The following is a 115,343-nucleotide window of genomic DNA, read 5'->3' on the forward strand; positions in this document are numbered from 1 at the left end:
TCAATTGGTAAAATAGATATTGCAGCCCCGATTTTTACAGCTTCACCGGGCATTCCGAAAACTATTGAAGTCTCTTCATCCTGAGCAATTGTGTATCCGCCCTTGCGTCTTATAGCAAGCAGACCGTCAGCCCCATCCCGACCCATTCCGGTCAGAAGGACCCCAACTGCGGAACGGCCTAAATTCTGGGCTGCAGAATTAAACAGTACTGATACCGAGGGTCTGCTTTCATTTACACTTGCGGAATCAGTTAACACGATTTTCCTTTCCGCTGAAACTTCCATGTGTGAACCTTCAGGTGCAAAATAGATTGTACCTGATTCAAGTAAATCTCCATGAGCAGCCCTTCTGACATCGTGACCGGTATATCTTTTCAGCCAGTTGACCATCCCTTCAGTAAACCCTTCAGACATATGCTGAACAACGAGTATTGGAGCGGTAAATTCGTGAGGAATAGACATCAGTATCTGCTTGATGGCCTGCGGGCCCCCGGTGGAAGCACCTATGCAGACAACTTTATCTTTCCCGGAGGAAGGAGCCGGCAAAAAATTTCCCTCTAAAGGTTGCGGCCTGTTTTGGTCGGCTGCATTCCTGAACCTGCGTTTGCGGCGGACGACCCGTACTTCAGACATCAGACGCACGGAAGTAATTATCTCCTGCATCTGCTCTTCAAAATATCCACTATTCAAGGCCGGCTTTTTATGAAAAGTAAGGGCTCCGGTATCTATCAGCCGAAAGCCTATCTCTGCGTCGGTAGCACTGTAAACGGCACTGACAACAACTATAGGCACCGGATTCTCTTCCATGATCATCCGGGTAATGCTGAAACCGTCGCAATCGGGAAGATTAACATCCATGGAGACCACATCCGGTTTCAAATCCCGGACCATACGCAAGGCGGAGTATCCGTCTTCGGCACAGCCGACAACCTCGAAGTCATCCTCGCGCTTAAACATCTCCGCAAACAGTGTTCGTACAGATGCAGAATCATCAACAATCAGGACCTTGATCACTTAACTCTTTCTCCAATCAAAAATTCTTTCATGCTCACACATTAGCCTATTCCCTACACCCTAACCGCCCCACCTGCAATTCGGAGACTATTAAACACAAAAGAACAGCAGCACTGTACAAAAATATTTCATATCATCCAGCCAGACGTTTTACCACTTCCAGCAAATTTCCCTGATCAAAACTGGACTTGATAATATATGCGTCGGCCCCGGACTCAACGCCCCTTTCCCTGTCTTCAGGAGACCCGAGTGAGGTAACCAGAATAATCGGGAGGCTTGAACTTCCATCCAGTTTCCTGACCCTTGAAGTCAGTGTAAAACCATCCATTTGGGGCATTTCAACATCGGAGATAAGCGCATCCGGCATGGACTCCTCTATTTTCTGCAAAGCATCAAGACCGTCTACAGCTGTAAGCACATTGTAACCGGCGGCTTCCAAAACATTTTTGAGCAGCATACGCGAAGTGATGGAATCTTCGGCCACGAGCACTGTCTTGACATCAGGAACGCTCTGCCGATGAACAACCGCGCGAACCCGGCTTAGAGAGTGAATTCCCAGAGCAGTACGAGCCATATCCGGCGCGTGGAGAATAGGGACCAGTTCACCGGACCCCAGCATGGAAAAACCGGACACATTACGAACTCTTTTTAATAACGCACCCATTCCCTTGACCATAACATCCTGCTCACCGGACAAACCATCAACACTGATGGCTACAGTCCTGCGGCCTTTTCCGATAATTAAAACCGCGATGGCATTACTTCTGGTCTCGCAACGTTTCTGCTCAAGGATATCCGCAAGCCCGACCAGCGGCACCGGTCTGCCGAAAACAAATACCGTTTCCTTATCCCCCGCAACGCTGATATCATCCTGTCGGACAAGCATAACCTTGCGTATTCCGGACTTGGGAACCACGTATTGCCTTCCACCGCACTCCACTACAATTCCTCTGAATGAAGTCAGGGCAACAGGGATATTGAGGATCACCCTGATCCCCTTACCTTTCGGACTGGCTATGACGATGCTGCCCCCGAGGGATTCAACCTTATCACGTGCGATCGCCATTCCCAGACCACGGCCGGAAATATCGGTAATAATCTCACTGGTGGACATCCCGGAAATAAAAATCAGATCCAAAACAGAACGGCGGTCAAGTTTCTCCGCTTCATCTGCGGAGATAATTCCACGGCTCACAGCCGCAGCTTTCAGCCGATCAAGATCAATTCCCCGCCCATCGTCACCGTAAACGATTTTAACCACTTCCCGGTCAGTCTGCGTAATTGAAAACAGAATACTGCCCACGGGAGCCTTGCCCATGGCAAGCCGCTCTTCCCTGTTTTCAATTCCATGATCGATGGAGTTACGGATCATATGCATAAGCGGATCATGGAGCATTTCCAGAATCCTGCGGTCAATCCGCACATCTTCTCCGGTGACTTCCAATCGGCACTCTTTCCCCTGCTCCATACTCAGGCTCCGCACCATGTGCGGAAACACATCAAGTAAGGAGGAAAAAGGCAACAACATGGAATCCTTAAAATTATCAAGCAGTGTATTTACTTTGGCGGTAAGTTCCCATTCAGCCTTTCGGGACGATGCGGAAAGAGCACTAAGCCTTCTGGAAATTTCATCAATCTTCTGACCCATCAAGCCGTTCAATTTTAAATCTTCTTCTGAAAATAAATCCGCGCGGTTTTCGTAAGTATCGTGAAAAAGGCGGGCAAAGGAGTTGAAGAGATTATTCAGCTCTGAACCCTCCCGGACCCTTGTCCGCTGGGAATTACGCGATGAAATCAACTCCTCTGTCTGCAAAAGAAGACCGGTCAGAAAGGATGAACTGACTCGAACAGAATCCCCCATGCTGCTATGAACAGAGCCATTGTCATATCTCTTCGTTTCGGAAGCCTGCTGTGGCTGTTCAGGAAGATTTTCAATTCCCTTCTCTGTACTTCGGTCTAGAAGAGATCCGTTATCGTCAGCAGTTGACTCAACTGATTCAATGCACTTTGGGGAGTCAGTCAATTCCTTCATTCTGGCAAGAGCCAGCTGAACCTGCGCTGAAGCAACGGCTTCCGCGGAATCATTTTCCTCGCGCAGGAGGTCCTCAAGCAGATCAATCCAGCCCAGCATAAGAGAACAGGTGGCAGGAGAAGGGACCAGTCCGTTTTTCTTGAGCACGGAAAAAAATGATTCAAAAGTCTGGCAGAATTCCTCCACCACACTGAGCCCAACGGCCCTCGCCGCTCCCTTAAGGCTATGCAATTCCCTGTAGGAAGACTCGATAACCTTGGCGAGCTCGTCCTTTTCACATCCCTTTTCCAATCTCGTAAAATCAGCGAAAAGGACCCGCATCCGGTCGGAACTTTCACTCCTGAACGCAGCCAGCAATCTTCGCTTGAGGTCACCACCGATCATGGGCATACCCAACTCCCAGTATTATCCTAAAAAAATGGACCTAACGTCCAGTGCCTACATATTCATTTACGACCAACGATTCGTCCCGCAACAAAGCCGGACCGTCCAGCACTGTTTTAAGGTCAACTGTGATACCGAGGCAATACTCAGAAATCCGGTTTTCTCCCTTGGGCAGAGCCTTGATAGAATGGTCCGGGATCTGGCTTACCCCCAATATTTCGTCAACTGCAATACAAAATTCCGAATTCCCGTCAGCGAGCAGAACCAGTCCCGGATGATCTGAGGTCAAACAACTGGACATTCCGAGAAAAACACAAAGATCAATAACAGCCCAGAGACACCCGCGCACACTGACCACCCCAAGATGAAAATCAGGTGTACAGGGAACGGAAACAATTTCTTCAGGAATCATAACCTCTTTCACAGCAGAAGCTTGAAGCCCGTAGATATCCGCCCCCATACGAAAAAAGACATATTCAGGAGCTCCGGTATCATTTTCAGATGCAGCCGTTTCCCCGTTAACCTGCAAGGCCAGTTTCTCCGCCCTTTTACGGAGCAGTTCCCTATCGCTTTCCCTTTTGAAGTATACCAGTGTATTGCGTTCCATGCTTCCGCCTTTGAACAAATTTAACTACCGCAGATCATCCAGAATCAAGCGCACCATTTCGAGCAGCCGTCCGGAGGTTGTTCCGTCAGAAAAAGGAACCGGTTCACCCTGATCCACTTTCTCCAATTCCTGAATGGCAATTCGGAAGTACCGCATGGCGGCGTTTCTATCACCATTATCATGATAAATATTTCCGAGCATTACATGAGCCATTATGAAACCGCTATCCAGAAAAGCTGCGTTACGCATTGCGGAAAGAGCCCGATCCCGATCACCCAACTGCAAATGGACCTGCCCGAGCAGAAAATAGGCACCGGGATTCATCCGGTCCAGCTCAATAGCCCTTTCACACCACATGTATGCTTCATCCGCAAAACCGGAATCAGCCTTTATCCCGGCAATCCCCAGAAATGCCGACGTACGGGTATTACGGTCATGATCCTGATCAAGGATCAACTTATATGTATCCACTGCGCCGGAAAGGTTGCCCTGCAAACGCAGACCGAACGCGCGCCGCAGGAACTCAGCCCCATCAATACAGGTCTCCGCTGGAATCGTTTCGATTTCTTTCTCCACGGCCCCGGCATCAATTTTTTTTTCCGTCGCCGTGGTGAGTTCGGGTAAAAATGAAATATCCTCTTCCAAGGATTCGTCATTAAAATCAATCCCGCTAACTGACGGTTGAAAATCAGGTTCGTCAGCCACATGCCTATCCACTTGAAAAAGAGCGCAACGGGGTTCATATCGCTCATTTTTTCTGAAAAACAGACAATCATTCATACTGACCGGTTCGAACCGTCCATGATTGGTCAGCAGTGCGGATTCACTGGGCGTAACAAGAAGCCACCCTCCCGGCTTCAGGCATTCCCAAAGCTTATCAAGTACGGATTTCACTCCCTTGGATGAAAAATACATGAGCACATTCCGGCAGAGAATAACATCCATCTCGCACAGCAAAGCAGGGACCGCCGCATCAATAAGATTCAGTCTTGAAAGATTGACCATATCTCTAATGGACGGATCAATCAGGTAGGAATTGGGTCCCATCTGCTTAAAAAAGACATCCCTGAATCCTGTATCTTCCGAGCGGAACGCCCATTTGCGATAGTACCCTTCACGAGCTTTTATCAAAGCCCGGCTGTCGATGTCGGTTCCGAAAATTTCCGATCTCACACCGGAACGGCGGCAGATCATAGCCAGTGTATATGGTTCCTCACCGGTGGCACAGGCCGCGGACCAAATTCTGACAGCACCGTTTATTCCGCTCCCCATCCCACTTAATTTACGCAGAATTTCATACTCCAGGACCTTTAACGCCTTGCTGTCACGAAAGAAAAAAGTTTCACCAATGGTCAGGCGGTTGATAAACTGTTCAAGGTCACTATCTTTAAGCGCGGGGGAAATAATATATTCAAGGTATTCGCGGGAAGTCTTAAACCGGGTATCCTCATCATGATAATAACGGTGCACCGCAGAACGCAGATCCTTCCACCTTTCCGAGGAATAATCCAGACCGAATTTATCGCGGATCATATCTGCAAGCAGGGCAATCTTTTCTTCCGTCAAAGAATCAATCATCAGTTGCGGACTCCTCCGCCATGGAGGCTAGAGCCGTAGTTAGATCCCTTTCCTGATCAGAATCCAGCAGCGCTCCCAGATCCTGAACCAGAATAACATCCGCTCCCACACCGGCAAAGGATTTCAAAAAAGAAACACCTTTCCAGACCTCATCGGCACTCTGTGCTGTCTCTGCATCGACTTCGATCACATCGCTGATATGGTCCACCAATAAAGCAATACGCCGCCCGTTTGCGGAACTGAACACAAGTCTGTCACTAGGGACTACATCGCGCTCGACGTTTCCCAGTCTGCCACGCAGACCCAGAACAGGAACCACGATCCCCGCGTCATTTACCACTCCCAGAACCGGGGCGGGAGCTTCGGGAACAGGAGTAAGCATCACCGCACGCTCAACCCGGTCCACCGCGACAGAAGGCAAGGCAAATTTAACAGTATCAACCTCGAATACGACGTAATCATTACTTTTCATAAAAAATCACTTTCCGGAACGACCGGACATTTCAATAAGCGTATTATATTTTTTCATAACCTTTACGGCATAAGCCCGTGCCCGCCCGGGGAGATTACTAGGAGATCCGGTATGATAAGCCCCGATTGCCCGCCAGTTATAACCGTATCTGTCAAGACAATAACGAAGTATCCATGCTCCCAACCTCAGATTTCCTTCAGGCTCAAGAGCTTCAGCAGGAGTAAGTCCGAATTTTCTGATCCAGTAGGAGTTAACCTGCATCAACCCCACATCATAACTCCTGCCCTGATTCTTTTCGATAATGGCGAGGGCGGCTTCCCGGGAATCAGGATACACGCTTCTGCCCTCAATATTCAAGGCCCATGGATTGTTTCCACTTTCATGATCCGCAATGGCGTTTAAAATTTCCGGCTGCAGGGAGAATTCATCAGCCACCTGCCCGAAGAGAGGAGGGACCGGAACCCGCTCCCGCTCTGCCACCTTTATACGCTGCTGCACCTCATGACGTTGTTCAGGGGCAATCTCGCGTTCCGCTTCATATGGGATGATAGCACGAAAAAAAATGGCCCCGCAGAGGATCAGATAGAGTGCTACGATAAATCTGGACATTAACGGTCAGTTTCCCCGACGGCTACGAAAATGATTACTCCGTCCCTGCGGATTTGCCGGAACCATCCTAAAACCTTGATCTAACCTGTTCGGCTTCTTCAAATTTTTCCTGCACTTCAAGAGCCTTTGCCAGGGTTTCCCAAAACTGATCTTTTGCGGGTTTCAGTGCGGCGCTCTGACGGGCCAGAACTTCAGCCACCTGCGGATCTTCACCACTTTCCAGATAAATAACAGCGAGCATATTCATGGCAGCAGCGTCATTATGGTTGGCATTCAAAGCCTGATGCAGGTATTCGCGGGCCTTATCCATGTTTCCACGAACATAGGAAATCCGGGCCAGATGGCGCATGGTCAGGGCAGTGCCACCCTTAAGGTCCGCAGCCTTGAGATAAAATTGTTCAGCCTCATCGAGGCCCTTGTCCTGTTCGGCAAGAACACCGAGCCGCACAAGGGAAAAAACATTCTCCGGTTCCAGTTCAAGACATTTTTCATACGCCTCGCGGGCCTTATCCATGCTTCCCAGCATCTGACAGGTCCAGCCCAGATTATACAACGCCATAATATTTTTGGGCGTAATATCCAGAACTTCCTCAAACTGCTTACGGGCCTGTTCCGGTTTGCCTACCTGAGCATAACATATACCGAGAGAATTGCGGGCAAGAATATTATCAGGATCAGCCAGCAGAGCTAGACGAAATTCCTCTATTGCCCCGTAAATATCACCATCCACATAAAAACGGTCAGCGGAAATGTTCAATGAAACAGAATCAAACTGGGCCACCATGGGCTTTTCAAGCATGAGTGAATGATCAAGACCCTTACGGCAGTTCTCAAGAATTTCACTGCGCCGATAATTAAGAAAAGGAAATGAAGCCACACCCGCTGCCAGCTCGATATCAAAATCATCCGTGCACTCACGCACCAGTCGCAGGACATTTTCCATGACCGCGTCGGATTCCCCGTCCGGGAAAAAGTAGATCAGGCTGTTCAGGCTGTATCTCCCTCCCATGCAGGACTTGGCAAAAAACATCTCCGCTCTGGAAGCCACTTTCTGAACCTGAGCATCAGTCAATTTTTGAAAATTGCCTCCCTGCTCAGCAGGATTGGCTGCCAGCCGCAGTACAGCCACCGAAAATTTATCCATATTCTGGCGGGCACGGCTGTATCGACCGATGAATTCTTTATAGCTGTAGAGCCCGGTAACCATGTCCCGCTGAGGGGAAACATTGGATTCCGGCCCTGCCTGAGCATCAAAAAAACTGTCTTTCTCATTAAGCAGGGTCAACCGGTCACCTTCGGTAACAGGCCATGCGGGATCGCTTAAATGCAATATTTCCGCAAAAGCGATTTCCTCCTGAACCTCAATAATGACAACTTCAGCCTTATACATTGTCGGGTATTTACCGGAGATACGTTCATCCTCAGTAAGGTGAGCCTGAGTTCCGGACTGGAAATCAGGGGACCATACCAGAAAACGGGCTCCCTCTCGGGCATCTACACTCTGACCGATGGACAGAGCCAGGCGTTGCAGGGGCAGCACTTCCAAAACCTTACCGCCCTTTTGAAGAATCTCGGAATAGGCAAATACACAATTGCGCCCGGAATCCTTTGCAGTCGCTACAGCCTTGGCTGCTTTACGCATAAGAATGCGGGCCTGCTCATCTGCTGAACGTTTAAAATGCGGTCCGGAAAGGGATTGCGGATAGTTTGCATAGCCTGCACTAACACTGATTTTAATCACATCACCGGTAACAGGATCTTCTACGGGAAAACGTTCTACCAGCGAACGCAGCTCTTCAGCCAGCTTGGCACAGGCTTTTGGCCTTCCGTCCGGGATAAGAAAGGCGAACTTGTCATCAAAAACACGGGCACAAATTACGGATTCACTGACCAGTTCATTAATGCGGGCGGCAATATCAGCAATGATGGAATCACCAAGAGCGTAACCGTAACGGTCATTTATGCGCTGGAAATAATCCATATCAAGCACCACAACGCCCACAGAACCGCTGAAAGTAGGTATTCCCGGATCCTTGCACCCCCCGGTGGTGGGCATCATGCAATTCTGAATCAGATCCAGCTCCTTATTAAGCTTGGACATGAAATAATCCCGGGTAGCCATACCGGTCAGCCGGTCCGTGATAGAACCTTTATATAATAAAATTTTTTCAATTGAGCAGGCTGCCAGAGCCTCAAGATAAGGAATCAGATTTTCCGATTCTTCCAGCTCGACACCTCTGGCAATAAAATAGCAGAGATCGCGACCGTGAAGGCGAAGTGGAAGCATAAGCTGTGCTTCCTCGGCATTGTACCTAGCCTCAAGCTTAACCCTGAACTGCCCTTTAGCGGGCTTGGGAAAATAAAGGCTGTAAGATTCAAAGGGCAGGAATTCTTTAATAAGATCCTTAAGGGTGTGCTCGTATAGGATCAAATCCTGCGGAGAAAGACTGATACCGGAGGTGAAGAGGTTATCCTTGTTCATAGGCAGGGACATAACCCGCATGGAGATTCAAGACAAGCGGGGAGTTGGAGGTAAGGCTGGACAAATACACTAAATTCCTTCCGTGGAACGTTGCACCAAAGGGCAAAACACCCGCCACACTACCGCATAAACGGAAACAGACCTAAACAATTATATCCATAAACAGTAATTATTCATTAGTCATAAATCGCTGACTTCAAATTATTTTTTCTAAAAAACATCGTTCAAAAAAAGAAGCGCTCAATCATAATAATGGCCTAAATATTGCTCAAAAAGACAAAACACACACTTATGCAGCCTACATTTACTTTTTTTGTCAAAACAGACACTTAGTTCCGACAAAAACGTCCATTTTACCAAAGAAATAGCTACTGAGAGAGTTTTAATGAATTCCGAATTAATCGAAAGCCATGAAAATATTCTTTTGAAGTCCATGCCGGACACATCAAATTGTTTGAAACGTTTAACCAGACTAGACCGTCAGTGGACCATGGCAACCATGACCGGCAAAATCAACTGCAGCCGCATAGCGCAGACCCTGATAGATTTCATCATTAAAACGCAGGATAATTTTTCGGATCTAAAACAGACACTCATTAAAATTCTCATCCAAGAGAACACCCACAAAGTTGTACAGGAAATTTCAGCTGTAGCTCAGGTGGTTATCGATATATTGAAACGTAATCTTTTCGAGAGAACCGCCGATGTAGGCTTTCTGGCTACTGACGAAGATCTGGTCTGCTTTCTTAAAGAAAGAGAACACTCTGCGTATGATGTTTCCGGAATTGTAGACAGACTGCAGGAGTACAAGGCCAAATACACAGTATATAATGAAATCGTTGTATTAGACACAGGAGGAAATGTCTGTGCCCATCTCGATCAGGATAACAAGATCATCCATTCCAACGACCCTTTGATCGCGGAGACCCTCGAAGCCGAAGATTATATCGAAACATACCGGGAAAGCGATCTGGCTCCCGACGCAGGGGAAGTGCTGATTTATTCGCAGGCAATCAAAGATCCTGAAACCGGACAAACGCTGGGCATCCTTTGCCTTATCTTCGACTTTGCAGGTGAAATGGAAGGAATTTTTGAAAACCTTATGGTATTCTCCAAAGACACTGTCCTGATAGTGTTAAATGAAAAAGGATACGCGATCTCCTCCAGCGATACCGGGATTGTACCGAAAGGCAAAAGGTATTCCATTAAATTGGATGAAGATTTTCAGATTATTAATATCGATGGAACTGCCTACATTTCAAAAACAGTAGCAACCAAAGGCTATCAGGGTTTTTTCGGACTGCCTTGGTACGGGCATGTCTTGAAAAAACTGGACAGCGCATTCAGCGAGAGTACCGGCAATTCGCTTGACGCCGACTCCATCCGTGAAAAAGCTCATTTTTCATCCAGATTGACTCACGTGGAAGAATCCTCCGAAAACGTTCTTTCCGATCTGGAGCTGGTCGTTCAGAACGGCGAGATAATGGCCGCCAAGAAATGCATCGAGCCCAATCAGGTGGAGCAGATGGAAGGGCGCGCTCTTCCGCACATTCTCAATGAGATCAAAAAAATCGGCGATCAGGTCCAAAACGTCTTCCAGTATTCAACCGACGGACTGCTCAAGCTGGTAACATCCTCCCGCCTGCACGAGACACAATTTTTAGCCTGCCTTGCTATCGACATCATGGACCGCAATCTTTATGAACGGGCCAACGACTGCCGCTGGTGGGCACTGACCTCCGATTTCAAAACAATCCTCGCCAAAGAAACCGTGGACAACGATGACCGAGAGCAGATGCGCAAGATTCTAGGGTATATCAACAGTCTTTACACTGTTTACACGAACCTGTTCATATATGACCGCTCTGGAAAAATTCTCGCCTGCTCCAATAGCGGGGAATACGATAAAGAGGGCCGAGAACTGCACACCGGTTTCGTTACTGAAACTTTGAGAATCACCGATTCACAGCTGTACTGCGTATCAGATTTTTACAAAACCGATTTATACGCAAAAGATGGGCATGACCGCTCCACATACATATATAATGCGTCCATAACCGACCATGAAGATTCAGAACGAGTGCTTGGCGGCATTGGCATTGTTTTCGACTCAGAGCCGGAATTTAATGCAATGCTTAATGACGTACTGCCCCGTGATGGGCAGGGAGAAATAGCTGAAGGAGCAGAAGGAATGTTCGTAGATCCGGAAGGAAAAATTATTTCATCCACAGCCCCGGACCGAACCCCCGGAGAGAATATCAAGCTCGATGCTGAATTCAAGCAATTGAAGGAAGGAGAATCAACGGTAAAACTGCTCGAAGAAGAAGGTTTTCTCTACGCCGTAAGCTGTGCGCACTCTGCCGGGTACCGGGAATATAAAAAGGACGGGAGCTACAAAAACGACGTATTATGCATCATGCGGGTGAGGATCTAAGTCCAAAAAGTAAGCAAAGCCAGCTTGCTTTTCGCCATCTTAAAACGTAGCGTACCCGGCACCAAATAAAATCGCCTTAGCAATACTGCCCACTTATATCAGGATACGCCGGAATGGATATATCTCGCAAATGGGCAGTAGCAATCTGTCTTATGCATACCCCAAATATGACACATGCTGCCCGCAGAGGCGGCATGTGCGATGTCGACTAAACCATGCGTAGGATGCGGATGGTGCTGTATTTCCGACCAATGCGAAGTTTCGCACCGTAAATACGGATACATGAAAAGGTGTCCTGATTTGCTCTGGGATGAGAAACTTAACCGCTACATCTGCCTCTTAATGGGAGACAGTGAAGAAGGAGAAGACGCTAAACGTCAGTTGTTTGAAGGTCTGGGATGCTGTGCTCCGCTCATAAAATGGCGTGACTATGTCCGCAACAGGGACATGGATTAGCCGAAAAAAGCCCACCCCGCTGCTCATGGAAAACAGATCAGCGGTGCTTTTTACTCTTCTGATACCACTCCTTATCTCCGTACATTTCATCCGCGCACTTTTCGCAAAGTCCGTGACTGAATTTGGCATCGGTATTACTTTCTATATATGATTCCAGTTCATTCCAGTAGCCGTCATCATCCCTAATCTTTCTGCATTTGGAACATATAGGCAGCAACCTGTTCAACGTACGAATATTATCATCCTTCAGTTTCAGCAACTTTGCGTTCCCGGAAAGAAGACGCCCCAGATAAATAATGGAGACAAGCGAAAGAACAGTCACAATGAACCCGGGCAATTCGCTTAGAGAATTTACCAAAGGACCGCGCTCCAATGCACCTGACCAGATCAGGAAAGTAAGAAGCTGACGCACAGCCATTAATAGAAACATTGCCGCAAGAAAAAGAATTCTCCAATCCCAAAACCTGACTGAAATATATACAGCAGTTCCAAAAGCAAGAAGTCTAATAAATATGGACACCAGCAATTCCGGTTCAGGGACCATAAACCAGACAACAGACAACGCTGCAACTGCAATCAATACGTATAATATTTTTTTTCTGGACAAGAATCCCCCAAATGAATGCAACTTCCGTTTTTGATTAATAAGAATACATGATAATCTCTAGTCAGATTTCCATCAACAACAAATCCATATTCATTATATGGACAACAAGTAACGATCGGCGTAAAGGGATTTTCCAGCCAGACACAACACAAAACAGCCACCGGCTTACAAAACCACTCATCAGGTTACTAAAATGGAAACAATCAATAATCCGCAGGAACTTCAAAATCTCTGCCTCATGCTCCGCAGTGAAGGCAAAAAGATCGGCCTGGTACCCACAATGGGCTATTTTCATAACGGCCATTTAAGCCTCATGGATGCTGCCCGCAAACAGTGCGATGTACTCATAGTCAGTTTATTCGTGAACCCCACCCAGTTCGGTGAAAATGAAGATCTGGATGCCTATCCACACGATCTTGAACGCGATGCAAAACTTGCCGAAGAGCACGGAGTGGACATACTCTTTGCTCCGGTACGTGATGAAATGTACTTTGACGATCACTGCACATGGGTGGAAGTTCCGGATTTAGCCGTAAACCTCTGCGCCGAATCACGCCCTGTACATTTCAGGGGTGTGGCGACCGTAGTCACCAAACTTTTCATGACCGCCCAGCCCCACGTTGCTGTGTTCGGGCAAAAAGACTGGCAGCAGCTTGCCATCATAAAAAGAATGGTCCGCGATCTGAATATCCCTGTGGATGTGCAGGGACATGAAATCGTACGCGAGGAATCCGGTCTGGCCCTTAGTTCACGCAACGTATATTTAACCGATGAAGAGAAATCCGTGGCGCCCAATATTCAAAAAGGGCTGCAAAAGATGAAAGCTCAGGTCGCATCAGGAGAGTCTGATGCAGACAAGCTCAAATCTGATCTCGCTGACTTCTATGCTGAAACGATTCCGCACAGCCGCATTGACTATATCGAAATTGTAGACCCTGATAATATCAATATTCTAAAAAAAGTGGACAAATATGCACTTTGTGCGGTTGCTGTACAGGTTGGTAAGGCAAGATTGATAGACAATTTGCTTATAAAAGTGTAGAGTGCTTTCATTCTTATATGCAAATTTATTTATATAGCGATTTAGAGCTATACATTTTGGGTAGTTACCGGGAAATGGTCTCGGCAAGCATATACCCGCTAATTAATTCCAGGAGGAACTTTTAAATGATCAGCAGCAAAGGCAAGTACTTTTTTACCTCTGAATCAGTAACCGAAGGTCATCCCGACAAAGTCGCCGACCAGATTTCCGACGCAATTCTCGACACCCTGCTTGAGCAGGACCCTAACTCACGTGTCGCCTGCGAAACTCTGGTAACTACCGGTATGGCTTTCATAGCAGGTGAAATCTCCACTGCCGGATACGCCGATTTTCCCGCTATTGTTCGCGATACCATCCGCGAAATCGGCTATGTTAATTCCGACATGGGCTTCGATGCTGACACTTGTGCTGTTATTTCTTCTATTGATAAACAGTCTGTAGACATCGCTCAGGGTGTTGACCGCAATTCTCCTGAAAGTCAGGGTGCCGGCGATCAGGGTATGATGTTCGGTTTCGCATGCAAAGAAACCGATACTCTCATGCCTGCTCCCATTTACTGGTCCCATAAGCTTTCCAAAAAGCTGACTAATGTTCGTAAAGACAAAACTCTCGGCTACCTGCGTCCTGACGGCAAAACCGAAGTTTCCTTTGAATACTTCAACGGCAAACCGGTTCGCATCGCTGATGTTGTTATCGCTGCCCAGCATGATGACGGCATTGAACAGGAACAGATTTACGAAGACATCAAACGTGAAGTTGTTCTGGCAACCCTGCCCGAAGACATGGTTGACGACGCAACCAAAATCTACATCAATACTACCGGCCGTTTCGTAATCGGCGGCCCAATGGGTGACTGCGGTCTGACCGGCCGTAAGATCATCAACGACACTTACGGCGGCATGGGTAACCACGGCGGCGGTGCTTTCTCCGGTAAAGACCCGTCCAAAGTTGACCGTTCCGGCGCATACATGGCCCGTTACATCGCCAAAAACATCGTAGCAGCTGGACTTGCCGAACGTGCAGAAGTTCAGGTTGCATACGCAATTGGTGTTGCAGAGCCTGTATCTGTGCTGGCAACATCCCACGGTACCGGCGAAGTTTCCGATGAAACCCTGACCAAAGCCGTCAAGGAAGTATTCGACATGCGCCCCTACTACATCGCCGAGCGTCTGGACCTTCGTCGTCCCATCTACAAGCCTTCCGCTTGCTACGGACACTTCGGTCGCAACAACCCCAACTTCACATGGGAAAAGACCGACGCAGTAGATGATCTCAGAACTGCTTGCAAAATCTAAGCGAACTCGAATCGCTAAGTTTATTCAGCCCCGGAAGCCTTTCGGCTTTCGGGGCTTTTTTACACTTGAGGCAAAATGTTTTAGCAGGTAAAGAGACTGTTCACTAACCCGAACGCAAGCTAGGAGATTACAATATGAGCGCTTTTAAAATCGTCGAAGCAAAACCGCAGCCGGAATTTAACATCTTCTATTTCGCCGAACTGCATGGTTCCACCCGTATAGAACATTACCTCATGGAAAGCCTTGAGAAATACTGGAACGAATGGGAACCCCATCTCAAGGCCTATACTTTGAAGCAACCTGAAGGCAGCAAAGGAACTGATTTTCTACTCCTCTATCTTGATAAGGAAGTGGAAGACGCAGTGGAAGACATCTGGCAGGCAACCCCGACAGAAGGTCTTGCCCACCATAACCTCGCCATCACCCTTGTTATGTCCGCTGCGCAGTCATTGATCCCGCAGCTTGAAGAAGGCAAATGCGCCCCGCTGCCCAAACCGGGTGAAGAAGTGCTGAAGGCCTTTGAATCCCTCGGACTCACTTGGAATGCGGAAGGTACTGTAAACCGTCAGTACGCGGTATTCACTCCTTTCCCCTACTCCGGCGGTTGTGAAGTCTGCTATCTTGAAGAGACCTGCCCGAAGAGCCAGACTAGAAAGTAGATTCAATAGATAAAGAATTTCAAAAGCCCGCCGGAGAACTCCTCCGGCGGGCTTTTAAATATCAGGACTAAAATTCTACCTGTACTTATTGTAAATTTTATCAATCGTTCCGTCTGACATCAGCCTCTTCAGGGCTTTGTTGAACTTTGAAACAGCCTTGCGTTTACTAGGGTGAAAGCGGATCATTATATCCACAGTATCGCACGGCTTACTAATCACCAGCTGACCTTCGGCGCCAAGTTCTTTGATTGCGAACAAAGCAAAATCCTTATTCATAATTGCCTGCTCCAATCTCCCAGCCAGCACCATCTGTACAAGCTTATTCTCATCTTTAAGAGCATAAGCTTTTAATTTTCCGCTTTCAAAATATGGCCCGAAGGTCGGATATGTATAACCGGAAACAGTTCCAATTGTTTCCCCGAGCAGCTCTTCTGGAAAAACAGCCGTCTTGTAATACTTGGCATTGTACAGCACTATCTGCTCAGATACAGCAAAGGGGATGCTATAAAGTCCGGGAACAATGCTATTCTTTCTCCATGCCGGGTTTGCCATCGGCTCGATATCAACCTCACCGGCATCAAATTTATAGAGAGCGCGTTTGAATGGTACGCGGACAAACTCGAACGAATCTCCGGTTTCCTTAGCCAATGCGGCAAAAATATCACGTACAATTCCGGTCCGCGGATTTCCCTTATCAAAATAAAAAGGAGGAAAAGACTTGCGGTACTGCATAACCCGATAAGTTTCCGCAGCACTGCTTGGTATAAAAGACGAAGTAAATAAAAAAGATGCAATAACAATAAACAGCATAGCATATTTCATACGATGCCCCCGTAGTATATAAATCTAACCGACTCTACATACAAACCCACTCCGTTATCCGTCTTATCAAAAAAACACCGCAACACAAAGTGCAACGGTGCTAATAAATAAAAATGTAACAATTAAAATTACAGAATGCTGAATCTAATCCACAAATGCCACACTTTTCAAATGGGTGCGTTCTGCGAAAAACTGCTCCAGCCGCTCTCGCTCGGATTCAAGAATACGGATTTCGGATAACCCAACCTCCTCTTGCACTCCGCCGTATATTTTAAGGGCCTGATCAATAAAACCGGCCTCCACGAAGCATACGTTCATGGAGTATGAGCGGTCATTCAACCTCATACGAATTTTGATAATCGGATTGCGGGATTCCTGATCAATGACCAGATTTCCGGTGCGCACGAGGGTATCGCGCACATTTTTGGGCAACATCACCGCAAAACGGCTCAAATTTTCGGAAAATGCAGGCTCAAAAGCAACGTAATAATAGGGGTCCACCTTGAGCGCGATGGATTTGCCCGGAATATTTAGAATAAACGGATTCGCGGCAAAAGCCTTGCCCAGCCCTTTCTGAAGACGATCAACTCGAATTTTATAATCTTGTAAGGACATTGGTATAATCCCCCTTTAAGCGAGTTATTACACCAAGTTTAACTGCATATCAAACTTATTGATCCCTACTTCAATTCATCAGTCGTTAAATGCCTGTTTGAGCAGATGCTTCCCAAGACCGCCCAAGTCTTTTGGAGTATAGCCGAACACATCCTGCCAATTCTCTGTTGATTCCATGCAGAAATAAAGCTGCTTGTCCATACCGTGTTTCCGCAGCCGATCAACGATGAACTTGAACTGGCGCAGCCGCAGAGGACGCAGCAAACGCATTTTATTATCGTTCCCGGTGATAAATTCATCGTAGATATAAGTCGTTTCCGGGAAATTCTGCTCAATTATCGGCTTGAGATGCGGCATGTGCCTGAATGAACCGAGACTGAAATAGGCTATCTGCTCCGGCTTAACATAATCGAAAATCATATCAACAATCTCGGCATAGCCTTCACGCCAGCCTTCAAAACGAATGATGGGATCGAAGTGCAGGCAGACCCTGAATCCTGCCTCAGCGCAGGTACGGGCAGCTTCAAGCCGCTCTTTCAAGGTCGAAACTCCAAACTCCTCATGTTCATTGACAAATGGCGCATTTAGCGACCATGCCGGAAGCAAGCGATCAGTGCGTTTGACCACATCCATCCACGACAGATCGATTATCTTTGACTTAAGCTCCAGACAGACATTGGGATAATCCCCCAAAAATTCCACCAGATCACGGCTATACCCGGTAACAGCTTCAAGAGCGAGCGAATCCGTAAATTCACCTGTCCCAACGCGGTAGCGGGTGGATGGATCTATCGAAAAAGATTTTCCCAGCTCGTCAAAAAGATCTTCCTGATTAGCCCAGACCTTAAGCACATTATCCTGAAAGTAGGCTTGCAGAATGCAGTAAGAACAAGCCATGGGACAGCCTTCACCAATGTGAATAATCCGATAGCCGCAGCAATGATAATAACGGGTGCCGGGGCAGAAACGCAGGAATTTTCCTTTGTATTCTTTAAGATAGAGAGACTGTTTTCCACCCAGCTCGCCATGGGGAAAATTATCCGGGTCGACAATTTCAACAGGGAGATCAGGCATGCGCGAGAGCACCCGCTCAGTCAGCGGAACCTGCTGCATACTGCGATCAATATATATTTTTTCAATCCCCCGCAGATGTTCCGGGAGCACTAACTCTTTACTCATTATTTATCCCTGCCTAACTCGAAAAGTCCGTCCCAGCCCGAAGAATCAACGATGGATTCAAGATCCGCGATAGCCTTACTCATCATTTCGCGATTTTTGAAACGGGTCTGTATCATAACCTCCCCGGTCTCAAAATTTCCAACAGGCAGCACCTGCCATTTGGTTCCGGCGCAGAGTTCGGAAACTATTCTATTGTGAGTTCCCTCCAGCTCACTCAGCTGCGGATAACGCAATTCCTTGGCCGCCTTGCAAAAACGCCCGACAGCGTCCTTAGGCGATTCCTTCTGCCCGGCAGGTTCGAAAGAATTGGCGGAAATGAGATCGGCTATGGACTTTTTCTCGCGGCGGGAAGTCTCGTAAAGCCAGGTCAGAAAATTTACCGCATTGGAACGGGACCAGCTTAGCTTTTCAAAAAAACGTATCAATTCCTTCCGGTCGGCGGCATCAAGCTTAATGAGCACGGAAACAGCTGCCAGAGGGATATGTCCGAGACGGAGAAATTCATCATATTCAGGTGTAAGCTCCATCCAATCAAGCCAGAATTTCATATCACGGGATTTGGGCTTGAGGGACATGAGCGGAGCCGCTGTTTCAGCTAGCTCGGCACTGTCCATCCGGGCAGAGAAAAAGCGCATCGTCGCCAGCTTAAGAGATTCATCTACTGAACGAGTGCAGTTTTCCTCCAGATGTAACACAGCTTTTGCAGTGTCATCAGCGGCTTCGATATAACGGACCAAAACATCCAATCCAAGTTTTGAAGCGGCGGCAACCCTTGATCTGCCTGCAATAAGAAGTGTTTTACCGGATTCTTTCACTGCGAGGACAGGAACAAGCTGACCATGCTCTTTCAGTGACGGGATAAGGGTTTCTGCCGGGTTTTCAGGACACAGAAGCCACGGACCGGAACAGTCTATTTCAGCCGGAGAAAGGCTGCAAACATTGGGATTACTCAATTTAATTAACCTCCGAAAAGCGGGAAACAGTCGTGCTCAACTATTGTTTATGCACGAAATTTAATAATTTATCTATGCTTGACATGTTAGCATGGGTATACCTATAGGGATCATTAGGAAGAATTATAAGTTGCACCTTTAGACCTGTACATGCCGGGTCGTCAGGTCCCGGCTGTAAACATTCAGAGAAACGGAGTTGTTGAATGTCTGAAGCTTTACAAAACCAAAGGACTTTTGCACTTGTGGGCCACGGCGGTTGTGGCAAAACCTCTACCGCCGAGATGATTCTTTTTAATGCCGGTGTCATCGACAGGCTCGGAAAAATCGAGGAAGGCACCACCACCCTTGATACCGAACCTGAAGAAATTAAACGCCGCGGTTCTATTCAAGCCGGATTCGCCGGATACAAGTGGGACAAAAACGACCACTATCTTATCGACACTCCGGGTGATGCAAACTTCTGCGGGGACCTGCCCTACTCTCTAGCAGCGTCCGACGGCGTAGTCTTTACCATCGACGCCGTGGACGGAGTCAAGCCTCTTTCGCGCAAAGCATGGGCAGCAGTTGAAAAAGCAAAACTTCCCACCGTTATTTACATTAATAAGATGGACCGAGACCGTGCAGATTTCGATTCTGCCTTCGACAGCCTGAACTCTTCTCTCGGCATCAGCCCCGTACTGCTGTATTATCCCATCGGAATCAAGGAAAATTTCAAGGGCGTAGTGGATATGCTTTCCGGTCAGGCCTATCTGTTCGAGGAGAACGGAAAGGTTTCCAAGGGTGATATCCCCGCCGACATCGCAGACGAAGTTGAAGTCCTGCGCGAAACAATGGTTGAAAACATCGCCGAAAGCGATGAAGATCTCATGGAAAAATACCTTGAAGAAGGAGAACTCTCCCCTGATGAAATAGCAAAGGGACTTACCGCCGGTGTAAAAAACCGCACCCTTTACCCAGTTTGCGTAGGGTCCGCACTGGAAAACAAGGGAGGTACCTTCCTGCTGGATATGATCCAGACTTATCTCCCCTCCCCGCTTGAACATGCAGCGTGGCAGGGCGAAGACGATACCACCCGCGAATCTTCTGCCGAAGGTCCTGTAGCCTGCTTCGTATTTAAAACCATCGCCGACCCCTTTGCCGGCCAGCTTACTATCTGCCGTGTTCTCTCCGGAACAGTCAGCAGCGACCTGACCCTGACCAACACCAATACCGGCGCCAAGGAAAGAATGGGTAATATCCAGCTCATGGTCGGAAAAGAGCAGAAACCGCTCAAAAATCCTGTCGGTCCCGGTGCTATCATCACACTTGCCAAGCTCAAGGAAACCTTCACCGGAGACACTCTCTGCACTGACGGAAACAAATTTACCCTTGAAAAACCAAAGTTGGCTCCACAACTGATCACCTTCGCCCTTTCCCCTGCGGAAAAAGGAGATGAGGACAAGGTTTTTCAGGCTATCCAAAAATTGCTGGCAGAGGACGTCAACCTCAGCCTTTCCCGTGATGAAGAAACCGGCGACATACTGCTTTCCGGTATGGGCCAGAACCATATCGAAATCTCAGTTGAAAAAGCCAAGCGCCGCTACAAAGTTGAAATCGTGCTCAACGCGCCCAAAGTGCCCTATCGTGAAACCATCAAAGGTTTTGCGGAAGTACAGGGCCGTTTCAAAAAGCAATCCGGCGGACGCGGACAGTTCGGTGACTGCTGGATTAAGCTTGAACCGCAACCGAAAGGCGAAGGGTACGAATTTGTCAATAAGATTGTTGGTGGCGTAATTCCTAAGCAGTACATTCCCGCAGTCGACAAAGGAGTACAGGAAGCAGCCCAGAAAGGAATCCTTTCCGGTTCGCAGATTATTGACTTCAAAGTCACCCTTTACGACGGCTCCTACCATTCCGTTGACTCTTCGGAAATGGCCTTCAAAGTTGCCGGCTCAATGGCTTTCAAGAAAGCCTGCGAACAAGCCGGGGTAGCTCTGCTTGAACCGCTGATGAATGTCATGGTCGAAGTCCCCGATGAATTCATGGGCGACATAATCGGCGATCTTTCATCGCGCCGGGGTAAAGTACTCGGGTCCGACTCCACCGCGGGTGTTACCGAGATTAAAGCCCACGTACCCATGGCTGAAATACTTAAGTACGCACCGGATTTGCGTTCCATGACCGGTGGACAGGGTACCTTCACAATGGAATTATCACATTACGAGGAATGCCCGCCGCCCATCGCGGAAAAAGTCATTGAAGAATTCAATGCAGGCAGAGAAGAATAAGCCTGCACCTATTTATTATGGTTGAACTACTTAGGCCGGGACGTGAGTCCCGGCCTTTTTCGTTTAGTGCGCAGTTTCATAAAGCGGAGCTTTACATCCACCTCTTGGTTATTATAACAAAACTCACACGCACATTTTATTTTAATTCTGACCAATGAGTACTAACATGCCGCAACTGCCGCTTTCACTCCGTACAGCTATATCAACAATTTTATTTTTATTGCTTCCTGCTATTTGCCATGCCGCAAACATACCCAAAATTTCAGTAAGTGCTCCCGAATCAGTAGGGATAGGTCAGCCTTTCCTCGTTCAAATATCATCACCGCAAAAAATTGAACAACTCCAAGTCAGCTGGAACGGAAAAAACATCACCCCATCCATATCTGTAACCAATGGAACATCAAAGGCAATGGTCCTCCTCGGCTCCAGACTTAGCTCTAAGCCTGAGGACATAAAGCTTGGGATTCACACAACCATACTGGGGACTAAGCATGAATTTCAAAAAACAATTCATATTATATATCATAAATATCAAGAGGAGAGGCTTTCAATCGCTCCAAGAATGATCACTCCACCTGAGAAAGCAATGAAGCGCATCAAAGCTGAGCGTGAAAAAGCACTCAAAGCCATAAGAACAGTCTCACCCGAACGCATGTGGGAAGCCCCCTTCACTTTACCTGTTAAGGGCAAAAAACTGAGTAGGTTTGGATTATACAGAACCTTCAACGGAGAAATAAAAAGAAGGCACAAGGGCCTTGATTTCCGGGCATGGCTCGGTACTCCAATCAAAGCCATCGCAGCAGGAAAAGTGATTCTGGTAGGTAATTTCTATTACGCGGGTAATTGTGTATTTATAGACCATGGCAACGGGGTTGTTTCCAACTCCATCCATATGTCAAAGGTACTAGTTAAAGAAGGGGACCAAATAAAACAGGGCCAGAGAATCGGACTTTCCGGTGCTACAGGCCGAGCCACAGGAGCGCATCTGCATTTAAGTGTTTACGTACAGGGAGTATCGATTGACCCTGCTCCTCTATTTAAATTGGGCAACACCTAAAAAGCATTAAAAAGCCTAGCTCTAACGGCCATTCTTTTTTGTTTAACCACTCAAAATATATCGTTAGAGACATAATTCAATCTGCGCTCAAAATAGCGAAATAAAATCTCTCGTGACTTAACCAGCGAATAAGTGATATTGTGGGCCACAGGATTAAAATTCTGAACTCGATTAAAAATCCGAACTCACAGAAAAGGGAGATAAAGCAATGAGTGACGAAAAGAAATGTCCGGTAACCGGACAAACTTCAAGCCAGATTGCAGGAAGCGGCACATCAAACAAAGACTGGTGGCCCAACCAGCTCAACCTTAATATTCTGCATCAGCATTCAGCAAAGTCAGATCCCATGGATAAGGACTTCAATTATGCTGAAGAATTCAAGAAACTCGACCTCGAAGCTTTGAAAAAAGATATCTTCCAACTAATGACCGATTCACAGGACTGGTGGCCTGCTGACTACGGACACTATGGTCCTTTATTCATCCGCATGGCATGGCACAGCGCCGGAACCTACCGAATTGGCGACGGACGCGGTGGTGCCGGATCAGGAAGTCAGCGACTGGCGCCCCTGAACAGCTGGCCCGATAACGTTAATCTCGATAAAGCCCGCAGGCTGCTCTGGCCCATCAAGAAAAAATACGGACGCAAAATTTCATGGGCCGACTTAATGGTTTTTACCGGCACATGCGCCATTGAATCCATGGGCCTGAAACCTTTCGGATTCGCAGGTGGTCGCGAAGATGTGTGGGAACCGGAACAGGATATTTATTGGGGCGACGAAGATACATGGCTCGGCGACAAAAGATATAAAGGGGACCGTAAGCTGGACAACCCTCTGGCAGCTGTTCAGATGGGCTTGATATACGTTAACCCCGAAGGTCCGAACGGTGAACCTAATGCGGTAGCTTCCGGCAGGGATGTCCGTGAAACCTTCGCCCGCATGGCCATGAACGATGAAGAAACAGTCGCTCTGGTTGCCGGCGGCCATACCTTCGGTAAATGCCATGGAGCCGGAGACGCCTCTCTGGTTGGCCCGGAGCCTGAAGGAGCACCAATAGAAGAGCAAGGACTTGGCTGGAAAAGCACCCATGGCAGCGGCAAAGGCGGCGACACAATATCAAGCGGAATCGAAGGCGCATGGAATTCAACCCCTATCAAATGGGATAACAACTATTTCGACACCCTTTTCGGATATGAATGGAATCTGGAGAAAAGTCCGGCCGGTGCGTGGCAGTGGCATCCCTCGGACCCTGAGGCGAAAAAGACTGTACCGGACGCTCACGATCCCGACAAAACTTTTCCTCCTATGATGACTACGGCAGACCTTTCCTTACGCATGGACCCGATATACGCACCCATCGCCAAACGTTTCCATGAAAATCCTCAAGAATTCGCCGATGCCTTTGCACGTGCATGGTTTAAGCTGACCCACCGCGACATGGGACCACGCTCCCGCTATCTGGGATCAATGGTTCCCGATGAAGAACTGATCTGGCAGGACCCTGTCCCGGCAGTCGATCATGACCTCATTGATGACGGAGATATTGCAGATTTAAAAGCCGCAATTCTGGATTCGGGATTGAGCATTTCCAGACTGGTTTCCGCCGCCTGGGCCAGCGCGTCCACCTACCGTGATTCAGACAAACGCGGCGGTGCAAACGGAGCACGCTTGCGCCTCTCGCCCCAAAAGGACTGGGCTGTAAACCAGTTTCTACAATTACCGGACCTGTTAAAAACATTTAAAAAGATACAGCAGGACTTCAACAGCCGATCCGGCAGCAAAAAAGTTTCCCTTGCCGACCTGATTGTACTAGGCGGGTGCGCTGCAGTGGAACAGGGCGCGAGTAACGCCGGATTCAATGTAACTGTCCCCTTCGCTCCCGGACGGACAGATGCCACTCAGGAACAAACAGATGAGCACTCTTTCGCCGCGCTTGAACCCGCTGCTGATGGCTTTCGTAATTTCCAGAAGGCAAAATTCTCCGTCACCCCTGAGGAATTGCTTGTGGATAAGGCACAGCTGATGACCCTGACCGCCCCGGAAATGACAGTACTCATCGGAGGAATGCGCATGCTGGGAGCCAACTTCGATGGATCAAAGCACGGAGTATTCACAGAAAACACCGAAACACTGAGCAATGACTATTTCAGTAATCTGCTCGATATGGGAACAGTCTGGAAGCCAACTTCCGAAGATGCGGAACTTTTTGAAGGACGTGATCGTGAAAGCGGAGACTTAAAATGGACTGCCACCCGCGTAGACCTCATTTTCGGTTCAAATTCCCAACTCCGAGCCATTGCCGAAGTATACGCATGCGAGGATTCACAGGACAAATTCATCACCGACTTCATATCCGCATGGGAGAAAGTGATGAATCTGGATCGATTTGATATCGTTTAAACTTCAAAAAACATAAAAAAAGCGGCGTTTCATCATTTTGAAACGCCGCTTTCATTTCAATCCTCAATAATACCCTATTTTCATTATTTTCCCTTTCCCCTTGTCCAGCGTGAAAAATTAAACTACTTAATGGGTGGTTTATTTGTTATTAATTAATGAACGTCAGGCAGGAAAACAACTCCATGCCATGAAAATATTTTCCTTAAAAAACAGTTTAACCGTGAATAAAATCGTGAGCTTACTTAGAACATTATTTTTCTATATCGTTTTTTTCCCGGCCACTATTTTCTTTTCCCTCGTGGCCGTCATCGGACGCAATCAGGCCTCAAGCCACTGGTGTGAACGCAATTGGGGGCGCGTAGTTGTATGGCTCTGTGCCAGCACAGATAGGGTCGACCTTAGCGCTTTGGATGAAAACCAGACCTATGTGTTTATGGTTAACCATCAGAGCTTTTACGACATCCCGCTGCTGTTCAAGCATCTTGCTCCATGGAAATTCAAATTCGTAGCTAAAAAACAGCTTTTCGATTTTCCAGTCTTCGGACACGCCATGACTGCCGCAAAACATATTTCCATTGACAGAGAAAACCGCAGACAGGCAATGCGTGATATCCAGAACGCAATCGATACAGCTGATAACGGCAACTCTCCGCTTATATTCCCGGAAGGAACCCGTAACCCCGCTCCGGAAAAAGACGGCCTCATGGAATTTAAAACCGGCGGAATGGTACTGGCTATCAAATGCCAGAAACCTATCGCTCCGGTAGTCATGTATGGAGTAAACAAAGTCTGCAGAAAACACAGCCTGTGGATGAATCCCTTTCAGGAAATAAAAATCAAGGCCCTGCCGCCCATAGATATTTCCGGCTACAAAGTACGCGACCGCAACAAACTCAAGGAACAACTTGCAGAAGTTATGGGCGCAGCATATGCGGAGCTAAAAGATGAGTGATCCCCAGCTTACAGTCTGTCCGCTGGGCGGATTGGGTGAAATCGGCCTGAACTGCATGATGCTCAGTACAGAGCAGACCTCGGTGGTTATCGACTGCGGGCTGATCTTCCCTGACGACGCGCTTTTTGGAGTGGACATAGCCATCCCGCGCTTCGACCATATTCTCACTAAAAAAGATATCCTCAAAGGGATAGTACTTACCCACGGACATGAGGATCATATCGGGGCTTTGCCATGGCTGCTCCCTTATATTGATGTTCCGGTATACGGTTCCAGATTTACTCTCGGACTGGTTGAAAACAAACTGCGTGAGCACAATCTCGAAAACTATGTGGACCTGCGTGAAGTAAAACCCCATGACCGCGTGAAACTGGGCGACATGACTTTCAATTTCTTCCCGGTCTGCCACTCCATAATCGAAGGATACGCGCTGGGTATAGAAACCCCCGTAGGCCGAGTGGTCCACACCGGCGATTTCAAAATCGATCGCAATCCGCTGGACGGACATGCCACCGACCTTGAAGCAATCAGCAAATTTTCAGAGCCGGGTGTGACCCTGCTCTTCTCTGATTCCACCAACGTGGAACAGGAAGGACACGCCCTCACCGAAAGGGAAATCAAAAGTTCCATGCGTGATCTTTTCGAGGAAGCGGAAGGACGCATTCTGGTTACCCTCTTCTCCAGTCATATCCAGCGCATGCAGGAAATCTTCGACCTTGCCGGAGAAACAGGACGAAAAGTCGGAGTCAGCGGAAAATCACTTGCCCGCAACATCGATCTTGCCCGCGATCTTGGAAAACTATGCTTTCCGGGCGGAACACTTATCGATCTGGAAGACCTTCCCGACTACTGTGACGAAGAAATTGTCCTCTTAGTCACAGGATCGCAAGGCGAAGCACTGGCCTCACTCTCACGCCTTTCAACCGGAGACCATCGCCAGCTTTCCATTAAGGAAGGCGACCTCGTACTCATGTCTTCACGCTTTATACCAGGCAACACCAAGGCCATCACCAGAGTTATAAACCGACTCTATAAACTCGGCGCGGAAGTCCTTTACGAAAAGGTTCAGGGCATCCATGCCTCCGGCCACGCCCACCGTGAAGAACTGCGAACCATGCTCGAAACCGTAAGGCCCAAATATTTCATTCCCGTGCACGGGGAATACCGCCATTTAATCAAACATTCCCGTCTTGCCGTCGAAACCGGCATCGCTCCGGAACGGGCTTTGGTTATCGAAGACGGTGAACCGGTAACGTTCCTGCTGCATGGAATACGCTTCGAGGAAAATGTCCCCGTTCGCTGCACTCTTGTAGACGGCAAGGGCGTTGGCGATGTAGGCCAGACGGTCCTTAAAGAGCGGCAATTACTGGCCGGTGAAGGTTTAGTTATCGTCGCACTGGTGGTGGACGTCAACACAGGTGAGATCCTCAAGGGACCTGAAGTTATCTCCAAGGGTTTTGTTTTTGAACAGCAATATTCACACCTGCTGGAAGATGCAAAATGCATTGTCCTTGATGTTTTTGAAAATATTCCCCCCGGACATACAAACAAACTCAAGGAGCGCATCCGCTCTGCCCTGCGACGTTTTTTCCGTAAGGTGCTTGGTCGCGACCCCGTGGTTATTCCGCTGGTTATATCCCTGACCGGAGACGAAGAAAAAGACATTGACGCCAAATGCGACAAATGCATCCTCTAATAAAAGTAGTGCGCAGTTTTATGATTGACCATTTTATGTTAGTCTGAGCTGCGCAACCAACTTTGAACCTGGAGAATAGATGAAAGTATACAGAATAAGGCACGGCGAAAAAATATTCTACGCCACCCTGGAGGATGGTTATTTCCAAAACCTCGCAACAGGACAGCCCGCATCTGTTCCTATTCCAGTTTCAGAATGCACACTGCTGCCGGTTGTTGTCCCATCTAAAATCATCTGTGTAGGACTCAACTATAAAGCCCATGCGGCTGAGCTGGGAATGCCCATCCCAGACGATCCGATGATTTTCTTGAAACCGCCCTCTTCCGTGGTGGGGGATAACGATGCCATACTTCTTCCTTCTGCTTCGAAGCAGGTCGATTTTGAAGGAGAACTGGCAATAATCATGGGCCAAACCAGCAAAAATGTCATGGAGCAAGATGTCGGACCGAAAATTTTCGGGTACACCTGCGCCAACGATGTGACCGCACGCGATTTTCAGAGGATCGATACTCTTTTCACCAGAGCCAAGGGCTTTGATACCTTTGCTCCTATCGGCCCCTGTATTGAAACGGATATAGAGGTAGGCGGACTGGGTATCCGTACTATAGTTAATGATAAGGTCCGGCAGGAAGGCAACATCTCTGACATGCAGTACAGCCCGGCGGAACTGGTCAGCTACATCTCGCACATCATGACTCTCAATCCCGGTGACGTAATCCTGACCGGTACCCCACCGGGGATAGGCACCCTGAGCCCCGGCGACAGGGTCGAAGTAGAGATTGAAGGGATAGGCAAACTCAGTAATCCCGTTGTTGACGAGGATTCGCTGAAAACGCCCGTTCAGTAAATATTTTCAAAAAAACACGCACCAAAGCTTGATTTCGGTCAGAATATCCCGTAATGGTGCGTAGCCAAATCACACATTCCGGCCTCAATATGGGTGCCTGCAGCTGTTGCAGGTTCATTAACGCCGGGATGGAGGAAAAACCCAGGAGGAAATTATGGCATACGTAACTATGAAACAGATGCTGGAGACCGGCGTTCACTTCGGTCACCAGACCCGCAGATGGAATCCCAAAATGCGCCCCTACATTTTCGGTGCACGTAACGGCATTCACATTATGGACCTGCAGCAGACAGTTAAGCTTTTCCGTAAAGCTCACGACTTCATCGCTGACAGCGTTGCAAAAGGCGGTAAAGTTCTTTTCATCGGTACCAAACGTCAGGCTCAGGAAGCAATCGCTGCTGAAGCAAGCCGTGCAGGCATGTTCCACGTGACTCACCGCTGGATGGGCGGAACTCTTACCAACTTCCAGACCATCAAAAAAAGCATCGATCGCCTTAAAAAGCTCGAAGAAATGTTTGAAGACGGTTCCATCAAACGTTTCCCCAAAAAGGAAATCGTAATGATGGGTCGTGAGGTTAAAAAACTTAACCTCGCACTCGGCGGCATCAAAGACCTCAACGGTGCACCCGCTGTAGCTTTCGTAATCGATCCCAAACGCGAACAGATCGCAATTCAGGAATGCCGCAAACTCGGTATCCCCGTTGTTGCTGTTGTAGACTCCAACTGCGATCCCGATATGGTTGATTACCTCATCCCCGGCAACGATGACGCTATCCGCGCCATTAAGCTTTTCGCTTCCCACATGGCTGATGCCTGCCTCGAAGGCGCAGCACGCCGCAAGGAAGACAAAGCTATGGAAGCTGAAGAAACCAAAGCTGCTGAGAAAGCTGTAGAAACTGAAAAAGCTGAAGAAACTCCTCAGGAGGCAAAATAATCATGGCTATTACCGCACAGATGGTTAAGGCCCTGCGCGAAAAGACAGGCGTAGGAATGATGGATTGCAAAAAAGCTCTCGCAGAATGCGATGGTGATGAAGAAAAAGCAATCAAACACCTGCGTGAAAAAGGTCTCGCCAAAGCTGCCAAGAAAGCAGGTCGCGCTACCAGTGAAGGCCTTGTCGGCACATACACCCACAGCAACGGCAAACTCGTTGCTATGGTTGAACTTATGTGTGAAACAGACTTCGTTGCTAAAGCTGAACAGTTCATCCAGCTTTCCAAAGATCTCGCAATGCAGGTTGCAGCAACCAATCCGGTTTGTGTAAAGCCTGAAGATCTTCCTCAGGAAATGCTTGAAAAAGAAAAAGAAATCTACAAGCAGCAGGCAATTGCCGAAGGCAAGCCTGAAAACATCGCTGAAAAGATCGTTGAAGGTCGTGTAAACAAATACTACAAAGAAGTATGCCTTCTTGAGCAGCCCTTCATCAAGGACGACAAGAAGACAATCAAAGACCTTCTCAACGACACCATCGCGGTTCTCGGTGAGAACATGCAGATCGGACGCTTTGCCCGCATCAACCTTGCGGAAGCAGCAGCCGACGAAAGCGAAGCTGAATAAGACTTCATTAAACGGGCCGCAAGGCCCGTTTTTTTTGTCCTTTTTTTAACAAGCTGAATAAACACAGCCAAGGACGAATTTGAAAAGCAGACAATTTGCTCATCATAGCGCCGGAAAGCCGCGGAAACGAACTGCCCTGTTTAAATCATGGGAAGTTCAGCGGTGAATATTTTTTTAAGCTCAAATCAATACGGAACATGTCCGTATGGGTTTGGGCTTTTTAAAGGAGCAATTTCTGCCTGAGGGATTACCTGAAACACAATTTTCCGATACAATCGGTCAGTTCCCTGAAAACAGAAACATACTTTTATACAGCCGGAAACTGGGGGGAAACACCCTCCCGCGCCAGATAAATTTACTTCCGGCCTCAAATATAATCATAACCGGATAAGATCCGCGGAAAAACGGGAGAAACTATGGACAAATTGCGCTATTCACGGGTAATGATCAAACTCAGCGGTGAGGCACTGGCCGGAGACCAACAGTTCGGTATCAAACCTTCGGCAATCAGCCAGTTTGCAGGCGAGATTGCAGAGGTTGCGAAGAAAGGACTCCAGATAGCTCTGGTCATCGGCGGCGGTAATATTTTCCGCGGCATGTCTGACTCGGCAAAGGGCATGGATCGCGCTTCCGCGGATTATATGGGAATGCTGGCTACAATCATGAACGCACTTGCCGTTCAGGATGCGCTTGAAAAACTCGGATGTGACACAAGGGTTATGTCCGCTATCCCCATGCAGGCCGTAGCAGAGCCTTACATTCGCCGCAGAGCCGTGCGTCACCTTGAAAAAGGCAGAGTCGTAATCTGCGCTGCCGGTACCGGTAACCCCTATTTCACTACCGACACCGCAGCAGCGCTTAGAGCTATGGAACTCAAAACCGAGGCCATCATCAAGGCGACTAAAGTTGACGGTGTTTACGACAAAGACCCGATGAAGTACGATGATGCAGTTAAATTTGAATCTATCACCTACCTTGAAACTCTGGAAAAGAGACTGGGCGTAATGGACTCCACCGCCACTTCACTGGCCATGGACAACAACATGCCAATTATTGTTTTCAACCTTTTCGAGAAAGGAAATATCGAACGGGTTGTTAAAGGTGAGAAGATCGGAACAATTGTTCACGGAGGATAATAATGATTAAAGAAGTTCTTGCCGACGGCAAAAAAAGAATGGAAGGCGCTCTGACCGCACTGGAAAATGATTTCGCCAAATTGCGCACCGGTCGCGCTGCCACCTCTCTGGTGGATAATGTCTCCGTTGATTATTACGGAACTCCCACACCGATTAACCAGTTGGCTTCCGTTTCCATACCGGATTCCCGTACCATATCCATCCAGCCTTGGGACAAAGGCGCTTTTCCTCTTATTGAAAAAGCCCTGCAGCAGTCTGACCTCGGCTTGAATCCTGTTAACGACGGTATTGTTCTGCGTATCTCTATTCCTCCCCTTACCGAGGAACGCCGCAAGGATCTGGTAAAGATTGCTAAAAAATATACCGAAGATTCTAAAATCGCTATCCGCAATGTTCGTCGTGATATGAACGACACACTGAAGAAGCTGGAAAAAGACAAAGATATCTCCGAAGATGAACAGCGCAAAGCACAGGACGATGTCCAGAAGCTGACTGATGACACCGTTAAGAAATGCGATGCAGCATGTGTTGAAAAAGAAAAGGAAATTCTGGAAATTTAATACAATGATGCCCAGACATATCGCCGTTATTATGGACGGTAATGGACGATGGGCCAAATCAAGGGGACTCAAACGAAGCGAAGGCCACAAGGCCGGAACTGAAGCAGCGAAAAATATCGTCACCAGATGCCGTGAACTCGGTATTGAACACCTGACTCTTTATACCTTTTCCAAAGAGAACTGGGCCAGGCCGAAAGATGAAATCGCAACGCTTTTTGAGCTTCTGCAAATCTTCCTAAAAAAAGAATTGTCCAGCCTGCGTGAGCAGGATATACGCCTGAAAATACTTGGGGAACTCTCAGAGTTCCCCTTTGGCGTGAGACAAGTCGTGGCCCATACCATAAAAAAAACGGAAAACTGCAAATCCATGACCCTTAATCTGGCCCTGAATTATTCCGGGCGGGATGAGCTTGTCAGGGCATGCAGGAAAATGATTTCCGAAGGAATCAGCAAAGATAAAATTACCGAGAATTCACTGTCCGACTATTTGTACACGGCCGGACAGCCAGATCCGGACCTGATTATCCGCACCAGCGGAGAGCAGCGACTTTCCAACTACCTGCTCTATCAGGCCGCTTACTCGGAACTATACTTCACCGATGTCTATTGGCCGGACTTTACTCCCGAAGAACTGGACAAGGCCCTGGACGACTTTGCCGGACGACAGCGCCGCTTTGGAAAGACCGGTGAACAAATTTAAATTTGCTTAACCGTAATGTATAAAATCCCATGGAGATTATCTCCATGGGATTTTCTTTTTTGGAGCCGTTAATTAGGACATTCATCCGCATATTACTCTCAATTCAATATATTTTTTATCGACAAAATCAAGTAAACTACTTTATTCTAATTAGAAAATATGCCATAAATCTAACTTTCAAATCTTTTAAATGTTTCAAATCAGATCAAGCGGCTCTTATACATGAATACAGGGAGGTGTTTCATGTCATCTAAATTGGTACCATACCTAGTGGTGTCCTTTGCTCTATGCCTGATGGCAACCGGGTGCATTCCACAGACTAACAGACAGCAGAACAACGTAGTCCAAACTGCCGTACGCACAGAAACGGTTGTCATCGATCCTATTGTGACAGGCAAAACATTAATGAAAAGTAATGTCCGCCAGGTTTCATCATCAAAGGCGGATATAGTCGATATTCTGACCAAAGACACGCAGGTTGAACTTATCGGTAAAAACGGTAACTGGTATAAAGTTAAGCGTCTGGACGGCAAAGGTCATCCCGGATTCGTATATCACCGACTGATCAATCTCGATTTCGCCAACTACCTCGGTGCAAGAGGACGCAACAAAGAAAAGACTGTTGTCTATCAGGCTCCTACTAAAAAATCCCCAACTGTTCTGATTCTCCAGCCGCAAACAGCTTTTGACATCATGGGGGTTGAAGATAATTTTTACCGGATTAAAGGGGAAGGATTCGAAGGGTTCGCTTTGACCAAAGCTTGCGTTGCAGATCCGATGACCCCCATCGCGAAGACCGAAACCCGAACAATCAGCGCTCCCTGCCCTACAGATGCAGGAAAACAGACCGCTTCCGCAACACACTCAAGTCAAAAAAGCAAAACTCAAATCAACACAAATGTCCGGACCCGAAAAAAAACCACAACCCAAAAAAGCAGTGGGCAAAGTGCAGCAGCTTCATTTTTCGGAGCTTTCGCAAACGCCCTGCTCACAGGGGGAGGCGGAGCACAGAATGGCGGTGTTGCAGCTCAATCTTCAAACGACCAGCTTAAAAATATCCTCAAAAGCGTAAGTGCCGGTAAAGAACTAGCCGCGAAAACAGTTGAAATCCGGGAACAAATGCTGCAAGCCCTGAATGAAACACGGGCGTTGCAATCACTTGTAGGCGCGACTGTTGCCGCGATGAATGACAACTACAAAATCGCTGCCGAGACTGCTCGCGGGGTTAGCTCCACCGGGATGAAGAAGATTTCCATCAAGGCATTTATCAAAGACCTGTCCTATGAACCCACAGACACGATTGAAAGTGCATCGGTCAAGATTGCAGAAAATGGTAAAATGCTTAAAGCTCTGGAAACCAATATCAAGTCCAGAGCGGCAGATTTCTCTGAGCTAAACAACCAGCAGGTACAGAATCTGGACTCAATTATCGGTTCGTTCGCTAATAACCTGCATGCTTCAAACGCGCTTTACGACTTCAGTATCGATAAGGCTAATAATGTTATTCTGCGCATCGACCGGGCGATCAACGCTTACGATGAAAAGGCCGGCCCCATGGCCGCAGAAGCAGCAAAGCAGGCCGGCGTCATAGCACTGGCCACAACCGAACTGGTATCAATCATTAGCAATGCTCAAAACAATCCAATCCGGGCTCTGACCGCGATCCCGCGCATGATAGAAATTCAGGAAGAACTGACAAATCTGACAACCCTCTTTGCCGACTTTCAAGCGGATTATGACTACATAGAAGAAAATTCAGCCATTATTACCGGGCAGGGCAAAGATATCAGCAAAATAATCATGACCGCGCGCAGAAAAAATACTCAGGTAACCACACTGCTGGAGTCCTATTACCAGAAGAAATTGGCTCTGAGTAGCAGACTTAAGAAAAAGATGGCCACCCAGACTGCGGCAGGATTTAAAACCGTAGAAAAAAAAGCTGCCTCTGTTGCTTTAGCGGAAGACATGTTAGACTAGAATACGATAAGGAGATTAATTTATGCGAAAACTCAAAATATTAGCTATTTGTGTGTTTACATTGATGATGCTTGCCGGCTGCGGATTCAAAAATGCAAATACCGCCAAGCAGTCCATGACCGGAGTTCATCAGTCTGCCCAAGAATTGCAAGATGAGACTCAATCTTCTAAAGAACGAACTGAAGAGATCAAACAGGAAGAAAGTCAGGATACAACCGAAGGCTACAAGTGGTAAAATGATATGGCCCGCAAATTCAGTTTAGTTATTATTATAATCTCTGCGCTTCTGCTCTGTTCTTGGGCAGAAGCGGCAGAGCTTTATATTATTTCTCCAGCAATAGGCAAGGTGAGAAATAAAGAAAAGGACAGGCATAAGACTGAATTGGAGGCCATACTAAAAGACAAGGAATTCAAAAAAGCCCTACGGAAAGGCGTGATGGGGTTCTTGAAGCGCGCTGCCGCCAAAAGCGAAGGCGTAAAAATAAAAAGAGCCGGATTCAGCGATAAATTCGACCCTGAATCCATCCTTGTACCGCTCCTTTTTGTTGATAATGTTATATCCTTTGTGGATGAATTCGGATCTCCAGCAGAAAGACTGTATAAAGGCCGGGTATATATCGGTCTGAACTTTCTGTTATTTCAGGCAAAATCTGAGTCGCTGGTTTATTCGGCGCCTATGCTGGTTTCGGTTCCTTACCTGAATAAAACAAAAAACTTCAGCCTTACCCCACTCTCCGGACAGATAAGAGCTTCCATCGTGGAATTTTTCACCGACCACAAAAGACTTAAAGCCGATGCGCGTGATGAATTAAGTAAATGCCTAGAGAATATGGACTACATGTTTTCAACAGATACTTGCGCCATCACCAGCATCACTCTCTCTAAAGGGACACTTAAGCGCATCCAGAATCCGGCCAAATATAAATCTCTCGCGCAGATGCTGGCCTCACAGGCACTGTCTCAGGAAATGATGGTCCTGCCTCCTAAATCAAGATTCAACGCATTTCGTAGAGGTTTACACGCTTCGGTAGCCATGTTCGGTGTGTCCTTTCAGCAGGGCTCCGAAAAATCAGGATTCTCGGAAAGGGACAACGTATACCAGACAAGCATGCGCATGCCGAAACCCGCAACCGAATTCAGCCTTATAGTCAAGACCGGCACCAAAGATAACGATTTGGGGCCGTTTATCGAACGTAACTACACCACCGCAGCCTTTCTGCAAGGAAATGGTGAAACCATAAAATGTATCAAAGCCGTGGACGCGACCATCGCCAAGGATCACACATCCGTATCCGATGTAAACTTCTACAACAGCCTGATAAACACCCTTTCCGACCTTGATTCCTGCAAACGCTAACCGGGCGACAGCCAAGGAGTTTTACATGAAAAAGACAGCATTACTTTCACTTATCGTCGCCGTCATACTGGTGATGTCCTTTGCAGCCACCGGAATATGCGGAAGTAAAAACGGTTATAAAATTTATAAAAAATCAGGTAAACCCACCATTGTTTTTTCGCTGGTGCCGCGCATCAAAGGTGAAAATCTCTCACCGCAGGAATGCGAAAACCTGATCCGCAACCTGAATAAATCATTACAGCAGGAATTCAATGAAGCCGGCTTTGAAACCCATCGTGACCGCATAATTACCGGATTCCTGCTCGATTCCTGCAAGCGCTCCTATGCTACGTCGCAGCAGACTGTTACGGAAGATGAAATTATCAGCATCGCCCGGGACGATTACATTGATTATGTAGTCATCGGTGCATCTGAAGTGGATATCATATACGATGAAGATTACGAACAGTATTCGGCACTTGTGGACATTAATGGAGATTTTCTTGGCGTTAAATCCGACCCGCCTACCTCTTACGCCCTGAACCTGACCGGTGAATACATGCACCCAAATAAGGATCGTCTGATTAAACTGGCGGTTATTGACATCGCGCGTAAAATCGCAAGGCTTAGAACAATTGATACGGTGCTGACCCACTGGAAGGAAAATAATTAGTAGAAGTCTGGCTCAGATAAACGTTGCTGAATATTGCAAAGCAGCATGAACAAAAAAACAGGGATGCCGCTGAAACAGCATCCCTGTTATCTCTTAATTCTTATTCAGTCTTTTCTAATCTTCCTCAAATTGTGTTGGGGCAAGCTCGGCTTTGGCATAATCCATATACAGTCCAGAATCGATAAACAGCTTGCAGACGTCCCCATCAATATGATTATCCTTGACCATGAAGCCCAGAATTTTAATAGCCTGTGAAAGTTTCATCGGTTTTTTGTACGGGCGATCCTTAGCGGTTAAAGCCTCAAAAATATCAGCAACAGCCATGATGCGAGCCTGTAGAGGCAGCTTATCCTTACCTATACCATATGGATAACCGGAGCCGTCTAACTTTTCATGATGCCCGGCGGCGTATTCCGGAACTCGGGAAAGGCGTTTAGGAAACGGCAGACGCAGGAGCATTTCATGAGTTATCCGCGCATGGCTTTCAATGACCTTGCGTTCTTTCTCCGTGAGGGTTCCTTTGCGGATAACAAGGTTGTTGACTTCATCTTCGGTCAACCAATTGAACGTTTCGCCGTTACTTTCATAGGTTCTAGCTGCAATCCCATCAATCCGCGCTATTCGCTCATCCGACATAAATTCCTTGGGGATATTGCAGGCAGCGACAAACCTACGGTCATCCTCCACCTGCTCAAGTTCAACCGCATAACGCATTTCAATTTCCACCAGTTCGGAAGAAGAAGCTCCGCGGGAAAGGGCCGCAACAGTTTCTTCCAGCTGCCTATTCTTGATAATCTCCGCAATTAGCCGAAACCGCGCATTCACCATTTCGGCACGATCAAAAATGGTTTCCAGCTTTGTGGATTTATCGACCACATGTTCGGGAATGGAAATTTTGCCCACATCATGCATCCATGCGGCTAGCTTCAATTCCTCCATCTCATCTTCGGTAAAGGAAACATCACCGAATTTTTCATCCTGAAGAGAATTGATCTTATCGGCAATCATCATTGTCAAGGTCACTACCCGTTCAATATGACCGTTGGTGTAAGGGGATTTGGCGTCAATAGCGGCTGCAATACTCTGGATAACGGAATAGAGCAGATCTTTAAGACCCTGCAGGAGCTGAGCATTGGTCAAGGCAATCGCGGCCTGTGAAGCCAGAGAGCCGACAATATCCACCACATCAGGAGAGAATTCAATTATCTCCCCGTCCTCATCAAGCGCATTCAAAAGCTGCAATACACCGATGATATCCTGCTCATGATTTTTCAGAGCCAGCACGAGCATGGATTTGGAACGGTATCCGGTAGCCGCATCATATTTGCGCGGCCCGGTAAAATCAAACCCTTCAGCTTCGTAAACATCTGCGATATTGATCGTTTCCCCTGTCAAAGCGCAGTATGAAGAGACATTGGAACGGTTGGGGGTGTTGCCGGAAGTATAAAGAGGGACAGGAGGAAGGGTTATTTCATTACCACTGGTTCCGCCCATCCTTACCTGCATTGTGTCATTCTGGAGGATGGAAAATTCAAGCTTGCGACTTTCGCGGTCAACAATATACAGAGTTCCGGCATCAGCTTGGGTCAGAACCCTTGCCTCATCGACGATCATTTCCAATAAACGTTCAAGCCGAGTTTCCCCGGAAAGAGCCAGACCGATTTCTGTAAGCCTATCTACCAATTCATCTTTGGCCTTAAGGTCACGATTATGTGCTTGCATCATATCATGACACAACTGCCCTACTACTTCCTCATACTCGGTTCCCTTTGAACTGGCGAAAGCTTTTTCAGCAACTTTCTTAAATTCCCGTGCTCCTGAATCTGATAGGCCTTTCCGCGACACTGTCTCCTCCGAAACAAGAAATAAATCCCGTGATTAAAATTTTGCTCAATACTACTTAAAGAATAGATACAACTCTTACACAAAGTTCGCAAACTTAATATTATTTATACTAATAGAAAATTCCATCCAAAACCCAATTTACATGCTTACACCTGTAACACAAAGCCGATAGATCAAAAACATTCCCAAACCGAGGCCATAAAAATAACATTTCTGTTTAAGCTGTGATTTGCTGCAACAGAAATAATATTGAAAAATAGCTGTCAACAGCTTGCCCACCACCTATTAATGAATTATAAAAATGGAGTTTTTTGCGCGATTAAGTAGTATCTACGATTTATCGGCATTATTTTTTACTCCTTGCGGGACATGATATTTCCACTTAAGAAAAGAGGATTTGTCTCTCTTGAGAAGTATACATATATTTTAAAATACATTTTTTGTGGAAATTTCAACCGAGGACTTCATGCCCTTAACCAGCCTTCAAAAAAGAATTATCACCGCACTGCTATTGGTAGCAGCCCTGACCGCCGCCCTAATCATGGGCGGACTTGTTTTGACAGGAGGGCTGGCAATTTTCTGCACAATCGCCCTCCACGAATTTTACGCCATGTTCTGGCAGGACAATTCCCACCTTGTTTCACGAATTGTGGGTATGGCCGCCGGCGCAGGAGTCATCCTGACCTCCTCCGCTGTTTCGCCGGTCTGGATGCTCCTGATTCTGCTGGGAGCCTTCTGGCTATTCAACTTCCGCTTTTTATTCTCCTTCAGCGCCAAACCGGATCAGGCAACATATGTTGACAGCCTGATTCTTTTTTCCGGGCTGGTATACATACCGGTTACCATGCAGTTTATGACCTCCATGAGCAGCTGGGAAATACTTTTTGTACTTCTTGCAGCATCCTCCTCGGACACAATCGCTTTTTATGCCGGAACATTTTTAGGCAAAAAAAAGATCTGGCCCCGGATAAGCCCAAAAAAATCATGGGCCGGTTCAATCGGAGGATTTCTGGGTTGCATCGTCTGCTGCTCTTTGTACGGATACTATTTCGGGCACGCCCCCATCCTTTACTGGGCAGCACTTGCGGCCGTACTTAATATCGGTTCCCAAATGGGCGACTTCTTCGAATCTGCCCTCAAGAGAAAACTTAACATCAAAGACTCCGGTAAGATATTGCCCGGACACGGCGGTGTTCTGGACCGCATCGACAGTCTTGTGCTTGCCTTGCCAGTATACATTCTGGCAAGACAGATTCACGCATTCTTTTAAACCGGGTCAATAACCCTCAAACAAGACGGATAAACGCACTTGCAAACATATATTTCTCCCTGGCCGGCAGATGCAAAACTCCCGGAATTTCCCAGATCAGTTTCAATTCTGGGCAGCACCGGATCCATCGGGACCAGTACCCTCAAAGTAATTGAACAGCACCCCGACCTTTTCAAAGTTACAGCACTTGCCGGAGCCAGAAATGCCAAATTGCTGGCAGAGCAGGCGATCAAACATCGCCCGAAATATCTCGCTGTGCTTAACGATGAAGCAGCCGCGGAATTGAAAAGCCTTCTCCCCGCTGACTACAAGCCGGAAATCCTTACGGGACCAGCCGCTTATATCACTCTTTCCGAACTGGACGAGGTATCAATAGTACTTTCCTCCATCGTCGGAGCAGCAGGTTTTGAGCCGACCCTCGCCGCCGCAAACAAAGGCAAGATGATCGCTCTGGCAAACAAAGAATCGCTGGTACTTGGTGGTCACATCATTCGCGAGGCCTGCCATCGGACAGGAGCCACAATCCTCCCTGTAGACTCCGAGCACAATGCTCTTTTTCAGGGACTTTGCGGACACAATACTGACGAAGTCAGCAGGTTGATCCTGACTGCTTCCGGCGGACCTTTCCGGGGCAAATCAAAGGAATTTCTCGAAACCGTCACCCGTGATCAGGCACTTGCCCACCCGAACTGGGATATGGGCGCAAAAATAAGCATTGATTCCGCAACCCTTATGAACAAGGGGCTGGAATTTATAGAAGCCTGCCACCTCTATGGCATGCCGCCGGAACAGGTCGATGTTGTTGTCCATCCGCAATCAATCATCCACTCTCTTGTTGAATATGTGGACGGATCACAGCTTGCGCATCTCGGAGTCCCGGACATGCAGATCCCTATCGCCTTCTGCATGTGCTTTCCGAAACGTGTTCCCCTTGAACTCAAACAACTTAACCTGGCTGAAGTGGGAACCCTGACCTTTGAAAAACCTGACCTCAACGTCTTCCCATGCCTAAAACATGCGGCGGATTCTTTCGCAGCCGGTCAGAGCTATCCCATCGTACTTAACGCGGCAAATGAAGTCGCGGTAGACCTTTTCCTTAAAGAAAAAATCAGCTTTCTGGACATTCCGGCCATCATCGGTAACGCACTGAATGACCATGCCGGATGCGATGTCAGCGAAGCTGATGCTGTTCTGGAACTGGACATCAAAACCAGACGGGATGTCATGGACTCCATCGTCTAAGGGACTATTATGGCTTGGATAGTTGATTTTATTCTGGTTCTCGGCGGTCTTATTTTCTTCCACGAGCTTGGACATTTCCTTGCGGCACGTCTGCTGGGCATCGGTGTTAAAACTTTTTCACTTGGATTCGGTCCTAGAATTGCCGGCTTCAGTTGGGGTAGCACCAACTACCGCCTATCACTGATCCCACTTGGTGGATACGTCAGCCTTGCAGGTGAAGAACGGGACATGACCGAGGACAGCGGATTCAAGGAAAAAGAACTTTTCATGAGCCGCCCGCCGTGGCATCGCATGATCGTGGTTGCCGCCGGTCCCCTTTTCAACTTCGTCCTTGCATGGTTTATCTTCTGGGGAATTATCATCAGCAACGGCCAGATGGGTCTTGCTCCGACCGTAGGTCAACTGCAGCCGGACAGCCCTGCCTTAAGTGCGGGAATCGAGGTTGGAGATAAAGTTCTGAATATTGAAGGCCATAAAATCGTCTTCTGGACTGATCTGGCTGAAACAATTCAGAACAGCCAGTCCGACACTCTTGAATTTGTTATCAACCGAGACGGAAACATAAAACACATTTCTGTAAAGCCCAAGGTACAGGAACTTAAAAATATTTTCGGCGAAACAATCCGTAGGCCGGTTGTGGGCATTGTAGCTTCAGGAGAGTCTAAAACCGTTGAAATGAACGGGATAGACGGAGCTACAGCAGCCACAGAGCAGACCTGGAATGTTACAAAGCTTATCTGCACCAGCATCGTAAAAATGGTCGAACGAGTCGTGCCAATGGATTCCATCGGCGGACCGATCATGATCGCGCAGGCAATCAAGCAGCAATCCGAACGCGGCCTGTTGGAACTGCTCCAGTTTACCGCATTCATCAGCATCAACCTCGGGTTGCTCAATCTGCTGCCAATACCGGTTCTAGATGGTGGACACCTGCTCTTTTTCAGTCTTGAAACCATCCTGCGCAAACCCCTTAATGAAAAACTTCAGGCCGCTGCAACACGTGTAGGTTTATTGCTGCTGCTCTGCCTGATGGGCTTTGCGATTTTTAATGACATTGTAAGAACACTGAGCAGTAAATGAGTGTATCATTAGAAGAGAAAGACGAAATCCTGCTGGTCATAAACGGCACGGAAGAAACATTACAAATCATTACCGCCAAGCGTGAAAACGAAGAAGAACCGTTTTCACTGCTGGAGGCAAAGACGCTTGTTGTACCCGGACGTTCGGTCAACTTCATGGTCCCTTCCATTCGTGATTCATTAAACCTATTCGGATACAGCTGCCGGGATGTTTCCCGCATAGCCCTGCTTGCAGGACCGGGGAGCTTCACCGGACTGCGGCTGACATTTGCCGCTGCCGCAGGAATTTCTGCTGGATGCGGTTGCCCGGTAAGTGCCTTGGAATACCTTCCCATCCTTGCAAAAGGGGCTGCCATTGTCAGCGGGATGCCGGTCTGGGCTGTTACTCATTCAAGAAAAATGCAGGTATATATTCAAGGATTTGAAGCTATAAACAAATCCGGAGAACTTATTCCCATAACCCCTCCGCTGCCGGTTAAAATCCACGAGGCTGGAAAGATTATCCTTTCCCATAAGCAGGAAACAGCTGTGCTCGCCGGAAGCGGCCTTACAAAGAACAAAACCTTTTTTGATGACTTTTTGGCTGAAAATCCACAGTACACAGCCATGCCTTCAAGGTTCAACATACCGGCGTTGCAGGATCTGCTTGATGCTGCAGAACATGCCGATTATTCACATATAATGCCCGTACCTATGTACCTTCGAGGTTCGGATGCCGAAGAGAACCTCGAAATGATCACCAGCAAACGGGGTATCTCCATTGAAGCGGCACGGGAGCAATTGAAAGACGTGACTCCGCACTAAAATTTTATACATAATAATTTCATAAAAGGGACTTCCATAAACGGAAGTCCCTTTTTTTATTCAAAAAACAAAAAAACATCTTTCCCCTAAAGTTATCTATATTTCAGACGATCAATTAAGCACGAAGGACCAGTTAGCTTTGTGAACCTAAGTTCCAAGGCAATGTTTTTGGCAAGGAAGCCAAAGATCACTTTTCAAGGAGGAAAACATGTCTTTAGTAATTAACCACAACTTGATGGCTATGAATGCCAACCGCAACTTGTCAGAATCGTATGGCAACCTCAGTGTATCAACCCGTCGCCTGTCTTCAGGTCTTCGTGTTGGCACCGCTGCTGACGATGCTGCAGGTCTCGCAATTCGCGAACTTATGCGCTCTGACATCAAGTCACTCAATCAGGGTATCCGTAACGCCAACGATGCAATTTCAATGATCCAGACCGCTGACGGCGCTCTCGGTGTTATTGATGAAAAGCTCATTCGTATGAAGGAGCTTGCAACTCAGGCCGCAACCGGTACCTACAACTCTGACCAGCGTCTGATCATCGACTCCGAATATCAGGCTATGGCTTCAGAAATCACACGTATTGCTAACGCAACTGACTTTAACGGCATTCACCTGCTCAATGGTAACCTGTCCGGTCAGAGCTCAACTCACGACGGTTCCGGTCTCACGTCAACTGGTCCAGTGAAGGTTCACTTTGGTACCGCGAACGACTGCGCAGAAGACTACTACTACGTTTCCATTGACACTTCCACTGCCTCCGCACTCGGTGTAGGTATGGGAGCCTCGAACTCCATTTCAACTCAGGAGTTGGCACAGAAGTCCCTGGATAAGCTGAACAATGCTATTATCTCCAAGGATAAGATTCGTGCTAACCTTGGTGCTCTCCAGAACAGACTGGAAAACACCATTACCAACCTGTCCATCCAGGCTGAAAACGTACAGGCTGCGGAATCCCGTATTTCTGACGTTGACGTCGCGACTGAAATGACTGAGTTCACCCGTAACCAGATCCTGACCCAGTCCGCAGTGGCTATGCTCTCGCAGGCCAACAGCATGCCCAGAATGGCAATGCAGCTCATCGGTTAATTTAACTGAAGCGGCATAAAGCATTCTGACCAAGTCAGATCAACTACAAAGCCGGGTCCGGTTAATCCGGCCCGGCTTCAAGTTTATGTAAACGAATTTGAAATACAGCAATCAGCGGAACTAAGCCTACTCCCACATCTGGCATCTAGATTGCATAAAAAGGAGTAAAAGTAGAATCAGGGAAAAATGTTCCCGGAGTAAATTATGTCTGATTACACCTCAGGAAATATCAACTTTACCGGACTCGGTTCCGGGACCGACTTCCAGACACTTATCGATGGACTCATTGATCTTGAACGCGTTCATATCAAGAGACTCGAAAGCTGGAAAAGTACGTGGGATGGTAAAGTTGAAAAATTTCAGGAACTGAATACCGCACTTCTCGGTCTGCAGACTACTCTGAAGTCCATGGATACTCTTGATGAATTCATGACCAAGGCCGTTTCAACCACCAGCTCTGATACAGTAACAGCAACAGCCTCCAGTGATGCTCAAATAACCAGTCACTCCATAGAAGTTAAGCAGTTAGCTAAGAATGATATTCTCGTGGGAGCCGGCGGTGTATCCGACCCCAGCGATGTTTACTTTTCAGCTGCCGGTTCTTTTACTTTTACTTACGCGGGCGAGACCATCACTTTAAGCAATATCCCGGCAGGAACCACCCTGCAGGGTTTTGTGACTATGATTAACAACCATGCTGACACTCGCGATAAAATCAGAGCAACCACTCTTAATGACGGCTACTATAACCGCTTACAAATATACGGACTGGACCTTGGGGCGGACAACAAGATTATAATACAGAGTAATGGGACTCCTGGGTCAATTTTTTCAGGCAGCACTTATTACGCTTCACAAGATGCCCAGAATGCATGGCTGAAAGTAGATGGATTTCCATATGTTCCAGATGCGTGGATGGAGCGTGACACAAATACAATCGACGACCTTATTCCCGGTGTAACTTTAAACCTTAAAAAAACAACTCCCACCGATTCTCCCGTCAATATTGGTATAACGACTGATAAAGAAGGGATGGCCGAGAACGTTAAAAATTTTGTCGATCAGACCAATGAGATACGGCAAATGATTAAAGACCTGACCTCTGTAACGACGACTTCTGATTCTGCCTCAGGTGCTGTCCTGACTGGTAACTACGGTGTCGAACTTTTAGTCGGCCAAAGATTGAAGAATATCGTTGCCAGCAAGGCTATCGGTTTTTCATGGTTTTATGAAGATAGTGCTACCGGACACACCTCCGGTGACAGGTACTCCTCTCTCTCTCAGCTTGGTATAAAAACCAATGCAGATAGCGGAGGAGCCAAGATGGGGCTTCTTGAACTTGATACTGAAGAGCTGACAAAGGCTCTGGACGACGATCCCATGGCTGTCGCCAAACTGTTTGCCGCTAACTATCTGGGAGAATCTGAATCTGCGAATCTGACGTATTTATCGCATATTAAAGGAATAACTGAGGCTGGGGAATATAATGTCCAGTACGAAGTTTCGGGTGGACAACTAATTTCGGCATCTATTAACGGGCAGGAAGCATTCGTAGACCCTGCAACATGGCAGATTACCGGAAAGAGCGGCACAGCTGCCTCAGGTCTGGCGTTACGTGTTGAGAATAGGGCTGACGGAGTATACGGTAACTCCGACGAAAACGCTGCTGATGCAATGACGGCTACCCTGAAGCTTGGTAAGATTGGGGAAACGGTTAATGCTCTCGGCGATATAACCAGCGAACAAGGCCCTCTCGAGATTCTTCAGGATAACTACAAAACCATCATGGATAATATCGATAAAAAAATCGAATATGAAGAAGATCGAATCGCAACCAAGAAGCAGATGCTGACCGAAAAATACGCCCGACTTGATGCGCTGTTAGGAAACTACTCAGGTATCCAGTCCCAGCTGGCATCCAGCATTAACGGGCTGATGTCTAAATAATATAAGCTAAAAAAATAAAAATTTAAAAATCCTCTAAGGTTTTTCAAAAAGATAACCGATTAATAAATCAGGAGGAGCAAATATATGCAAAAAGCAGCTCAAGCTTATCTTTCAACTCAGATCCATACCACTTCCAAGGGAGAACTTCTCCTAATGCTTTATGATGCCGCAATCAACTTTATGAAGCAGGCGAAAGTGAAGATCGACGAAAAGGATTATGCCGCCAAGGGAATTCTTATCTCCAAAGCTATTGAAGTCATCTCAGAACTGGCTTCCAGCCTGAATAAGGAAAAAGGCGGAGAGCTTGCCGAAAATCTCAGCAAACTCTATATCTTTTGTAACACAAGACTCCTGCAGGCCAACTTGAAGATGGATACCGAAAAGCTTGATGAAGTAATCAAGATTATCGACGGAATTGCTTCTGCCTACCGGGAAATCATCCCCACAGAAGAAGCACAAGCAGCAGTACCTCTTCAAACAGCAGCAACTGCGAACAGCGGAACCACCAATGTAAACCGCAGTTTTGCAAACGATGCAGGCTACACAATGCCAACGCCCCAAAACATGCCCGCTCCCAATGCCTTGCGCCTGAAAAAAGCCGCAAACGCATATGGAGGAGGAGCATAGTAGAGCACACGGATTTGCTCCCGAGTGACATAATAGACATAAACGGCCCCCGCCTATCGGCGGGGGCCGTTTTTAATGATCCATACAAATACAAACAGAACTATATTCTTTACTTAGCCCGACCTATCTGTCATTTATTTTAATCATGGATAATAACAGAATCAGGGTGCTTCAGGTCTCCCCTTCTCTAGGGCTGGGAGGCACTGAAAAGGTGATGCAGTCCTTTGCCGTCAATCTGGATAGGCAGAAATTCGACACAGCCGTCTTTTCTACATCAGAAGGACCAAGGGGAAAACTTCTTCGCATGCAGGGAGTTAATACTTTCATAGGGCCGGATATCTTTTCGGTACTGACGAAATTCCAACCCCATGTGGTCCATATCCATCGCGCCGGTTGGGCTGATCCGGGAGCTCTGCGGCCCTTTAAGCTAGCCAGGACTCCAGTACTCGTAGAAACAAATGTATTCGGTCACCACGACCCCAGTCCGGAAGCCGCGCTTATTGACCGCCACCTGTTTGTCTCACATTTCTGCGCAGAACGCTTCACCAAAATTAATTCCATCCCGGCAGAAAAGCCCAAATACTCAGTTCTTTACAACCCAGTAGATACGGATTTTTTTCTTGCTCACTGCCCTGCTGACCGCAAATTCCCAAAGAATTGCTTTGGCAGAATTTCTCGGGCGGATAAAGGTAAATGGTCCAATCTGGCTCTGGACTTTCTGCCTGCCCTGAAAAAACAGGTTGAGAAAAAAGAACTGCCCCCCTTTTCATACAATATTATTGGAGGGATTCCAGAGGCGGAAGACTTTGTTGTTCAAAACAAACTGGAAAAATTTGTAAATTTCCTGCCGCCCATACTTACAGACGCTGAAATTGCCTGTTTTTTGAATTCCATATCCTTTCTCGCCCATGCCAATGATACAGGTGAATCCTTCGGTCTGGTCATTGCAGAAGCCATGGCTGCCGGACTTCCAGTAATAACCCATCCCAGCAGAGGATTGCGGGATAATGCCCAGATGGAACTTGTCGATCACGGAAAAACCGGCATTGTCGCCGCAAACGCTGACGAATACGCACAGGCGGTAAACTTTCTGCTGACCAATCCGCAGGAAGCACGCAAAATGGGTGAAAAAGGACGTGCCAAAGCCGCTAAATTATTCAGGGCACAGGATATCGCCGCAAAATTGGGCGAAATTTATCTGGAACTGCTCAAGACAAAAAACATAATCTAAGCCATGAACCATATATTCAACACATACTCAAAAGAAATTCTGGCTTACCATCTTTCAGGACAAAAGCCGGCGGAACAGGCCGCCACGATCGTTAATCCTGCCGAAACAGCTGAAAAACACCTGCGTTTTGCACAAAAACGAGGAGCCGAAGCCATTATCCTGTTCGGGATCGGAGACGGTATTCTTGCCCAAGCCATTGCAGAGAAAAAATCCGCGGATCTGGAATTACTGGCCTGTGATCTGCATCCGGAACAGATACGGAAACTCCTTCAAGCTGGACATGATAAATTTTCAAATAATCCAGGATGCGTCCTGCTGACGGATTCTTCCATATGGGCCCTTCTGCTCCTGCTGATACAGGCCGGTTATTCCCCTGCAAAAAGCCACCTGATTCTTAATCCCGGTCTGCAAGGCGAAAGCATGAACAGCCACAGGAACCTGCAAAAATTATTTTCCGGAACAAAACATATTCAACAACCGGAAACACCAGCTCCCTGCACAATCTCTGCTGGAGCCATTCTCAGTCCGGATGAGCCTGAACTTGAAAATTTCATAAAAAATATCCCCGGCTGGATTAATGAAATTGTCCTGATATGGGACTGCGGAAAGAACGATCCATTTCCTGAACTTGAGAAGTATCACGATTCAAAAATCATTAACGTCAGACATCCCCTTAACTCGGATTTTTCAGCACAACGCAACTGTATGCTTAAAAACTGCTCCGGTGACTGGATAATTTATCTTGATGCCGACGAAAGACTGGAGGATGAAGGATGGGAACAAATCAGAAGGATTCCTTCATTTCAGGGATGTGACAACTGGTATTTACCTCGGATGACTTTTTACCCGGACCTGAAACACTGCCGCGTAGGTTATGGACTATGGCCGGACCTGCAACTCAGGTTTTTCAAAAACACGGGCAATCTGAAATTTATAAACAAAATTCATGAAAGGCTGACAGGCATGCAGAGTTCTTCAGGCATTCTCCAGGGCTGTCCGATTCAACACCTGACCCATATCTTAAAAAGCAGGGAAATAATCGAATCCAAACTTGAAAACTTCAACAGCAGCACCGGGGGAAGATTCAAACATAGGTTGGGCAATGATTTTCCCCATATTCCTAAAGAACTGCTCAATCCCCGAAAAGACTGTAACATCGGGCCCATACAGCTTCCTGACATTAATCTGGCATAATGTTCATGCACAATTGGCATTGCCTAACAGTATAAAATTTATTAGGTCTGTCCAAAATATTCAGACAAACAGCTTCAAGGATTTAATATGATAGTTACTTGTCCCGAGTGTAATTTCAGTAGTGAGATTCCGGAAGATAAAATCCCGGCCTCTGCTCAGCTTGCAACCTGCCCTAAATGTCAGGCTAAGTTTAAGTTCAGAGATTTTGAACAGGACCCTTCCCATGTTCAGGAGACTGCCCCGCAAGAGTTCAGCAATCCTGAAGAGGAAGAATACGGTGACGCTGCTGCCTATGTGCGACAGCACGCTCAGGAAGAGCACGTCTCCGCAGAACAAAACCATGAACAGCCGATGCCTTATGATGAGCAATTCGGCGCACAGGATGACGTTCAGGAAAACTTCGCGAATGAAGAGACCATTCAGGAAGAAAAATCGGATATCTGGCAACGCCTTGATTCCATGAAACCTGAAAAAGATATTCGTGATGAAGATCAGGAATTACTTTCTGACAAGTCCGAAGAAGTTAATGAAGTCCCCTTTGAAAATCTGGAAAAATACGGTTTTTTCCCCGGTTTTTTCCTGACTATCAAAAAGGTGATTCTTTCTCCTGCCGCGTTTTTCAAGGATATGCCGCTGAAGGGCTTCTTAATGCCCCTGTTTTTCTTTATCCTGCTGGCTGAATTTCAGGAGATCTGCAATTTTGTATGGACCATGGCAGGCGTAGATACTCCCACTGGTGCCGAGGTCGGCAGAATCATGAATGATTCCATGATTGCCAGTTCCCTGCAGGACGGCACAGGACCAGCACTCTTTTCCTTGCTGTTCTACCCGTTAATGCTGGCCGGAATCAGTTTTCCGCTGATAGGCATAACCCATATCCTGCTGATGATCTTCGGGGCAGGAGACCGTGGTTTTCAGGCAACCTTCAGGGCTACGGCCTATTCTTATGCACCAATCATCCTTTGCATTATTCCTGTTGTGGGTGATATGATCGGTGCGCTGGTGAGTGTTACCTTGTCTATTATTGCTTATAAAAACATCCACAATACCACCTACATGAGAGTTGTGCTTTCAATGGTAATGCCTGCTGTGTTACTATTGGTCATTCTGGGCTTTTACATGCAGTTCAATCAGCCCACAATCTAGTCGGCCGAGGATATTTATGTTTGGATGGATTAAAAATAAAGTCGCCAATGCCAAGGAACGTATCCGCATTGCCAAAGAAATAAATCCTAAAAATTTCCGGGTGATGGCCAGTGAAATTTCTGAACTGGCAAATGCCTGCTCGCAGGTCTGCTCTCCGGAAAGTGAACTGTTGCAAAGAGTCGAAAAGATCAAAGGCGAAATGGAACAGCTTACCGAGTTGACCCATCAGCCTGAATTCAAAAAACTCTCGGTGCAACGCAAAATGGAATTACGGCAAAGCCTGATTCAATCACGCGAACAGATACTCGAATCAATGCAGGCGACACCATCCCCCACCAAACTGATACAATAGTTAGTAGTAATAAGGGCGGTTCTTTCAAACGAAAGACCGCCTTTTTTCTTTATATGCCACATCACGGCATAAATATTGCTGTCTTATCATTACCTGCAGTATGGTCAATTTTCAGACACGATCAATAAAAATAAACCTTACGGTTAGCGACATGAAAAAATTTCTGGTTATATTAGTCCTTATACTTTCGTCCTGTACTCACTTTGATACGCAAATAGCCACCCAATCCACCTATTATCAGGATGCAGAGGTACGGCTTTCACAGCTCATGGTCTATTCAAGGCCGGAAAAACCGCACTACGGTCCTCTTTCGGCACTATTTTATCCATTTCACGTAACCCAGACCATGTTTAAAGGAAGTGACTGGGGCCATAGAGTCAGTAAAGGAATCTGGCAGAACTGGACAAGTCTGCAAATCTTCCCATCCATGGTTTATGACGAGAACCTGACTTACCGGGGACTGAGTGAAGCTCTTTTTACCGCCCGTTCACGCGGATACGACCTTTTAGTGATAGGATTCGTTCCATATCTCTACCTCGGTCACACTATGGATGATTCGGCCCTGACCGTGCAGGTGAAAATCTATGAAACAAAGCGCGGACAGATGGTCTGCTCCTTCGAACAAAGCGGGCGCATTGAAAAAAAGATGGACGACGATTTCATCATCATAAAGCGTGAACACCGTATGCCTGACTCCGCCTTTTATACAATCATTCAGGCTATTGCACAGGACATGGCTGTTCCGCTCACATCATGGGCACGGTACGAGAAAAATAATAAAGGTATGATCGCCGGGTTGATGCCCAATATGGTCGAGATGCAAGCCCCTCCAGCCTCCGCAAGGAATGCGCAAGAGTCTTACAACCAGACCCCAACAGCGGCATCCGGCACTGCACCGGCAAACGCCAAGCAGGCTGAAAGCAAGGCTTCATCCCCCAAAGCTCCAACACATGAAAAGACTCCGGGAAAAGCCCAAAAGCCCCGTTCAATAAACCTTGCTGTACAATTTGATGTGGATTCAGCACAGATTAAACCTGAATCATATCCGCTACTAAACGAACTGGGCAAGGCACTCATCAGTGACGCACTAAAAGATAAAAGGGTTATTATCGGCGGGCATACCGATTCCGACGCATCGCCTGAATACAACCTGAAACTGAGTAAAGAGCGGGCTGAAGCTGTAAAAAAATACCTGACCGCTAAATTCCCAATCGCTCAGCAGCGTATCGGCACAACCGGCTTTGGTGAATCCAATCCGCTGGTGCCTAATACCAACAAATATAATAAATTACTCAACAGACGCGTGCAGGTATCAATAGCTCCTTAAATTTCAATAACTACAAGATCTTGGCAAAGGAAAATCATTCTAATATTTTCCTTTGCCAAGATTATTTTTCTACAAATTTAGTACTTTTTTCCAGCCCCAACTATTTATACACCTATCTTGTAAACCCACGTCCCGACAGATAATACACACTCATTAAGTAGGTCTTTAATTTTTAAGCACGCTTAACTGATAACAGGGTTCAATTATTTCATCTTAATTTTCAAATATTTAACTTATAGAATACAAGCTCATATTTTGCTCTTTTCCCCTGTCTACATTTGTGTTACTCCAAAACTCGCTCTCTCGTTACGCATAACCGATAGATTTTCCTGTTGACTAGCTTTAAATAGTAACTAATATTATTTTGTCTCAGGAAAGACATCGTCAAAACTGATAGCCTGGTGCGTTTTACGCTGCTAGGGAGGATTTTTATAAATGATTGGTATTTCTAAACTATACTGTGGCGCGGTTGAATCTTCCGATGCCCTGCGCTACGGACGTGAATCCGGCAAGCTGCCGTCTCATCTTCTGCAGTTTTCCAAAGATAAAAAGCCCGTTGTCGTCTGGAATATGACCAGACGCTGCAACCTGAAATGCGTTCACTGTTACGCACAGGCTGTAGATCCTGACGGTCAGGATGAGATCAGCACTTCCAAAGCCAAAGAGATTATTGATGATCTCGCAGCATTTGGCGCACCGGTAATGCTTTTCTCCGGCGGAGAGCCTTTGGTTCGTAAAGACCTCGTTGAGCTGGCAAGCTATGCCACCGGCAAGGGAATGCGTGCCGTTATCTCCACTAACGGAACCCTGATCACCAAAGAAAAAGCCCGTGAACTGAAAGACGTAGGACTTTCCTACGTAGGTATTTCACTCGACGGAACCGAAGAAACCCATGACAAATTCCGTGGTGTTCCCGGTTCCTACAAAAAAGCACTTGAAGGTGTTGAGAACTGTAAGGCTGAAGGCCTTAAAGTCGGTCTTCGCTTCACCATTAACAAGCGTAACTGGACTGAAGTTCCTTCTGTCTTCAAAGTTCTGCGCGACCTTGAAGTTCCCAGAGCCTGCTTTTACCATCTGGTATACTCCGGCCGTGGTTCCGAACTCATCAAAGAAGATCTGAGCCACGCTGAAACCCGTCAGTTGCTTGACCTCATCATGGATGAGACCAAAGCTCTTTATGACGCAGGCATGCCCAAAGAGATCCTCACTGTTGATAACCACGCAGACGGTGTTTATGTTTATGAACGCCTGCTCAGGGAAGACCCTGAACGCGCCAAGGAAGTACTTGAACTGCTCCAGTTCAACGAAGGCAACAACTCCGGTCGCGGTATCGGTTGTATTTCCTGGGACGGTCAGGTTCACGCGGATCAGTTCTGGCGCAACCACACCTTCGGCAACGTTCTGGAACGTCCCTTCTCCGAAATCTGGATGGATGAAAACATCGAACTGCTGCACAAGCTTAAAGATAAAAAAGCTCACGTGGGCGGACGCTGCGCAGAATGTCGCTACCTGAACATCTGCGGCGGTAACTTCCGTGCGCGCGCCGAAGCATATTACGACGACATCTGGGCTCAGGACCCGGCTTGTTACCTCACAGACGAGGAAATCAAGAAGGACTAGACCCGCTGTTTTGAAAAAAGTTTCAAGACGGTCGTCCTGTCGACGATAGAGATTACTGAATCCCGGCGGGCCAACACGGTCTGCCGGGATTTATTATTTGAAAAAAATTTATCCAAGCTACACGGCGAAGCCCTACTAAAAAAGTTTGGGATTCTTAAACCCTTTTCAAAGGATTTATGCCGCCGGAGGCAAAAAGGAAGATCTGACATGGTATTTGACTTCCATCGGGGACGCAGACTCAGACGTACTCCCGTTATTCGTGATCTGGTGCGTGAAACCACCCTTTCCGCAAACGATCTTATGATGCCCTACTTCGTCTACGAAACAGACGATGATAATTATAAAAAAGAAATTTCATCCATGCCCGGCCAGTTTCAGCTCAGCCTGAAACAACTGGAACTTAAAGTGGAAGAAGCTATTGCAAACGGACTGAAGAGCCTGATTCTATTCGGCATCCCCGCTGAAAAGGACCCTGTCGGAACTCAAGCCTATGCGGACGAAGGCATTGTTCAGCAGGCTATACGTATGCTGAAAAAACGCTGGCCCGAACTGCTGGTATGCACCGATGTATGCCTGTGCGAGTTCACTTCCCACGGTCACTGCGGACTTGTTAAAGGGGAAACTATCCTCAACGATGCGACCCTTGAATTACTGGCAAAAACAGCCCTGTCGCACGCGAAAGCAGGTGCCGACATGGTTGCACCATCAGACATGATGGATGGCCGTGTTGCCGCCATTCGCGAAATACTGGATGAAAACGGTTACACCGACCTGCCGATCATGTCATATTCAGTTAAATATGCTTCCAGCTACTATGGACCCTTCCGTGAGGCTGCGGAAGGCGCTCCCCAGTTCGGTGACCGCAAAACCTACCAGATGGACCCGGCAAACGCGCGGGAAGGTCTGCGGGAAGCTGCAGCAGATGCCCTCGAAGGCGCGGACATCCTAATGGTTAAACCGGCAGGCCCGTACATGGACATCATCCGCCAGACCCGTGACAATTTCGATCTACCTATCGGAGCTTATCAGGTTAGTGGTGAATATTCCTTGATCAAAGCCGCGGCCTTGAACGATTGGGTTGACGAAGCAGCTGTTGTCTGGGAATCCCTCATCGGCCTCAAACGAGCCGGAGCGGATATAATCCTTACCTACTTCACAGAAGACGTACTCAAAAGACTAAACGAGAAATAATATGAGTGATAATAAAATGACTGGCGGACATCCCAGTGGTCATCCAGGCGGACACCCTGGACATCCGGGAGGACATCCCGGTGTACATCCCATTCCGAAAAAAAATGCTGACGGTTCTCCCCCGCTTAGACTTATCGCATGGGAGATCACCCGCTCCTGCAATCTGGCCTGCAAACACTGCCGTGCAGAAGCGCACCCGGAGCCATATCCGGGCGAACTTTCTACCGAAGAAGCAAAAGCGCTTATCGATACCTTTCCTGAAACAGGCGATCCGATCATCATCTTTACCGGCGGCGAGCCCTTGCTGCGCCACGATGTTTTCGAGCTGGTACAGTATGCCAATGACAAGGGGCTGCGCTGTGTTATGGCCCCCAACGGAACACTGCTTACCGCTGAGAACTCCGTACAGCTCAAAGAAGTCGGAATTCAACGCTGCTCAATCTCTATCGACGCCGCCGAAGCAAAATACCACGATGAATTTCGCGGTGAAGTGGGCGCATTCGAAAAAGCTATGCAGGGCATCCAATACCTCAAGGATGCCGGAATAGAATTCCAGATCAACACAACTGTGACCCGTAACAACCTGCACATGTTCAAGGATATCTTCAAGCTGGCCAAAGATCTTGGAGCATCCGCATGGCATATATTCCTGCTGGTTCCCACAGGACGGGCAGCCGAACTCGGCGCGGAGATTATTACCGCCGACGAATATGAAGAGGTCCTCAACTGGTTCTATGATTTCCAGAAGACAACCGACATGCAGCTCAAAGCCACCTGTGCTCCGCATTATCACCGTATACTGCGTCAGCGGGCCAAAGAGGAAGGCATCGCGGTCAATTTTGAAAACTTCGGATTAGACGCGGTCAGCCGAGGCTGCCTCGGCGGAGTGGGATTCTGTTTCATTTCCCATAGAGGACAGGTTCAGCCCTGCGGTTACCTTGATCTCGATTGCGGCAACGTGCGCGAGATTCCCTTCCCGGAAATCTGGGCAAAATCACCGCAATTCCTCAATCTGCGCAACCCGGACACCTATGACGGAAAATGCGGACACTGTGAATATGAAAAAGTCTGCGGCGGCTGCCGAGCCCGGGCACAGACAATGGAAAACAGTTACCTCGGCCCTGAACCGCTCTGTTCTTACGAGCCCAAGAAAAAGCCAAAGGACAAATAAATGGACGCAGTAGATAAACAAATTCTAGGCATTATACAGTCCGGGTTTCCCATCGTTTCCCGTCCGTATGATGAAATAGGCAAAATGGTGGGAGTTTCTGAAGACGAAGCACTTTCACGCGTGAACTCTCTGCGCGAAGACGGCGTAATACGCCGTATTGGTGCGAACTTCGGTTCCCTCGAACTGGGCTGGCACTCAACCCTTTGCGCGGCTAAAGTGCCCGAAGAAAAAATGGATGATTTTATTGCCGAGGTTAACAGCCATAGAGGCGTGACCCACAACTACCTGCGTGAAAACGACTTTAATATCTGGTTCACTTTCATCGGTCCGGACGAAGAGACTGTAAAGGCCACTCTTGATGCTATCAGTGAGAAAACCGGAGTCCATGTACTTTATCTGCCTGCCAGTAGATTGTTTAAAATCAAGGTTGATTTTGACATGAAAGACGATAAGGAGAAAAATTAATGTCCGCCAAAGAAACCATCATCTCCCCATCCCTGCTCTCATGTGATTTCAGCCGTCTTGCCGATGAGCTGAAAGCATTGGAAGAAGCAGGACTCAAATGGGCGCACCTTGATGTAATGGACGGTAAATTCGTACCGAATATAACTTTCGGACCTCCGGTAATTAAATCCATGCGCAAGGAGTGCAATCTGTTCTTCGATTGCCATCTGATGATTGAGCAGCCGGAGCGTTACATTGATGAATTCTGCGATGCCGGGGCAGATCTGCTCTGTATCCATGCGGAATCAACCGTGCATCTTGAACGCGCTGTAGCCGCCATTGCCGAACGCGGAGTAAAACCCGCAATCGCCTTGAATCCGGCAACACCTCTGGAATCAATCAAATACCTGATTCCGCAATTGCACATGGTGCTGATCATGTCCGTAAACCCCGGTTTCGGAGGACAGAAGTACATCCCCTTCTGCACTCAGAAAGTTCGGGACCTGCGGGCTATGATTGATGAAATGGGCGCAGAAACCCTCATTCAGCTGGATGGCGGTGTAACAATGGACAACTGCCGGGAGCTGGTAGAAGCTGGAGCAGATGTGCTTGTTTCAGGTTCTGCTTTCTTCAAGTATCCACCTTACGCGGAACGTCACAAGCTCTTTCTTGAAACCTGTGCAGGTTAGGAAAAAAATATCATAGCTGGCCTCTAGAGGCCGTGCAAAAAAAATCCCGTCCGCAAAGAATATATGCGGACGGGATAGATTTTATGGAAGAAGTCTTTGTCTACAACAGGAAAATACCAACCTGAATCAAACCGATAATAAAACCCAGCACTCCGCCGATAACCTCGATAAACTTAAATTCCTGCTTCATGATGGAAAAGAGAATGGATTCGAGCTGCTCCATGGAAAAACATTCTACCTTATCCTGAACAAGACATTTAAAATCAAGTGAACATTCAAGCTGGGAAGAAGTGGTTTCGATGAGTTGTGGAAGCATGGAATCGAGTTCCTGAGAAAGCATTCCTTTAACGGTCTTCATTGTTTCATCATTGAGGAACATGCCTACCATAGGATGCAGGGAGGTCAGCTTCTCGCGGAAAAAAACATCCAGATATTCAAGAACAACATCCTTGTGCTTATCGATGAATGCCGGGTCATTGATTACATTTTTGATGTCTGTATGAGAAATCAGCTCTCTCTCAATCATTTCGCCAAGACGCAGGGCCAGTTCTTTCTGGCGCTTGGGGAAAATACCCTGAATGGTAAAAGGGCCCAGCTTAAGCGGTTTGTGAGGATGAAAAAGCATTTTAACCGCAAGATAGTTAGTGAACCAGCCAATCAAAGCACAGATTACGGGTGAAAGAAGAAGCTTCAATGTTATCATTTATTTTTTTTCCTGAATTATTTTTTTGTTTCAACTTAAAAAGAAGTGCGCGCACATATTTGTCTAAAAACTCATAAAGTGCAAGTAAATATAGAGACACCCGCGACTTTATCCAAAAAATACTTGATTAGTTTTCAAATCAGCGTAAAAGTTTCTTTCAATAGGGTGGAGTAAAGTTTAGGGGTATTTTATGATGAAGAATCGACAAAATTCTCAGTCTATTTATTCAGAGTTGGCCGAGCTCAGAGACAGGCATAACGATTTAAAAAAGTCATTAAATCTTATATGTCCAGATATTGAGCAATCCCGCTTCAAGCATTTATTTGCAAATGCCGCTTCTGCTATTGTCATCCTTGACCGGGAATGCAAGATACTTTTTTCCAACTCTGCTTTTACAGAAATAACGGGCTACAGCCCGGAGGAATGCGCCGATCTGTTCCTCTATAAAATACTAGTACCCCAAAAAGATACAGAAGCCCGAAACTACTTGCGTACTCTCTTCCTTGGCCCAACCTCAAAAAGCAACTTCAGCCTTCAAATTATTGACAAAGAAGGATCTAAGCACTTTGTCGACATGTCCGTAGCTACACTAAATGACTGCAATGCCGAACATGAAAACTGTATTTGCATAATACATGATGTAAGTGCAGAGAAAGAAGCTGAACAGCGTCGCGAAGAACTCATCGAAGAATTGATGGAAGTTAAAGAACTTCAGGAAGATAACGCCGCTCAGCTGGCTACCCTGCTACACCAACTTGACGAAAAAAATTATGCCCTTGAGCAGGAAATAGCAGAGAGAAAAAATGCGCAGAGAAAGCTGAAGGAAAGTGAAGCACGCTTTAAATTCATGAGTATAACGGACCAACTGACAGGACTCTACAACCGCCGCCACATGCTCGACGTGGCAGAAAAAGAAATTTTCAAAAGCCGTAAAACAGGACAGCCCTTAAGCATTCTACTCATGGACGTAGACGACTTCAAAATGTTTAACGACACCTACGGTCACGCTGCTGGAGACGAGGTTCTGGAATATATCGGAACGATCATCAGGGAGACCATCCGCAGTGGAGATAAAGCCTTCCGTTACGGCGGAGAAGAATTCATGGTTATTCTTCCCGAAACCTGCGGACAGGAAGCCATAAAAGTTGCGGAGAAGATCCGCGTCGCCTTCGCAAATTATAAATACCATCCCCAAGACGGAACTCCGGTAAACAAAACCGTCAGCATAGGCGTTGCGGAATTCACCAACGATGAATCACTGGAAAAAGTTATTAAACGGGCTGATGACAATATGTATCGCTGCAAGATAAAAGGTAAAAACAGGATCTATTTTTCCTGTGAATAATCTTATTCTGATTTTGAATTTCTCTTACTGATTACTTCGCCCAAATCCTTTTCCAACTCAGCAAAAATACTTGTAAGCCCCTCATTGAAGGCCCTGACAAGAACGTCCGCCCCATTTGATTTAATCGGAATTTCACGATCAAAATTGCGGGAATAAATTATGGGCAGATCGGCATTGCTGTTATCCAACAGAATAAACTGCATATTTAATACGGCCTTATGCTCCGAAGCTGAATAGTCACCATAAATTGAGTTGACCACCCCTTCCAGCAACAGATCTCCTGTTCCCATACTGTCCGGGCCCAGCACGTTGGCAAAAAGACCGGACTCACCAATCCAGACCCGCAAGTCTTGAGTAACCATCGATGCAGGGGGAACGAAAAAAGAATTATAGTAGTCGGCCTCAAAACCGTTCTCACCTATCTTGTAGACCAGATCACTATCCTCGTATCGAGGCGATATTTTTACTCTCCGCACAATAAGATTCTGAGTCGAATGAATGGAATTCTTATCCTTTTGTTCCCTTTTCGCATCAAGGGTAAAATATTTGCGGTCGAGACTCGGACGTTCCAGCTTAACACAGCCACTCAGCCCGCATGCTGTGAAAACAGCCGCGACGATAAGAATCCTGCAAATCGCCCACATAGTATTTGTACTTTTTTTCATTGTACTATTTCCCGCTTCTTCCTTTTTTCGGGGGATCTCCGAAGAGGACCCCGGCCGGATACTGCTTGGCTTCGTTACTGAGTTCACGCAGATTTTCCATCAACCTGCGAATATTATCCAGAATGGATTCAATATTCCCCTGCTGACCGGCCACAGTCATATTCACCCTTGAAAGTGTTGACTCAAATCTTGTGGCGGCACTTTTTATCCTGTCTGAAGCTTCGCTGATATTATTGAGAGTTTTAGAAAGATCGGCAAGGGTCTGTTTGCCCTGGGGACCGGATAAATATTTTTCCATGCCTCCGGTAACGTTCTTCGCACTCGCGGATGCCATCCGAATATCTTTCATGGCAGCCACAATGTCACCGGAAGATTTTTCCATAATCATACGCATGTTTCTAGCCGCAACTGCAACATCAGGCATAAGAGTGTCCACTGTAGGATCCGAAAGAAGCTGATTAATCCGGGTCATAAACTTTTCAGTCTCACTCAAAGTCCCGGTCAGATGTTTGCTTATTTCGCCGGTATCGGCATTTTTGAGGAAGGTACTCAAATCCTGAGCGACTTGGCGGACATCCTCGATGGCTTCCGAAATATTGGCTTTATTGATATCTTCCAGTGTATCGCTGATAGAAGCCACAGCGCTTTCAACCTTACTAAGCGTAGACGGGGCCGAGGGTACATACAAGTACTTGGGCTTCCAAGTAATTTCCAGCGGAGGATTTTTACTCGGGTCCACATAGTCAATTTCAAGAAACAGCTGTCCGGTCAACCCCAGCGAGACAGGCCGTGCCCTAAGCCCACGCTGAACTTCTTTTTTTAAAGAATGGACCAGATCCTTGCCTTCCTTGCTTGCAAACATGGAATGATTCAGATCGCCGAGAATATAGACATAACGCAACGCGCTCTGATCGATATCCACATACTGGTCAGTAACAAATTCAATACTGGCAACGGAACCGATCTTTACACCACGGAATTTGATGGGCGACCCCACTTCAAGGCCGTTAACGGATTCATTGAGATAGGTTTCCATCTTTACACTATGTTCAAAAATCTTTCCCGCACCCAGAATAGCCAGCACTGCGACAAAAAGCAGAATGCCGATAATTATAAAAAGCCCCAGTTTGAAGGGATTAGTTTTCCGACTCATATATTCTCCGTAGCCTGCGGTTGTTCCCCGGCTTTTACTTCAACTTCGCGATGAAAAAATCTGCGAACCTGCGGATGCTCCGATTCATCGCGTAAGATTCTCGGGTCACCTTGAGCAATAATTCCGCGAGTATTTTTGTCCAGCATGATCACCCGGTCCGCAACAGAAAAAATAGATTGAAGCTCATGGGTTACAATCACAAATGTTACCCCCAGAGAGCGGGAGAGGCTGCGGATAAGCTCGTCCAGTTCTGCTGAAGTTACAGGATCAAGCCCGGCTGACGGCTCATCAAGAAAAAGTATTTTAGGGTCCAGAGCCATGGCCCGGGCAATTGCTCCGCGCTTCAGCATACCGCCTGAAAGTTCTGAGGGCATCTTATCTGCGGATGTCTCCAGCCCGACAAGCGAAAGCTTCATCCGCGCAACATAATCCATGGCTTCACGGGGCATGGAAGTGAACTCTTCCAATGGCAACCGTACATTCTCCAGCAGAGTCATGGAACCGAACAACGCCCCCATTTGATACATAACCCCGATGCGCTGCAAAATTTCAAGACGTTTATCGCCATACGCTGAACCGATATCGTCGCCATCAATCAGGATCTGCCCATTAGCAGGCGGGTAAAGTCCGATCATATGCTTGAGCACGGTGCTTTTGCCGCAGCCGGAACCGCCTAGAATAATAAAAATCTCACCCTTTCTGACGTCAAAGGAAATTTTATCGATGATGACAGCTTCACCGTACGAACAGGTCAGCTCACGAACGTTAATTATATTATTGGCGGTTTGATTCAATTATATACCCGCCAGAAAAAATATTACCGCAAAAATACCATCAAAAACAGCTATCAATATAATGCCGCTGACCACGGCGCTTGTGGTGGAATCACCAACCGCACTTGCCCCGGATTTGGTAACCAATCCTCGCTGGCAGCCTATTCCGGCGACAAGAAAACTGAATACCACAGCCTTGACCATTCCACCGGAAAAATCCATCCATTGCACGTTTGCAAACACACGTCCGCTAAAAGTACTTAAAGGGTACCCCATGGAAAGCATTACCAATGCGCCACCGACCAGACTCATAAAGTTGAAAAAAAGAGTCAGCAAAGGGGTCATGCAGACTGTTGCCAGAACCCTCGGTAAGACAAGAAAGCTGATCGGATTAAGCCCCATAGTGTTCAAGGCATCCAGTTCCTCGTTGACCTTCATGGTGCCCAGCTCTGCCGCAAAAGCGGAACCGGTACGCCCGGCAAGGAGAATTGCAGTGACCATGGGACCGAGTTCACGGAACATGACAAGTCCCAACATGTTGGGCACAAAGATCTCAGCGCCGAAACGCATCAGGGAAACAGCGGACTGAAAGGACATAATCAGTCCCATCAAAAAACCGATCAAAAGGATAATCGGCAGGCCGTCTACGCCTACTTTCTCACAGGTCAGCCAGAAATCTGGCCAGCGCAACCTGCTTTTACGTGTTGATAAAGCCAAAAAAGAAAGGACACAGTTGCCGGTAAATTCAATCTGCTCACGCATATCTGCGGCTACAGCCTGACCGGAAATTCCAATAGAGGTTACCCAGTTGCGTAATCCGCCTTTACCTGTTTCATTTTCCTGAGCAGGCGCCGCCTTTTCAAAATCGAATAGATCCAGAAAAGAAGTGAATTCAGGACGAAGGCCATTGACCGCAAGGGTCCTGCCCCGGTCCCGGCAGCCGGCTTGCATCATCATAAATAATGAAGCTCCCCCGCCATCCAGATAGTCTATCCCTGCACATTCCACAACAGTCCCCCCGGAGGAAACGGCAGCACGGGCAGCATCCCAGATTTCACCTGCCCCTTCGGCATCCAGATGGCCGGAGACGGTCATGGTTGAACCTGATATTTTAAATCTTATTTTACCTGCAGACATCTCATACTCTTTTACAATGATATATTGTGATAATTAGCAGGTGTACTCGGGAATGAAAAGCAAGAATACGTTTAAAACAATCATCTCCAAAAAAAAGGCCGCAATATACATAGGATATCGCGGCCTCCCTACTGCTGATAAAGCGGTATCTGCGGCGTTACAGCAAAAAAAGACAGAAACTCGCGTATGTCTAAATACGCTTCGTTCCTGTCCTTTTTTTTGAGCCTTTAATCCGGCACATTCCGAATAGTCAGCTTGATTTGGATTCCGCCTCAAGCTCGACTTTAAATAAAACTATGCGATCCAGTCATCATCATCGGCGATGGGTGCGAAACCGCGACGCATGGTGTTTTCACAAACAAGGCGCGGGTCCATGAATTGAAGCAGGTAATCGGGACCACCGGACTTGGAGCCGACACCGGACATCTTGAATCCCCCGAAGGAGTGACGCTCTACCAGAGCACCTACACTTGGTTTGTTCAGATAAAGGTTACCGACCCGGAAGTCACGGGAAGCCTTTTCAAGATTTTTAGGACTTCTGGAATAGACAGCCCCGGTAAGCGCGAACTTTGTAGAATTGGCAATATCCAGCGCTTCATCAAAATTACCGGCCCGCATGATGGAAAGAACCGGTCCGAAAACCTCTTCCTGTGCGATGCGATGTTCCTTTTTGATGCCGTCCACAACTAGAAGCGGAGTGTAGCAACCGCCCTTCTCGAGGTATTCGGCAGGAGCCTCGTGCTTAATGACGATATTGCCTTCTTCCTCGGCAACTTTGCAATACTCAAGCACGTTTTTCTGGGCTGCCTTATCGACAACCGGCCCCATATAATTTGCAGGATCTTCGGCAGGTCCAAGCTTAATGGATGCTGCAGCTTCCTTGAGACGATGAATGAAACGGTCATAAATGGAATCAAGGACAATTACGCGGGAACAGGCCGAACACTTCTGCCCCTGAAAACCGAAGGCAGCGTAGAGAACACCGATTACGGCTTCATCAAGATCAGCATCGTCATCAATGATGATACCGTTCTTACCGCCCATTTCCGCGATAACTTTTTTGCACTGCTCCTGACCGGGCTGAACTTTGGCCGCACGTTCCTGAATACGCAGACCAACTTCCATTGAACCGGTGAAAGCGATTACAGAAACATCAGGATGATCAACAAGATGATCGCCCATTACCGAACCGCGTCCGGGGCAGTAGTTGAACACACCGTCAGGCAGACCGACGGCCTTGAACATATCCACTATGCCGTAGCCGACAACTGAGGATATTCCGGCAGGCTTGTAAACAACGGGACATCCGGCAACAATGGCTGCGGAGACCATGCCCAGACTGATTGCCAGCGGAAAGTTCCACGGTGCGATTACTGCGGCGACTCCCTTGCCCTGATAAAAATACTGGGAAAATTCACCCGGTGCATTACCCATACGCTTGGGAGTGCCGAGGCGAATCATCTCACGGGCATAATATTCCATGAAGTCAATGGCTTCTCCTACATCACCCTGAGCCTGATCCCATTGCTTACCGACTTCGAGGACCTGCATAGCGCAAAGTTCATAAATATGGTCCTTAAGATACTGGGAAGCTTTGAGCAGGTACTGAGCACGTTCTTTAGGATCGACATTACGCCAGTCCAGATAAGCTTCCTTGGCGGTAGCTACAGCTTTATCCACTTCAGCAGTTCCGGCCTGACATACTGAGCCGATAATTTCCGAAGGATCAGCTGGGTTGTAAGAATCAAGGGAATCGTCGGTAACAACGTCCTGCCCACCGATATAGAGGGGGTAGCGTTTTCCAAAATCCTGACGGATCTTAGCCATGGCTGCAGGAAAAGCATCGCGCTGTTCTTTTTCTGTGAAGTCAGCAGGCGGGAAATTATTGAAGCGGGCCAACGCACCTTCGGGAAGTTCTTTTTTCTTCTTAGGCGGTTTGGCTTCCAGTTCACGCTTAAGGGTAATTTCAGGATTCTCCAGCAAACGATAAATGTCTGCTTCATCTGCAAAGGTCTGTTTGAGGAAAGATTCGTTGGCAGTGTTTTCAAGCAAACGACGGACGAGATAAGCCATTCCCGGAATGAGATCGCCGTAAGGACAATAGAGACGGACACGCTTTGCTACATTACGCAGCCCCTTGCGAACAGGTTCCGCCATGCCGTAAAGGACCTGAAATTCATATTTTTCTTCGGGAACATTCAGCTCTCTGGCAGCTTCCATTACCGAGGAGATGGTTCTGATGTTATGAGATGCACAGGCAAAATGGCAGATGTCGTGATTCTCAAGAATCATCCGCGACACACGTTCATATGCCATGTCGGATTCAGGTTTGTGGGTCCATACAGGAACAGGCCAGTCGTTCTGCTTGGCCAGTACGGTTTCATAATCCCAGTAAGCACCCTTTACCAAACGGATTGATATGGGGAGATTTTCTTCGCGGGCCCAGCTCAGCATATCGGAGACATCATCGTCCACACTGCGCAGGTAGGCCTGAAAAACAATACCGAGATGCGGATAGTCAGGATATTTTTTCCTGAACCTTTTGTACATTTCAACGGTAGGCTCTTTATATTTAAGAGCTTCCATATCAATACACATGAAGCCGCCCATATCCATAATTTTCTTATAGACAGGCTCAATAGCATCCATCATTCCCTGCACGGTACCTTCAAGATCGACAGGCTTGGACTGGGAATAAAAAGCGGAAGGTTTTACTGCGACATTGATTTTAGGAGCATGTCCCCAATCAAGATCACCGGACGCATCAAGGGCATCCCATTTCTTGTATTCTTTTTCAACTGCATCGAGAACTTCTAGATAACCGTTGCGATAGGCGATCGCTTCCTCGTGAGAAACGGTTGCTTCGCCGAGAAGGTCGAGCACGAATGCAAAACCGTCCTTGCGCAGCTTACGGATACCCTTAACAGCTTCTTTTGACTTCTGACCGATGATAAACTGACGGGCCATTCCTTCAATGTTGGAACGAATGGTCTTGTTCAGCACCTTGGCAACAAGACCGCCGCCGAAACCGGTTTTGGTTGCACCCCATTTGAGAACATCGGGAATATTGCTGTCTTCACCGGCAAAATATTCTTCAATATGTCTGGAAAGAGACTCGGAAGTGTTCAGGTACGGCAGAACATCAACAAAACGGAACATCTGGACCTTGAAATCTTCATTTTTCATGGACCAGTCCATTACTTTACCTGTCCACCAACCCTTATTAAATATTGAAGGAGCTTCACCGGAGATGGAATCAAAAAACTGTTTCCCGCGTTCTATTACTTTGCTGTCCAGATTGGAGACTTCTGTATTCATACCTGACTCTCCTTGAGATTTTTAATGGTTCGCCGAAATCATATTTGCAGACCGACTAAAAATCACTCCAGCCCTGACTTAACAGGAAGCTACAGGCCCACTCTGCCGAGCCTGTTCACGGGATTTGCACAGTCTGTTATGATTCGTAATATTCTTCCTCTTCAAGAGGAATTGCCCGAGACTCCCTGATAGTGTTCAATACGATGGTGGAATTAGTATCCCTGACTGTTTCGATCCTTCCGATCTGCCCCAGCATAATGGCCAATCCGTCAGTATCTTCACAACGGACCTTAATGAGATAGCTGTCCCTTCCTGCGCAGTAATGCACTTCCAGCACTCCCGGAACCCGGGAAAGCTCTTCACCTGTGGAGGTGGCGCCGACGCCTTCATTAACGTTAACAAAGATGAAGGCGGTAAGGGAACGGCCAACAGCCTTGGGATCAACAATAGCCTCATATCCGGTAAGCACTCCCTTACGTTCCAACTTGCGGACACGCTCGAGAACTGCAGAAGGAGCCATACCGACCTTTCTTGCGATATCGGCATTGGAGACCCGGCCACTATTCTGAAGTATTGTCAGAATTTTACGATCAGTTTCGTCAATCTTTCTCTTACTCATTTGTTTTTTAGAATAAAATTCAATTTTAAAGGTTTTGTCAAGAAGAAATCACACATCAACAGAGCAATAAACACTAAAAGTTAAGCAAAACAACAATATAAACGAATTAATTTCTGTACACCCTATGCACACCAGAATTTACTACTGATTCTTACTAAATGTAAATGTACAATGCACAGCAACTTGATTAAAAAATCAATCAAAATTGTAATAATTCGACAAGCAAAAGAACATTTTTGTACATTATATACCGCCAAAACAACACCGAATGCTGAAAAAAACAGTCATACAATGCTGAAAACTAATAATACAGAGGTCTGATTTCGGAAAAGCAGAAAACTGCGAATAAGAGCCGGACGGAATTTGTGATTTCAAATGGGACTTGACGAATTAAGTTCGTATAATAGGCAATAAAGCAGAACAAAGCAACCCCTCCGAACAATATTCGAGTTCCCCAATTACACTTTGTTTTTTCACAGCATCCATCATTTAATAGTGCTTAAAATAGTAAATCCGCAATATCTTCAACGATAGGACCAGAAGAATAAAAGAATATTATTCATAAACCATCCACTAATTGACGGTTAACACCATATAATCGTAAGGGTCTATTTTAAAATCAGCATCAATAGATACAGAATAGGAATCAAACATGTCATCACCTGCTCTACTTTACCTCAAACTCATCGGATCAGTAGTCTTCTGGGGAGGAACCTGGGTCGCCGGAAGAATCCTCGCAGGACACCTGACCCCATATTCAGCAGCTTTTTTGCGCTTTTTCTTCGCTACTATATTCATGTACTTCCTCACTTGCCGAATTAACGGGCGTAAACCGAAATGCGAAAAAAAGGATATTCTCCCGCTGGCTTTTCTCAGCCTAACCGGAGTTTTCCTGTATAATATTCTTTTTTTCAGTGGATTGCAGACCGTTACTGCGGGCAGAGCAGCACTAATCATTGCCGCCACACCAACCTTTATCGCTCTTGGCTCGGCTTTTATTTTCAAGGAGAAATTCACAGCCTGGAAAATTGCCGGATTCATACTGGCACTGGCCGGAGTCAGTACCATTATCGGGCACGGCAACCCAATATCAATAATTACTGAAGGAGCCAGCCTGGGTGATCTCTGTATTATCGGCTGCGTGCTAAGCTGGGCTGCATATTCATTGGCCGGAAAACCGGTAATGAGAAGGATAAACCCGATCGAGACCGTTTTCTGGTCCTGCCTGTTCGGTACATTTATGCTTCTTGGACCCGCCCTCTACCACGGGTTAATGTCCGAAATAATCAGTGCATCTTTTATTGACTACAGCTGCATCATCTATCTGGCACTGCTTGGAACAAGCCTCGGATTCAGTTGGTATTTTGAAGCCATACAGGTGATAGGACCATCCAAGACAGGTATATTCATTAATCTTGTACCGGTCACCGCCGTAGCACTTGGGGCTATCATGCTAGGAGAACCTGTTGATCTTTTTCTCGTTACGGGCGGAGCTTTGACTATTTTTGGCGTCTGGCTGACCAACCGAAGCTAGACTTGAGCAAAAAAAAATGAAAGATTGCATTCTGCATCTCTCAACGTATCCTGCATTTCTGAAAAGCTTTTTGCAGCAGGACACGAGAAGCCTATAACATTTTTATTAACAAAAATATTTTATACAATTATCATAACGATTGGGAAAATTCACAGCGAATTGAGCAGTAGCACAAGCTTTTCCCTCTGAACGCCGGAGGCATTAAATATGTACGATACAGATGATTTATATAATGAAGAAGAGGACTATTCCGGTCCTAGCAGATCGCAGAAAAAACGTGAGATGACCGCGCTGCAGAAGCAGGCGGAAAAGCTGATGAATCTCGGTCCTGAGCTGGTTAAGAAATGCGGTTTGCCAGACTACTTCATCGATGAAGTACTGGATGCCATGACCATAACAGCTCACGAAGCGAAACGACGCAAAGTCCAGTACATCGGAAAACTCATGCGTGACATAGACTCGCAACCGCTTATAGATTTTCTTGAAGATATCGAAACAGGGAACAGAGCCGACAATTTAAAATTTCACGCCCTTGAGCAATGGCGCGACAGGCTCGTTGAAGGCGACTTTTCCGTACTCGATGAAATCATGGAAAAGTATCCGGAAGCAGACCGCCAAAGAATTTCCCAGCTGGCCCGCAATGCCAGAAAAGAAAAAGATAAATCCAAGCCTCCTAAATCCGCACGGGCTCTTTTTAAGATCCTGCGTGAACTATCTGAGTAAACAGGCTTGACTACATAAAATTCAATCTTATTTTACTTATGTTGTGAATTAATTCACAGTTCCGTTTCCAAGTAAACAATCAAGGAGAAACACCGTGACTTATACCTTTAGTGGTGTAGAATTAGAAGAAAGGACATGTCCACACTGCGGCGAAGAACTCAGCCCCTGGATCGCACCTCCGGAATCTGGCTGGGGTGTTATTGTTGTATGTAACAACAATAAATGTCCGCACTATGTAGGATCTGAATGCGATATCGCCAACAAACGTGATGATTCAAATCTCGGTTGCCGATATGCTGAGAACCCTGATAACAAGTACACCCCGTTCAACCTCCTTGCATGGACAAGATAATTTAAGACTGTAACTACAGCACCTTAAATCCCCGCAGGCTTAGGCTTGCGGGGATTTATTTTTTAGCTTGTTGACAAAATAAATAACAACTTCTATTGCAAGTTTCCCTATCTTGAAATCTATTGCCGCGAGGGTCGCAATGTCCTTTCTCCAATCTCCATACATCGCAGTTATTGCTTTGATCACAGCCGTGTTGCTCTGGTCCAGCTCATTTATTGCGCTGAAAATTTCCATGGCGGTTTATGATCCTACTTTCGTTATATTCGGAAGGATGATGCTGGCTTCGCTCTGTTTCATGTTTTTCATCCCGAAATTCAAGAAACAAACCTTTCGCAAGGGTGATTTCAAATGGCTTGTCTTCATGGCTTTTTGCGAACCGTGCATGTATTTCATATTTGAAAGTCAGGCCCTGACCATGACCTCTGCCTCACAGGCCGGTATGATCTGCGCCACCCTGCCCTTGCTCATGGCTGTCGCCGCACGATTCATACTTAAAGAGGACCTGACCCGCAGGACATTAATCGGGTTTGCGCTGGCTGTATGCGGTGGAATATGGCTGTCACTTTCTTCGGAATCCACGGAAAGTGCTCCCGATCCCATACTCGGTAATTTTTTTGAATTTCTAGCTATGTGCTGCGCTGTGGGCTACATGACCGTGCTGAAAAAAATGACTGCCCATTATCCTGTTCTTTTCCTGACCGCGCTGCAGGCCTTCATCGGGGCTATTTTTTATTTACCGCTTCTAGCCCTGCCCTCCACCAACCTCCCTACATTTTTCGATCCTCTGGCTGCGGGCAGCATCATTTATCTTGGAATATGCATCACCATCGGTGCTTACGGACTGTACAACTTCGGAATGTCTAAACTTCCGGCCAACCAGACCACCGCCTATGTCAATCTGATTCCGGTATTCACGCTTTTCTTCGGCTGGTCCATCCTTGATGAGACTTTCACCCCCACGCAATTTCTGGCCGCCGCGCTGGTCATGGGCGGTGTCATTTTAAGTCAGGACAAGAAAAGTGAATAATTTTTCATAATCTCCGTCGTGAATAATAAACCTTCCGACGGGCTCGACTGAATAAAAAAACGCAATATCTAGGCAGATATTGCGTTTTTTTCAGGGCAGTTTGTACTGTTTATATTTCTATAAAAACCGGTAGATCAGGCAGGTCAATACCATCCATCCGCGCTGCCTCTTCAAGTAAACGCGAAACAGCCTGCTCACCTTCATCACCTACATCCATGGAATAATCAGTCACAAATGTCTCAATGTGCTCGTTAATTACGGCATCGTCCATTTCCTGAGCATTTTTTTTAATGTAAGGCCATGCGGATTCCCTATCCACATGGGAAAGAGTCAGGGATTTACGGATAGCAGCATTAATCAGGGAAGCTGTTTCCGCTCCGAGAGAACGCTTTATTGCGATGGAACCGAGCGGGATCGGCAGGCCGGAAAAATCCTCCCACCATTGACCGAGATCAGCCAATCTAGAGAGTCCTAAGTCTGCATAGGTAAAACGTCCTTCATGTATTACCACCCCGGCATCCACTTCGCCGCTTTTGATGGCAGGCATCACCTGATCAAAAACCATCTCCACCAAATTGACTTTTATTCCGGCTTCACGACACATGAGACTGAAAAGCAGATTTGCAGTGGTATGACGCCCCGGTATGGCAATACGCTTGCCATCGAGGTCTGCAATGGTGCAAGGTGCTCCGGTAAGCAGCAAAGGTCCTACTCCGCGGCCCATCGCTCCCCCTGCACGCAAAAGGACATACTCATCCATTATGTGCGCGGCGGCATGGGCGGAAACCTTGCAGATATCCATCTTCCCGGAACGGGCCATGGAGTTGAGTTCTTCCACATCAGCTAGAGTAACATCCAGCTTGAAGGGATCGATGCTGACAGCCCCGCTGGCTAGGGCATGAAAAATAAAAGTATCATTCGGACAGGGCGAATAGCCCAATTTCAATATTTTGTTCATGGACAATGTTTTATATTTTTAAGAGCCTAAAATCCAGTGTTGACATGACTGGAAGCGACTTTTATTTACGGCTGAACAAAGGTGAATATAAATGATCTCAAAAAACTATTTCGATAAAGCCGGACTCGGCAGTATCCTCGACAAAGTGCTTGCCGGGGAACGTATTTCCACCGAGGACGGGATGACCCTCTTCAACTGTCCCGATCTTAATGCCCTCGGCGCACTGGCCTCTATTCGCAGAAGACAGCTGCATGGCAACAAGACATATTACGTAATCAACCGCCACATTAATTATACAAATATATGTGTGAACGGCTGCCTGTTCTGTGCCTATGCCCGCAAGCCCGAGGAAAAAGGTGCATTCAAACTTAGCCGGGAAGAGATTCTCGAGAAGCTGGAAAAAGCGCCCATACCCCCTCGCGAAGTTCATGTTGTCGGCGGATGCCATCATGATATTCCGCTTTCTTTTTTCGAGGAGACCTTCGTAGAAATAAAGAAACTTCTTCCGCAGGCATCCATAAAATCATTCACAGCAGTTGAAATAGCCCATTTTGCGACGTCCGAAGGGATCTCTACCGTTGAGGTTCTCAAACGACTTAAAGAAGCCGGAGCAGAGATGCTGACCGGAGGCGGAGCTGAAATTTTTAATCCCGATGTCCGTGCCAAAATCTGTCCGGGCAAACTTCCCGGTAAGGAATGGCTGCGCATTCATGGAGAAGCCCATGAACTGGGTTACTCGACTAACTGCACCATGCTCTACGGACATGTGGAATCTTTTGCAGACCGCGTCGATCATCTGGACCAATTGCGTCGCCAGCAGGACAAGACAGGTGGATTCAGCTGCCTTATTCCTCTGCCGTTCCTGACTGAGAACAGCAGGCTTAAAATCGACAATCCCCTCACCGGAGTCGATGAATTGCGCAATATCGCAGTCTGCCGCCTCATGCTCGATAACATCCCCCACATCAAATCATACTGGGTTATGCTTGGCGTCAAGCAGGCTCAAACCGCACTGCATTTCGGTGCTGACGACTTTGATGGCACTGTGGTTGAGGAAAAAATTGGACACATGGCCGGGGCAGAATCTGAGCAGGGCTTGAGCCGCACTGAATTAAAAGAAATGATTTCAGGATGCGGATTCACACCAGTTGAGCGTGACGCTGCTTTTAATGAGATCTAATGCCTGCTGAGGCAAAAAAGGTGTAATATGAATAAACTTACTCAAAGCCCTGATGAAGTTCTTGCCATAGGCGAAAAAGTCGAGGCCGGTGAACGAATTAATTTTGATGAAGCTTTCACCCTGCTGGAAAAGGCCGACCTCTTCGATCTAGCCAGCCTTGCACATTCTATAAGAATGAAAAAACACCCCGACCCGAATGTTACGTACGTAATCGACCGCAACATCAACTATTCAAATATTTGTGATTGCGGTTGCCGTTTCTGCGCATTTTATGTGGCTCCCGGGCAAGACGGCGGTTTCGTTATTAGTAAAGAAGAACTGGGCCAGAAAATTCAGGAAACAATTGATCTGGGCGGCACACAGATTTTAATGCAAGGCGGGCATCATCCTGATCTGCCGCTTTCCTTTTATGAGGATATGCTCCGCTTCATCAAAGATAATTATCCGGTCCACATTCACGCTTTCTCTCCACCGGAAGTAGTTTACTTCAGTAAATTGAACGGGATTTCCATTAAGGAAGTTCTGGAAAGACTAATCAATGCCGGCCTTGCCTCCATCCCCGGAGGTGGCGCTGAAATTCTGGTGGATGAAATCCGCAGTAAAATCGCACCCAATAAATGCAGCACCGCCAAATGGCTGGAAGTAATGGAAACTGCACACAATCTTGGTCTGCGTACGACTGCGACCATGATGTTCGGACATGTGGAAGAACCTGCTGACCGCATCAAGCATCTCTTTGCTGTACGTGAAGTGCAGGACCGTACAGGCGGATTCACCGCGTTTATCCCCTGGACCTTTCAGCCGGACAATACAAACATTCCTGATGCGCGCAAAATGACCAGTGTCGAATACCTGCGTATGCTCGCTGTCTCACGCATTGTTCTCGATAACATCGATAACGTACAGGTTTCGTGGGTAACTATGGGTCCTAAAATTTCGCAGTTAGCGCTTTTTTACGGTGGGAATGATTTTGGTTCCACAATGATTGAAGAAAATGTAGTGAAAGCGGCCGGAGTAAGTTTCAGACTCTCTGAAGCGCAAATACACAACCTGATTAAGAAAGCAGGATTTGTGCCCAAACAACGGCTTATGGATTACACTCTCGTGGAGCAAACAAATGGAGAATGTTAAAGTCGGACGAATTTCATACCTGAACGTCCTACCCATATATCACCCGCTGGAGACAGGATTAATCGAAAACAATTTTGAATTCGTCTATGGTCCTCCTGCTAAGCTGAACAAAATGATGTCTGAAGGATTGATGCATATCTCTTCAAACTCATGTATCGAATACCTGCGCCATTCAGAACAGTATCTGCTGCTGCCCGACCTTGCAATCGGCAGCCGGGGACCGGTACAATCTGTAATAATGATCAGCCGTAAACCACTGGAGCAACTCAAGGGCTGCAACGTACTGGTCAGTGCCCAGACACATACCTCGGCGGCTTTGCTAAAGATCCTGCTCAGTGAATACATTCCTCTCAATGCCAGCTATACGACAGGTAACGCCACCGAAATACTTGAAGCAGGAGAACTGCCTGAAGCAATCTTATGCATTGGTGATGAAGCCCTGAATCTGCGTAAGCACGAAGAATATCCCTACATCTTCGATCTGGGTGAAGAATGGATTAGATGGACAGGACTGCCCTTCATCTTCGGTATCTGGACCGTACGACGCGACTCAGCCCATCGGGAAGACGTTAAGCAGGCAATTCGCGATTTGATCCGTGCTAAAAAATGGGGACAGGCCAATATTGAACAGATATGTCAGATGACGGCAGACAAAACCATGCTTAATCTGGAAGAAAGCCGCTCATATTACGATGGACTGGTCTATGATCTTGGAAAAACAGAAATTGAAGGTCTCAAAGTCTTCGCCAAGTATCTGCTTAAAACTGAACAGATCTCGCACATTCCCGATTTGGAATTTATAGAGATTTAAAACCAATCTTCTCCCTTAATTAAAAAAGGCCGTAATATCATATGATATTACGGCCTTTACTTATGAGTCATACTTCTAGCGAAGCTGTATGTGAAATGCTTACACAGACTAGCCTGCGAGTTGCTTAACGTGCTCAATAAAATAACGTACGGCAGGAAAAAATTCACGACCTTGCAGATAAGCAAGATAAAAACTCCTCTCAAGGTTGAGAGGCAGATCCTGAATATGCACAAGCTCCCCAGTATCGATAAGTGACTGTGCGGCGAGTCTGGAAGTAACGCTTACGCCTAACCCGGCTCGTACACACTGCACAACAGCTTGTGTGGACTCCACCCAGACAGTAACGTTCAATTCACGTACGCTTGTGCCCATTTCCGCCAAACCTGCTTCAAGAGCTTTACGGGTACCGGAACCGCCTTCGCGCATAACCCAAGGCAATTCAGCAAGAAGCTGGATGTCATCAATACCATCGTAATTACGTACAAGTACAGGAGGGGCGACAATAACAAGCTCATCACGCATTATCGGCACAAATTCAATATTCGGAACATCCGCAGAAGCACCGACAACACCCAGGATAAGATCACCTGAACGAACTTTTTCTAGAATTTCAGTAGAATCACCTACCGATAAATGTACGCTTACGTCAGGATATTTTTTGCAATAATTATAAAGCAGATTCGGCAGCAGGTAATGAGAAGGAATGGTACTTCCACCGATTTCGAGATCACCTACAACTTTATCGCGCAAGACATTGATTTCATTATGAGCTTTGCCAATCAGGTTGTAGATATCCTTAGCATTGCGGAATAGGACCTCACCAGCCTGAGTGGGCATAATTGAACGCCCGAGGCGGTCAAAAAGATGAACTCCTAACTCTTCCTCAAGAGTTGAAATATGTGCGCTTATAGTAGGCTGGGAAAGAAACAATTCTTTACCGGCCTTGGAAAAACTCTTTAACTCGTAAACTTTGCAGAATGCTTCAAGACGACGTAAGTCCATATAATCTCTCGTATCGAAAATATCTATATCAAATTATAAAAAAAAGGGACGGAATAATCTTCCGCCCCTTTGGATAAGCATTTAAGATGCTTACTGAGCTTCCTCTACAGGAGCCTCAGTGGTTGCCGCAGCTTCTGGAGCAGAAGCGTCAGCACGTTTGGTCAGCTCGATCATGCACATGGGAGCGCAGTCACCCTTACGGGGCTCAGCGAGCTTGATGATGCGGGTGTAGCCACCACCGCCGCCTTCATAGCGGGGTCCGATCTCATCGAAGAGCTTCTTAACAAGACCGTGGTTCTCAAGAGTCTTATAAGCAAGACGTCTGGAGTGGAGGTCATTGCGAAGGGCAAGGGTGATCAGCTTTTCACAAGAGCTTCTCAGTTCTTTTGCCTTGGGCTCGGTGGTACGGATATGTTCATAGGTCAACAGAGAGCGAACCATATTTCTCAGCATGGCCTTCCTGTGGGAAGCACTTCTGTTGAACTTTCTTCCGGACTTTTTATGCCTCATTTTTCTCTTTCCTCTTCAGCCATTCCTGATGCTTTTTATCGAAATCCTCGAGGACCATACCGAACTTAAGTTCCATGCTGTCAAGAACACGACGAATTTCATCAAGTGACTTACGTCCAAAGTTCTTGGTTTTAAGCATAGTCTGTTCAGTGCGCTGCACAAGTTCACCAACAATGCGAATGTTGGCAGCCTTGAGGCAGTTAGTAGCACGAACGGACAGTTCGAGTTCGTCGATACTCTTGAACAGATTCGGGTTGAGATCGAGGTCGCTTTCTTTGGACTCTTCCTGCTCGGAACCCATTTCATCGAAATTGATGAATACGGAGAGCTGCTCCTTGAGGATTTTTGCACTGTAGGCAATTGCATCCTCAGGGGTGACGGAACCATCAGTGAAAACTTCGAGAATAAGCTTGTCATAGTTGGTCATCTGTCCGACACGAGCCTGTTCCACACTGTAAGCAACCTTACGAATGGGAGAAAAGCTGGAGTCGAGAACAATGTGACCAATTTCATTAACAAGACCTTCGTGCATATCAGCAGGAACAAAGCCCTTGCCCATGCGAATCTCAAAAGTCATTTCCAGATCCATCTTCTCGGAAAGAGTCGCGATAATCTGCTCAGGATTGAGGACTTTGACGTTCTGGTTTTCCTGAATATCAGCTGCGGTGACACCGCCCTGTTTGTTTACCCTGAGGGTAAGAAACTGGGGTTCATCTGTAGTCATTGCGAATCTGATCTGCTTGATGTTCAGAACGATCTCAGTCACATCTTCCATCACACCTTCTATAGTGGTGAATTCGTGCTGAACTCCTTCGATCTTTACAGCAACCGCGGCAGCTCCCTGCATTGAAGAGAGCAGAACTCTACGCAGAGAGTTCCCGATGGTTGTTCCAAATCCGCGCTCAAGGGGTTCACAAATGAACTTTCCGTAAAGCTCGTTAGACTTGGGGTCACGCACAAGCTGTTCCGGCTTAACCAGCTCGGCCCAGTTGCGGGTGTTGATGAGTTTGTCACCGTCTTGAATAAGCATGCACTAATCCTTCTTATTTGGAGTACAGCTCGACAATCAGCTGTTCGTTGATAGGGAACTGGATATCTTCCCTAGTCGGCATCGCTTTAACTTCACCTTTGAAATTAGCACCGTCAGCTTCAAGCCACTCAGGGCATCCGCGACGAGCAATAGCTTCCTGTGCTTCAGCAATTACGGGGATCTTACGGGATTCTTCACGAACCACGATAACATCGCCGGGCTTTACATGCATGGAAGGAACGTTAACACGTATTCCGTTTTTGGTGAAGATACCGTGTCTCACGAGCTGGCGAGCCTGATCGCGGGAGTTAGCGAATCCAAGACGGTAAACAGTGTTATCAAGGCGAGTCTCAAGAAGCATGAGCAAGTTAGCACCGGTTACACCTTTCATGCCGTCTGCGCGCTTGAAGTAGCTGCGGAACTGGCCTTCGAGGACACCGTACATACGACGCACTTTCTGCTTCTCACGAAGCTGAATAGCGTAGTCACTCATTTTCTTTCTCATGCGACCGGCAATACCGGGAGCATAAGGACGACGTTCATAAGAACACTTATCAGTAAAGCAGCGGTCGCCTTTGATGAAAAGCTTTTCGCCTTCACGGCGGCACAGTCTGCATTTTGCTTTTGTATATCTGGCCAAGGTTATTGCTCCTTCGAAATTAGACCCTGCGACGTTTCGGCGGACGACAGCCGTTGTGCGGGATGGGTGTTATATCGCGAATGAAGTTAACCTTCATACCGACGTTACCGATTGCGCGCATAGCTGCTTCACGACCGGAGCCGGGGCCTTTGACAAAAATACCAACTGTACGCATACCCTGATCCTGAGCTTTACGAGCAGCAGTTTCAGCAGCTACCTGAGCTGCAAAGGGAGTAGATTTTCTAGATCCCTTGAAACCAGAGGCACCGGAGGTACCCCAGCTGATTACGTTGCCTTTCAGATCAGTGAAAGTAATTATAGTATTATTAAATGTTGCTTTAACGTGAGCAATGCCCACGGGAACATTCTTCTTCTCTTTTTTCTTGCCGGAACGGCGAGGTCTAGCCATACCATTCTCTCCAGAATGAATTTAAATCAGCAGCACGAGGACCTTAACATGGTCTGAAAACTGCGGATTGAATTATTTCTTCTTTCTGCTCATGACAGAGCGACGGGGACCTTTGCGAGTTCTAGCATTGGTCTTGGAGCTCTGACCACGCACGGGCAGTCCGCGGCGGTGACGCAGTCCACGATAACATCCGATGTCCATCAGGCGCTTAATATCAGCTACCTGGTCACGACGGAGGTCACCTTCAACTTTATAATTATCTTCAAGTTCCTTACGGATGGTGTTCACCTGCTCGCCACTGAGGTCGTCAGTTTTGAGGGTCCAGTCGATACCAACAGTATCAAGAATCTTGAGAGCGGTAGTCCGACCTACACCGTAAATGTAAGTCAGTGCAATATCCAAACGCTTATTTTTCGGAAGGTCTACTCCAGCGATACGAGCCACAGTTATACCTCTCTATCCTTGACGCTGTTTGTGTCTGGGGTTGTCACAAATAACCCTCAGAACACCCTTGCGTCTGATTACTTTGCATTTGGGACAAATCTTCTTAACAGATGGTCTTACTTTCATGACCGTCTCCAAATAATGCAGTTAAACAGTTTCAACAATCGGGAGCTAGCCGATTGTGGCCTTATGCCTCAGCTGCCCGGCTAAAGGGCAGCATTACCATGCCAGTCTTTCGTTGCCGCGAAATTCAAGACGTGTACTCTACAGAACGATTTTAAAAAAATCAACCCCTGTAACGCACCAAAAAAAAATTAAGAAAGGCTCAAAATCTGAGGCCCTTCTGAAGTGATGGCAATGGTATGCTCAAAATGGGCGGACAGCTTTCTGTCCTTGGTCACTGCAGTCCACTTATCATCGAGGATTTCGATATCGTGTGAACCTTCTGTCACCATCGGTTCGATGGCTATGACCATTCCCGTTCTAAGTTGCACACCGGGAAGACCAGATGGCACAAAATTCGGTACTTCAGGTTTTTCATGAAGGTTGCGGCCGATGCCGTGCCCTACAAAGCGGCGCACAACTCCGTAACCGGCTCCTTCTGCATATTCCTGAACTGACCGGGAAATATCATAAAGACTGTTGCCAGGCAATGCCTGTTTAATCCCGCGCATAAGAGATTCACGGGTAACATCGAGAAGATTCTGCGTACTGGCGGTTACTGAGCCAACCGGATAGGTCCTAGCGGAATCTCCGTAAAAACCTTGAAAGATGACACCCATATCAATGCTAACGATATCTCCTTCATTCAAAATTCTTTTTTCAGAAGGAAATCCATGAACAATTTCTTCATTCACAGAGCAGCAAAGAGCAAATGGAAAACCGTGATAACCTTTGAATGCCGGCTGCACTCCAAAATCATCACAGGCTTTGCAGGCTATATTTTCAAGACTCATGGTGGTAATGCCGGGCTTAATGGCCTCACCCAGCATATCCAGAATAGTAGAAACAAGACGATTGGCCTCACGCATGAGGCCAATCTCCTTGTCATTCTTGAGGTAGATACCTCTGTACTTTTTCAATGGAATTACCTTCCCTTGATCTTGCTGCCTTTACCCATGAGGCCCTCATACTGACGAGAGATCATGTAGGATTCGATCTTACCCATGAAGTCCATTGCAACACCGACAACGATGAGCAGTGCGGTTCCACCGAAATAGAAAGGCACGTTGAACTGAGAGATAAGAATCATCGGCAACACACAGATAGCTGCTACGTACAGAGATCCCCAGAGAGTAATCCTGGTCAGAACGCGGTCAATATATTCGCGAGTTCTATTACCAGGACGAATTCCGGGAATAAAACCGCCCTGCTTCTGAATGTTCTCTGCAATTCCTTTAGGATCAAACATGATCGCAGTGTAGAAATAGCAAAAGAAGATAATCAGAGCGATGTATACTACATTATATGCAATTGAAGACGGAGCGAAGTATGCTGAAAACTTAGACAGAATTTCATATTTGGAAAAACTAGCCAAAGTTGCGGGAAACATCAGAATACTGGATGCGAAGATGGGGGGAATAACACCTGCAGTGTTGATTCGCAGCGGCAGATGTGTGGTCTGGCCACCCATCATTTTGCGTCCCATCATACGCTTAGCATAATGTATAGGAATCCTGCGCTGTCCGCGCTCCATATAGACGATAAAAGCGAGAATGGCGACCATAAATGCCAGAACAAATAAAAGCAGGAAGAGAGTAATTTCTCCGGACTGCATCAATCTGAAAGTATTGAAGATGGCGGCCGGAAGACCTGCCACAATACCGGCAAAAATGATCATAGAGATACCGTTTCCGATGCCTTTCTCGGTCATTTGCTCACCGAGCCACATCAGAAAAACAGTACCAGCTGTCAGAGTCAGAATGGTGATGCCGCGGAAGGCCCATCCTGCATGCAGTACTACGGGGGCACCTGTGGGGCTGGTCATACTTTCCAGTCCTACAGCAATACCGAAACCCTGTACTAAAGTAATCAGCACAGTTCCGTATCTGGTGTACTGCGTAATCTTCTTGCGTCCCTGAGCCCCTTCTTCTTGAAGCCGCTTAATGGTGGGACTAACCACACCTAGAAGTTGAACAATAATAGACGCGGAGATATAGGGCATAATCCCTAACGCGAATATGGACAAGTTACGCAACCCGCCGCCTGAGAACATGTCAAAAAGGCCGAAGAGAGTGTTGGAAACACTCTCAAAAAAATCGGCCAAAGCTGAGCTGTCTACGCCCGGGACCGGGATGTGAATCCCGATCCGGTAGACAGCCAGAAGAAGAAAAGTCCAAAAGAGTTTTTTCTTCAGTTCCGGCAGTCGGGAAAGATTATCAACTCCAGACAATGCCACGTTTTATCCTTCCAGGGCTTTGGCAGTACCACCTGCCTTTGTGATCTTTTCAGTCGCAGAAGCGCTGAAGCGGTGAGCTTCGATGGTTACAGCAGCACTGACTTCTCCCATGCCGAGAACTTTTACAAGAGCGCCCTTTTTGCAAAGACCTGCTTCATAAAAATCATCAAGGGTAATTTCAGTTTTGCCTTCGAAGGCAGTAAGAACCTGACCAACGTTAAGAGCTACATACTCTTCACGAAAGGGATTCTTGAAACCGCGCTTAGGCAGACGACGAGCCAGAGGCATCTGACCACCTTCAAACCAGGCAGGGACACCACCGCCGGAGCGGGCGTTCTGACCTTTGTGACCCTTGCCGGAGGTTCCACCCCAGCCTGAGCCGCCGCCACGACCTACGCGCTTGCGATTTTTACGTTCCTCTTGGAACGGATATATTTCGTGCAGCCTCATGATTCTGTTACCTCCACAAGGTGCTCAACTTTTTTGATCATCCCTCTTACGACGGGAGTATCTTCAAAGCTTTTTTCCTGCCTGATCTTGTGCAGTCCCAGCGCCTTTACAGTCGCGCGCTGTTTGGGGTTGCAGCCGATCATGCTGCGAACGAGTTTTACCTTAAGCATAACTATGTTCTCCTACTTTCTGGGAGTCACAACTTTCTTCCCGCGAAGCTGGCCGACTTCTTCAGCGCTACGCAGAGAAGCAAGTCCGGCAACAGTCGCGCGAAGGACGTTATGCGGGTTGTTGGTGCCGATAGCCTTAGTAAGGATATCGTGTACGCCTACAACTTCAAGCACCGCACGCACGGGACCACCGGCAATGATACCGGTACCCTTTGAAGCGGGCTTAAGCATTACGCGTCCTGCACCGTAACGGCCGAGTACTTCGTAAGGAAGTGTTCCGTCCAAAAGAGGAACGGAGATCATTTCTTTGCGAGCTTTCTCAGAAGCTTTTCTAATAGCTTCAGGAACCTCATTAGCCTTACCAAGTCCGAAACCGACCTGACCTTTACCGTCACCTACCACAACCAGGGCACTGAAGGAAAACCTTCTACCACCCTTAACAACTTTAGCTACTCGGTTGAGGTAAACGATTTTTTCAATCAGACCCAGATCATTCTGTTCCATGGATATTCCCATAAGTTTAGAATTTCAGGCCACCCTCACGAGCGCCGTCAGCCAGGGCCTTAACCCTGCCGTGATAGATATAACCGCTACGATCAAAAACAACTGTTTCGATCTTAAGCTCCTTAGCCTTGGCTGCAATGTCTTTACCGACCAGAGCAGCTGTCTCGCAAGTGAGCTTGAGAGCTTCACCATCTTTAGCGAGGGCTTTTGAGGAAGAAGCGGTCACGGTTTTGCCAATCAGATCATCTACGAGCTGAGCGTAGATGTGCTTATTTGAACGGAATACAACAAGACGCGGACGAGCTGCAGTCCCGCTGATTTTTTTGCGGATGCGGATCTTTTTGCGGCGTCTTGCCTGTTCTTTAGTCATTTTCATGGCTTTACCCTACTATTTACCGGACTTACCGGCTTTACGTCTGATCTGTTCATCAATGTACTTGACGCCCTTACCTTTGTAAGGCTCGGGAGGACGTACACGACGAAGCTGCGCTGCAACTTCACCAACCAGCTGCTTGTCAGCGCCGGAGATGGTGAGTTTAGTGTTGCCTTCTGCGCTTGCTTCGATTCCAGCAGGCAGTTCGAAGTTAACGGGATGGGAAAAACCAACGTTAAGAACGACGTTCTTACCCTGTACGTTAACTTTGTAACCGACACCAACAACTTCCAAAGTCTTGGAGAAGCCTTTAGAGACTCCTTCAATGCAGTTGGCAAGCAGTGAACGGTGCAGTCCGTGCTGAGCACGTTCCTGACGGGAATCACCAGACCTCTTCACCTCGACCACATTATCAGCAACTGAGAAGCTGACCATGGGGTGTACCGGGGTGGTGATGGTGCCTTTAGGGCCCTTTACAGAGACCACATCAGCACCAACAGTGACTTCCACTCCGGAAGGTATATCAATAGGTTTTTTTCCAATTCTGGACATAATAAAACCTCTCTACCAGATTTCGCACAAGAGTTCGCCGCCAACGTTAAGCTCTTTAGCTTTAACGCCGTCAACTACGCCCTTTGAAGTGGAAAGTATGCAAATCCCGAGTCCATTAAGGACAGAGGGAATATCTTCAACGCCTACAAACACGCGACGACCGGGTGTGCTGATTTTTTTCATCCCACTAATGAGGGACTTACCATCAACATACTTAAGGGTGACGTTAATTTCATTTTCTTCATTAGTGAAGTCAACGATATAACCTTCTTCCTTAAGAATCCCAGCGATAGCTGCTTTGATCTTGGACCCGGGAATGGCAACGGTCTTATGATAAGCACCGTGCGCATTACGAATGCGGGTCAGCATATCGGCGATAGGATCGACAACAGGCATTTTAAACTCCTTATATTACCAGCTGGCTTTACGCACGCCGGGAAGTTCACCCGCAAGGGCCTTCTCCCTGAAGCAAATACGGCAAACGCCGTATTTCCGCAGGAAAGCACGAGGACGACCACAAATGGGGCATCTGTTATATTCGCGCACTTTGAACTTAGGCTTACGTTTCGCCTTAACTTTTAAAGCTGTCCTGGCCAAAACGATATCCTCCTATTTCTTGAAGGGCATACCAAGAAGCTCGAGGAGCAACTTGCCTTCTTTATCTGTTTTAGCGGAGGTGACGATAGTCACGTTCATCCCTTTGGTGATCTCGATCTGATCGAGCTGAATCTCAGGAAATATGGTAAGTTCCTTGATTCCGAGGGTGAAGTTGCCGCGTCCATCGAAGCCTTTATCAGGAATGCCGCGAAAGTCGCGAACGCGAGGGAGAGCAAAGCTGATAAGCTTGTCCAGAAAGTCCCACATAAGATCTTTACGAAGAGTTACGCGGGAGCCTACTGGCATTCCTTCGCGCAGCTTAAAAGCTGCAATTGACTTTTTCGCTCTGGTTACTACTGCGCGCTGACCTGCAATTGCGGTCAACTCTTCAACAGCACCATCAATGAGTTTGGCGTTCTGGCTTGCTTCACCGAGTCCGATGTTAAGAGAGATTGCCTTTATTCCAGGAATCTCCATCGAGCTCTTGTACCCGAACTCTTTGTGAAGAGACGGGGCGACCTTGTCCGTATATATTTTTTCGAGACGTGTCATCGCAAAACCCTAGTCGATGATTTCGTTACATTTTTTACAAAAACGGATGTTTTTTCCGTCTTCGGTCTCACGTACTCCAACACGGGTTGCTTTTGTGCAAGCGGGGCACACAACCTGTATGTTAGAGATGTGAACAGGGGCTTCTTTCTCAACGATTCCGCCGGGCTGATTAGCATAAGGGTTCGGCTTGGTGTGCCTTGAAACCATGTTAACCTGCTCAACAAGGACAGTGTCCTTCTTGCGGTTGATCTTGAGGACCTTACCGATCTTCCCCTTATCCTTGCCGGCGATGACCATTACTTTGTCATCAACATGTATCTTGTTCATGCCGTTTACCTTCTTGTGATAAGGATTACAGAACCTCGGGAGCGAGAGAAACGATCTTCATGAAGCCTGCGCCTCTGAGTTCTCTTGCTACGGGCCCGAAAATACGGGTCCCTACCGGGTCCATGGAGTTGTTCAGAAGAACGGCAGAGTTATTGTCGAACTTAATGTAGGAGCCGTCAGGACGACCAATTTCTTTTTTGGTACGAACAACAACTGCCTTCATTACAGCGCCCTTCTTCACTTTGGAATGGGGCATCGCTTCCTTAACGGAAACCACAATAATGTCTCCGACACTGGCGTAGCGTCTCTTGGAACCACCAAGTACCTTGATGCAAGATACTTTTTTGGCACCAGAGTTATCTGCTACGTCAAGTTTAGATTCTACCTGAATCATAGCTAATACCCCTAAACTGCTTTTTCCAGAATTTTATCGAGATGCCACCTTTTGCGCCGGCTAAGGGGGCGGAATTCAACAATCTGCACCTTATCGCCGATACCGCATTCATTAGCAGGATCGTGTGCCATGAATTTAGTGTGGCGACGGATGAATTTTTTATACAGGGGGTGCTTTACGAGTGTTTCGCAACGAACAACAATTGTCTTGTCGTTCTTGTCGCTAACTACCACTCCGGTCAGCACGCGCCTGTTTCCTTTCAGATTAAGCTCTGCCATGGCTTATGCTCCCAGTTCCTTTTCACGCTGCACGGTGAGGATCTTTGCGATGTCTTTTTTAACATCAGACAGTCTCTGGGTATTTTCCAGCTGAGCAGTAGCATGCTGGAAACGAAGGTTGAAAAGCTCCTGACGGGCTTCTACAAGCTTCTCATTCAGAGCAGCGTTGTCGAGTTCACGAAGTTCTTTGGCTTTCATATTACAATCCCTCCTTGACTACGATGGTAGTTTTGACGGGAAGCTTGTGAGCTGCGCGGACCAAAGCTTCTTTGGCCAGAGCAATGTCAACGCCCTTAACTTCGTACAGAATGCGACCGGGTTTAACCGGAGCAACCCAACCGACCGGGGAACCTTTACCTTTACCCTGTCTGACTTCAGCAGGCTTGGCAGTGATAGGCATATCGGGGAAAACCCTGATCCATACCTGACCGCCACGCTTAATGTGACGCATAATTGCGATACGAGCTGCTTCAATCTGGTTGCTGGTAAGTTTTCCGTGTTCCAGAGTCTTGATTGCAATATCGCCGAAAGCGATAGTGGAACCGCGCTGAGCCTTACCTTTCAGGCGACCTTTCTGACGTTTACGGAATTTAACTTTCTTAGGTGATAGCATTACTGTTCCACCTCGTGGTCGAGAATTTCACCTTTGAAGATCCAGACCTTGATGCCGATGACACCGTAGGTAGTGTTAGCACGTGCAACACCGTAATCGATGTCAGCTCTGAGTGTCTGAAGAGGAACGCGACCATCGCGGTACCATTCGGTACGTGCGATTTCAGCACCGGCAAGACGACCGGCACAAGCCACTTTAATTCCCTCTGCGCCGAACTTGCGAGCGAGGCCCACAATGCGCTTCATAGCGCGACGGAAAGCCACACGGCGCTCAAGCTGCTGAGCAATATTCTCAGCAACGAGCTGCGCGTCGGTTTCGGGACGGCGAATTTCGTTTACTTCGAGAGCGAATTCTTTATTGAATTTTCTACGAAGATCTTCACGGAGCTTTTCGATCTCTACACCTTTACGGCCGATAACAATACCGGGACGTGCAGTGTGAAGGATCAGACGGATTTTGCCGCCTGCACGCTCAATCTCAATTTTAGAGATGCCTGCGTGAAAGATCTTCTCTTTTACATATTTACGAATGCTGTCGTCTTCGTAGACGAAAGCGGGATAGTCCTTACTGGAGAACCATCTGGAAAGCCAGTTCTTGGTGTATCCAAGTCTGAAACCGTATGGATGTACTTTCTGACCCATGACACTACCCTACATTTCTTTTACTACGACGGTTATATGGCTGGTGCGCTTACGAATACGGTACGCACGACCCATAGCCCTGGGCTGAATTCTCTTCCAAGTGGGACCTTCGTCAACTTTGACGATGTCCACGCAGAGAGAGTCAACATCCACTCCGGGAATCTGCTCGGCATTTGCCACTGCAGAGTAAAGCACTTTACTGAGCATTTCAGCACCCTTTTTGGGAGTGAACTTCAGGATGTTGAGAGCTTCCTCAACAGGCTTTCCCTTGATGTTTTCCGCTACCAAGCGCACTTTCCTAGCGGAAATGCGCATATATTTTGCAATAGCTCTTGCTTCCATTGCTCAACACCTTCTAGCGTTTGGCCTTGCTTTTCTTATCTGCAACGTGGCCGTAGTAGGTACGGGTGGGAGAAAATTCACCCAGCTTATGTCCTACCATGTTTTCTGTCACGAATACAGGAATAAACTTACGGCCATTATGTACTGCGAAGGTCAAACCTACCATTTCAGGAATGATAGTGGAGCGACGGGACCAGGTCTGAATAACCTTGCGGTCACCTGAGTCCTGAGCTTTTACGACCTTTTTAAGCAGATGATCGTCAATAAACGGGCCTTTTTTCAGTGATCTTGGCATTACAGTCTCCTACCTCTGCCCGCGGCGTTTAACGATGAGCTTGGAAGAAGGTTTCTTCTTACTGCGGGTTTTGTATCCCTTAGCAGGCATGCCCCAAGGAGAACAGGGGTGTCTACCACCGGAACTACGGCCTTCACCACCACCAAGGGGGTGATCGATCGGGTTCATGGCAACACCACGAACTTTAGGTCTGCGACCCAGCCAGCGGTTACGTCCGGCCTTACCAAGGGTAATATTTTCGTGGTGAATGTTACCAACCTGGCCTACAGTTGCGCAGCAGGTTGCGAGAACCTTACGGACTTCACCGGAAGGCATACGCAGAAGAGCGTATTTACCCTCTTTTGCAACAAGCTGAGCGTAGGTACCGGCTGCGCGGCAAAACTGTCCGCCCTTTCCGGGATACAATTCGATATTGTGAACGATAGTACCAACAGGGATGTTCTTCAGCAGGAGAGCATTACCGGGTTTAATGTCGGCTTTTTCTCCAGCGAGAATTTTATCACCCTTATTCAGTCCTACAGGACAAAGGATGTAGCGTTTTTCACCATCTGCATAATGAAGCAGAGCGATGCGTGCGGACCTGTTGGGATCATATTCGATTGAAGCAACAGTTGCGGGAACTTCCACTTTGTTACGTTTGAAGTCGATGATACGGTAAAGACGCTTAACGCCACCGCCACGACGACGGGAAGTAACCCGGCCGTTATTGTTTCTACCGGCCTTTTTGGTCAGCCCCTTAGTAAGAGACTTTTCCGGAGTAGACGTAGAAATCTCCTCAAAGGTGGAGATAGTCTGGAACCGGCGACCAGGAGAGGTCGGCTTCAGCTTACGAGTAGCCATCTCTTAAACTCCTTCGAAGAATTCGATTTTTTCGCCCGCAGAAAGCTTAACATAAGCTTTCTTGTAGCCGGACAATTTACCGACAACACGGCCGAACTTTCTGCGAAGACCAGGTCTTTTACGTACGATACGTACGGTGTCAACCTTAACGTCAAAAGCAGATTCAACTGCTTTTTTGACTTCAGTCTTGTTGGCAGAAGGCAGCACATAAAAGGTTACCTGATTAGAGGATTCCTTAATGTCAGTGGCCTTTTCCGAAATGACCGGTTTGATAAGAATCTGAGTATAGTCCATGACTATTTCAACCTCTCCTGCAGATCCTGTGCTGCATTCTCAAGCATTACAACCTGACGATGCTTCAAAATGTCATAAACATTCAGCTGGTCGGCAGAGATAAGCTTGATGCCAGGGATATTCCTCGCAGAAAGGAGGAGTTTATTATCAGCATCCTTGACGATAACCAAGGCTTTATTCAATCCAAGATTTTCAGCGACTTCAGCAAAGAGCTTAGTCTTAATCTCGGGAAGGTCGATAGACTTTACAACCATAAGCTTTTCTTCGCTAAGGCGTGAAGTGAGTGCCATTCTGAGAGCCAGACGGCGGACCTTTTTATTTACCTTGAAGGAGTAGTCGCGGGGCTGGGGACCGAAAACAGTTCCACCACCACGCCACAGAGGTGAACGGGTGGAGCCTGCACGAGCACGACCGGTGCCTTTCTGGCGCCAGGGCTTTGCACCACCGCCGCGTTTCATACCACGTGTTTTAGTAGCATGAGTACCTTGACGTTTGGCTGCAAGCTGTGAACGTACTACGAGATGCAGGATTTCGGGCTTGACCGGAACTTCGAAAACTTCCGGAGCAAGATCCATGCTTCCTACTTCCTTTTTAGTTTGATCATATATAGTAATGGTAGCCATTTTTTAATTCCTCTAGCTGGTCTTGCGGATCATCACCAGACCGTTCTTAGGACCGGGAACCTGTCCCTTGACCACGAGAACGTTTTCGTCGGTGCGAACGTCTACGATTTCGATGTTAGAAACAGTAACGCGCTCATTACCCATCTGACCGGGCATTTTTTTGCCTTTAAATACTTTGCCAGGGAAAGTAGCGTGGCCGATGGAACCAGGAGAACGGTGTACCTTTTCAGCACCGTGGGAAGCACGGGAACCAGCAAAGTTCCAACGCTTCATTACACCCTGGAAACCTTTACCTTTGGAGGTGCCGGTAACTTTTACCTTTTCACCTGCGGCAAAGATGTCCACGGAGATTTCCTGGCCCAATTCATAGTCAGCTACAGACTCAAGGGGGAACTCGCGAAGATGACGGAAATAACCTTTACCGGCTTTTTCCTGATGACCTTTAGCGGGTTTATTAACCTTGCGCTCGGGAAGAGCGTCGTAGCCGAGCTGGATGGCGTTGTAGCCTTCCTTCTCTTCAGTCTTTACCTGCATTACAGGGCAAGGACCTACTTCAAGAACAGTGACGGGCACGATAGAACCATCGTCTGCGAAGACGCGGGTCATGCCCAGTTTTTTACCGAGTAAACCGATAGTTTTTGCCATGTTGAAGCCCTCCCTACAGCTTGATTTCAACGTCAACACCTGCAGGCAAGCTGAGCTTACCGAGTGCGTCGACAGTCTGCTGGGTGGGTTCAAGAATATCAAGCAGACGCTTGTGGATTCTCATCTCAAACTGCTCACGGGACTTTTTGTCTACGTGTACAGAACGCTGAATGGTAGTACGGCTGATCTGTGTGGGCAGAGGGATGGGACCTGCGATAGCAGCTCCGGTATTGCGGGCAGTATCCACAATCTCGGTAACTGCTTTATCAAGGATACGATAGTCGTATGCCTTGAGCTTGATCCTGATACGATCACTAGTCATAGAAACCATGTTAATTTCTCCTAAATGAATTCAGAGACGGCCTTTTACTTGCAACGGTAAGAAAGGATTGTGAGGTTATTCCCTTCTTGGCCTGGTATGGTCGTCCAGCCAGCATGCCGGACCTTATACCCTATCTCTGTGGTTTCACGGGGCGGTTCCCGTAAAAAAAGAACCTCCCGAACTCTATGGGTCCGGGAGGTATAGGTCGTTTTCAGCCTTGCTGTCAAGCGAAAACAAGATAAAAATTAAATTTAATCTAATTTTTATTGATCAACTCTTCAGCAATGGAAGCTGGAACAGGCTCGTAGTGGTCGAACTGCATGGTAAAAGTTGCGCGACCCTGAGTCTTGGAGCGAAGGTCAGTTGCGTAACCGAACATTTCGCTAAGGGGAACATCGCACTTTACAACCTGTGCGTTAGCACGGGCTTCCATGGAACCAACGCGACCACGGCGACCGTTAAGGTCACCCATGACGTCTCCGAGGTACTCTTCAGGAGTAACAACTTCAACAGACATGATAGGTTCAAGCAGCTGAGCAGCAGCTTTCTTAACCGCTTCTTTCAGAGCCATGGAACCTGCGATGTAGAATGCCTGCTCAGAGGAGTCAACATCGTGATAGGAACCATAGGTGAGTGTTGCCTTGATGTCTACGAGCGGGTAACCGGCGATAACACCGTTTTTCATCGCGTCGTGGATACCACGGTCAACTGCGGGAATATATTCTTTAGGAATTACGCCGCCTTTAATTTCGTCGACGAATTCATACTCATCTTCTTTGTTGGGCTCAATGGTAACAACAACGTGACCGTACTGACCACGACCACCGGACTGCTTAGCGTACTTATGGTCAACTTCCACCTTCTTGGTGATAGTTTCACGGTAAGCAACGCGGGGAGCACCGACGTTAGCGTTAACATTGAACTCGCGCAGCAGGCGGTCAACAATAACTTCAAGGTGAAGTTCACCCATTCCGGAGATAAGAGTCTGACCAGTTTCCTCGTCACCCTTAACACGGAAAGAGGGGTCTTCCTTAGCGAGCTTTGCAAGCCCCTGACTAAGCAGATCGCGGTCAGCTTTAGTCTTGGGTTCAATTGCAACTTCGATAACCGGTTCGGGAATATCGAGAGTTTCAAGAACAACGTCGTGCTTCTGCTCACAAAGGGTGTCACCGGTAGCCATGTTTTTCAGACCAACAGCAGCCACGATATCACCGGCGAATGCTTCCTTGATTTCTTCACGCTTGTTAGCGTGCATTTTCAAGAGACGACCGATGCGTTCTTTCTTACCGGTTGCGCCATTAATGAAAGTAGCACCGGATTCAATTTTACCGGAGTACAGACGCAGGAAGGTAAGGTGACCGACAAAGGGGTCAGTCATAAGCTTAAAGGAAAGAGCTGCCAGAGGCAGATCATCGTCGCAAGGACAAGCAATTTCCTTTTCAGTGTGAGGATCAACACCAACAATTGCTCTGATGTCCATAGGAGAAGGAAGATAGTCAACGACAGCATCAAGCAGAGGCTGAACACCTTTGTTCTTAAATGCGGTACCGCAAAGAACAGGGCAGATGGTCAGGTTGATAGTGGCTGCGCGAATACCTTTGATAATTTCTTCAGGAGTGAGTTCTTCACCACCGAGATACTTATCAAGAAGCTCTTCGTCTTCTTCAGCAATAGCTTCGATCATTTCAAGACGCATAGCTTCATACTTATCCATCATGTCAGCAGGGATATCTTCAATAGAGTAATCCTTGCCCATGACGTCAGTATAGATGAAGGCCTTACCAGTGATAAGGTCAACTGCACCCTGATATTCATCTTCAGCTCCGATAGGAATCTGAAGAGGTACAGCTTTAGCGCCGAGACGATCCCTGAGCATTTCTACACAACGGAAGAAATCTGCTCCGATACGGTCCATCTTGTTGACAAAAGCCATACGGGGAACTTCATATCTGTCAGCCTGACGCCAAACGGTTTCAGACTGAGGCTCAACACCGGCTACTGCGTCGAAGACGGCTACAGCGCCATCAAGTACGCGCAGTGCACGTTCAACTTCCATTGTGAAGTCAACGTGACCGGGAGTATCAATAATGTTGATACGGTGATCTTTCCACATACAGGTTGTGGCAGCACTGGTAATAGTAATGCCGCGTTCCTGTTCCTGGACCATCCAGTCCATGGTGGCTTCACCATCATGAACTTCACCGATTTTATGAGAAACACCAGTATAGAAAAGAATACGCTCAGTAGTGGTAGTTTTACCCGCATCAATGTGGGCCATAATACCAATATTGCGCTGTTTATCTCTAGCAACCTTTCTAGCCACTTTGTACTCCGATTACCAACGGTAGTGAGCAAAAGCCTTGTTGGCTTCGGCCATACGATGGGTGTCTTCCTTTTTCTTCACTGCTCCGCCGCGCTTGTTGAAAGCATCGAGGAACTCACCGCTAAGACGGGCAACCATGCCCTTCTCGCCTCTAGTACGTGCCTGGTTGATCAGCCATCTGATTGCCAGGGAAACCTGACGCTCAGGACGAACTTCAACAGGCACCTGATAAGTAGCACCACCTACACGGCGGGACTTAACTTCAACATGGGGCTTAACGTTTTCCACTGCCTTTTCAAAAGCCTTGATCGGATCTTCCTGAGTTTTATCACCGAGGAATTCAAGAGCTTGATAGAATATATTTTCAGACACACTCTTCTTACCGTCGTACATGAGTCTGTTCATGAACTTGGTTGCAAGCTGAGAGCCGTATACCGGATCAGGAAGAATCTGTCTTTTGGATACCGGACCTTTACGAGGCATATTGGTATACTCCTTGGAATTTAATGCTATTTAGGACGCTTTGCGCCGTACTTGGAACGACCCTGACGACGATCTGCAACACCAGCGGTGTCAAGAGAGCCGCGGACAATGTGATAACGAACACCAGGTAAGTCTTTTACACGACCACCACGGATGAGTACCACGGAGTGTTCCTGAAGGTTATGACCTTCACCACCGATGTATGCAGTAACTTCGATGGCATTAGTCAGACGCACACGAGCGACCTTACGCAGTGCGGAGTTAGGCTTCTTAGGGGTGGTGGTGTACACGCGAGTGCAAACGCCACGGCGCTGGGGGCAGGCCTGAAGCGCAGGAGTCTTCTTACGCTTGAGCTGCTTTTCACGCCCTTTTCTTATAAGCTGATTGATGGTTGGCATGAACCCTCCAAATTAAGTTTTATTACAAAGACCGACGCAGTTAGACTAATATTTTACAATTTGTCAAGAACAAATGCATAATATTTCTTCAACATCCTTGAGTCAGGCTGCAACCACCTGCTCTGTCGGACGGATCTGCGCACTGGCGCCAGCACTATCTTTCGTTAACGAGCAACGGCTCTTCTTCAAGTTCTTCGAGGAACTTATCTGCACGTTCAGGCTGATCGGGAACGATAATATCTGTACGTGCATATTTACGGAAACCGGTACCTGCAGGAATGAGTCGGCCAACGATGACGTTTTCTTTCAAGCCGCGCAGATAGTCCTTCTTGCCGCAGAGAGAAGACTCGGTAAGAACCTTGGTTGTCTCCTGAAATGATGCAGCAGAAATGAAGGAAGCGGTTGAAAGTGAAGCCTGAGTGATACCGAGAACATGAGTCTGTGCGGTAGCAGGCTTAAGTCCGTTAGCAACTGCATCCTGGTTGGTTTCCATGAAGCGCTGCTTGTCCACCTGTTCGCCCACAAGAAAATGGGTCTCACCGGGATCAACGATGCTGACCTTCTTGAGCATCTGGCGGACAATAACTTCGATGTGCTTATCGTTAATTCCAACACCCTGAAAACGGTAAACGTCCTGAATTTCTTCAACCAGAAAGCGTGCGAGATATTTCTCACCCTTAACTTTCAGGATGTCATGCAGTTCGGGCAAGCCTTCAGTCATCAGGTCACCGGCTTCTACGAAGTCGCCTTCCTGCGCTGTTATGTGGCGGCCTTTAGGCACAAGATATTCTTTAGTATCGCCTACTTCAGGGGTAACAACAATTTTGCGCTTGCCTTTGGATTCAGGGCCATAGGAGACCACACCATCAATCTCCGAAATGATTCCAAGTTCCTTTGGTTTACGCACTTCAAACAACTCCGCAACTCGGGGAAGACCACCAACGATATCCTTGGTCTTCGAGGTTTCGCGGAGTTTACGAGCGATAACATCACCCGCATTAACGACATTACCATCTCTAACCATCAAAATCGCACCGACAGGAAGCGGATATATAGCTTTCAAGACGGATCCGGGACGTGTCAGAGGTTCGCCATCCTCGCCGCAGATAGATAATGAAGGTTTAAAGTTGGTAGTACGGTATTCCTGGATCGTGAAGGTCGTCTGCCCTGTGGCTTCGTCAACACGTTCCTGATAGGTTTTACCTTCAACGAGGTCGGTAAATTTAACCATACCGGTTACTTCTGTGATAAAGGGTTCTGCAAGCGGATCCCACTCAGCCAGCATGGTTCCTTGTGTGATCTGCTGACCCTCTTCAACAAAAAGTTTAGCACCCAGCGGAAGAACGTATTTTTCACGTTCCCTGCCCTGCTCGTCCACGATACCGATCTGGCAACTCTTACCGAGGACCATCTGGTGGCCATCGGCGTTACGGACGGAACGCATGCGGTTCAGAACTACAGAACCGTTATGCTGTGCTTCAAAAGATGACTGCTGAATTTCACGGCTAGCGGTACCACCAATATGGAAGGTACGCATGGTAAGCTGTGTTCCCGGCTCACCGATGGACTGAGCAGCGATGATACCTACAGTTTCACCAACATTAACAACATGCCCGCGGGCAAGATCTCGACCGTAACACATAGCACAAACGCCATGCTTGGAACGGCAGGTCAGCGGAGAGCGGACAACCATGGAGTTAATACCGTTTTCATCAATAATTTTAGCTGCTGCTTCATCGATAAGGGTATCAGCGGGGACAAGGATTTCGCCAGTATCTTCTTTGACAACGTCATGAATAGATACGCGACCAAGGACTTTCTCGGAAAGCCTTTCCTTGATTTCGCCACCTTTGATGTAATGAGTCAGCTCAAGACCGTCTACAGTGCGACAATCGTGCTCTGCAATGGTAACATCCTGAACAACATCAACAAGACGTCTGGTCAGATAACCGGAGTTTGCAGTTTTCAGAGCGGTATCAGCGAGACCTTTACGAGCACCGTGAGTGGAAATAAAATACTGCAGAACTGACAGACCTTCACGGAAAGATGAAGTAATCGGTGTTTCGATAATTTCACCGGAAGGTTTCGCCATCAGACCACGCATACCAGCGAGCTGACGCATCTGGTCCTGGTTACCACGAGCACCGGAATGAGCCATCATGAAGACCGGGTTGAAGGAGGAGTTTGTTTCCTCTTTACCAGTCTTGGGGTCTACCATGATATCAGTTGACATTTCGTTGGTCATTTCAGTTGAAACGTCGTTTGTGACTTTTGTCCAAACGTCGACAACCTTGTTGTATTTCTCAGTACGGGTAATAATACCTTCGCGATACTGGGATTCAATGTCTTCAACCTCAGCGTAGGCAGCCTCAAGCAAGCCTGCTTTCTTAGCAGGAATGGTCAAGTCTTTAACACCGATGGTGATCGCTGCGCGGGTTGCGTGCTCGTAACCAAGGTCCTTAAGACGGTCACAAAGAATAACAGTCGCCTTACTGCCGGCAACGCGATATGCGCTGGAAGCGAGTTTAGCAATATTCTTTTTAGTCATGACTACGTTGGCGTACTCAAACCCCATTCCTTCGGGCAGGAGTTCGCCTACAAGCACACGACCGGGAGTAGTCTCGACCAGCTTGCCTTCAATACGAACCTGAACGCGCGCATGCATGCTGACAACCTTAGCATCCAATGCAGCGATAACTTCCCAGGGAGCAGTAAAAATCATACCCTCACCCTTCGAGAATGAACGCTCAACGGTCAGATAATAAAGACCAAGGACGATATCCTGCGAGGGGTTGATGATCGGCTGTCCGTTTGCAGGAGACAGGATGTTGTTTGAAGACATCATCAGAACACGACACTCAATCTGTGCTTCCACGGAAAGAGGTACGTGAACCGCCATCTGGTCACCGTCAAAGTCAGCGTTGTATGCTGAACAAACCAACGGATGCAGCTGGATAGCCTTACCTTCTACCAGAGTGGGTTCGAAGGACTGGATACCGAGACGGTGAAGAGTCGGAGCACGGTTGAGCATGATCGGATATTCGCGAACTACATCATCAAGGATATCCCAGACAACGAGGTCTTCGCGTTCAACCATTTTTTTAGCGCTTTTAATGGTTGTAGCTATTTCGCGGCGCTCGAGCTCGGCATAAATAAAGGGCTTGAACAATTCCAAGGCCATCTTCTTGGGAAGACCGCACTGGTGCAGTTTAAGCTTCGGACCAACAACAATTACGGAACGACCGGAGTAGTCAACACGTTTACCGAGAAGGTTCTGACGGAAACGGCCCTGTTTACCCTTAATCATATCAGAAAGGGATTTCAGAGGACGACCATTAGTACCGGTAATTGCGCGGCCACGGCGACCATTGTCGAACAATGCGTCAACAGATTCCTGCAGCATGCGCTTTTCGTTACGGATGATGATGTCCGGTGCACCGAGCTCGATGAGACGCTTCAAACGGTTGTTACGGTTGATAACGCGACGGTAGAGATCGTTGAGGTCGGAAGTTGCGAAACGTCCGCCATCAAGAGGAACAAGAGGACGCAGCTCAGGCGGAATGACCGGGATAACATCCATAATCATCCACTGGCAGTCATTACCGGACTCAAGAAAAGCTTCGACGATTTTGAGACGCTTGGTCAGCTTTTTCTTTTTGGTCTGGGAACGTGTGGTCAGTGATTCTTCACGGAGTTCATGCCTGAGTGTGGGCATATCAATCTGCGCCAGCAGACCTTTGATGGTCTCTGCGCCCATACCTACTTCGATGGCTTCTTCACCGTAATGATCAATTACCTGAAAATACTGATCTTCGGAAATGATCTGGTACTGCTTAAGCGGAGTATCACCAGGATTCAGTACAATGTAAGAATCGAAGTAAAGAACCTTTTCAAGGTCGGCCATGGTGATGTCCAGCAGGGTGCCGATCTTGGAAGGCAAAGTCTTGAGGAACCAGATGTGGGCAACAGGAGCGGCAAGCTCAATGTGACCCATACGTTCACGTCTGACTTTAGAGGCAATAACTTCAACACCGCACTTTTCACATACGATGCCGCGGTGTTTCATGCGCTTATATTTACCGCAGTTACACTCGTAGTCTTTAACAGGCCCGAAAATTTTAGCGCAGAAAAGACCATCTCTTTCCGGCTTGAAAGTCCTGTAGTTGATGGTCTCGGGCTTCTTGACTTCACCGAAAGACCATTCTCTGATCTTTTCGGGAGAAGCAATGGAAATCTGAATACCTTTGAGGCCGCGTCCTGCGAGGCCTGCACCGGATGTTCTACGCATAGTGAACAGTTCGTCCAGACTCATTAATATACCCCTTACATGAAAAGGTTTATTTTATCGCGGGGGCCGGTCAGGCCCCCGCGTTCATTATTTCTTGTCGGCAGTTTCTTCGGATTCATCCTGAAGCAGGTTAACATCGAGGCCGAGAGACATAAGCTCTTTGACCAGAACGTTAAATGATTCAGGGAGTCCGGCTTCAAGGAAGTTATCTCCCTTGACAATCTTTTCGTACATCTTGACACGGCCGGTTACGTCATCGGACTTAACGGTAAGGAATTCCTGGAGAAGGTAGGCGGCGCCGTACGCTTCCAGAGCCCAGACTTCCATCTCACCGAGACGCTGTCCACCGAACTGAGCCTTACCACCGAGAGGCTGCTGGGTAACCAGCGAGTAAGGACCGGTTGAACGTGCGTGAATTTTTTCATCAACAAGGTGATGAAGTTTGAGGATGTACATTACACCGACTGTTACGCGATTGTGGAAAGGATCACCTGTACGTCCATCGTAAAGGGTAACCTTACCGTCCTCGCCAATACCGGTCTTACCGACCAGATCCCAGATTTCTTCTTCGGTAGCACCGTCGAATACAGGAGTCTTGGTAACTATGCCTTCACGGGCTTTATTGACTGCCTGTCTGAAATCTTCATCATCAAGAGAGTCAATGAGCTCATAGACATCTTCTGATTCAAAGGTATTCTTGATTTCCTGACGGATGACGCCAAGCGCTTCGCCGGTATCAAGCATGTTTGCGAATTTTTGGCCAAGTGCGAGAGCAGCCCAGCCAAGATGTGTTTCCATGATCTGACCGATGTTCATACGTGAAGGAACGCCGAGAGGGTTCAGCACGATGTCCATGGGAGTACCATTATCAAAGAACGGCATATCCTGTTCGGGCAGGATGTTGGAAACAACACCTTTGTTACCGTGACGACCGGCCATTTTGTCACCTACGCTGAGCTTACGCTTAACAGCGATGTAGACTTTAACCATCTTGATCACACCCGGGGGCAGATCATCGCCTTCGGTAACTTTTTCGCGTTTCACATCATAAATACCTTTAATGATGCGAATCTGCTTATCATATTCAGCAAGAAGCTGTTTAACGGCTTCGTTTGTATCTTTATCTGCAAAAAGTCCGCCCAGTTTCTTAAGGGGTACTTCAGCAAGGATCTCATCAGTGATGGTATGTCCTGCTTCTGCAAGTACTTCGCCTTTTCTGCGGCCCATAAGGGTTTGCGCAATCTGTTTATTGGCAGCGACTTCCGCAATTTTAACGCGGGTTTTTCTGGTCAAAGATTCGATATGCTTGCTTTCTTTCATATCATGTTTGGCAAGCTCGAAATCTTCGATATTTCTGGTACGATCGTCTTTTTCACCGGAACGGCGGTTAAAAACTTTAACGTCGACAATAGTACCTTCGATTCCCGGCGGAACCTTGAGGGATGTGTTTTTCACATCGCGGGCTTTATCACCAAAGATTGCGCGGAGCAATTTCTCTTCAGGAGTCAGCTGTGTTTCACCTTTGGGAGTGATTTTACCGACAAGGATATCATCAGGAGCAATGCGGGCACCAAGACGAATAATACCACACTCGTCGAGGTTGCTGAGCATATCTTCACTCACATTAGGAATATCGCGGGTAACTTCTTCGGGTCCGAGTTTTGTATCACGGGCGACAAGTTCAAATTCCTCGATATGTACCGAGGTGAAAACGTCTTCCTTAACTACACGCTCGGAAATGAGTATGGAGTCCTCAAAGTTATAACCACACCAAGGCATAAATGCTACGAGCAGGTTCTTACCAAGGGCAAGTTCGCCGTCCTTGATACCGGGACCATCAGCAAGGACATCGCCCTTTTTAACTCTGGTTCCGATAGGCAGACGAGGACGCTGACCGTAGCAGGAGTTCTGGTTTGATTTGTGCCACTTCTGAAGTTCGTAGTGTTTAATACCGCCGGTATCAGGATAAATACCGTCATCATAACGAACAACGAGACGCTCGGCATCGACATAGTCGATATAACCGTCATTCTCAGCGAGAACACAGCTACCGGAATCCTGAGCAACATTAGCTTCCATGCCGGTACCAACCAGAGGCTGGGAGGTCTTAAGCAATGGAACAGCCTGACGCTGCATGTTTGAACCCATAAGTGCGCGGTTAGCATCATCGTGCTCAAGGAACGGAATCAGCGCAGCAGAGACAGATACTGTCTGGCTGGGGCTGATATCCATCAAAGTGGTATCTTCACGCGGATGCAGGGATACATCACCGTTAAGACGCGCGGTAACCAAGGGGTTCTGGAATGCGCCATCAGCGGTGACGGGAGCGTTAGCCTGAGCTACTACATGCCCTACTTCACGGGTGGCATCATAATATAAAATCTCGTCAGTCATCTTAGAATCTTTGATTGTCCGGTAAGGACTCTCAATAAAACCGAAATCGTTGACCTTTGAGTAAGTTGTCAGCGAAACAATCAGACCGATGTTCGGGCCTTCAGGTGTTTCAATCGGGCAGATACGTCCGTAATGGGAAACGTGTACGTCACGGACTTCAAAGCCTGCACGTTCACGGGTAAGACCGCCGGGTCCCAGTGCGGAAAGTCTGCGTTTATGGGTAACTTCAGAAAGCGGGTTGGTCTGGTCCATGAACTGAGACAGCTGAGAAGTTCCGAAGAATTCCTTAAGCACAGCTGCAACCGGTTTGGGGTTGATCAGATCATGGGGCATGAGTGTGGCTACTTCCTGGAGGCTCATGCGCTCCTTGATAGCTCTTTCCATGCGAACGAGACCGATGCGGTATTGGTTTTCCACCAATTCGCCAACCGGACGGACACGTCTGTTACCGAGGTTATCAATATCATCAGCAGGACCGTGGCTGTCCCTGAGTTTGCAAAGAACCTTAACCGCTGTAAGGATATCCTCATTGGTCAGGGTACGCAATTCAAGGGGAGTCTCAATGTTGAGACGTGCATTCAGCTTATATCTACCGACACTGGAAAGGTCGTAGTAATCGGAGCTGCGGAACAGATTTTCAAAGAAATTAGCCGCGATTTCAGCTGTCGGAGGAGAGCTGGGGCGCAATCTGCGGTAGATTTCAATCTGTGCGGATTCAACATCTGTAGTCTTATCCAGCATCATAGAATCACGCAGTGCGGAGGAGACATCTGCTCCCTGAGTATGCAGGACTTTAACATCCTTGATGCCTACTTCCTGAATGCGCTCAAAAATCTCTTCGGTTATCTCATCAGCGGCTTCAGCGAGAACTTCACCTGTATCGGGATCGGTAATATCACTGAAAACGAACTGACCGACAAGAGACTTGGGGTCAACTTCTATATACTCGACACCGCCGCGTACCAGTTTTTTCCAGCCGAATTTGGTGATAGGCTTGTCACGATTTACAATGACTTTGCCATCTTCGAGACTGAGATCAACCCAGGCATTTTCCTTGCGGTACTGAGTTTCAACCACTTTGCGGCGCATAATATGACGGTCAATCTGATATTCTTCGACTTCATAAAAATAATCGAGAATATCCTGCTTGGAAAGGCCCATGGCCTTAAGCAAAACAGTTGCAGGCATTTTGCGACGACGGTCGATACGTACATAAAGAATGTCTTTGTGATCGAAGTCGAAATCCAACCAGGAACCGCGCATGGGAATAATACGGCAGCTGTAAAGAACTTTACGGCTTGTATGGGTTTTCCCTGAATCGTGTTCAAAAATGATACCGGGAGAACGCTGTAACTGGTTAACGATTACGCGTTCAGTACCATTTATGATGAAAGTCCCCTGCTCACTCATGAGCGGGACGGTTCCAAAATAAATATCCTGCTCTTTAATGTCGCGGATAGTTCTGCTTTCGGTCTCTTCGTCTACATCAAAGACGACAAGGCGGACCTTGATACGGATAGGGGCTTCATAAGTAAGTCCCTTAGCAATACACTCATCCATATCATATTTAGGCTCACCAATGTCATAGCTGACATATTCGAGGCTTGCGGTTTTGTTGAAATCCTCAATCGGAAAAACCGAACGAAAAACTCCTTCGAGACCGACGTCCGCCCGACTAGCGGGGGCTACGCCTTCCTGAAGAAATTTTTTGAAGGAATCCACCTGCAGTTCAAGCAGGTGGGGAATCGGCAGAGTGACTTTGATCTTTCCAAATATTTTTCTGAGCTGACCCATCGTATCCTCAATCAAGTGAGAAGGTTAGGGTTGGAATGAAGCAATTTGACGAACATCAACCAATAAATAGTTAGTTACAAGTCAAAAAGTACAAGATAAACGTAGGCGGCAGAACAACATGCCTGAAAAGAAATTTTTAGAAGGTTATTTTGATCGCGCTAAAGATCCGGCTGCGCCTTTTCCGAATCCTATCAAAATAATAGATCAGGCAATTTTGTCAATCTTTTTAACAGCGAGAAGAGCGCAACCCCTTTTTACAGGGGTTTGCGCTCCTCTTGCATTAGCGATAAATTCGCCTGAATTACTTCATTTCGGCTTCAGCACCGGCTTCTTCAAGCTGCTTGAGAGCTTCTTCTGCTTCTGCTTTTTCTACGCCTTCTTTGATAGCTGCGGGAGCTTCATCAACTTTAGCCTTGGCTTCTTTGAGGCCGAGACCGGTCAGAGCGCGAACTGCTTTAATAACAGCAATTTTGTTGCCGCCTGCGCCTTTCAGGATAACGTCGAATTCAGTCTGTTCTTCAGCTGCTGCTTCGCCGCCTGCTGCGCCGGGAGCTGCTGCTACTGCTGCTACGGGAGCTGCAGCGGAAACACCGAATTTTTCTTCCAGTTCTTTGATGAACTCAGAGAGTTCGAGAACAGTCATGTTGGAAATAAATTCAACTACCTGATCTTTGGTGATATCTGCCATGGAAATTTCCTCCTGGGAATATACTTTGATTTGCCTTGACTAGGCTATTATGCAGCTTCTTTCTGATCTTTCACTGCGGAAAGAACATTCAGGAGGCCGCGGGGTACGTTTGCGAGCAAGCTCACAAAGTTGGTGGGTACTGCATTCATTGTACCCAGAGTTTTGCCGAGGAGCTCTTCCTTGCTCGGGAGCTTGGAAAGCGCCTGCACGCCATCTTCGTCAAGATATTTGCCCTCAAGGGATGCGAAACGCATTGCAAAAGTTTTACTTTGTTTTGCGAATTCCGCTACTGCTTTAGCTGCTGCAACAGGATCATCATATCCGATTACAACTGCACAGTTTTCCTTGAATTTGTCAGCCAGTACTTCATGATCAGTACCAGTGAAAGCCAACCGGGCCAGAGTGTTCTTGACGACATGGCAATCGACACCGACTTTACGAAGGTTAGCGCGGAGCTGAGTAAACTCTTCCACACCAAGACCTTTAAAGTCAGTAACGATGGCAATACTCGCCCTTTCAGCCTTTTCATTCAGCTGTTCAATAATCTGGGCTTTTTCTTGCCTGTTCACCTTAACACTCCTAATGCTTTGACCCGGAAAGCAAGTCAAAGTGTTGTCTCAACAGGATATTAAGGGACCATCCCACCTGCTTTCTTCGACTAAACTTCCCGTGTATTTATACATCACGGGCCGCCCTTGCGGGCGGCCTATGACATTTTAGGACTCAGAATATTTTCTTGCTGAAAGGGGATCAATCTTGAAACCTGGTCCCATGGTGGTAGCTACGGCAACAGCCTTCATGTAGGTACCTTTTGAGGAAGAAGGTTTAAGTTTGGCCACTGTTTCCAGCAGAGATTTAAGGTTTTCAAGAAGCTTTTCAGCTCCGAAAGAAACCTTTCCGATGGGAGCGTGCAGAACACCGGCCTTATCGACCTTGAATTCTACGCGTCCTGCTTTTACTTCTTTAACGGCAGATGCCACATCAAAAGTAACGGTGCCGGTCTTGGCATTAGGCATCAGACCGCGGGGTCCGAGCACACGTCCAATCTGACCGACTTTTGCCATCATGTCAGGAGTAGCGATAGCTTTATCGAAATCAAGCCATCCGTCCTTAACTTTGGCAACAAGGTCTTCACCGCCGACAAAGTCAGCGCCTGCTTCCTTGGCTTCCGCTTCTTTTTCCCCACTCACGAAGCAAGCTACGCGAATTTCCTTACCAAGACCGTTGGGCAGAGTTACTGCACCGCGGATCATCTGGTCAGAGTATTTGGGGTCAACGCCGAGGTTGATGGCTACATCAACAGTCTCGTCGAATTTGGCATAAGCCTTATCTACAGCAGAAGCTACCGCCTGTTCGACAGTTAAGCCGATCTGTTCGGTTCCTTCTGTTGCTTTTCTGTATTTTTTTCCGTGCTTAGGCATTATCTTTTCCCCTTACCTAGTCTGTGACTTCAATGCCCATACTGCGGGCTGTTCCCATGATAGACTTCATGGCAGCTTCAGTATCAGCAGCGGTCAAGTCGGGAGCTTTAAGCTCGGCAATTTCTTTAACCTGAGCTTTAGTCACTTTACCGACTTTGTTTTTGTTAGGCTCGCCGGAACCTTTCTGCAGCTTTGCAGCCTTAAGCAGGAGGGTAGAGGCCGGCGGAGTCTTGGTAATGAAGGAAAAAGACCTGTCTTGATAGACAGTAATGATCACAGGAATGATCATGCCCTTCTGATCCTGCGTTTTAGCATTGAATGCCTTGCAGAATTCCATTATATTTACACCATGCTGACCGAGAGCAGGTCCGACCGGTGGGGACGGATTTGCTGAGCCAGCAGGTATCTGAAGCTTGATTTTGCCTATTTCTTTCTTGGCCATCGCTTTATGTCCTATATTAAATTCCAGTGAGGATACTCACTGTCGGAAATGAATATGCAGCAGTGCGGTCAGGACTACCCTTTGGTTACCTGAACGAAGTCAAGTTCCACCGGGGTCTGGCGGCCGAAAATGGAGACTGACACCCGAAGCTTGCCTTTGTCGTAGTTGACATCTTCTACAACGCCGTTGAAACCACTAAAAGGTCCATCAATGACTCTGACTTCATCGCCACGATCAAAGTTGAACTTAGGTCTCGGCTGTTCCTGACGGTCTTCCATCAGGCTCAGGATATTGGCTGCTTCGCTGTCGCGCATAGGTGTTGGGCGATTTTTGCCACCGATAAATCCGGTAACACGAGGAATAGATTGGATGAGATGCCATGATTCATCCTCCATGATCATTTTGATCATGACATAACCAGGATAAAATTTCCTGGTTGATGTTCTTTTTTCCCCTTTAACCAGCTCAACAACTTTTTCCGTGGGAACGACTACTTCTTCGATCAGTCCTTTGTCCTGACCAGTTCTCATCATCTCACGAACAGTCTGCTCAACCCGCTGTTCAAAACCTGAATAGGTATGAACAATGTACCAGCGGGCCTTCCTTCCCTGAGGTTTTTCAGCGTCTGCGTTCATGGAGCTCTTTCCTTTTTACGGGTTATTTAAGACAGTATTGTCTCAACAAGCTTGCTGAGACCCATGTCAACAAAACCCAGAAAAAGCGACATTACTACGACAAGGACCAAGACGGCGGTACAGGTCTGTATAGTCTCTTTCTGAGTAGGCCATACGACCTTCTTGATTTCGACTTTAGACTGCTCAAAGAATTCGGTGAACTGTTTAATTTTTCCACCAGAACCTTTAGTTTCAGCCTTAGCCTGAACTCCCGCACCTTTATTATTTTTCTTGGCCATATTGATTCCCATAAATGAAGTGGCAGGCCAGGAGGGATTCGAACCCCCAGCATTCGGTTTTGGAGACCGACGTTCTAGCCGTTGGAACTACTGGCCTGCTTATTTATAGAAACTACTTGGACTCTCTGTGAAGAGTATGCTTCTTATCAAAAGGGCAATACTTCTTCAGCTCGATACGACCAGTAGTGTTCTTCTTGTTCTTCATCGTCGAATAGTTACGACGCTTACACTCGGTGCACTGCATCTGAACTTTGACACGCATGTCTTACTCCAGAATCTCAGTAACAACTCCTGCGCCTACGGTACGTCCACCTTCGCGAATAGCGAAGCGGAGACCCGGATCCATAGCGATGGGGTTGATCATCTCAACATTGAATGTTGCGTTATCGCCGGGCATAACCATTTCAACACCTTCGTCGAGAGTTACGATACCGGTGATGTCAGTTGTACGGAAGTAGAACTGAGGACGGTAACCGGAGAAGAAAGGAGTGTGACGTCCACCTTCGTCTTTGGACAGAACGTATACTTCTGCCTTGAACTTGGTGTGAGGATTGATTGTGCCGGGAGCTGCGAGAACCTGACCGCGCTCAACATCTTCACGCTTGGTACCACGGAGGAGAATACCTACGTTGTCACCAGCCTGACCCTGGTCGAGAAGCTTACGGAACATTTCAACACCGGTACAAGTAGTCTTAGCGGTATCTTTGATACCCACGATTTCAACTTCTTCACCAACTTTAATGATACCGCGTTCAACACGACCGGTAACAACGGTACCACGACCAGAGATGGAGAAAACGTCTTCGATGGGCATGAGGAAAGGTTTGTCGATGTCGCGCTCGGGCTCTTCAATGTAAGAGTCACAAGCAGCGAGGAGATCGAGGATGGGCTTTGCAGCTTCGTCATCAGCGCTTTCGCACTCGAGAGCTTTCAGAGCGGAACCCATGATGATGGGAAGATCATCACCGGGGAATTCGTAGGAGGAAAGAAGTTCGCGAACTTCCATTTCTACGAGTTCGAGGAGTTCTTCATCGTCAACCATGTCGCATTTGTTCAGGAATACTACGATTCCGGGAACACCAACCTGACGAGCGAGCAGGATGTGCTCACGAGTCTGAGGCATGGGACCGTCGGTAGCTGCAACAACGAGGATTGCGCCGTCCATCTGAGCTGCACCAGTAATCATATTCTTGATGTAGTCAGCGTGACCCGGGCAGTCTACGTGAGCGTAGTGACGGGCTTCAGTTTCGTATTCAACGTGAGCGGTAGCAATGGTGATACCGCGTTCTTTTTCTTCGGGAGCCTTGTCAATTTCGTCGAAGGCAACGTAGTCGCCGTTACCAGCAAGACCAGCAATCTTAGTGATAGCTGCAGTCAGAGTGGTTTTACCGTGGTCAATGTGACCGATGGTACCGATATTAACATGAGGCTTACCGCGTTCAAATTTAGCCTTACCCATGATAAATCCCCCTAAATTAAATAGAGTTTTTAATGATTTAAAGCGTCAAAGGTCATACTACACAAATGTATGGAGCCCACGACCGGACTTGAACCGGTGACCTCTTCCTTACCAAGGAAGTGCTCTACCGACTGAGCTACGTGGGCATCCTTTTTAAACGCGCAGGAATGGACTAGGGTAAGTTCATTATGGAGCGGGAAACGGGATTCGAACCCGCAACCCTCAGCTTGGAAGGCTGATGCTCTAGCCGTTGAGCTATTCCCGCACCCTATGTCCGTAGTTTAACAGCAGGCCTACCTGCCTCCTACAGCGCGATTATCTAAGTGGTGGTGGGGGGAGGATTCGAACCTCCGAAGGCGTTGCCGACAGATTTACAGTCTGTTCCCTTTGGCCACTCGGGAACCCCACCACTATATATATTGTTGTTCATCTGGAGCTGGCGATGGGACTTGAACCCGCAACCTGCTGATTACAAATCAGCTGCTCTACCAATTGAGCTACGCCAGCCCTCGTGAGCGAATCTTTCTACAAGCTCTGTTTTCAAATTGCAAGAACTTTTTTTGAATTTTTTCAAATTAATTCTCGGCCTGAAAACGATGCCTGACTTGCGATCCGCCGAAGCAACGTAGCGGGGTTTAAATGGAAATCGCCTTTCTAGTCAATACCTTTTTTCATTTTTCTTTAATTTTTTTCAAAATAACCTGCTTAAAAAGTCTCGAGAACACAGGTAGGTTTTGACTTTACAGCCATTTGGACGTAATTCACTGCCCTCGTCACGAACTAACGTGAAATACATGAATTCAAGACTCTCAGGTATAAGCATAATGAAATCACTTCCAATAAGTCCCGATAAACCTTGGCTGGCCCCCCTTGCCGGATACTCTGACCTGCCTTTTCGCATGCTCTGTCGAAAACGGGGATGCGCCGTCGCCTGTACAGAAATGGTCAGCGTAAAAGGGCTTAAGTATGACGGTAAAGGAACCAAAGACCTGCTTGCAACCTGCCCGGAAGACAATCCACTGGTTGTCCAGCTTTTCGGCGGTGAGCCGCAGGACTATTCAGATACTATGCCTCAACTGCTTGATCAGGGCTATACTTTTTTTGATTTAAACTCAGGGTGTCCGGTTAAAAAAGTTCTTAAAACCGGTGGAGGATCCGCTTTGCACCTTGATCCGGACCGCCTTGTCAAGACCGCTGCGGCAATGGTCGAAATTGCCGGAGAAGGCAAAGTAGGGGTAAAAATACGTTTGGGTTTCATGATCGGTGAAGACAATTATCTTGAAATTGCCAAACGGCTCGAGGATGTCGGAATCGCATGGCTGACTATGCATCCCCGTTATGCAAAACAAATGTTTTCCGGAGAGGCGGACTGGTCCAAGCTGGCAGTATTAAAAGAGAGTATTTCCATCCCTGTAATCGGGAGCGGAGATCTGTTTACAGCTGAAGACGGTGCAGAATGCATCAGGCAGACCGGCATCGACGGGATAATGTTTGCCCGCGGCGCCCTTTTTGACCCTTCTATTTTCGCTCGCTACCTGAATCTGATTAATAACCCCGAGAATCCCCCCCTGCCCTCTTTTGACCTTGGCAAGACAATGGAAGAGCATATCAATATGACTCGTAAATTTGACGGCAGCAACCGTTCTTTCAGGAAAATACGCTCTATCCTGCCTCGTTACGCCAAGGGGATGGATGGAATTAAGGCCGTTCGTACAAAACTTACGGCCTGTGAGAACTGGGAAGAACTCATCGCAGCGGCTCGAGAGGTTTCCACTCTTACACGCGAGCGCTGTTAATTATTTATTTTTTATGTGATTGTTGACGATAACGATCTTTAACGCTTAATATACAAATTGCAATTTAATAATCTGACAGATTTTAACCGGAGAATCATATGGCCCAGACCGATATTTTGCTTGAAGCGGGAACAAATGAACTTGAAATAGTTGAGTTCTGGCTTGAAGAAGAACCCCGTGAAGAAGGCGAAGGAAATTATCGTGGCTTTTACGGTGTAAACGTAGCCAAGGTTCTGGAAATTATAAGAATTCCTGAAAAAATTACAAAATTACCAAAGGTTGCGCACCCTGCCATTATGGGTACCTTCAATCTGCGCAACAAGGTTATTCCACTTGTGGACTTAAGCCACTGGCTGAAGAAAGGCCGTGTTGAAACGGAACCGCCGAAGGTAATCGTTACCGAGTTTAATAACGTATCGTCCGCTTTTCTGGTTTCCGGAGTTACCCGAATTCACAGGATCAGTTGGGAAAGAGTCGAAGCACCTTCTAATTACGTATCAACCCTTTCCGAAGATTCCATCACAGGTGTTGTTAAATTTGAAGACCGCATTTCGCTTATACTCGACCTTGAAAAAATAGTAGCCGAACTGAACCCGGACCTTGGGTTAAAGCTTGATGACTCCATCGACTGGGCGACTACTGCCGGTTACAAGGCTATCATCGCCGATGATTCCACCCTGATCAGAGAAATGCTCTATGAAATGATGGTCCGTGCTAAATTTTCAGTTGAAATGGCCAATACCGGACGTGACTGCTGGGAAAAACTGATCGCTCTGAAAAACAAATCTATTGAGGAAGGAAAGCCCATAACGGACTACATCAATGTCGTGATTTCCGATATTGAGATGCCGGTCATGGATGGTCACAACCTGACTGTACGCATAAAATCGGACGAAGTGCTCAAGCAGCTTCCGGTTATTCTTTTCTCATCAATCATTACCGATAAGCTTCGCCACAAAGGTGAGTCCGTCGGTGCTGACGATCAGATATCCAAACCTGAAGTTACTGAACTGGCTCAGCGCGCCATCGCCTTGATCGAAAAATAATCCACATAGAAAACCTGATGGTTTCCACCCCCGAGACTAAAAAAGAACGTACTGGAATCTCAATTAACCCGAGAATCCAGTACGTTTTACTTATGGCTTTTTCCGTGGCCATCGGTCTTGCAGCAGCGGGCGGAGCATTCCTTTTCCGCTGGCTTATCGAAAACTTCCAGCTTATATTCTGGGCCGACGGACATTCTTTTCTAGACATGATCGCAAACTCACCGTGGTGGTTAGTACTTTTACTACCCTGCGTGGGCGGGATTATCGCCGGGATTATCATTACCAACTGGGCTCCGGAAGCCTCCGGTCCTGGAGTTCCGGAAGTGATCAAAGCCATCGCTGTCCGCGGTGGACTTATTCGCCACCGCATAACCTTTCTCAAGGCCCTCGTTACCAGCATGCTCATCGGCTGCGGAGCTTCTGTCGGTCGCGAGGGTCCGGTCGTACAAATTGGTGCTTCTCTGGGCTCTTCGGCAGCGAGAATTTTCCGCCTAGATCCATCAATGCTGCCTGTCTGTGTTGCTTCCGGTGCGGCAGCGGGAATAGCTGCCACATTCAATGCCCCGCTGACAGGAACCCTATTCGCCATTGAAATCCTGCTACTTGATACGGAAATGTCTTATGTAAGCCACATTATCGTGGCCTCGGTAACCGCATCCGCCCTTTCAAAATTTTTCTGGGGAGACTTCCCCACTTTTGACGCTCCCAAATTCACATTTAATAATTTTGAGGAGCTGATCATCTTCTTCCTGCTTGGTATCCTTGCTGGTTTGGTATCCATCGCTTTTGTGAAAATGATTCGCCTTTCAGAATTTTGCTTTGATCACATTCCCATGCCTGAATGGATAAAACCGGGACTTGGCGGTCTGCTGCTTGGTATCATGGCCCTTAAAATCCCGGCAGTCCTCGGCGTAGGGTACGAAGCAGTGAATATGGGATTGACCGGAGTGCTGCCGCTGGATTTTGCACTGCTCCTTTTGGCGGCCAAGCTGGTTGCCACCTCCCTATGTATAGGTTCCGGGATGAGCGGAGGTATTTTTGCGCCTTCACTGGTACTTGGCGCCGCGCTCGGTATTTCTGTCAGTTCAACCATAAACATGTTTTTCCCGGAGCTTGCCCTTACCCACGGTCAATATGCTCTGGTAGGCATGGGAACAGTTGTCGCAGGCACCACACTTGCCCCTATAACCGCTGTTCTGACAGTATTTGAGCTAACCTACTCCTATAAAATAATCCTGCCCATGATGGTCGGCTGCATAACCAGTGCTCTGGTGGTCCGCATACTGAACGGCTACTCCGTATACGAGGCCAAACTTTTACGTCAGGGCGTAAATATTCTGCGCGGGCACGATGAATCAGTTCTGGTCAATGTCCCACTCAGAGATGTGATGGAGACGGATTTCGATTACCTGCACACTACGGACAGCTTGAAGAAGGCAGCGGATATGGTTCTGAATTCGGAATTTCCGCATTTTCCGGTACTGGACGAAAATAACAAGCTGGCCGGCATACTGACCCTCCGAGATATGCGTGACTTCCTGAAAGACGAGCATGATTTAAAAGGTGCAGCCGAAGTGGTGGACACATTAATGGTACGGACCGTTGTTTCACTTCCTGTGAATTCCAATCTTAAAGAGGCTCTTATGCACTTTGAACGGACCGGAGTATCTTTTCTGCCACTGACAAATGAGGATTACACCTTGGCCGGGATCATTAAATCCAAAGATGCCATGGAAATTTACCGCCAAAAAAGATTCAAAAACAAAATTATATCTTCTTCACTCTGATTCTTCATCCTGAACATCAATGTAATCGATGATGATTATGCGCCCCCTACGGCTGCCTTCTTTATAGAAAAATCCTGCTACATAGTGATAACCGTAACCGGAAAGTGGATTCGGCGCGATATAACCGGCAGTTTTTTCAAAACCGGAATTCAGGTATATAAAGATTTCACTGTCACTATGATCACTACCAACAGCCGAGGTGATCATACGCAGACCGAACGGATCTGCCGCTCTGCCGGCAAAACGTTTGCTGATCTGTTTACCGGTAGCATCAAGAACATAGCCTGAAATGAGATTTTCTTTCTTTTTAAGAAGCTCCTCCAGAATCCGGTTCATTTCACTGTCTTCTTCCTGCTGCATTCTTGTCATTGCGCTTTTCAGCAACAGGTGAATGTTTCGGAATGTTTTCTGAGACTGCATAGTTTTATTTTTCCTGCTTTCCCGAAAAGCATCACTTACCCGCTTAATTTTCTGACCAAAAGTATCTTTCCTGCCGTCTTCTTCAGAATTATCAGCATAGAAAAAACCCTGCTGCAAATAAAAGCCGGCCATAGCCAATTCAAGAGCCTCAGCTTCACTTTCCACCCCTTTAGCTACGGGCATTGTACCGTATTGTTTAAAACTATCTGCAGCCGCCACAACTTTCAGTTTTATCGCTTCAGATTCTTCAATCCCTTTATAAAATTTTGAATCCAGCTTCACAAAATCTGGTTTAACGTCAAAAATAATATCCAAGCATTCTGGGGAAGTATCCACGTTATCAATGGAAATTCTATATCCTTTTTCGCGGATTCCGCTGATCATTTCATGGGGCACATTATGTTTTAACTGAGCGCTATCCATCTCAAAAGTGATCATACGTGGAGAATACCCATAAGACTCCGCCTGCTGATGAGGACTGCGGACTTTATATTCATCGCGGCTATAGATCCCGCAATTAATATTCATAAAAAGAAGCATGTCGCGATATTTGTCATACAGCGGTCTGTACGCATCAAAACTTTTGATTAGGCAAAGTTCCTCAACCTTTATTTGAGCCTTTACAGGCAGTGATGCATTGAAAAGACAGACCGGTCCAGCAAGTGTCGCCCCGGTCTCGTCCACTCCTCGGGCAAAAGCCTCAAAACCTATTACAGTCTGTGACAGCAGCGAAACCACAGGCTGGAAATAAATTGTGATGCCATCCTCTGTAACTACTTTACCAATGGCTGCGATACAACTTCTGATGTCATTCTCCACACTGCACTCCTTGTGATTTGAGGCCACCATAACATTATTTCGCAAGTAATTCATACAGTAAGCAGCATAAAAAAAGGCTTCCCCATCAGGAGAAGCCTTACTTATTAATTCAGTACAACAAAAACTAGCATATTCTAGGCAACTGCTCGCCTTCCAGCATGTTGAGCAAGCGGCGTCCGCCAAGCGGAGTGACAAGAATAACCTTGCCCGGATTGGCCTCGGTAATGGTGCCGACCTGACAGGCATCTTTTCCAAGCTCATCAGCACGCATAATTTCAAGCGCCTTATCAGCATACTGTTGTGGCAGAATGCATAAGAACTTACCTTCATTTGCAAGGTAAAGAGGGTCAAGCCCCAGAAATGAACATCCGCCGGCTACTTCGGGCAGAACCGGAATTGAAGACTCTTCCAGCTCGCAACATACATTGGACGAGACTGTGATCTCATTGAGCGTGGTAGCCAGTCCTCCGCGAGTCGGGTCGCGTAATACATGGATATCAGGAATTTCCTGTACCAGCTTGACCAGCAGGTGATTCAAGGCGGCGCTATCGCTCTTTACATTAGATTCAAGGGAAAGTCCTTCACGGGTACCCAGAATGGTCAGCCCGTGGTCCCCCATGGTTCCGCTGACCAGCACGGCATCCCCCACTGCTGCGCGGTCTCCGCTGGGAGCAGGATCAGCGATAATTTCACCGACCCCGGTAGTATTGATAAAAATTTTATCCACCATTCCCTTAGGGACAACCTTAGTATCGCCGGTGACGATATTCACCCCTGCATGCCTGCAGGCTTCTCCCATGGATTTAACGATCTTTTCCAGATCATCCATCGGCAGCCCTTCTTCAATAATATAGGCGCAGGTCAAATAACGAGGAATAGCCCCGAGCATCGCGACATCATTGACTGTTCCGTGCACGGCCAGTGAACCGATGTCTCCGCCTGGAAAAAAGATAGGGTCAACGGTGAAGCTGTCTGTACTCATGGAGACCTTGCCTTGAAGGTTCAAGGTAGCGGCATCATTGAGCCTGTCCAGTTCATCGTTGGCAAAATGCTTAAGAAAAAGTTCGGAAATCAGCCTCTGGGAAGCTCTTCCACCAGAACCGTAATCAAGTAAAACCTTATCTGAGGACATATTAATCTACTTTGTATTTGAAGTAAGCGGCGCAGCTGCCTTCAGTTGAAACCATACAGGGACCTACCGGCTTGGCGGGAGTGCACGCCTTTCCGAACAGGGGACACTGTTCCGGGGACATTTTACCCTTGAGCACTTCTCCGCATTTACATCCGGGAAGTGACGGACATTCCCCGATATTGAGGTCGAAAATCTTTTTGGCGTCGAAATCTTCAAATTCCTTACGGAATTCCAGACCGCTTCCCGGAATCTTTCCGATGCCCCGCCAGAGGGCGTCCGATTCCTCAAAAACCTCATACATAACTTCCACAGCCTTGGGATTTCCGTTCTCGGAAACGCCACGCACATACTGATTCTCTGTTGCAGGGTGTTCTTTTTTGGAAGAACGGACCATCATCAGCAGAGCCTGCAGGATATCAACAGGATCAAAACCGGTTACCACTGCGGGTTTACCGTATTTTTCACCTATAAAATCATACGGATGTATACCGATTACCGTGGAAACATGGCCGGGCAGGATAAACCCGTCGATCCTGGTTTCCGGGTCGGAAACAAGAATATCAAGTGCAGGCGGAACCAGCTTGTGGAAAGAAAGAACTTTGAAATTATCAAGTCCCTGCTGTTTAGCCATAAGTACGGTGGCTGCGATTGTCGGCGCAGTCGTTTCAAAACCTACTCCCAGAAAAACAACTGTGCTGTCGGGATTGTTACGAGCAAGATCCAGCGCGTCGAACGGAGAATAAATAATCTCGACCCGTGCACCGTCTGCCTGCGCGTTTTTCAAACAATGGCCCTTGTCACCGGGGACCTTGATCAGGTCGCCGAAAGTCGCCACAATTACCCCGTCTTTACCAGCCAAATCGAGAAAAGCATTTACTTCTGATTCATGGGTCACGCATACCGGGCAACCGGGACCGCTCAGGTGAACCACCTCTTTCGGCAGCACTGAATGCAATCCGCTGCGAAAAATAGAAACGGTATGCGTTCCGCAGACCTCCATAAACCGTATTTCCCCTTCCAGCTCGTCCCGCAAACGGGCCAGAAGCTCCTTGCATAGTTCAGGGTCACTGAATTTATCTAAAATCTTAAGCGACAAGGAACACCCCCAAATTTAACATTACCTTAAAGCCATCCACTCACTTCTGCGTATTATAGTCCCCGGTCCGCTAACCTTTCCCATCGGGACTTAAAGCAATTTGTGAAGCAGGATGAAATATCTGTCTCACAGATATTACCTTGTTATTCATAAAGCTTTTGTTCTCATTATACCCATTCCCGCTCAGTAACAAGTCCGTTACCATCAATATTTCAACACAAAAAAAAGGGCTCTGCCCGGTCAGGGAGAGCCTTTGCAAGATAAACTAAAATGCTGTCAAAACTATTTCAGGCAGCGGTGTATGACTTCGTTAAATTCTTCCTTATCTATTGGTTTGGGCAGAAAGTACGTCGCACCCAGAGCTAACAGATTGGAGATATCTGAAACCCCTACTACCGCGGACATTATGACAATAGGCAGGTTCATAAACTGAGAATCACCGCGCAAAGTCTGTACCAGTTGCCGACCATCCATTTCGGGCATCATGATGTCCGTGACAAGTACATCAAAGCTGTTTTCAGCTTTCAAAGCTTCATAGGCATGCTTGCCATGAGGACTTACAAAAGGGATATGTCCCAAATCCTCAACAAATCGCGCGGCAAGTTTTTGAGAAATTTTATCGTCTTCTGCAATCAGTATTTTATACATGAATCCCTCTTAACTTTCTATGGATACTCTTTCTAAATAAGCCAAACACTTCTTATTTGTAAAGCATAATGGAGCATATAGAAAACACCACTTTCTTTTTTTAAATCTATAGACCTACCTTTTTGAATATTGTAACTTATTAGAATAAGAACTTAAACAAAATTATAATTTTATCAGGAGCCACGGTTATGGCCAAAACTGAAATCCTGCTTGAAACCGGCACCAATGAACTCGAAATACTGGAATTTTACATCGACCTCCCGGAATCGGAAAACGGACCTGAAGAACGATGCCATTTCGGGGTTAATGTCGCCAAGGTCATGCAGGTAATTGAAAGTCCTGAACTTGAACATCCGGAATCGGCTGAACATCCGTGTTTCATGGGGACTATTCCCCTGCGGAACCACATTCTTCCAGTGCTCGATCTTGCCGTCTGGCTTGGTATGGAACGTAAAAGAGATAAATATGACATCGTAATTGTCACCGAATTCAGTCAGACAGTTTCCGGATTTCAGGTCAGTGGAGTAACCGAAATTCATCGTGTGGGATGGCAGCAGGTTTTGTCACCGGATAAATTCATGAGCAGTTTCGAAAAAAGCTGTATTGTCGGAATTGTGGAACGTGAAGACAGATTTATTCAGCTACTCGACCTCGA

117 protein-coding genes and 5 tRNA genes (2 of these 122 cut by a window edge) are annotated in these 115,343 nt (G+C 47.3%); 49 read left to right on the forward strand and 73 right to left on the reverse strand.

The genetic code is table 11. From position 1 onward, the window contains the following. The 7 genes from cheB to ACKU35_RS17280 all read right to left on the reverse strand — a co-directional run. Positions 1-1,013: the 5' portion of a chemotaxis-specific protein-glutamate methyltransferase CheB gene (gene cheB / locus ACKU35_RS17250; RefSeq protein WP_319761215.1), read on the reverse strand. It extends 55 nt beyond the left edge of the window; the window shows 1,013 of its 1,068 coding nt (coding positions 1-1,013); the start codon lies at positions 1,011-1,013; its stop codon lies beyond the left edge, outside the window. Positions 1,014-1,146: 133 nt separating this feature from the next. Next, positions 1,147-3,435 carry a response regulator gene (locus ACKU35_RS17255; RefSeq protein ID WP_319761217.1) on the reverse strand — a complete coding sequence of 763 codons (2,289 nt, stop codon included), beginning with the start codon at positions 3,433-3,435 and terminating at the stop codon, positions 1,147-1,149. Positions 3,436-3,469: 34 nt separating this feature from the next. After that, positions 3,470-4,036, reverse strand: coding sequence for a chemotaxis protein CheW (locus tag ACKU35_RS17260; protein ID WP_319761219.1), 567 nt, complete (start codon positions 4,034-4,036; stop codon positions 3,470-3,472). A 24-nt stretch (positions 4,037-4,060) separates the two neighbouring features. Then, positions 4,061-5,614: a CheR family methyltransferase gene (locus ACKU35_RS17265; RefSeq protein ID WP_319761221.1), complete on the reverse strand. Its 1,554-nt coding sequence runs from the start codon at positions 5,612-5,614 to the stop codon at positions 4,061-4,063. Further along, positions 5,607-6,086 carry a chemotaxis protein CheW gene (locus ACKU35_RS17270; protein ID WP_319761223.1) on the reverse strand — a complete coding sequence of 160 codons (480 nt, stop codon included), beginning with the start codon at positions 6,084-6,086 and terminating at the stop codon, positions 5,607-5,609. Before ACKU35_RS17270 ends, ACKU35_RS17265 begins: the two co-directional genes overlap by 8 nt. A 6-nt stretch (positions 6,087-6,092) precedes the next feature. Further along, positions 6,093-6,695 (reverse strand): lytic transglycosylase domain-containing protein, encoded by a 603-nt coding sequence (locus tag ACKU35_RS17275; RefSeq protein WP_319761225.1) that lies wholly within the window; start codon positions 6,693-6,695, stop codon positions 6,093-6,095. Between the two features lie 67 nt (positions 6,696-6,762). Then, positions 6,763-9,177, reverse strand: a complete 2,415-nt coding sequence (locus tag ACKU35_RS17280) for a diguanylate cyclase domain-containing protein (protein WP_319761227.1) — start codon at positions 9,175-9,177, stop codon at positions 6,763-6,765. A gap of 385 nt (positions 9,178-9,562) precedes the next feature. Between ACKU35_RS17280 and ACKU35_RS17285 the strand changes: the two genes are divergently transcribed. Beyond that, a complete protein-coding gene (locus tag ACKU35_RS17285) occupies positions 9,563-11,611 on the forward strand; it encodes a chemotaxis protein CheW (RefSeq protein WP_319761229.1) in 2,049 nt (682 codons plus the stop codon). Positions 11,612-11,812: 201 nt separating this feature from the next. Beyond that, positions 11,813-12,067, forward strand: coding sequence for a hypothetical protein (locus ACKU35_RS17290; protein ID WP_319761231.1), 255 nt, complete (start codon positions 11,813-11,815; stop codon positions 12,065-12,067). Positions 12,068-12,104: 37 nt separating this feature from the next. Here the strand turns inward: ACKU35_RS17290 and ACKU35_RS17295 are convergent, their stop codons facing one another. Next, positions 12,105-12,674, reverse strand: coding sequence for a hypothetical protein (locus ACKU35_RS17295; RefSeq protein ID WP_319761233.1), 570 nt, complete (start codon positions 12,672-12,674; stop codon positions 12,105-12,107). Positions 12,675-12,867: 193 nt separating this feature from the next. Between ACKU35_RS17295 and panC the strand changes: the two genes are divergently transcribed. The 3 genes from panC to ACKU35_RS17310 all read left to right on the forward strand — a co-directional run bounded on the left by panC (position 12,868) and on the right by ACKU35_RS17310 (position 15,670). Beyond that, positions 12,868-13,716 (forward strand): pantoate--beta-alanine ligase, encoded by an 849-nt coding sequence (panC, locus tag ACKU35_RS17300; protein ID WP_319761235.1) that lies wholly within the window; start codon positions 12,868-12,870, stop codon positions 13,714-13,716. A gap of 125 nt (positions 13,717-13,841) precedes the next feature. Beyond that, on the forward strand, positions 13,842-15,011 hold the full coding sequence (gene metK, locus ACKU35_RS17305) for a methionine adenosyltransferase (RefSeq protein WP_319761237.1): 1,170 nt from the start codon (positions 13,842-13,844) through the stop codon (positions 15,009-15,011). Positions 15,012-15,145: 134 nt separating this feature from the next. Continuing rightward, the gene (locus tag ACKU35_RS17310) at positions 15,146-15,670 is read left to right on the forward strand and encodes a hypothetical protein (protein ID WP_319761239.1); all 525 of its coding nucleotides are present in this window, start codon (positions 15,146-15,148) and stop codon (positions 15,668-15,670) included. A gap of 75 nt (positions 15,671-15,745) precedes the next feature. On the opposite strand, the gene ACKU35_RS17315 is transcribed toward ACKU35_RS17310, so the two are convergent. From ACKU35_RS17315 to ACKU35_RS17330, 4 genes are all read right to left on the reverse strand, one after another. After that, a complete protein-coding gene (locus tag ACKU35_RS17315; RefSeq protein WP_319761242.1) occupies positions 15,746-16,492 on the reverse strand; it encodes a transporter substrate-binding domain-containing protein in 747 nt (248 codons plus the stop codon). A gap of 144 nt (positions 16,493-16,636) precedes the next feature. Beyond that, on the reverse strand, positions 16,637-17,107 hold the full coding sequence (locus ACKU35_RS17320) for a hypothetical protein (protein WP_319761243.1): 471 nt from the start codon (positions 17,105-17,107) through the stop codon (positions 16,637-16,639). Between the two features lie 78 nt (positions 17,108-17,185). Next, positions 17,186-18,286, reverse strand: coding sequence for a radical SAM protein (locus ACKU35_RS17325; protein ID WP_319761245.1), 1,101 nt, complete (start codon positions 18,284-18,286; stop codon positions 17,186-17,188). Then, positions 18,286-19,239: a ParB/RepB/Spo0J family partition protein gene (locus ACKU35_RS17330; RefSeq protein ID WP_319761247.1), complete on the reverse strand. Its 954-nt coding sequence runs from the start codon at positions 19,237-19,239 to the stop codon at positions 18,286-18,288. The genes ACKU35_RS17325 and ACKU35_RS17330 overlap by 1 nt, the downstream gene beginning before the upstream one ends. A 203-nt stretch (positions 19,240-19,442) precedes the next feature. Between ACKU35_RS17330 and fusA (ACKU35_RS17335) the strand changes: the two genes are divergently transcribed. The 15 genes from fusA (ACKU35_RS17335) to ACKU35_RS17405 all read left to right on the forward strand — a co-directional run bounded on the left by fusA (ACKU35_RS17335) (position 19,443) and on the right by ACKU35_RS17405 (position 36,398). Continuing rightward, entirely contained in the window at positions 19,443-21,506 is a 2,064-nt protein-coding gene (fusA, locus tag ACKU35_RS17335; RefSeq protein WP_319761249.1) for an elongation factor G, read from the forward strand. A gap of 166 nt (positions 21,507-21,672) precedes the next feature. Beyond that, positions 21,673-22,563 (forward strand): M23 family metallopeptidase, encoded by an 891-nt coding sequence (locus ACKU35_RS17340; protein ID WP_319761251.1) that lies wholly within the window; start codon positions 21,673-21,675, stop codon positions 22,561-22,563. A gap of 208 nt (positions 22,564-22,771) precedes the next feature. Then, positions 22,772-24,964, forward strand: a complete 2,193-nt coding sequence (gene katG, locus ACKU35_RS17345; RefSeq protein ID WP_319761253.1) for a catalase/peroxidase HPI — start codon at positions 22,772-22,774, stop codon at positions 24,962-24,964. 232 nt (positions 24,965-25,196) lie between these two features. Continuing rightward, positions 25,197-25,916 carry a lysophospholipid acyltransferase family protein gene (locus ACKU35_RS17350; protein WP_319761255.1) on the forward strand — a complete coding sequence of 240 codons (720 nt, stop codon included), beginning with the start codon at positions 25,197-25,199 and terminating at the stop codon, positions 25,914-25,916. Next, positions 25,909-27,612 (forward strand): ribonuclease J, encoded by a 1,704-nt coding sequence (locus ACKU35_RS17355; RefSeq protein WP_319761256.1) that lies wholly within the window; start codon positions 25,909-25,911, stop codon positions 27,610-27,612. The genes ACKU35_RS17350 and ACKU35_RS17355 overlap by 8 nt, the downstream gene beginning before the upstream one ends. A gap of 79 nt (positions 27,613-27,691) precedes the next feature. Beyond that, positions 27,692-28,459 (forward strand): fumarylacetoacetate hydrolase family protein, encoded by a 768-nt coding sequence (locus ACKU35_RS17360; protein ID WP_319761258.1) that lies wholly within the window; start codon positions 27,692-27,694, stop codon positions 28,457-28,459. Positions 28,460-28,613: 154 nt separating this feature from the next. Continuing rightward, positions 28,614-29,393, forward strand: coding sequence for a 30S ribosomal protein S2 (gene rpsB / locus ACKU35_RS17365; protein ID WP_319761260.1), 780 nt, complete (start codon positions 28,614-28,616; stop codon positions 29,391-29,393). A gap of 2 nt (positions 29,394-29,395) precedes the next feature. Next, positions 29,396-30,016: a translation elongation factor Ts gene (gene tsf / locus ACKU35_RS17370; protein WP_319761262.1), complete on the forward strand. Its 621-nt coding sequence runs from the start codon at positions 29,396-29,398 to the stop codon at positions 30,014-30,016. Positions 30,017-30,432: 416 nt separating this feature from the next. Then, a complete protein-coding gene (gene pyrH, locus ACKU35_RS17375; protein ID WP_319761264.1) occupies positions 30,433-31,152 on the forward strand; it encodes a UMP kinase in 720 nt (239 codons plus the stop codon). A 2-nt stretch (positions 31,153-31,154) separates the two neighbouring features. Further along, on the forward strand, positions 31,155-31,712 hold the full coding sequence (frr, locus tag ACKU35_RS17380; protein ID WP_319761266.1) for a ribosome recycling factor: 558 nt from the start codon (positions 31,155-31,157) through the stop codon (positions 31,710-31,712). A gap of 4 nt (positions 31,713-31,716) precedes the next feature. Then, a complete protein-coding gene (locus ACKU35_RS17385) occupies positions 31,717-32,412 on the forward strand; it encodes an isoprenyl transferase (protein WP_319761267.1) in 696 nt (231 codons plus the stop codon). A 243-nt stretch (positions 32,413-32,655) separates the two neighbouring features. Continuing rightward, positions 32,656-34,389 (forward strand): SH3 domain-containing protein, encoded by a 1,734-nt coding sequence (locus ACKU35_RS17390; protein ID WP_319761268.1) that lies wholly within the window; start codon positions 32,656-32,658, stop codon positions 34,387-34,389. Between the two features lie 22 nt (positions 34,390-34,411). Beyond that, on the forward strand, positions 34,412-34,624 hold the full coding sequence (locus tag ACKU35_RS17395) for a hypothetical protein (protein ID WP_319761269.1): 213 nt from the start codon (positions 34,412-34,414) through the stop codon (positions 34,622-34,624). A gap of 111 nt (positions 34,625-34,735) precedes the next feature. Continuing rightward, positions 34,736-35,746, forward strand: coding sequence for a hypothetical protein (locus ACKU35_RS17400; RefSeq protein ID WP_319761271.1), 1,011 nt, complete (start codon positions 34,736-34,738; stop codon positions 35,744-35,746). Between the two features lie 25 nt (positions 35,747-35,771). Then, positions 35,772-36,398, forward strand: coding sequence for a hypothetical protein (locus tag ACKU35_RS17405; RefSeq protein ID WP_319761273.1), 627 nt, complete (start codon positions 35,772-35,774; stop codon positions 36,396-36,398). Between the two features lie 114 nt (positions 36,399-36,512). Here the strand turns inward: ACKU35_RS17405 and ACKU35_RS17410 are convergent, their stop codons facing one another. Next, complete coding sequence (locus ACKU35_RS17410; protein WP_319761275.1) at positions 36,513-38,243, reverse strand: HD domain-containing phosphohydrolase; 1,731 nt, start codon at positions 38,241-38,243, stop codon at positions 36,513-36,515. 466 nt (positions 38,244-38,709) lie between these two features. Here ACKU35_RS17410 and ACKU35_RS17415 point away from each other — a divergent pair, with 466 nt between their 5' ends. From ACKU35_RS17415 to rpe, 17 genes are all read left to right on the forward strand, one after another. Continuing rightward, a complete protein-coding gene (locus ACKU35_RS17415; protein WP_319761277.1) occupies positions 38,710-39,513 on the forward strand; it encodes a phosphatidate cytidylyltransferase in 804 nt (267 codons plus the stop codon). Between the two features lie 39 nt (positions 39,514-39,552). Then, a complete protein-coding gene (locus tag ACKU35_RS17420) occupies positions 39,553-40,755 on the forward strand; it encodes a 1-deoxy-D-xylulose-5-phosphate reductoisomerase (protein ID WP_319761278.1) in 1,203 nt (400 codons plus the stop codon). Between the two features lie 9 nt (positions 40,756-40,764). Then, complete coding sequence (gene rseP, locus ACKU35_RS17425) at positions 40,765-41,835, forward strand: RIP metalloprotease RseP (RefSeq protein WP_319761280.1); 1,071 nt, start codon at positions 40,765-40,767, stop codon at positions 41,833-41,835. Further along, on the forward strand, positions 41,832-42,638 hold the full coding sequence (tsaB, locus tag ACKU35_RS17430) for a tRNA (adenosine(37)-N6)-threonylcarbamoyltransferase complex dimerization subunit type 1 TsaB (RefSeq protein WP_319761282.1): 807 nt from the start codon (positions 41,832-41,834) through the stop codon (positions 42,636-42,638). Before rseP ends, tsaB begins: the two co-directional genes overlap by 4 nt. A 208-nt stretch (positions 42,639-42,846) precedes the next feature. Further along, positions 42,847-43,728, forward strand: coding sequence for a flagellin (locus ACKU35_RS17435; protein WP_319761284.1), 882 nt, complete (start codon positions 42,847-42,849; stop codon positions 43,726-43,728). Between the two features lie 204 nt (positions 43,729-43,932). Beyond that, positions 43,933-45,675, forward strand: coding sequence for a flagellar filament capping protein FliD (gene fliD / locus ACKU35_RS17440; RefSeq protein WP_319761286.1), 1,743 nt, complete (start codon positions 43,933-43,935; stop codon positions 45,673-45,675). Positions 45,676-45,759: 84 nt separating this feature from the next. Further along, positions 45,760-46,302: a flagellar export chaperone FliS gene (gene fliS / locus ACKU35_RS17445; RefSeq protein ID WP_319761288.1), complete on the forward strand. Its 543-nt coding sequence runs from the start codon at positions 45,760-45,762 to the stop codon at positions 46,300-46,302. Positions 46,303-46,447: 145 nt separating this feature from the next. Beyond that, a complete protein-coding gene (locus ACKU35_RS17450; RefSeq protein ID WP_319761290.1) occupies positions 46,448-47,533 on the forward strand; it encodes a glycosyltransferase family 4 protein in 1,086 nt (361 codons plus the stop codon). Between the two features lie 3 nt (positions 47,534-47,536). Beyond that, entirely contained in the window at positions 47,537-48,727 is a 1,191-nt protein-coding gene (locus ACKU35_RS17455) for a glycosyltransferase (protein WP_319761292.1), read from the forward strand. A gap of 87 nt (positions 48,728-48,814) precedes the next feature. Further along, positions 48,815-49,873 (forward strand): zinc-ribbon domain-containing protein, encoded by a 1,059-nt coding sequence (locus tag ACKU35_RS17460; protein WP_319761294.1) that lies wholly within the window; start codon positions 48,815-48,817, stop codon positions 49,871-49,873. Positions 49,874-49,889: 16 nt separating this feature from the next. Further along, positions 49,890-50,225, forward strand: coding sequence for a hypothetical protein (locus tag ACKU35_RS17465; RefSeq protein ID WP_319761296.1), 336 nt, complete (start codon positions 49,890-49,892; stop codon positions 50,223-50,225). A gap of 151 nt (positions 50,226-50,376) precedes the next feature. Then, on the forward strand, positions 50,377-51,552 hold the full coding sequence (locus ACKU35_RS17470) for an OmpA family protein (protein ID WP_319761298.1): 1,176 nt from the start codon (positions 50,377-50,379) through the stop codon (positions 51,550-51,552). A 435-nt stretch (positions 51,553-51,987) separates the two neighbouring features. Beyond that, on the forward strand, positions 51,988-53,172 hold the full coding sequence (ahbC, locus tag ACKU35_RS17475; protein WP_319761300.1) for a 12,18-didecarboxysiroheme deacetylase: 1,185 nt from the start codon (positions 51,988-51,990) through the stop codon (positions 53,170-53,172). Between the two features lie 207 nt (positions 53,173-53,379). Beyond that, positions 53,380-54,363, forward strand: a complete 984-nt coding sequence (gene hemB / locus ACKU35_RS17480; RefSeq protein ID WP_319761302.1) for a porphobilinogen synthase — start codon at positions 53,380-53,382, stop codon at positions 54,361-54,363. Position 54,364: 1 nt separating this feature from the next. Then, positions 54,365-55,534, forward strand: coding sequence for a heme b synthase (gene ahbD, locus ACKU35_RS17485; protein WP_319761303.1), 1,170 nt, complete (start codon positions 54,365-54,367; stop codon positions 55,532-55,534). Further along, positions 55,535-55,999, forward strand: coding sequence for an AsnC family transcriptional regulator (locus ACKU35_RS17490; RefSeq protein ID WP_319761305.1), 465 nt, complete (start codon positions 55,535-55,537; stop codon positions 55,997-55,999). Continuing rightward, positions 55,999-56,667, forward strand: coding sequence for a ribulose-phosphate 3-epimerase (rpe, locus tag ACKU35_RS17495; protein ID WP_319761307.1), 669 nt, complete (start codon positions 55,999-56,001; stop codon positions 56,665-56,667). Before ACKU35_RS17490 ends, rpe begins: the two co-directional genes overlap by 1 nt. A 100-nt stretch (positions 56,668-56,767) precedes the next feature. Here the strand turns inward: rpe and ACKU35_RS17500 are convergent, their stop codons facing one another. Further along, positions 56,768-57,370: a DUF445 family protein gene (locus ACKU35_RS17500; protein ID WP_319761309.1), complete on the reverse strand. Its 603-nt coding sequence runs from the start codon at positions 57,368-57,370 to the stop codon at positions 56,768-56,770. Positions 57,371-57,560: 190 nt separating this feature from the next. Here ACKU35_RS17500 and ACKU35_RS17505 point away from each other — a divergent pair, with 190 nt between their 5' ends. After that, the gene (locus ACKU35_RS17505; RefSeq protein ID WP_319761311.1) at positions 57,561-58,715 is read left to right on the forward strand and encodes a diguanylate cyclase; all 1,155 of its coding nucleotides are present in this window, start codon (positions 57,561-57,563) and stop codon (positions 58,713-58,715) included. Between the two features lie 2 nt (positions 58,716-58,717). On the opposite strand, the gene ACKU35_RS17510 is transcribed toward ACKU35_RS17505, so the two are convergent. The 6 genes from ACKU35_RS17510 to ACKU35_RS17535 all read right to left on the reverse strand — a co-directional run bounded on the left by ACKU35_RS17510 (position 58,718) and on the right by ACKU35_RS17535 (position 66,380). Continuing rightward, entirely contained in the window at positions 58,718-59,380 is a 663-nt protein-coding gene (locus tag ACKU35_RS17510; protein WP_319761313.1) for an ABC-type transport auxiliary lipoprotein family protein, read from the reverse strand. A gap of 4 nt (positions 59,381-59,384) precedes the next feature. After that, entirely contained in the window at positions 59,385-60,533 is a 1,149-nt protein-coding gene (locus ACKU35_RS17515; protein ID WP_319761315.1) for an MlaD family protein, read from the reverse strand. Then, on the reverse strand, positions 60,530-61,327 hold the full coding sequence (locus tag ACKU35_RS17520) for an ATP-binding cassette domain-containing protein (RefSeq protein WP_319761317.1): 798 nt from the start codon (positions 61,325-61,327) through the stop codon (positions 60,530-60,532). Before ACKU35_RS17520 ends, ACKU35_RS17515 begins: the two co-directional genes overlap by 4 nt. Further along, positions 61,328-62,443 (reverse strand): MlaE family lipid ABC transporter permease subunit, encoded by a 1,116-nt coding sequence (locus ACKU35_RS17525; protein WP_319761319.1) that lies wholly within the window; start codon positions 62,441-62,443, stop codon positions 61,328-61,330. A 294-nt stretch (positions 62,444-62,737) separates the two neighbouring features. Further along, entirely contained in the window at positions 62,738-65,761 is a 3,024-nt protein-coding gene (locus ACKU35_RS17530) for a proline dehydrogenase family protein (protein WP_319761320.1), read from the reverse strand. A gap of 136 nt (positions 65,762-65,897) precedes the next feature. Continuing rightward, positions 65,898-66,380, reverse strand: coding sequence for an Lrp/AsnC family transcriptional regulator (locus ACKU35_RS17535; protein WP_319761322.1), 483 nt, complete (start codon positions 66,378-66,380; stop codon positions 65,898-65,900). 652 nt (positions 66,381-67,032) lie between these two features. Here ACKU35_RS17535 and ACKU35_RS17540 point away from each other — a divergent pair. The 4 genes from ACKU35_RS17540 (at position 67,033) to ACKU35_RS17555 (ending at position 70,016) form a co-directional block, all read left to right on the forward strand. Then, positions 67,033-67,914: a DMT family transporter gene (locus ACKU35_RS17540; protein WP_319761324.1), complete on the forward strand. Its 882-nt coding sequence runs from the start codon at positions 67,033-67,035 to the stop codon at positions 67,912-67,914. 207 nt (positions 67,915-68,121) lie between these two features. Then, positions 68,122-68,637, forward strand: coding sequence for a ribosome biogenesis factor YjgA (yjgA, locus tag ACKU35_RS17545; RefSeq protein WP_319761326.1), 516 nt, complete (start codon positions 68,122-68,124; stop codon positions 68,635-68,637). 94 nt (positions 68,638-68,731) lie between these two features. Next, on the forward strand, positions 68,732-68,989 hold the full coding sequence (locus tag ACKU35_RS17550) for a hypothetical protein (protein WP_319761328.1): 258 nt from the start codon (positions 68,732-68,734) through the stop codon (positions 68,987-68,989). Positions 68,990-69,128: 139 nt separating this feature from the next. After that, on the forward strand, positions 69,129-70,016 hold the full coding sequence (locus ACKU35_RS17555; protein ID WP_319761330.1) for a DMT family transporter: 888 nt from the start codon (positions 69,129-69,131) through the stop codon (positions 70,014-70,016). 109 nt (positions 70,017-70,125) lie between these two features. On the opposite strand, the gene ACKU35_RS17560 is transcribed toward ACKU35_RS17555, so the two are convergent. Beyond that, positions 70,126-70,974: a 1,4-dihydroxy-6-naphthoate synthase gene (locus tag ACKU35_RS17560; RefSeq protein WP_319761332.1), complete on the reverse strand. Its 849-nt coding sequence runs from the start codon at positions 70,972-70,974 to the stop codon at positions 70,126-70,128. A gap of 91 nt (positions 70,975-71,065) precedes the next feature. Between ACKU35_RS17560 and mqnE the strand changes: the two genes are divergently transcribed. The 3 genes from mqnE to ACKU35_RS17575 are packed head-to-tail and all read left to right on the forward strand — an operon-like array spanning position 71,066 to position 74,096. Next, the gene (gene mqnE / locus ACKU35_RS17565) at positions 71,066-72,154 is read left to right on the forward strand and encodes an aminofutalosine synthase MqnE (protein WP_319761334.1); all 1,089 of its coding nucleotides are present in this window, start codon (positions 71,066-71,068) and stop codon (positions 72,152-72,154) included. Positions 72,155-72,181: 27 nt separating this feature from the next. Then, positions 72,182-73,285 carry a cyclic dehypoxanthinyl futalosine synthase gene (gene mqnC, locus ACKU35_RS17570; RefSeq protein WP_319761336.1) on the forward strand — a complete coding sequence of 368 codons (1,104 nt, stop codon included), beginning with the start codon at positions 72,182-72,184 and terminating at the stop codon, positions 73,283-73,285. After that, positions 73,272-74,096 carry a menaquinone biosynthesis protein gene (locus ACKU35_RS17575; protein ID WP_319761338.1) on the forward strand — a complete coding sequence of 275 codons (825 nt, stop codon included), beginning with the start codon at positions 73,272-73,274 and terminating at the stop codon, positions 74,094-74,096. Before mqnC ends, ACKU35_RS17575 begins: the two co-directional genes overlap by 14 nt. A gap of 108 nt (positions 74,097-74,204) precedes the next feature. On the opposite strand, the gene ACKU35_RS17580 is transcribed toward ACKU35_RS17575, so the two are convergent. From ACKU35_RS17580 to ACKU35_RS17815, 48 genes are all read right to left on the reverse strand, one after another. After that, positions 74,205-75,098, reverse strand: coding sequence for a selenium metabolism-associated LysR family transcriptional regulator (locus ACKU35_RS17580; RefSeq protein WP_319761340.1), 894 nt, complete (start codon positions 75,096-75,098; stop codon positions 74,205-74,207). Between the two features lie 90 nt (positions 75,099-75,188). After that, the gene (gene rplQ / locus ACKU35_RS17585) at positions 75,189-75,608 is read right to left on the reverse strand and encodes a 50S ribosomal protein L17 (RefSeq protein ID WP_319761342.1); all 420 of its coding nucleotides are present in this window, start codon (positions 75,606-75,608) and stop codon (positions 75,189-75,191) included. Next, on the reverse strand, positions 75,598-76,638 hold the full coding sequence (locus ACKU35_RS17590) for a DNA-directed RNA polymerase subunit alpha (protein ID WP_319761344.1): 1,041 nt from the start codon (positions 76,636-76,638) through the stop codon (positions 75,598-75,600). Before ACKU35_RS17590 ends, rplQ begins: the two co-directional genes overlap by 11 nt. Positions 76,639-76,651: 13 nt before the next feature. After that, positions 76,652-77,278 (reverse strand): 30S ribosomal protein S4, encoded by a 627-nt coding sequence (gene rpsD, locus ACKU35_RS17595; protein ID WP_319761346.1) that lies wholly within the window; start codon positions 77,276-77,278, stop codon positions 76,652-76,654. A 19-nt stretch (positions 77,279-77,297) separates the two neighbouring features. Beyond that, positions 77,298-77,687 carry a 30S ribosomal protein S11 gene (rpsK, locus tag ACKU35_RS17600; RefSeq protein ID WP_319761348.1) on the reverse strand — a complete coding sequence of 130 codons (390 nt, stop codon included), beginning with the start codon at positions 77,685-77,687 and terminating at the stop codon, positions 77,298-77,300. A 72-nt stretch (positions 77,688-77,759) separates the two neighbouring features. Next, a complete protein-coding gene (gene rpsM, locus ACKU35_RS17605) occupies positions 77,760-78,131 on the reverse strand; it encodes a 30S ribosomal protein S13 (RefSeq protein WP_319761350.1) in 372 nt (123 codons plus the stop codon). Positions 78,132-78,143: 12 nt separating this feature from the next. Further along, positions 78,144-78,257 (reverse strand): 50S ribosomal protein L36, encoded by a 114-nt coding sequence (gene rpmJ / locus ACKU35_RS17610; RefSeq protein ID WP_015851088.1) that lies wholly within the window; start codon positions 78,255-78,257, stop codon positions 78,144-78,146. A 188-nt stretch (positions 78,258-78,445) separates the two neighbouring features. Further along, complete coding sequence (gene map, locus ACKU35_RS17615; protein ID WP_319761357.1) at positions 78,446-79,213, reverse strand: type I methionyl aminopeptidase; 768 nt, start codon at positions 79,211-79,213, stop codon at positions 78,446-78,448. A gap of 5 nt (positions 79,214-79,218) precedes the next feature. After that, a complete protein-coding gene (gene secY, locus ACKU35_RS17620) occupies positions 79,219-80,529 on the reverse strand; it encodes a preprotein translocase subunit SecY (protein WP_319761359.1) in 1,311 nt (436 codons plus the stop codon). A 3-nt stretch (positions 80,530-80,532) separates the two neighbouring features. Beyond that, positions 80,533-80,979, reverse strand: a complete 447-nt coding sequence (gene rplO / locus ACKU35_RS17625; RefSeq protein WP_319761360.1) for a 50S ribosomal protein L15 — start codon at positions 80,977-80,979, stop codon at positions 80,533-80,535. Further along, positions 80,976-81,149, reverse strand: coding sequence for a 50S ribosomal protein L30 (gene rpmD, locus ACKU35_RS17630; protein ID WP_319761362.1), 174 nt, complete (start codon positions 81,147-81,149; stop codon positions 80,976-80,978). The genes rplO and rpmD overlap by 4 nt, the downstream gene beginning before the upstream one ends. Before the next feature lie 12 nt (positions 81,150-81,161). Next, on the reverse strand, positions 81,162-81,653 hold the full coding sequence (gene rpsE / locus ACKU35_RS17635) for a 30S ribosomal protein S5 (protein ID WP_319761364.1): 492 nt from the start codon (positions 81,651-81,653) through the stop codon (positions 81,162-81,164). 16 nt (positions 81,654-81,669) lie between these two features. Continuing rightward, entirely contained in the window at positions 81,670-82,029 is a 360-nt protein-coding gene (gene rplR / locus ACKU35_RS17640) for a 50S ribosomal protein L18 (RefSeq protein ID WP_319761366.1), read from the reverse strand. A 12-nt stretch (positions 82,030-82,041) separates the two neighbouring features. Next, complete coding sequence (gene rplF / locus ACKU35_RS17645; protein ID WP_319761368.1) at positions 82,042-82,578, reverse strand: 50S ribosomal protein L6; 537 nt, start codon at positions 82,576-82,578, stop codon at positions 82,042-82,044. A 12-nt stretch (positions 82,579-82,590) separates the two neighbouring features. After that, positions 82,591-82,974 (reverse strand): 30S ribosomal protein S8, encoded by a 384-nt coding sequence (rpsH, locus tag ACKU35_RS17650; RefSeq protein ID WP_319761370.1) that lies wholly within the window; start codon positions 82,972-82,974, stop codon positions 82,591-82,593. Between the two features lie 15 nt (positions 82,975-82,989). Beyond that, on the reverse strand, positions 82,990-83,175 hold the full coding sequence (locus ACKU35_RS17655; RefSeq protein WP_027721440.1) for a type Z 30S ribosomal protein S14: 186 nt from the start codon (positions 83,173-83,175) through the stop codon (positions 82,990-82,992). Positions 83,176-83,187: 12 nt separating this feature from the next. Continuing rightward, complete coding sequence (gene rplE, locus ACKU35_RS17660; protein ID WP_319761374.1) at positions 83,188-83,727, reverse strand: 50S ribosomal protein L5; 540 nt, start codon at positions 83,725-83,727, stop codon at positions 83,188-83,190. Positions 83,728-83,736: 9 nt separating this feature from the next. Next, positions 83,737-84,054 carry a 50S ribosomal protein L24 gene (rplX, locus tag ACKU35_RS17665; RefSeq protein ID WP_015851078.1) on the reverse strand — a complete coding sequence of 106 codons (318 nt, stop codon included), beginning with the start codon at positions 84,052-84,054 and terminating at the stop codon, positions 83,737-83,739. 25 nt (positions 84,055-84,079) lie between these two features. After that, the gene (rplN, locus tag ACKU35_RS17670) at positions 84,080-84,448 is read right to left on the reverse strand and encodes a 50S ribosomal protein L14 (protein WP_015851077.1); all 369 of its coding nucleotides are present in this window, start codon (positions 84,446-84,448) and stop codon (positions 84,080-84,082) included. A gap of 11 nt (positions 84,449-84,459) precedes the next feature. Beyond that, entirely contained in the window at positions 84,460-84,726 is a 267-nt protein-coding gene (rpsQ, locus tag ACKU35_RS17675) for a 30S ribosomal protein S17 (RefSeq protein WP_163352556.1), read from the reverse strand. Between the two features lie 3 nt (positions 84,727-84,729). Further along, positions 84,730-84,924, reverse strand: coding sequence for a 50S ribosomal protein L29 (gene rpmC / locus ACKU35_RS17680; protein WP_319761380.1), 195 nt, complete (start codon positions 84,922-84,924; stop codon positions 84,730-84,732). A gap of 1 nt (position 84,925) precedes the next feature. Then, entirely contained in the window at positions 84,926-85,339 is a 414-nt protein-coding gene (gene rplP, locus ACKU35_RS17685; RefSeq protein ID WP_319761382.1) for a 50S ribosomal protein L16, read from the reverse strand. Then, positions 85,339-85,980, reverse strand: coding sequence for a 30S ribosomal protein S3 (rpsC, locus tag ACKU35_RS17690; RefSeq protein ID WP_319761384.1), 642 nt, complete (start codon positions 85,978-85,980; stop codon positions 85,339-85,341). Before rpsC ends, rplP begins: the two co-directional genes overlap by 1 nt. A gap of 9 nt (positions 85,981-85,989) precedes the next feature. Further along, positions 85,990-86,322, reverse strand: a complete 333-nt coding sequence (gene rplV, locus ACKU35_RS17695) for a 50S ribosomal protein L22 (RefSeq protein ID WP_319761386.1) — start codon at positions 86,320-86,322, stop codon at positions 85,990-85,992. Between the two features lie 13 nt (positions 86,323-86,335). After that, a complete protein-coding gene (rpsS, locus tag ACKU35_RS17700; RefSeq protein WP_027179187.1) occupies positions 86,336-86,617 on the reverse strand; it encodes a 30S ribosomal protein S19 in 282 nt (93 codons plus the stop codon). A 9-nt stretch (positions 86,618-86,626) separates the two neighbouring features. After that, complete coding sequence (gene rplB / locus ACKU35_RS17705; RefSeq protein WP_319761388.1) at positions 86,627-87,457, reverse strand: 50S ribosomal protein L2; 831 nt, start codon at positions 87,455-87,457, stop codon at positions 86,627-86,629. A 3-nt stretch (positions 87,458-87,460) separates the two neighbouring features. Continuing rightward, positions 87,461-87,751 carry a 50S ribosomal protein L23 gene (gene rplW / locus ACKU35_RS17710; RefSeq protein ID WP_319761389.1) on the reverse strand — a complete coding sequence of 97 codons (291 nt, stop codon included), beginning with the start codon at positions 87,749-87,751 and terminating at the stop codon, positions 87,461-87,463. 2 nt (positions 87,752-87,753) lie between these two features. Beyond that, the gene (gene rplD, locus ACKU35_RS17715; protein WP_319761391.1) at positions 87,754-88,374 is read right to left on the reverse strand and encodes a 50S ribosomal protein L4; all 621 of its coding nucleotides are present in this window, start codon (positions 88,372-88,374) and stop codon (positions 87,754-87,756) included. Between the two features lie 12 nt (positions 88,375-88,386). Further along, positions 88,387-89,019: a 50S ribosomal protein L3 gene (gene rplC, locus ACKU35_RS17720; RefSeq protein WP_163352551.1), complete on the reverse strand. Its 633-nt coding sequence runs from the start codon at positions 89,017-89,019 to the stop codon at positions 88,387-88,389. 13 nt (positions 89,020-89,032) lie between these two features. Then, positions 89,033-89,350: a 30S ribosomal protein S10 gene (rpsJ, locus tag ACKU35_RS17725; RefSeq protein WP_015851066.1), complete on the reverse strand. Its 318-nt coding sequence runs from the start codon at positions 89,348-89,350 to the stop codon at positions 89,033-89,035. Positions 89,351-89,597: 247 nt separating this feature from the next. Then, on the reverse strand, positions 89,598-91,664 hold the full coding sequence (gene fusA, locus ACKU35_RS17730; protein ID WP_319761394.1) for an elongation factor G: 2,067 nt from the start codon (positions 91,662-91,664) through the stop codon (positions 89,598-89,600). A 12-nt stretch (positions 91,665-91,676) separates the two neighbouring features. Beyond that, entirely contained in the window at positions 91,677-92,147 is a 471-nt protein-coding gene (rpsG, locus tag ACKU35_RS17735; protein ID WP_319761395.1) for a 30S ribosomal protein S7, read from the reverse strand. Positions 92,148-92,173: 26 nt separating this feature from the next. Further along, positions 92,174-92,545, reverse strand: a complete 372-nt coding sequence (rpsL, locus tag ACKU35_RS17740) for a 30S ribosomal protein S12 (RefSeq protein WP_015851063.1) — start codon at positions 92,543-92,545, stop codon at positions 92,174-92,176. Positions 92,546-92,699: 154 nt separating this feature from the next. Beyond that, complete coding sequence (gene rpoC / locus ACKU35_RS17745; protein WP_319761396.1) at positions 92,700-96,857, reverse strand: DNA-directed RNA polymerase subunit beta'; 4,158 nt, start codon at positions 96,855-96,857, stop codon at positions 92,700-92,702. Between the two features lie 63 nt (positions 96,858-96,920). Further along, positions 96,921-101,021, reverse strand: coding sequence for a DNA-directed RNA polymerase subunit beta (gene rpoB, locus ACKU35_RS17750; protein ID WP_319761397.1), 4,101 nt, complete (start codon positions 101,019-101,021; stop codon positions 96,921-96,923). A gap of 301 nt (positions 101,022-101,322) precedes the next feature. Beyond that, positions 101,323-101,709, reverse strand: coding sequence for a 50S ribosomal protein L7/L12 (gene rplL, locus ACKU35_RS17755; RefSeq protein WP_319761398.1), 387 nt, complete (start codon positions 101,707-101,709; stop codon positions 101,323-101,325). Between the two features lie 47 nt (positions 101,710-101,756). After that, a complete protein-coding gene (gene rplJ, locus ACKU35_RS17760) occupies positions 101,757-102,278 on the reverse strand; it encodes a 50S ribosomal protein L10 (RefSeq protein WP_319761399.1) in 522 nt (173 codons plus the stop codon). A gap of 147 nt (positions 102,279-102,425) precedes the next feature. Next, the gene (gene rplA, locus ACKU35_RS17765; RefSeq protein WP_319761400.1) at positions 102,426-103,130 is read right to left on the reverse strand and encodes a 50S ribosomal protein L1; all 705 of its coding nucleotides are present in this window, start codon (positions 103,128-103,130) and stop codon (positions 102,426-102,428) included. Positions 103,131-103,146: 16 nt separating this feature from the next. Beyond that, a complete protein-coding gene (gene rplK / locus ACKU35_RS17770; protein ID WP_163352543.1) occupies positions 103,147-103,572 on the reverse strand; it encodes a 50S ribosomal protein L11 in 426 nt (141 codons plus the stop codon). A 74-nt stretch (positions 103,573-103,646) separates the two neighbouring features. Then, complete coding sequence (gene nusG / locus ACKU35_RS17775) at positions 103,647-104,207, reverse strand: transcription termination/antitermination protein NusG (RefSeq protein ID WP_319761401.1); 561 nt, start codon at positions 104,205-104,207, stop codon at positions 103,647-103,649. Between the two features lie 26 nt (positions 104,208-104,233). Beyond that, positions 104,234-104,485: a preprotein translocase subunit SecE gene (gene secE / locus ACKU35_RS17780; protein WP_319761402.1), complete on the reverse strand. Its 252-nt coding sequence runs from the start codon at positions 104,483-104,485 to the stop codon at positions 104,234-104,236. 20 nt (positions 104,486-104,505) lie between these two features. Then, positions 104,506-104,582, reverse strand: a tRNA-Trp gene (locus tag ACKU35_RS17785). A gap of 15 nt (positions 104,583-104,597) precedes the next feature. Further along, positions 104,598-104,747 carry a 50S ribosomal protein L33 gene (rpmG, locus tag ACKU35_RS17790; protein WP_015851054.1) on the reverse strand — a complete coding sequence of 50 codons (150 nt, stop codon included), beginning with the start codon at positions 104,745-104,747 and terminating at the stop codon, positions 104,598-104,600. A gap of 3 nt (positions 104,748-104,750) precedes the next feature. Continuing rightward, positions 104,751-105,944: an elongation factor Tu gene (tuf, locus tag ACKU35_RS17795; protein WP_319761403.1), complete on the reverse strand. Its 1,194-nt coding sequence runs from the start codon at positions 105,942-105,944 to the stop codon at positions 104,751-104,753. Positions 105,945-106,014: 70 nt separating this feature from the next. Next, positions 106,015-106,090 (reverse strand) — tRNA-Thr (locus ACKU35_RS17800). Positions 106,091-106,133: 43 nt separating this feature from the next. Continuing rightward, positions 106,134-106,209, reverse strand: a tRNA-Gly gene (locus ACKU35_RS17805). Between the two features lie 59 nt (positions 106,210-106,268). After that, positions 106,269-106,353: transfer RNA gene (locus ACKU35_RS17810), tRNA-Tyr, on the reverse strand. Between the two features lie 22 nt (positions 106,354-106,375). Further along, positions 106,376-106,451: transfer RNA gene (locus ACKU35_RS17815), tRNA-Thr, on the reverse strand. A gap of 317 nt (positions 106,452-106,768) precedes the next feature. On the opposite strand from ACKU35_RS17815, the gene ACKU35_RS17820 reads away from it, so the two are divergent. The 3 genes from ACKU35_RS17820 (at position 106,769) to ACKU35_RS17830 (ending at position 110,573) form a co-directional block, all read left to right on the forward strand. After that, on the forward strand, positions 106,769-107,740 hold the full coding sequence (locus ACKU35_RS17820; RefSeq protein ID WP_319761404.1) for a tRNA-dihydrouridine synthase family protein: 972 nt from the start codon (positions 106,769-106,771) through the stop codon (positions 107,738-107,740). A 98-nt stretch (positions 107,741-107,838) separates the two neighbouring features. Continuing rightward, complete coding sequence (locus ACKU35_RS17825) at positions 107,839-108,786, forward strand: chemotaxis protein (RefSeq protein ID WP_319761405.1); 948 nt, start codon at positions 107,839-107,841, stop codon at positions 108,784-108,786. Positions 108,787-108,803: 17 nt separating this feature from the next. After that, complete coding sequence (locus ACKU35_RS17830; RefSeq protein ID WP_319761406.1) at positions 108,804-110,573, forward strand: chloride channel protein; 1,770 nt, start codon at positions 108,804-108,806, stop codon at positions 110,571-110,573. Here the strand turns inward: ACKU35_RS17830 and ACKU35_RS17835 are convergent. The 4 genes from ACKU35_RS17835 to ACKU35_RS17850 form a co-directional block, all read right to left on the reverse strand. Then, positions 110,565-111,812: an EAL domain-containing protein gene (locus tag ACKU35_RS17835; RefSeq protein WP_319761407.1), complete on the reverse strand. Its 1,248-nt coding sequence runs from the start codon at positions 111,810-111,812 to the stop codon at positions 110,565-110,567. The two genes, ACKU35_RS17830 and ACKU35_RS17835, sit on opposite strands and share 9 nt — an antisense overlap. A 124-nt stretch (positions 111,813-111,936) precedes the next feature. Continuing rightward, positions 111,937-112,944, reverse strand: coding sequence for a hydrogenase expression/formation protein HypE (hypE, locus tag ACKU35_RS17840; RefSeq protein ID WP_319761409.1), 1,008 nt, complete (start codon positions 112,942-112,944; stop codon positions 111,937-111,939). 1 nt (position 112,945) lies between these two features. Then, the gene (gene hypD / locus ACKU35_RS17845) at positions 112,946-114,040 is read right to left on the reverse strand and encodes a hydrogenase formation protein HypD (RefSeq protein ID WP_319761411.1); all 1,095 of its coding nucleotides are present in this window, start codon (positions 114,038-114,040) and stop codon (positions 112,946-112,948) included. A 282-nt stretch (positions 114,041-114,322) separates the two neighbouring features. Then, positions 114,323-114,688, reverse strand: coding sequence for a response regulator (locus ACKU35_RS17850; RefSeq protein WP_319761413.1), 366 nt, complete (start codon positions 114,686-114,688; stop codon positions 114,323-114,325). Positions 114,689-114,876: 188 nt separating this feature from the next. Here ACKU35_RS17850 and ACKU35_RS17855 point away from each other — a divergent pair, with 188 nt between their 5' ends. After that, on the forward strand, positions 114,877-115,343 hold the start of the coding sequence (locus ACKU35_RS17855) for a chemotaxis protein (protein WP_319761415.1). 484 nt of this gene lie beyond the right edge of the window; the window shows 467 of its 951 coding nt (coding positions 1-467); the start codon lies at positions 114,877-114,879; its stop codon lies off the right edge, out of view.

Origin of the sequence: Maridesulfovibrio sp., from assembly GCF_963676065.1 — a bacterium.
Taxonomy (GTDB): Bacteria; Desulfobacterota; Desulfovibrionia; order Desulfovibrionales; family Desulfovibrionaceae; genus Maridesulfovibrio.

Excerpts from the sequence above, each read along its gene's own strand:
- ACKU35_RS17255 (WP_319761217.1), bottom strand. The coding sequence starts at position 3,435 with ATGCCCATGATCGGTGGTGACCTCAAGCGAAGATTGCTGGCTGCGTTC.
- ACKU35_RS17260 (WP_319761219.1), bottom strand. The coding sequence starts at position 4,036 with ATGGAACGCAATACACTGGTATACTTCAAAAGGGAAAGCGATAGGGAA.
- ACKU35_RS17265 (WP_319761221.1), bottom strand. The coding sequence starts at position 5,614 with ATGATTGATTCTTTGACGGAAGAAAAGATTGCCCTGCTTGCAGATATG.
- ACKU35_RS17270 (WP_319761223.1), bottom strand. The coding sequence starts at position 6,086 with ATGAAAAGTAATGATTACGTCGTATTCGAGGTTGATACTGTTAAATTT.
- ACKU35_RS17275 (WP_319761225.1), bottom strand. The coding sequence starts at position 6,695 with ATGTCCAGATTTATCGTAGCACTCTATCTGATCCTCTGCGGGGCCATT.
- ACKU35_RS17280 (WP_319761227.1), bottom strand. The coding sequence starts at position 9,177 with ATGAACAAGGATAACCTCTTCACCTCCGGTATCAGTCTTTCTCCGCAG.
- ACKU35_RS17285 (WP_319761229.1), top strand. The coding sequence starts at position 9,563 with ATGAATTCCGAATTAATCGAAAGCCATGAAAATATTCTTTTGAAGTCC.
- ACKU35_RS17290 (WP_319761231.1), top strand. The coding sequence starts at position 11,813 with ATGTCGACTAAACCATGCGTAGGATGCGGATGGTGCTGTATTTCCGAC.
- panC (WP_319761235.1), top strand. The coding sequence starts at position 12,868 with ATGGAAACAATCAATAATCCGCAGGAACTTCAAAATCTCTGCCTCATG.
- metK (WP_319761237.1), top strand. The coding sequence starts at position 13,842 with ATGATCAGCAGCAAAGGCAAGTACTTTTTTACCTCTGAATCAGTAACC.
- ACKU35_RS17310 (WP_319761239.1), top strand. The coding sequence starts at position 15,146 with ATGAGCGCTTTTAAAATCGTCGAAGCAAAACCGCAGCCGGAATTTAAC.
- ACKU35_RS17315 (WP_319761242.1), bottom strand. The coding sequence starts at position 16,492 with ATGAAATATGCTATGCTGTTTATTGTTATTGCATCTTTTTTATTTACT.
- ACKU35_RS17320 (WP_319761243.1), bottom strand. The coding sequence starts at position 17,107 with ATGTCCTTACAAGATTATAAAATTCGAGTTGATCGTCTTCAGAAAGGG.
- ACKU35_RS17325 (WP_319761245.1), bottom strand. The coding sequence starts at position 18,286 with ATGAGTAAAGAGTTAGTGCTCCCGGAACATCTGCGGGGGATTGAAAAA.
- fusA (WP_319761249.1), top strand. The coding sequence starts at position 19,443 with ATGTCTGAAGCTTTACAAAACCAAAGGACTTTTGCACTTGTGGGCCAC.
- ACKU35_RS17340 (WP_319761251.1), top strand. The coding sequence starts at position 21,673 with ATGCCGCAACTGCCGCTTTCACTCCGTACAGCTATATCAACAATTTTA.
- katG (WP_319761253.1), top strand. The coding sequence starts at position 22,772 with ATGAGTGACGAAAAGAAATGTCCGGTAACCGGACAAACTTCAAGCCAG.
- ACKU35_RS17355 (WP_319761256.1), top strand. The coding sequence starts at position 25,909 with ATGAGTGATCCCCAGCTTACAGTCTGTCCGCTGGGCGGATTGGGTGAA.
- ACKU35_RS17360 (WP_319761258.1), top strand. The coding sequence starts at position 27,692 with ATGAAAGTATACAGAATAAGGCACGGCGAAAAAATATTCTACGCCACC.
- rpsB (WP_319761260.1), top strand. The coding sequence starts at position 28,614 with ATGGCATACGTAACTATGAAACAGATGCTGGAGACCGGCGTTCACTTC.
- tsf (WP_319761262.1), top strand. The coding sequence starts at position 29,396 with ATGGCTATTACCGCACAGATGGTTAAGGCCCTGCGCGAAAAGACAGGC.
- pyrH (WP_319761264.1), top strand. The coding sequence starts at position 30,433 with ATGGACAAATTGCGCTATTCACGGGTAATGATCAAACTCAGCGGTGAG.
- frr (WP_319761266.1), top strand. The coding sequence starts at position 31,155 with ATGATTAAAGAAGTTCTTGCCGACGGCAAAAAAAGAATGGAAGGCGCT.
- ACKU35_RS17385 (WP_319761267.1), top strand. The coding sequence starts at position 31,717 with ATGATGCCCAGACATATCGCCGTTATTATGGACGGTAATGGACGATGG.
- ACKU35_RS17390 (WP_319761268.1), top strand. The coding sequence starts at position 32,656 with ATGTCATCTAAATTGGTACCATACCTAGTGGTGTCCTTTGCTCTATGC.
- ACKU35_RS17395 (WP_319761269.1), top strand. The coding sequence starts at position 34,412 with ATGCGAAAACTCAAAATATTAGCTATTTGTGTGTTTACATTGATGATG.
- ACKU35_RS17405 (WP_319761273.1), top strand. The coding sequence starts at position 35,772 with ATGAAAAAGACAGCATTACTTTCACTTATCGTCGCCGTCATACTGGTG.
- ACKU35_RS17415 (WP_319761277.1), top strand. The coding sequence starts at position 38,710 with ATGCCCTTAACCAGCCTTCAAAAAAGAATTATCACCGCACTGCTATTG.
- rseP (WP_319761280.1), top strand. The coding sequence starts at position 40,765 with ATGGCTTGGATAGTTGATTTTATTCTGGTTCTCGGCGGTCTTATTTTC.
- tsaB (WP_319761282.1), top strand. The coding sequence starts at position 41,832 with ATGAGTGTATCATTAGAAGAGAAAGACGAAATCCTGCTGGTCATAAAC.
- ACKU35_RS17435 (WP_319761284.1), top strand. The coding sequence starts at position 42,847 with ATGTCTTTAGTAATTAACCACAACTTGATGGCTATGAATGCCAACCGC.
- fliD (WP_319761286.1), top strand. The coding sequence starts at position 43,933 with ATGTCTGATTACACCTCAGGAAATATCAACTTTACCGGACTCGGTTCC.
- fliS (WP_319761288.1), top strand. The coding sequence starts at position 45,760 with ATGCAAAAAGCAGCTCAAGCTTATCTTTCAACTCAGATCCATACCACT.
- ACKU35_RS17450 (WP_319761290.1), top strand. The coding sequence starts at position 46,448 with ATGGATAATAACAGAATCAGGGTGCTTCAGGTCTCCCCTTCTCTAGGG.
- ACKU35_RS17455 (WP_319761292.1), top strand. The coding sequence starts at position 47,537 with ATGAACCATATATTCAACACATACTCAAAAGAAATTCTGGCTTACCAT.
- ACKU35_RS17460 (WP_319761294.1), top strand. The coding sequence starts at position 48,815 with ATGATAGTTACTTGTCCCGAGTGTAATTTCAGTAGTGAGATTCCGGAA.
- ACKU35_RS17465 (WP_319761296.1), top strand. The coding sequence starts at position 49,890 with ATGTTTGGATGGATTAAAAATAAAGTCGCCAATGCCAAGGAACGTATC.
- ACKU35_RS17470 (WP_319761298.1), top strand. The coding sequence starts at position 50,377 with ATGAAAAAATTTCTGGTTATATTAGTCCTTATACTTTCGTCCTGTACT.
- ahbC (WP_319761300.1), top strand. The coding sequence starts at position 51,988 with ATGATTGGTATTTCTAAACTATACTGTGGCGCGGTTGAATCTTCCGAT.
- hemB (WP_319761302.1), top strand. The coding sequence starts at position 53,380 with ATGGTATTTGACTTCCATCGGGGACGCAGACTCAGACGTACTCCCGTT.
- ahbD (WP_319761303.1), top strand. The coding sequence starts at position 54,365 with ATGAGTGATAATAAAATGACTGGCGGACATCCCAGTGGTCATCCAGGC.
- ACKU35_RS17490 (WP_319761305.1), top strand. The coding sequence starts at position 55,535 with ATGGACGCAGTAGATAAACAAATTCTAGGCATTATACAGTCCGGGTTT.
- rpe (WP_319761307.1), top strand. The coding sequence starts at position 55,999 with ATGTCCGCCAAAGAAACCATCATCTCCCCATCCCTGCTCTCATGTGAT.
- ACKU35_RS17500 (WP_319761309.1), bottom strand. The coding sequence starts at position 57,370 with ATGATAACATTGAAGCTTCTTCTTTCACCCGTAATCTGTGCTTTGATT.
- ACKU35_RS17505 (WP_319761311.1), top strand. The coding sequence starts at position 57,561 with ATGATGAAGAATCGACAAAATTCTCAGTCTATTTATTCAGAGTTGGCC.
- ACKU35_RS17510 (WP_319761313.1), bottom strand. The coding sequence starts at position 59,380 with ATGAAAAAAAGTACAAATACTATGTGGGCGATTTGCAGGATTCTTATC.
- ACKU35_RS17515 (WP_319761315.1), bottom strand. The coding sequence starts at position 60,533 with ATGAGTCGGAAAACTAATCCCTTCAAACTGGGGCTTTTTATAATTATC.
- ACKU35_RS17525 (WP_319761319.1), bottom strand. The coding sequence starts at position 62,443 with ATGTCTGCAGGTAAAATAAGATTTAAAATATCAGGTTCAACCATGACC.
- ACKU35_RS17530 (WP_319761320.1), bottom strand. The coding sequence starts at position 65,761 with ATGAATACAGAAGTCTCCAATCTGGACAGCAAAGTAATAGAACGCGGG.
- ACKU35_RS17535 (WP_319761322.1), bottom strand. The coding sequence starts at position 66,380 with ATGAGTAAGAGAAAGATTGACGAAACTGATCGTAAAATTCTGACAATA.
- ACKU35_RS17540 (WP_319761324.1), top strand. The coding sequence starts at position 67,033 with ATGTCATCACCTGCTCTACTTTACCTCAAACTCATCGGATCAGTAGTC.
- yjgA (WP_319761326.1), top strand. The coding sequence starts at position 68,122 with ATGTACGATACAGATGATTTATATAATGAAGAAGAGGACTATTCCGGT.
- ACKU35_RS17555 (WP_319761330.1), top strand. The coding sequence starts at position 69,129 with ATGTCCTTTCTCCAATCTCCATACATCGCAGTTATTGCTTTGATCACA.
- ACKU35_RS17560 (WP_319761332.1), bottom strand. The coding sequence starts at position 70,974 with ATGAACAAAATATTGAAATTGGGCTATTCGCCCTGTCCGAATGATACT.
- mqnE (WP_319761334.1), top strand. The coding sequence starts at position 71,066 with ATGATCTCAAAAAACTATTTCGATAAAGCCGGACTCGGCAGTATCCTC.
- mqnC (WP_319761336.1), top strand. The coding sequence starts at position 72,182 with ATGAATAAACTTACTCAAAGCCCTGATGAAGTTCTTGCCATAGGCGAA.
- ACKU35_RS17575 (WP_319761338.1), top strand. The coding sequence starts at position 73,272 with ATGGAGAATGTTAAAGTCGGACGAATTTCATACCTGAACGTCCTACCC.
- ACKU35_RS17580 (WP_319761340.1), bottom strand. The coding sequence starts at position 75,098 with ATGGACTTACGTCGTCTTGAAGCATTCTGCAAAGTTTACGAGTTAAAG.
- rplQ (WP_319761342.1), bottom strand. The coding sequence starts at position 75,608 with ATGAGGCATAAAAAGTCCGGAAGAAAGTTCAACAGAAGTGCTTCCCAC.
- ACKU35_RS17590 (WP_319761344.1), bottom strand. The coding sequence starts at position 76,638 with ATGCTTATTCAAGACGGTGACAAACTCATCAACACCCGCAACTGGGCC.
- rpsK (WP_319761348.1), bottom strand. The coding sequence starts at position 77,687 with ATGGCTAGACCTCGCCGTTCCGGCAAGAAAAAAGAGAAGAAGAATGTT.
- rpmJ (WP_015851088.1), bottom strand. The coding sequence starts at position 78,257 with ATGAAAGTAAGACCATCTGTTAAGAAGATTTGTCCCAAATGCAAAGTA.
- rplO (WP_319761360.1), bottom strand. The coding sequence starts at position 80,979 with ATGAGGCTGCACGAAATATATCCGTTCCAAGAGGAACGTAAAAATCGC.
- rpmD (WP_319761362.1), bottom strand. The coding sequence starts at position 81,149 with ATGCTTAAGGTAAAACTCGTTCGCAGCATGATCGGCTGCAACCCCAAA.
- rpsE (WP_319761364.1), bottom strand. The coding sequence starts at position 81,653 with ATGGAACAGAATGATCTGGGTCTGATTGAAAAAATCGTTTACCTCAAC.
- rplR (WP_319761366.1), bottom strand. The coding sequence starts at position 82,029 with ATGAAAATGACTAAAGAACAGGCAAGACGCCGCAAAAAGATCCGCATC.
- rplF (WP_319761368.1), bottom strand. The coding sequence starts at position 82,578 with ATGTCCAGAATTGGAAAAAAACCTATTGATATACCTTCCGGAGTGGAA.
- rpsH (WP_319761370.1), bottom strand. The coding sequence starts at position 82,974 with ATGCCTGTTGTCGATCCTATCGCCGATATGCTGACCCGCATTCGTAAT.
- rplE (WP_319761374.1), bottom strand. The coding sequence starts at position 83,727 with ATGACACGTCTCGAAAAAATATATACGGACAAGGTCGCCCCGTCTCTT.
- rplX (WP_015851078.1), bottom strand. The coding sequence starts at position 84,054 with ATGAACAAGATACATGTTGATGACAAAGTAATGGTCATCGCCGGCAAG.
- rplN (WP_015851077.1), bottom strand. The coding sequence starts at position 84,448 with ATGATTCAGGTAGAATCTAAACTTGACGTAGCAGATAACTCTGGTGCC.
- rpsQ (WP_163352556.1), bottom strand. The coding sequence starts at position 84,726 with ATGGCAGAGCTTAATCTGAAAGGAAACAGGCGCGTGCTGACCGGAGTG.
- rpmC (WP_319761380.1), bottom strand. The coding sequence starts at position 84,924 with ATGAAAGCCAAAGAACTTCGTGAACTCGACAACGCTGCTCTGAATGAG.
- rplP (WP_319761382.1), bottom strand. The coding sequence starts at position 85,339 with ATGCTATCACCTAAGAAAGTTAAATTCCGTAAACGTCAGAAAGGTCGC.
- rpsC (WP_319761384.1), bottom strand. The coding sequence starts at position 85,980 with ATGGGTCAGAAAGTACATCCATACGGTTTCAGACTTGGATACACCAAG.
- rplV (WP_319761386.1), bottom strand. The coding sequence starts at position 86,322 with ATGGAAGCAAGAGCTATTGCAAAATATATGCGCATTTCCGCTAGGAAA.
- rpsS (WP_027179187.1), bottom strand. The coding sequence starts at position 86,617 with ATGCCAAGATCACTGAAAAAAGGCCCGTTTATTGACGATCATCTGCTT.
- rplB (WP_319761388.1), bottom strand. The coding sequence starts at position 87,457 with ATGGCTACTCGTAAGCTGAAGCCGACCTCTCCTGGTCGCCGGTTCCAG.
- rplW (WP_319761389.1), bottom strand. The coding sequence starts at position 87,751 with ATGGACTATACTCAGATTCTTATCAAACCGGTCATTTCGGAAAAGGCC.
- rplD (WP_319761391.1), bottom strand. The coding sequence starts at position 88,374 with ATGGCTACCATTACTATATATGATCAAACTAAAAAGGAAGTAGGAAGC.
- rplC (WP_163352551.1), bottom strand. The coding sequence starts at position 89,019 with ATGGCAAAAACTATCGGTTTACTCGGTAAAAAACTGGGCATGACCCGC.
- rpsJ (WP_015851066.1), bottom strand. The coding sequence starts at position 89,350 with ATGGTTTCTATGACTAGTGATCGTATCAGGATCAAGCTCAAGGCATAC.
- rpsG (WP_319761395.1), bottom strand. The coding sequence starts at position 92,147 with ATGCCTCGTAAAGGTCCGGTATCCAAAAGACAGATTCTTCCTGATCCG.
- rpsL (WP_015851063.1), bottom strand. The coding sequence starts at position 92,545 with ATGCCAACCATCAATCAGCTTATAAGAAAAGGGCGTGAAAAGCAGCTC.
- rpoC (WP_319761396.1), bottom strand. The coding sequence starts at position 96,857 with ATGAGTCTGGACGAACTGTTCACTATGCGTAGAACATCCGGTGCAGGC.
- rpoB (WP_319761397.1), bottom strand. The coding sequence starts at position 101,021 with ATGGGTCAGCTCAGAAAAATATTTGGAAAGATCAAAGTCACTCTGCCG.
- rplL (WP_319761398.1), bottom strand. The coding sequence starts at position 101,709 with ATGGCAGATATCACCAAAGATCAGGTAGTTGAATTTATTTCCAACATG.
- rplA (WP_319761400.1), bottom strand. The coding sequence starts at position 103,130 with ATGCCTAAGCACGGAAAAAAATACAGAAAAGCAACAGAAGGAACCGAA.
- rplK (WP_163352543.1), bottom strand. The coding sequence starts at position 103,572 with ATGGCCAAGAAAGAAATAGGCAAAATCAAGCTTCAGATACCTGCTGGC.
- nusG (WP_319761401.1), bottom strand. The coding sequence starts at position 104,207 with ATGAACGCAGACGCTGAAAAACCTCAGGGAAGGAAGGCCCGCTGGTAC.
- secE (WP_319761402.1), bottom strand. The coding sequence starts at position 104,485 with ATGGCCAAGAAAAATAATAAAGGTGCGGGAGTTCAGGCTAAGGCTGAA.
- rpmG (WP_015851054.1), bottom strand. The coding sequence starts at position 104,747 with ATGCGTGTCAAAGTTCAGATGCAGTGCACCGAGTGTAAGCGTCGTAAC.
- tuf (WP_319761403.1), bottom strand. The coding sequence starts at position 105,944 with ATGGGTAAGGCTAAATTTGAACGCGGTAAGCCTCATGTTAATATCGGT.
- ACKU35_RS17820 (WP_319761404.1), top strand. The coding sequence starts at position 106,769 with ATGAAATCACTTCCAATAAGTCCCGATAAACCTTGGCTGGCCCCCCTT.
- ACKU35_RS17825 (WP_319761405.1), top strand. The coding sequence starts at position 107,839 with ATGGCCCAGACCGATATTTTGCTTGAAGCGGGAACAAATGAACTTGAA.
- ACKU35_RS17830 (WP_319761406.1), top strand. The coding sequence starts at position 108,804 with ATGGTTTCCACCCCCGAGACTAAAAAAGAACGTACTGGAATCTCAATT.
- hypE (WP_319761409.1), bottom strand. The coding sequence starts at position 112,944 with ATGTCCTCAGATAAGGTTTTACTTGATTACGGTTCTGGTGGAAGAGCT.
- ACKU35_RS17850 (WP_319761413.1), bottom strand. The coding sequence starts at position 114,688 with ATGTATAAAATACTGATTGCAGAAGACGATAAAATTTCTCAAAAACTT.